This window comes from Streptomyces sp. CB02056, from assembly GCF_001905545.1.
Taxonomy (GTDB): Bacteria; Actinomycetota; Actinomycetes; order Streptomycetales; family Streptomycetaceae; genus Kitasatospora.
The window spans coordinates 71204-182771 of the sequence record NZ_LIPD01000023.1 but is presented as its reverse complement, the minus strand read 5'-3'; the positions used below and the strand labels follow the sequence as shown (position 1 = coordinate 182771).

General features: G+C 72.6%; 124 protein-coding genes and 2 pseudogenes (1 of these 126 only partly in view). 73 read left to right on the top strand and 53 right to left on the bottom strand.

Annotation, left to right across the window (positions count from 1 at the left end):
* On the top strand, positions 1 to 416 hold the 3' portion of the coding sequence (locus AMK13_RS38600; protein ID WP_074006225.1) for a GmrSD restriction endonuclease domain-containing protein. The gene continues 274 nt to the left of window position 1, outside the view; the window shows 416 of its 690 coding nt (coding positions 275-690); its start codon lies off the left edge, out of view; its stop codon occupies positions 414 to 416.
* 513 nt (positions 417 to 929) lie between these two features.
* Here the strand turns inward: AMK13_RS38600 and AMK13_RS38595 are convergent.
* Both AMK13_RS38595 and AMK13_RS43905 read right to left on the bottom strand, forming a co-directional pair.
* On the bottom strand, positions 930 to 1310 hold the full coding sequence (locus AMK13_RS38595; protein ID WP_074006224.1) for a hypothetical protein: 381 nt from the start codon (positions 1308 to 1310) through the stop codon (positions 930 to 932).
* A 118-nt stretch (positions 1311 to 1428) separates the two neighbouring features.
* Positions 1429 to 1590 carry a hypothetical protein gene (locus tag AMK13_RS43905; RefSeq protein WP_158077804.1) on the bottom strand — a complete coding sequence of 54 codons (162 nt, stop codon included), beginning with the start codon at positions 1588 to 1590 and terminating at the stop codon, positions 1429 to 1431.
* Between the two features lie 412 nt (positions 1591 to 2002).
* On the opposite strand from AMK13_RS43905, the gene AMK13_RS43235 reads away from it, so the two are divergent.
* Both AMK13_RS43235 and AMK13_RS38590 read left to right on the top strand, forming a co-directional pair.
* A complete protein-coding gene (locus AMK13_RS43235; RefSeq protein ID WP_143204757.1) occupies positions 2003 to 2521 on the top strand; it encodes a hypothetical protein in 519 nt (172 codons plus the stop codon).
* A 442-nt stretch (positions 2522 to 2963) separates the two neighbouring features.
* Positions 2964 to 3773 carry a hypothetical protein gene (locus AMK13_RS38590; protein WP_074006223.1) on the top strand — a complete coding sequence of 270 codons (810 nt, stop codon included), beginning with the start codon at positions 2964 to 2966 and terminating at the stop codon, positions 3771 to 3773.
* Between the two features lie 153 nt (positions 3774 to 3926).
* Here AMK13_RS38590 and AMK13_RS38585 read toward each other — a convergent pair whose 3' ends face one another.
* The 3 genes from AMK13_RS38585 to AMK13_RS38575 form a co-directional block, all read right to left on the bottom strand.
* A complete protein-coding gene (locus tag AMK13_RS38585; protein ID WP_074006222.1) occupies positions 3927 to 4661 on the bottom strand; it encodes a MucR family transcriptional regulator in 735 nt (244 codons plus the stop codon).
* Between the two features lie 4 nt (positions 4662 to 4665).
* Positions 4666 to 5094, bottom strand: a complete 429-nt coding sequence (locus AMK13_RS38580) for a hypothetical protein (RefSeq protein ID WP_074006221.1) — start codon at positions 5092 to 5094, stop codon at positions 4666 to 4668.
* Positions 5095 to 5403: 309 nt separating this feature from the next.
* Positions 5404 to 6060, bottom strand: coding sequence for a hypothetical protein (locus tag AMK13_RS38575; RefSeq protein WP_241853214.1), 657 nt, complete (start codon positions 6058 to 6060; stop codon positions 5404 to 5406).
* Between the two features lie 1761 nt (positions 6061 to 7821).
* Here AMK13_RS38575 and AMK13_RS38565 point away from each other — a divergent pair.
* Together AMK13_RS38565 and AMK13_RS45615 are read left to right on the top strand one after the other, a co-directional pair.
* Entirely contained in the window at positions 7822 to 8058 is a 237-nt protein-coding gene (locus AMK13_RS38565) for a hypothetical protein (protein ID WP_074006219.1), read from the top strand.
* Positions 8055 to 9413, top strand: coding sequence for a helix-turn-helix domain-containing protein (locus AMK13_RS45615; protein WP_143204756.1), 1359 nt, complete (start codon positions 8055 to 8057; stop codon positions 9411 to 9413). The genes AMK13_RS38565 and AMK13_RS45615 overlap by 4 nt, the downstream gene beginning before the upstream one ends.
* 147 nt (positions 9414 to 9560) lie before the next feature.
* Here the strand turns inward: AMK13_RS45615 and AMK13_RS46500 are convergent.
* From AMK13_RS46500 to AMK13_RS38545, 4 genes and pseudogenes are all read right to left on the bottom strand, one after another.
* A pseudogene (locus tag AMK13_RS46500) lies at positions 9561 to 10139 on the bottom strand (NUDIX domain-containing protein); the annotation flags it as partial.
* On the bottom strand, positions 10094 to 11752 hold the full coding sequence (locus AMK13_RS38555) for an RICIN domain-containing protein (RefSeq protein ID WP_074006217.1): 1659 nt from the start codon (positions 11750 to 11752) through the stop codon (positions 10094 to 10096). The pseudogene AMK13_RS46500 and the gene AMK13_RS38555, both read right to left, overlap by 46 nt.
* Positions 11753 to 12252: 500 nt before the next feature.
* Complete coding sequence (locus AMK13_RS44365) at positions 12253 to 13713, bottom strand: replication-relaxation family protein (protein ID WP_074006216.1); 1461 nt, start codon at positions 13711 to 13713, stop codon at positions 12253 to 12255.
* Between the two features lie 455 nt (positions 13714 to 14168).
* On the bottom strand, positions 14169 to 15533 hold the full coding sequence (locus tag AMK13_RS38545) for a hypothetical protein (protein WP_074006215.1): 1365 nt from the start codon (positions 15531 to 15533) through the stop codon (positions 14169 to 14171).
* A gap of 435 nt (positions 15534 to 15968) precedes the next feature.
* On the opposite strand from AMK13_RS38545, the gene AMK13_RS38540 reads away from it, so the two are divergent.
* The 3 genes from AMK13_RS38540 to AMK13_RS38530 are packed head-to-tail and all read left to right on the top strand — an operon-like array spanning position 15969 to position 17267.
* The gene (locus tag AMK13_RS38540) at positions 15969 to 16469 is read left to right on the top strand and encodes a hypothetical protein (protein WP_074006214.1); all 501 of its coding nucleotides are present in this window, start codon (positions 15969 to 15971) and stop codon (positions 16467 to 16469) included.
* Entirely contained in the window at positions 16466 to 16975 is a 510-nt protein-coding gene (locus tag AMK13_RS38535) for a hypothetical protein (protein WP_074006213.1), read from the top strand. Before AMK13_RS38540 ends, AMK13_RS38535 begins: the two co-directional genes overlap by 4 nt.
* 34 nt (positions 16976 to 17009) lie before the next feature.
* Positions 17010 to 17267 carry a hypothetical protein gene (locus tag AMK13_RS38530; protein WP_143204755.1) on the top strand — a complete coding sequence of 86 codons (258 nt, stop codon included), beginning with the start codon at positions 17010 to 17012 and terminating at the stop codon, positions 17265 to 17267.
* Positions 17268 to 17324: 57 nt separating this feature from the next.
* Here AMK13_RS38530 and AMK13_RS38525 read toward each other — a convergent pair whose 3' ends face one another.
* From AMK13_RS38525 to AMK13_RS43225, 3 genes are all read right to left on the bottom strand, one after another.
* Positions 17325 to 17810 (bottom strand): hypothetical protein, encoded by a 486-nt coding sequence (locus AMK13_RS38525; RefSeq protein WP_074006211.1) that lies wholly within the window; start codon positions 17808 to 17810, stop codon positions 17325 to 17327.
* Positions 17807 to 18151 carry a hypothetical protein gene (locus AMK13_RS38520; protein ID WP_074006210.1) on the bottom strand — a complete coding sequence of 115 codons (345 nt, stop codon included), beginning with the start codon at positions 18149 to 18151 and terminating at the stop codon, positions 17807 to 17809. The genes AMK13_RS38525 and AMK13_RS38520 overlap by 4 nt, the downstream gene beginning before the upstream one ends.
* A 249-nt stretch (positions 18152 to 18400) precedes the next feature.
* Positions 18401 to 18628, bottom strand: a complete 228-nt coding sequence (locus AMK13_RS43225) for a hypothetical protein (protein ID WP_143204754.1) — start codon at positions 18626 to 18628, stop codon at positions 18401 to 18403.
* Between AMK13_RS43225 and AMK13_RS42650 the strand changes: the two genes are divergently transcribed.
* Positions 18627 to 19310 carry a hypothetical protein gene (locus AMK13_RS42650; RefSeq protein ID WP_074006209.1) on the top strand — a complete coding sequence of 228 codons (684 nt, stop codon included), beginning with the start codon at positions 18627 to 18629 and terminating at the stop codon, positions 19308 to 19310. The two genes, AMK13_RS43225 and AMK13_RS42650, sit on opposite strands and share 2 nt — an antisense overlap.
* 630 nt (positions 19311 to 19940) lie before the next feature.
* On the opposite strand, the gene AMK13_RS38510 is transcribed toward AMK13_RS42650, so the two are convergent.
* On the bottom strand, positions 19941 to 21665 hold the full coding sequence (locus AMK13_RS38510; protein WP_074006208.1) for a tetratricopeptide repeat protein: 1725 nt from the start codon (positions 21663 to 21665) through the stop codon (positions 19941 to 19943).
* A gap of 194 nt (positions 21666 to 21859) precedes the next feature.
* Between AMK13_RS38510 and AMK13_RS38505 the strand changes: the two genes are divergently transcribed.
* Positions 21860 to 22072, top strand: coding sequence for a hypothetical protein (locus tag AMK13_RS38505; RefSeq protein WP_107418976.1), 213 nt, complete (start codon positions 21860 to 21862; stop codon positions 22070 to 22072).
* A gap of 146 nt (positions 22073 to 22218) precedes the next feature.
* Here AMK13_RS38505 and AMK13_RS38500 read toward each other — a convergent pair whose 3' ends face one another.
* From AMK13_RS38500 to AMK13_RS42640, 7 genes are all read right to left on the bottom strand, one after another.
* Complete coding sequence (locus AMK13_RS38500; RefSeq protein WP_074006207.1) at positions 22219 to 22872, bottom strand: hypothetical protein; 654 nt, start codon at positions 22870 to 22872, stop codon at positions 22219 to 22221.
* Positions 22873 to 22913: 41 nt separating this feature from the next.
* A complete protein-coding gene (locus tag AMK13_RS38495; protein WP_241853213.1) occupies positions 22914 to 23531 on the bottom strand; it encodes an RNA polymerase sigma factor in 618 nt (205 codons plus the stop codon).
* Entirely contained in the window at positions 23528 to 23716 is a 189-nt protein-coding gene (locus AMK13_RS38490; RefSeq protein ID WP_074006206.1) for a hypothetical protein, read from the bottom strand. Before AMK13_RS38490 ends, AMK13_RS38495 begins: the two co-directional genes overlap by 4 nt.
* A 735-nt stretch (positions 23717 to 24451) precedes the next feature.
* Positions 24452 to 24676: a hypothetical protein gene (locus AMK13_RS42645; RefSeq protein WP_074006205.1), complete on the bottom strand. Its 225-nt coding sequence runs from the start codon at positions 24674 to 24676 to the stop codon at positions 24452 to 24454.
* Positions 24673 to 25602: a hypothetical protein gene (locus AMK13_RS38480; protein ID WP_074006204.1), complete on the bottom strand. Its 930-nt coding sequence runs from the start codon at positions 25600 to 25602 to the stop codon at positions 24673 to 24675. The genes AMK13_RS42645 and AMK13_RS38480 overlap by 4 nt, the downstream gene beginning before the upstream one ends.
* Before the next feature lie 332 nt (positions 25603 to 25934).
* Positions 25935 to 26666: a hypothetical protein gene (locus AMK13_RS38475; protein ID WP_074006203.1), complete on the bottom strand. Its 732-nt coding sequence runs from the start codon at positions 26664 to 26666 to the stop codon at positions 25935 to 25937.
* Positions 26663 to 27304 carry a hypothetical protein gene (locus tag AMK13_RS42640; protein ID WP_074006202.1) on the bottom strand — a complete coding sequence of 214 codons (642 nt, stop codon included), beginning with the start codon at positions 27302 to 27304 and terminating at the stop codon, positions 26663 to 26665. The genes AMK13_RS38475 and AMK13_RS42640 overlap by 4 nt, the downstream gene beginning before the upstream one ends.
* Before the next feature lie 459 nt (positions 27305 to 27763).
* Here AMK13_RS42640 and AMK13_RS38465 point away from each other — a divergent pair, with 459 nt between their 5' ends.
* From AMK13_RS38465 to AMK13_RS38445, 6 genes are all read left to right on the top strand, one after another.
* Positions 27764 to 29179 carry a hypothetical protein gene (locus AMK13_RS38465; protein ID WP_198959515.1) on the top strand — a complete coding sequence of 472 codons (1416 nt, stop codon included), beginning with the start codon at positions 27764 to 27766 and terminating at the stop codon, positions 29177 to 29179.
* A gap of 125 nt (positions 29180 to 29304) precedes the next feature.
* Positions 29305 to 29946 (top strand): hypothetical protein, encoded by a 642-nt coding sequence (locus tag AMK13_RS38460; RefSeq protein WP_074006201.1) that lies wholly within the window; start codon positions 29305 to 29307, stop codon positions 29944 to 29946.
* Between the two features lie 638 nt (positions 29947 to 30584).
* Positions 30585 to 30911, top strand: coding sequence for a hypothetical protein (locus AMK13_RS38455; protein WP_074006200.1), 327 nt, complete (start codon positions 30585 to 30587; stop codon positions 30909 to 30911).
* A gap of 163 nt (positions 30912 to 31074) precedes the next feature.
* Positions 31075 to 31278 (top strand): hypothetical protein, encoded by a 204-nt coding sequence (locus AMK13_RS43220; protein WP_143204753.1) that lies wholly within the window; start codon positions 31075 to 31077, stop codon positions 31276 to 31278.
* Positions 31279 to 31575: 297 nt separating this feature from the next.
* Positions 31576 to 32259 carry a hypothetical protein gene (locus AMK13_RS38450; protein ID WP_074006199.1) on the top strand — a complete coding sequence of 228 codons (684 nt, stop codon included), beginning with the start codon at positions 31576 to 31578 and terminating at the stop codon, positions 32257 to 32259.
* A gap of 68 nt (positions 32260 to 32327) precedes the next feature.
* A complete protein-coding gene (locus AMK13_RS38445; protein WP_074006198.1) occupies positions 32328 to 33158 on the top strand; it encodes an endonuclease/exonuclease/phosphatase family protein in 831 nt (276 codons plus the stop codon).
* Between the two features lie 43 nt (positions 33159 to 33201).
* On the opposite strand, the gene AMK13_RS38440 is transcribed toward AMK13_RS38445, so the two are convergent.
* On the bottom strand, positions 33202 to 33591 hold the full coding sequence (locus AMK13_RS38440; protein WP_074006197.1) for a hypothetical protein: 390 nt from the start codon (positions 33589 to 33591) through the stop codon (positions 33202 to 33204).
* A complete protein-coding gene (locus tag AMK13_RS43215; protein WP_074006196.1) occupies positions 33591 to 35237 on the bottom strand; it encodes a restriction endonuclease fold toxin-2 domain-containing protein in 1647 nt (548 codons plus the stop codon). The genes AMK13_RS38440 and AMK13_RS43215 overlap by 1 nt, the downstream gene beginning before the upstream one ends.
* Positions 35238 to 35681: 444 nt before the next feature.
* Between AMK13_RS43215 and AMK13_RS38430 the strand changes: the two genes are divergently transcribed.
* Positions 35682 to 36035 (top strand): hypothetical protein, encoded by a 354-nt coding sequence (locus AMK13_RS38430; RefSeq protein WP_074006195.1) that lies wholly within the window; start codon positions 35682 to 35684, stop codon positions 36033 to 36035.
* 322 nt (positions 36036 to 36357) lie between these two features.
* Here AMK13_RS38430 and AMK13_RS38425 read toward each other — a convergent pair whose 3' ends face one another.
* From AMK13_RS38425 to AMK13_RS38410, 4 genes are all read right to left on the bottom strand, one after another.
* Positions 36358 to 37077 (bottom strand): zinc finger domain-containing protein, encoded by a 720-nt coding sequence (locus AMK13_RS38425; protein WP_143204752.1) that lies wholly within the window; start codon positions 37075 to 37077, stop codon positions 36358 to 36360.
* A gap of 65 nt (positions 37078 to 37142) precedes the next feature.
* Positions 37143 to 37547 carry a DUF6009 family protein gene (locus AMK13_RS38420; protein WP_074006193.1) on the bottom strand — a complete coding sequence of 135 codons (405 nt, stop codon included), beginning with the start codon at positions 37545 to 37547 and terminating at the stop codon, positions 37143 to 37145.
* Positions 37544 to 39160, bottom strand: coding sequence for a DNA primase family protein (locus AMK13_RS38415; protein WP_380719254.1), 1617 nt, complete (start codon positions 39158 to 39160; stop codon positions 37544 to 37546). The genes AMK13_RS38420 and AMK13_RS38415 overlap by 4 nt, the downstream gene beginning before the upstream one ends.
* A complete protein-coding gene (locus AMK13_RS38410; RefSeq protein WP_241853212.1) occupies positions 39157 to 40266 on the bottom strand; it encodes a bifunctional DNA primase/polymerase in 1110 nt (369 codons plus the stop codon). Before AMK13_RS38410 ends, AMK13_RS38415 begins: the two co-directional genes overlap by 4 nt.
* A gap of 966 nt (positions 40267 to 41232) precedes the next feature.
* Here AMK13_RS38410 and AMK13_RS44390 point away from each other — a divergent pair.
* On the top strand, positions 41233 to 42495 hold the full coding sequence (locus AMK13_RS44390) for a hypothetical protein (protein ID WP_074006192.1): 1263 nt from the start codon (positions 41233 to 41235) through the stop codon (positions 42493 to 42495).
* 991 nt (positions 42496 to 43486) lie between these two features.
* Here the strand turns inward: AMK13_RS44390 and AMK13_RS46495 are convergent.
* Both AMK13_RS46495 and AMK13_RS46490 read right to left on the bottom strand, forming a co-directional pair.
* A complete protein-coding gene (locus tag AMK13_RS46495) occupies positions 43487 to 43795 on the bottom strand; it encodes a BRCT domain-containing protein (RefSeq protein WP_443333960.1) in 309 nt (102 codons plus the stop codon).
* Between the two features lie 78 nt (positions 43796 to 43873).
* A complete protein-coding gene (locus AMK13_RS46490) occupies positions 43874 to 44077 on the bottom strand; it encodes a hypothetical protein (RefSeq protein ID WP_380719259.1) in 204 nt (67 codons plus the stop codon).
* Between the two features lie 519 nt (positions 44078 to 44596).
* Between AMK13_RS46490 and AMK13_RS38390 the strand changes: the two genes are divergently transcribed.
* Positions 44597 to 45304 (top strand): DUF6215 domain-containing protein, encoded by a 708-nt coding sequence (locus AMK13_RS38390; RefSeq protein ID WP_074006189.1) that lies wholly within the window; start codon positions 44597 to 44599, stop codon positions 45302 to 45304.
* A gap of 305 nt (positions 45305 to 45609) precedes the next feature.
* Here the strand turns inward: AMK13_RS38390 and AMK13_RS38385 are convergent, their stop codons facing one another.
* Positions 45610 to 46374, bottom strand: a complete 765-nt coding sequence (locus tag AMK13_RS38385; RefSeq protein ID WP_074006188.1) for a hypothetical protein — start codon at positions 46372 to 46374, stop codon at positions 45610 to 45612.
* Positions 46371 to 47012, bottom strand: a complete 642-nt coding sequence (locus AMK13_RS41495) for a sigma-70 family RNA polymerase sigma factor (protein WP_107418975.1) — start codon at positions 47010 to 47012, stop codon at positions 46371 to 46373. Before AMK13_RS41495 ends, AMK13_RS38385 begins: the two co-directional genes overlap by 4 nt.
* A gap of 649 nt (positions 47013 to 47661) precedes the next feature.
* On the opposite strand from AMK13_RS41495, the gene AMK13_RS38375 reads away from it, so the two are divergent.
* On the top strand, positions 47662 to 48606 hold the full coding sequence (locus AMK13_RS38375; RefSeq protein ID WP_074006187.1) for a hypothetical protein: 945 nt from the start codon (positions 47662 to 47664) through the stop codon (positions 48604 to 48606).
* A complete protein-coding gene (locus AMK13_RS38370; protein WP_143204751.1) occupies positions 48603 to 48827 on the top strand; it encodes a hypothetical protein in 225 nt (74 codons plus the stop codon). Before AMK13_RS38375 ends, AMK13_RS38370 begins: the two co-directional genes overlap by 4 nt.
* Before the next feature lie 76 nt (positions 48828 to 48903).
* On the opposite strand, the gene AMK13_RS43885 is transcribed toward AMK13_RS38370, so the two are convergent.
* Together AMK13_RS43885 and AMK13_RS38360 are read right to left on the bottom strand one after the other, a co-directional pair.
* Entirely contained in the window at positions 48904 to 49041 is a 138-nt protein-coding gene (locus tag AMK13_RS43885) for a hypothetical protein (RefSeq protein ID WP_158077799.1), read from the bottom strand.
* Between the two features lie 158 nt (positions 49042 to 49199).
* Positions 49200 to 51032 (bottom strand): hypothetical protein, encoded by a 1833-nt coding sequence (locus AMK13_RS38360; protein WP_074006184.1) that lies wholly within the window; start codon positions 51030 to 51032, stop codon positions 49200 to 49202.
* A gap of 317 nt (positions 51033 to 51349) precedes the next feature.
* On the opposite strand from AMK13_RS38360, the gene AMK13_RS38355 reads away from it, so the two are divergent.
* Positions 51350 to 53755: a UvrD-helicase domain-containing protein gene (locus tag AMK13_RS38355; protein WP_074006245.1), complete on the top strand. Its 2406-nt coding sequence runs from the start codon at positions 51350 to 51352 to the stop codon at positions 53753 to 53755.
* A gap of 116 nt (positions 53756 to 53871) precedes the next feature.
* Here AMK13_RS38355 and AMK13_RS38350 read toward each other — a convergent pair whose 3' ends face one another.
* From AMK13_RS38350 to AMK13_RS38340, 4 genes are all read right to left on the bottom strand, one after another.
* On the bottom strand, positions 53872 to 55038 hold the full coding sequence (locus AMK13_RS38350; protein ID WP_143204750.1) for a DUF6083 domain-containing protein: 1167 nt from the start codon (positions 55036 to 55038) through the stop codon (positions 53872 to 53874).
* Positions 55039 to 55360: 322 nt separating this feature from the next.
* Positions 55361 to 55498 (bottom strand): hypothetical protein, encoded by a 138-nt coding sequence (locus AMK13_RS44360; protein WP_198959514.1) that lies wholly within the window; start codon positions 55496 to 55498, stop codon positions 55361 to 55363.
* A gap of 239 nt (positions 55499 to 55737) precedes the next feature.
* Positions 55738 to 56037 carry a hypothetical protein gene (locus AMK13_RS38345; protein WP_074006182.1) on the bottom strand — a complete coding sequence of 100 codons (300 nt, stop codon included), beginning with the start codon at positions 56035 to 56037 and terminating at the stop codon, positions 55738 to 55740.
* Positions 56034 to 56396: a hypothetical protein gene (locus AMK13_RS38340; protein WP_074006181.1), complete on the bottom strand. Its 363-nt coding sequence runs from the start codon at positions 56394 to 56396 to the stop codon at positions 56034 to 56036. Before AMK13_RS38340 ends, AMK13_RS38345 begins: the two co-directional genes overlap by 4 nt.
* Positions 56397 to 56705: 309 nt before the next feature.
* Between AMK13_RS38340 and AMK13_RS43210 the strand changes: the two genes are divergently transcribed.
* Positions 56706 to 57524, top strand: coding sequence for a hypothetical protein (locus AMK13_RS43210; protein WP_143204749.1), 819 nt, complete (start codon positions 56706 to 56708; stop codon positions 57522 to 57524).
* 310 nt (positions 57525 to 57834) lie between these two features.
* On the opposite strand, the gene AMK13_RS38335 is transcribed toward AMK13_RS43210, so the two are convergent.
* Genes AMK13_RS38335 through AMK13_RS38325 form a run of 3 tightly spaced genes read right to left on the bottom strand, consistent with a single transcriptional unit; the run spans position 57835 to position 60512 of the window.
* Complete coding sequence (locus tag AMK13_RS38335) at positions 57835 to 58023, bottom strand: hypothetical protein (RefSeq protein WP_074006180.1); 189 nt, start codon at positions 58021 to 58023, stop codon at positions 57835 to 57837.
* A gap of 60 nt (positions 58024 to 58083) precedes the next feature.
* On the bottom strand, positions 58084 to 59022 hold the full coding sequence (locus AMK13_RS38330) for a hypothetical protein (protein WP_074006179.1): 939 nt from the start codon (positions 59020 to 59022) through the stop codon (positions 58084 to 58086).
* A 53-nt stretch (positions 59023 to 59075) separates the two neighbouring features.
* Complete coding sequence (locus AMK13_RS38325) at positions 59076 to 60512, bottom strand: hypothetical protein (protein ID WP_143204748.1); 1437 nt, start codon at positions 60510 to 60512, stop codon at positions 59076 to 59078.
* A 157-nt stretch (positions 60513 to 60669) separates the two neighbouring features.
* Between AMK13_RS38325 and AMK13_RS38315 the strand changes: the two genes are divergently transcribed.
* Positions 60670 to 61722 carry a LysR substrate-binding domain-containing protein gene (locus AMK13_RS38315; RefSeq protein ID WP_241853211.1) on the top strand — a complete coding sequence of 351 codons (1053 nt, stop codon included), beginning with the start codon at positions 60670 to 60672 and terminating at the stop codon, positions 61720 to 61722.
* Here the strand turns inward: AMK13_RS38315 and AMK13_RS45610 are convergent.
* From AMK13_RS45610 to AMK13_RS38275, 8 genes are all read right to left on the bottom strand, one after another.
* Positions 61631 to 62185 (bottom strand): hypothetical protein, encoded by a 555-nt coding sequence (locus AMK13_RS45610; RefSeq protein ID WP_241853210.1) that lies wholly within the window; start codon positions 62183 to 62185, stop codon positions 61631 to 61633. The genes AMK13_RS38315 and AMK13_RS45610 overlap by 92 nt on opposite strands.
* A gap of 88 nt (positions 62186 to 62273) precedes the next feature.
* Positions 62274 to 62549, bottom strand: a complete 276-nt coding sequence (locus AMK13_RS38305) for a hypothetical protein (protein WP_143204747.1) — start codon at positions 62547 to 62549, stop codon at positions 62274 to 62276.
* A gap of 233 nt (positions 62550 to 62782) precedes the next feature.
* Entirely contained in the window at positions 62783 to 63616 is an 834-nt protein-coding gene (locus tag AMK13_RS38300; RefSeq protein ID WP_074006174.1) for a DciA family protein, read from the bottom strand.
* Positions 63616 to 65196 (bottom strand): MarR family winged helix-turn-helix transcriptional regulator, encoded by a 1581-nt coding sequence (locus AMK13_RS38295; protein WP_143204746.1) that lies wholly within the window; start codon positions 65194 to 65196, stop codon positions 63616 to 63618. Before AMK13_RS38295 ends, AMK13_RS38300 begins: the two co-directional genes overlap by 1 nt.
* A 601-nt stretch (positions 65197 to 65797) precedes the next feature.
* Entirely contained in the window at positions 65798 to 66649 is an 852-nt protein-coding gene (locus tag AMK13_RS38290; RefSeq protein WP_074006172.1) for an NAD(P)-dependent oxidoreductase, read from the bottom strand.
* Positions 66646 to 67692 carry an HAD family hydrolase gene (locus AMK13_RS46365; protein WP_338016388.1) on the bottom strand — a complete coding sequence of 349 codons (1047 nt, stop codon included), beginning with the start codon at positions 67690 to 67692 and terminating at the stop codon, positions 66646 to 66648. Before AMK13_RS46365 ends, AMK13_RS38290 begins: the two co-directional genes overlap by 4 nt.
* A 158-nt stretch (positions 67693 to 67850) precedes the next feature.
* Positions 67851 to 68864: an AAA family ATPase gene (locus AMK13_RS38280; RefSeq protein ID WP_074006171.1), complete on the bottom strand. Its 1014-nt coding sequence runs from the start codon at positions 68862 to 68864 to the stop codon at positions 67851 to 67853.
* A gap of 196 nt (positions 68865 to 69060) precedes the next feature.
* The gene (locus AMK13_RS38275) at positions 69061 to 69849 is read right to left on the bottom strand and encodes a GntR family transcriptional regulator (protein WP_241853209.1); all 789 of its coding nucleotides are present in this window, start codon (positions 69847 to 69849) and stop codon (positions 69061 to 69063) included.
* Positions 69850 to 70252: 403 nt separating this feature from the next.
* On the opposite strand from AMK13_RS38275, the gene AMK13_RS38270 reads away from it, so the two are divergent.
* The 33 genes from AMK13_RS38270 to AMK13_RS38120 all read left to right on the top strand — a co-directional run bounded on the left by AMK13_RS38270 (position 70253) and on the right by AMK13_RS38120 (position 93640).
* On the top strand, positions 70253 to 70894 hold the full coding sequence (locus AMK13_RS38270; protein WP_074006170.1) for a hypothetical protein: 642 nt from the start codon (positions 70253 to 70255) through the stop codon (positions 70892 to 70894).
* Between the two features lie 118 nt (positions 70895 to 71012).
* A complete protein-coding gene (locus AMK13_RS38265) occupies positions 71013 to 71417 on the top strand; it encodes a hypothetical protein (RefSeq protein WP_074006169.1) in 405 nt (134 codons plus the stop codon).
* Positions 71417 to 71611, top strand: coding sequence for a hypothetical protein (locus AMK13_RS38260; protein WP_074006168.1), 195 nt, complete (start codon positions 71417 to 71419; stop codon positions 71609 to 71611). Before AMK13_RS38265 ends, AMK13_RS38260 begins: the two co-directional genes overlap by 1 nt.
* A 104-nt stretch (positions 71612 to 71715) precedes the next feature.
* The gene (locus AMK13_RS38255; protein ID WP_241853208.1) at positions 71716 to 71925 is read left to right on the top strand and encodes a hypothetical protein; all 210 of its coding nucleotides are present in this window, start codon (positions 71716 to 71718) and stop codon (positions 71923 to 71925) included.
* A 170-nt stretch (positions 71926 to 72095) separates the two neighbouring features.
* The gene (locus tag AMK13_RS38250) at positions 72096 to 72503 is read left to right on the top strand and encodes a hypothetical protein (protein WP_074006167.1); all 408 of its coding nucleotides are present in this window, start codon (positions 72096 to 72098) and stop codon (positions 72501 to 72503) included.
* On the top strand, positions 72503 to 72907 hold the full coding sequence (locus AMK13_RS38245; protein ID WP_074006166.1) for a WhiB family transcriptional regulator: 405 nt from the start codon (positions 72503 to 72505) through the stop codon (positions 72905 to 72907). Before AMK13_RS38250 ends, AMK13_RS38245 begins: the two co-directional genes overlap by 1 nt.
* Before the next feature lie 5 nt (positions 72908 to 72912).
* Positions 72913 to 73053, top strand: a complete 141-nt coding sequence (locus AMK13_RS43875) for a hypothetical protein (RefSeq protein WP_158077797.1) — start codon at positions 72913 to 72915, stop codon at positions 73051 to 73053.
* A gap of 245 nt (positions 73054 to 73298) precedes the next feature.
* The gene (locus AMK13_RS38240; RefSeq protein ID WP_074006165.1) at positions 73299 to 73550 is read left to right on the top strand and encodes a hypothetical protein; all 252 of its coding nucleotides are present in this window, start codon (positions 73299 to 73301) and stop codon (positions 73548 to 73550) included.
* Between the two features lie 118 nt (positions 73551 to 73668).
* Positions 73669 to 74256 (top strand): hypothetical protein, encoded by a 588-nt coding sequence (locus AMK13_RS38235; protein WP_074006164.1) that lies wholly within the window; start codon positions 73669 to 73671, stop codon positions 74254 to 74256.
* 63 nt (positions 74257 to 74319) lie between these two features.
* Positions 74320 to 74970 carry a hypothetical protein gene (locus AMK13_RS38230; RefSeq protein ID WP_074006163.1) on the top strand — a complete coding sequence of 217 codons (651 nt, stop codon included), beginning with the start codon at positions 74320 to 74322 and terminating at the stop codon, positions 74968 to 74970.
* Between the two features lie 259 nt (positions 74971 to 75229).
* Positions 75230 to 75487 carry a hypothetical protein gene (locus tag AMK13_RS38225; RefSeq protein ID WP_074006162.1) on the top strand — a complete coding sequence of 86 codons (258 nt, stop codon included), beginning with the start codon at positions 75230 to 75232 and terminating at the stop codon, positions 75485 to 75487.
* Between the two features lie 43 nt (positions 75488 to 75530).
* Positions 75531 to 77768, top strand: a complete 2238-nt coding sequence (locus AMK13_RS38220) for a hypothetical protein (protein ID WP_074006161.1) — start codon at positions 75531 to 75533, stop codon at positions 77766 to 77768.
* Between the two features lie 110 nt (positions 77769 to 77878).
* Positions 77879 to 78034 (top strand): hypothetical protein, encoded by a 156-nt coding sequence (locus AMK13_RS44355; RefSeq protein WP_198959513.1) that lies wholly within the window; start codon positions 77879 to 77881, stop codon positions 78032 to 78034.
* A 133-nt stretch (positions 78035 to 78167) separates the two neighbouring features.
* Positions 78168 to 78740, top strand: coding sequence for a hypothetical protein (locus tag AMK13_RS38215; protein WP_074006160.1), 573 nt, complete (start codon positions 78168 to 78170; stop codon positions 78738 to 78740).
* Between the two features lie 133 nt (positions 78741 to 78873).
* The gene (locus AMK13_RS38210) at positions 78874 to 81354 is read left to right on the top strand and encodes a hypothetical protein (protein ID WP_074006159.1); all 2481 of its coding nucleotides are present in this window, start codon (positions 78874 to 78876) and stop codon (positions 81352 to 81354) included.
* A gap of 3 nt (positions 81355 to 81357) precedes the next feature.
* Complete coding sequence (locus AMK13_RS38205; RefSeq protein ID WP_074006158.1) at positions 81358 to 81735, top strand: hypothetical protein; 378 nt, start codon at positions 81358 to 81360, stop codon at positions 81733 to 81735.
* A gap of 8 nt (positions 81736 to 81743) precedes the next feature.
* Entirely contained in the window at positions 81744 to 84050 is a 2307-nt protein-coding gene (locus AMK13_RS38200; protein ID WP_074006157.1) for a type IV secretory system conjugative DNA transfer family protein, read from the top strand.
* Positions 84051 to 84217: 167 nt separating this feature from the next.
* Positions 84218 to 84841, top strand: coding sequence for an ATP-binding protein (locus tag AMK13_RS43870; RefSeq protein WP_074006156.1), 624 nt, complete (start codon positions 84218 to 84220; stop codon positions 84839 to 84841).
* A 28-nt stretch (positions 84842 to 84869) separates the two neighbouring features.
* On the top strand, positions 84870 to 85214 hold the full coding sequence (locus tag AMK13_RS38190; protein WP_074006155.1) for a hypothetical protein: 345 nt from the start codon (positions 84870 to 84872) through the stop codon (positions 85212 to 85214).
* 218 nt (positions 85215 to 85432) lie between these two features.
* Positions 85433 to 86491 carry a hypothetical protein gene (locus tag AMK13_RS38185; RefSeq protein ID WP_074006154.1) on the top strand — a complete coding sequence of 353 codons (1059 nt, stop codon included), beginning with the start codon at positions 85433 to 85435 and terminating at the stop codon, positions 86489 to 86491.
* Positions 86492 to 86655: 164 nt separating this feature from the next.
* Positions 86656 to 87387, top strand: a complete 732-nt coding sequence (locus AMK13_RS38180; RefSeq protein ID WP_074006153.1) for a hypothetical protein — start codon at positions 86656 to 86658, stop codon at positions 87385 to 87387.
* A gap of 82 nt (positions 87388 to 87469) precedes the next feature.
* Positions 87470 to 87709 carry a hypothetical protein gene (locus tag AMK13_RS38175; protein ID WP_074006152.1) on the top strand — a complete coding sequence of 80 codons (240 nt, stop codon included), beginning with the start codon at positions 87470 to 87472 and terminating at the stop codon, positions 87707 to 87709.
* A 123-nt stretch (positions 87710 to 87832) separates the two neighbouring features.
* Complete coding sequence (locus AMK13_RS38170; protein ID WP_074006151.1) at positions 87833 to 88078, top strand: hypothetical protein; 246 nt, start codon at positions 87833 to 87835, stop codon at positions 88076 to 88078.
* 59 nt (positions 88079 to 88137) lie between these two features.
* Positions 88138 to 88560, top strand: coding sequence for a hypothetical protein (locus AMK13_RS38165; protein WP_074006150.1), 423 nt, complete (start codon positions 88138 to 88140; stop codon positions 88558 to 88560).
* Between the two features lie 128 nt (positions 88561 to 88688).
* Entirely contained in the window at positions 88689 to 89123 is a 435-nt protein-coding gene (locus AMK13_RS45595; RefSeq protein ID WP_241853207.1) for a RapZ C-terminal domain-containing protein, read from the top strand.
* A complete protein-coding gene (locus AMK13_RS38155; protein WP_074006149.1) occupies positions 89120 to 89545 on the top strand; it encodes an HIT family protein in 426 nt (141 codons plus the stop codon). The genes AMK13_RS45595 and AMK13_RS38155 overlap by 4 nt, the downstream gene beginning before the upstream one ends.
* A 123-nt stretch (positions 89546 to 89668) precedes the next feature.
* Positions 89669 to 90325 (top strand): hypothetical protein, encoded by a 657-nt coding sequence (locus AMK13_RS38150; protein WP_074006148.1) that lies wholly within the window; start codon positions 89669 to 89671, stop codon positions 90323 to 90325.
* Positions 90264 to 90731, top strand: coding sequence for a DUF3307 domain-containing protein (locus AMK13_RS38145; protein ID WP_074006147.1), 468 nt, complete (start codon positions 90264 to 90266; stop codon positions 90729 to 90731). Before AMK13_RS38150 ends, AMK13_RS38145 begins: the two co-directional genes overlap by 62 nt.
* Before the next feature lie 56 nt (positions 90732 to 90787).
* Positions 90788 to 91363, top strand: a complete 576-nt coding sequence (locus tag AMK13_RS38140; protein ID WP_143204745.1) for an AAA family ATPase — start codon at positions 90788 to 90790, stop codon at positions 91361 to 91363.
* 109 nt (positions 91364 to 91472) lie between these two features.
* Complete coding sequence (locus AMK13_RS38135; RefSeq protein ID WP_074006145.1) at positions 91473 to 92207, top strand: hypothetical protein; 735 nt, start codon at positions 91473 to 91475, stop codon at positions 92205 to 92207.
* A 94-nt stretch (positions 92208 to 92301) separates the two neighbouring features.
* Positions 92302 to 92559 carry a hypothetical protein gene (locus tag AMK13_RS38130; protein ID WP_074006144.1) on the top strand — a complete coding sequence of 86 codons (258 nt, stop codon included), beginning with the start codon at positions 92302 to 92304 and terminating at the stop codon, positions 92557 to 92559.
* A 67-nt stretch (positions 92560 to 92626) separates the two neighbouring features.
* Entirely contained in the window at positions 92627 to 93163 is a 537-nt protein-coding gene (locus AMK13_RS38125; RefSeq protein ID WP_074006143.1) for a hypothetical protein, read from the top strand.
* A 33-nt stretch (positions 93164 to 93196) separates the two neighbouring features.
* Positions 93197 to 93640 carry a hypothetical protein gene (locus AMK13_RS38120; RefSeq protein WP_074006142.1) on the top strand — a complete coding sequence of 148 codons (444 nt, stop codon included), beginning with the start codon at positions 93197 to 93199 and terminating at the stop codon, positions 93638 to 93640.
* Positions 93641 to 93845: 205 nt separating this feature from the next.
* Here AMK13_RS38120 and AMK13_RS38115 read toward each other — a convergent pair whose 3' ends face one another.
* Both AMK13_RS38115 and AMK13_RS38110 read right to left on the bottom strand, forming a co-directional pair.
* On the bottom strand, positions 93846 to 94235 hold the full coding sequence (locus AMK13_RS38115; protein ID WP_143204744.1) for a hypothetical protein: 390 nt from the start codon (positions 94233 to 94235) through the stop codon (positions 93846 to 93848).
* Between the two features lie 706 nt (positions 94236 to 94941).
* The gene (locus tag AMK13_RS38110) at positions 94942 to 95376 is read right to left on the bottom strand and encodes a hypothetical protein (RefSeq protein WP_074006140.1); all 435 of its coding nucleotides are present in this window, start codon (positions 95374 to 95376) and stop codon (positions 94942 to 94944) included.
* A gap of 408 nt (positions 95377 to 95784) precedes the next feature.
* Here AMK13_RS38110 and AMK13_RS38105 point away from each other — a divergent pair, with 408 nt between their 5' ends.
* From AMK13_RS38105 to AMK13_RS38055, 11 genes are all read left to right on the top strand, one after another.
* Positions 95785 to 96987 (top strand): ParA family protein, encoded by a 1203-nt coding sequence (locus AMK13_RS38105; RefSeq protein ID WP_074006139.1) that lies wholly within the window; start codon positions 95785 to 95787, stop codon positions 96985 to 96987.
* Positions 96984 to 98114 (top strand): ParB/RepB/Spo0J family partition protein, encoded by a 1131-nt coding sequence (locus AMK13_RS38100; protein WP_074006138.1) that lies wholly within the window; start codon positions 96984 to 96986, stop codon positions 98112 to 98114. The genes AMK13_RS38105 and AMK13_RS38100 overlap by 4 nt, the downstream gene beginning before the upstream one ends.
* A 163-nt stretch (positions 98115 to 98277) precedes the next feature.
* Positions 98278 to 98586, top strand: coding sequence for a hypothetical protein (locus AMK13_RS38095; protein WP_074006137.1), 309 nt, complete (start codon positions 98278 to 98280; stop codon positions 98584 to 98586).
* Between the two features lie 235 nt (positions 98587 to 98821).
* Positions 98822 to 99388 (top strand): hypothetical protein, encoded by a 567-nt coding sequence (locus tag AMK13_RS38090; RefSeq protein ID WP_143204743.1) that lies wholly within the window; start codon positions 98822 to 98824, stop codon positions 99386 to 99388.
* Between the two features lie 291 nt (positions 99389 to 99679).
* The gene (locus AMK13_RS38085) at positions 99680 to 99901 is read left to right on the top strand and encodes a hypothetical protein (protein ID WP_074006136.1); all 222 of its coding nucleotides are present in this window, start codon (positions 99680 to 99682) and stop codon (positions 99899 to 99901) included.
* A gap of 118 nt (positions 99902 to 100019) precedes the next feature.
* Entirely contained in the window at positions 100020 to 100316 is a 297-nt protein-coding gene (locus tag AMK13_RS38080) for a hypothetical protein (protein ID WP_241853206.1), read from the top strand.
* Complete coding sequence (locus tag AMK13_RS38075; protein ID WP_074006134.1) at positions 100288 to 100818, top strand: DUF6879 family protein; 531 nt, start codon at positions 100288 to 100290, stop codon at positions 100816 to 100818. The genes AMK13_RS38080 and AMK13_RS38075 overlap by 29 nt, the downstream gene beginning before the upstream one ends.
* A 24-nt stretch (positions 100819 to 100842) precedes the next feature.
* Positions 100843 to 101691, top strand: a complete 849-nt coding sequence (locus AMK13_RS38070; RefSeq protein ID WP_074006133.1) for a DUF5753 domain-containing protein — start codon at positions 100843 to 100845, stop codon at positions 101689 to 101691.
* A 262-nt stretch (positions 101692 to 101953) separates the two neighbouring features.
* Positions 101954 to 102379, top strand: a complete 426-nt coding sequence (locus AMK13_RS38065; RefSeq protein WP_074006132.1) for an ATP-binding protein — start codon at positions 101954 to 101956, stop codon at positions 102377 to 102379.
* 278 nt (positions 102380 to 102657) lie between these two features.
* Complete coding sequence (locus tag AMK13_RS38060; protein ID WP_143204742.1) at positions 102658 to 103752, top strand: protein-glutamine glutaminase family protein; 1095 nt, start codon at positions 102658 to 102660, stop codon at positions 103750 to 103752.
* Between the two features lie 926 nt (positions 103753 to 104678).
* On the top strand, positions 104679 to 105080 hold the full coding sequence (locus AMK13_RS38055; RefSeq protein WP_074006130.1) for a hypothetical protein: 402 nt from the start codon (positions 104679 to 104681) through the stop codon (positions 105078 to 105080).
* Between the two features lie 253 nt (positions 105081 to 105333).
* On the opposite strand, the gene AMK13_RS43865 is transcribed toward AMK13_RS38055, so the two are convergent.
* Entirely contained in the window at positions 105334 to 106143 is an 810-nt protein-coding gene (locus AMK13_RS43865; RefSeq protein ID WP_074006129.1) for a hypothetical protein, read from the bottom strand.
* 139 nt (positions 106144 to 106282) lie between these two features.
* Positions 106283 to 106876, bottom strand: a complete 594-nt coding sequence (locus tag AMK13_RS38045; protein WP_143204741.1) for a hypothetical protein — start codon at positions 106874 to 106876, stop codon at positions 106283 to 106285.
* Positions 106877 to 107124: 248 nt separating this feature from the next.
* Here AMK13_RS38045 and AMK13_RS38040 point away from each other — a divergent pair, with 248 nt between their 5' ends.
* Together AMK13_RS38040 and AMK13_RS38035 are read left to right on the top strand one after the other, a co-directional pair.
* On the top strand, positions 107125 to 107430 hold the full coding sequence (locus AMK13_RS38040) for a DUF6247 family protein (protein WP_074006238.1): 306 nt from the start codon (positions 107125 to 107127) through the stop codon (positions 107428 to 107430).
* Positions 107427 to 107693, top strand: coding sequence for a hypothetical protein (locus AMK13_RS38035; RefSeq protein ID WP_074006127.1), 267 nt, complete (start codon positions 107427 to 107429; stop codon positions 107691 to 107693). The genes AMK13_RS38040 and AMK13_RS38035 overlap by 4 nt, the downstream gene beginning before the upstream one ends.
* Positions 107694 to 107811: 118 nt before the next feature.
* Here AMK13_RS38035 and AMK13_RS38030 read toward each other — a convergent pair whose 3' ends face one another.
* Positions 107812 to 108042 (bottom strand): hypothetical protein, encoded by a 231-nt coding sequence (locus AMK13_RS38030; RefSeq protein ID WP_143204740.1) that lies wholly within the window; start codon positions 108040 to 108042, stop codon positions 107812 to 107814.
* 131 nt (positions 108043 to 108173) lie between these two features.
* Between AMK13_RS38030 and AMK13_RS38025 the strand changes: the two genes are divergently transcribed.
* Positions 108174 to 108728: an ATP-binding protein gene (locus AMK13_RS38025; RefSeq protein WP_074006125.1), complete on the top strand. Its 555-nt coding sequence runs from the start codon at positions 108174 to 108176 to the stop codon at positions 108726 to 108728.
* Positions 108729 to 108882: 154 nt separating this feature from the next.
* On the opposite strand, the gene AMK13_RS38020 is transcribed toward AMK13_RS38025, so the two are convergent.
* Positions 108883 to 110106 (bottom strand): hypothetical protein, encoded by a 1224-nt coding sequence (locus tag AMK13_RS38020; protein WP_074006124.1) that lies wholly within the window; start codon positions 110104 to 110106, stop codon positions 108883 to 108885.
* A gap of 333 nt (positions 110107 to 110439) precedes the next feature.
* Here AMK13_RS38020 and AMK13_RS38015 point away from each other — a divergent pair, with 333 nt between their 5' ends.
* Positions 110440 to 110769, top strand: a complete 330-nt coding sequence (locus tag AMK13_RS38015) for a helix-turn-helix domain-containing protein (RefSeq protein WP_079272889.1) — start codon at positions 110440 to 110442, stop codon at positions 110767 to 110769.
* A 7-nt stretch (positions 110770 to 110776) separates the two neighbouring features.
* Positions 110777 to 111568 (top strand): annotated as a pseudogene (locus AMK13_RS43860) (Mucin-19); the annotation flags it as partial.

Sequence of the window (111568 nt, the reverse complement as noted above, 5' to 3'; positions counted from 1 at the left end):
CCCGCGAGGTCGTCCTCGCCCGCGACGGCCAGGACGTCGCCCGCGACGACCAGTGCCGCGCCGTCTCCGGCACCTGGGTAAGCCCCTACGACGACAAGACCTTCACCGACGCCAAGGCCCTCGATATCGACCACCTGGTTCCGCTCGCCGCTTCGTGGCGGGCAGGCGCCGACACCTGGACCACCGACAAGCGCCGCGCCTTCGCCAACGACCTGACCCACAGCCAGCTGCTCGCGGTCTCCGCCGCCTCGAACCGCGCGAAGGCCGACAAGGGACCGGACGCCTGGCGGCCGCCGCTGCGGTCGTACTGGTGCACCTACTCCCGCGCCTGGACCGACATCAAGCACGTCTACGCCCTCAGCACCACCCAGGCCGAGAAGACCGCCCTGGTCGAGATGCTCGACACCTGCGCATAACCGGCGGCCAGGCCGGTCGGCCCACGCCCGCCCCCGGTCGTTCGGGCGGGCCTACCGGCCGGGAGGTCGTCCCGGGCGGCTCCACGACGTGCTCGCGTTCGCGGCCAGCCGCCGTCGGCTCTTTCCGCCGATCGCTGATGCGACGGCGCCCGCCGGTGATGGCCCGGAGTGTGCGTCTCGGGTCCGGCGGGCACCGGCAGCAGCGTAGCGGGCACGGCCCGGCCGGGCCGGCTTCCACGGCGCCGGGCGGGGCGCACCCGCGGTCGGGCACCGCGCGCGGCGGTGGCGGAGAACACCGTCACCTCGGCCCGGTCCGCGCCGACGACACCGATCTCCCAGGGCGCAGCACGGCCGGGCCCCGGGGGGCAGGGGGCGTCCCGCGCGGGACCCGGCCAGTGGGAGGCCAGCAGCGCCGGGGCGTGGCGCGGCTGCTCTGCTCGGCGGCCCGGTCGGGTCCGGGTGCCCGGGCACGACGGGACCTGGGTGAGGCGGCCTCGGCCAGCGGGTTGCCGCTCAGGCGGTCGCCGCTTCGGCCTCGCTGATGCGTTTGTGCAGTGTGGTCAGGAACTTCGGGTACCGGCCTTCGGCCCTGGCAGCGTCGAAGGCCGGATGCTCACCCGCCTTCGTCCAGGCGGTGGCGGCGTCCTCCCGCAGCTGCCGGAGCCGCTCGGTGAGGTCCGGTGGCCAGAACGAGGCGGCGGGCCCGTCCTGCAAGCCGCCCTCCGGCGGATCGGCCGGCCAGCACAGCCGCTCCAGCCACTGCTCCGGGGCGGGGAATCTCGTACGGGCCTCCGCAGCGATCTCGGCGGTGAACTCCTCGACCGCGCGCTGCGCGGCCCGGGCCGCCAGCTGCAGAGCGATCAGGTCGTCGGGAACAAGGATGTCATCAGGCACAGGAGAGGAGCCTACGGGGCAGGAAACCCCACCGGACAAGACCACGGGGCCAGCTCCGGGCCGTACTCCCGCTCGCACTGGGCGACGACGGGCAACCGGCACAAGGCGAGCATGCGGCTCAAGGCCCGCCGTCCGCCCGGGCGCCGAGGACGACCCGGCCCTCGACCAGGGCCACCCAGCCATCCAGGCCATCGACATCGCGCTCGGCCCAGCCACGGGCCAGGCCCGCGCCCTGGTGCAGGGTGCGGACGCCGTCGTGGCCACTCCAGCACAGCCACATCGCGCCGCGCACCAGCGGGGAATCCAGGACCGGGCAGCCGACGCGCGCCCGCTTCCCATTGCCTGCGGCGCGTGCCGTACGTAAAGCCAGGGTCAGGAGGGATGGGTGATTGCTCTGGGGCGAAGTTGAAGATTTTATCATCTTGGCCTGATTGCACCTTTGGATTCACGCCAGTTTCCAACAAAAATGTTGACCGACACAGCGATCCTTCCTGGCCGGTCGACTGTGAAGGATGTTCTCAGAGGGAAGGGAAAAGTCTCAGCAGGGGCGAGGGGCGACCAGAGCGAAGGCTGAAGTTGCCCGAACGTGCCATCCGGCTCGTTCGGTAATTCCTCTCCAAAATTGATTCCCTACCGCAAGGCCGCTGCGGCCGCACCCTGACGGCCGGGCTACTCCTGAAAGGGGAGACGCTGTGAAGAAGCTCAAGGCACTATTGGCGATACTCGCCTCCGGGGTGCTGATGACCCTCAGCTTTCCCGGCACGTCCGCCACTGCTGTACCACAGACCCCGACTCTGGCGGAAGCCTCAGGGAACTTTCAGAACTACGACAGCGAGAGGTGCATTCTCGCCGGGAATGGACGCGAGACAGCCCTTGTTCAAGCGACCTGCGCGGGGTACAACGACCAAAGGTGGGTGGTCCACCAAGATCAATACGGTCTCACCTATAGCAACATGAACAGTGGGCAATGCCTGCTCTCGCGAGACTGGCAGGAGGCACGCCAGATTCCCTGCGGGGAAGCCATGAATGATGCCCACTGGACGTTCTTCGCGTTTGATACGTACGACCCGCAGTGGGGAATTCTTATAAACCAGGCAACGGGGAACTGCCTGGTTCCCCAGGGCAGGCACCTGGGCGCCCTGTTCGTACAGAACACCTGTAATTACAACAACCCCCCTGCCAATCAACGGTGGCGGTTCACCAACCTCTAGGACCGGCTCCCGGGCTGCGAAACACAGCAGGTCCCCGCGCTCGCTTTCCTGGAACGCGGGGACCTGCCGTGTGCCGGGCGGCGGTCGGACGGCGCAACTGCACCGGAGCGGGTCAGGCCAGGCCGGCTGGCCGCCGCCGAAGGCGGGGCGCGGCGGGCAGGACGCAGCAGGCGGGACGGGCCTCGACCGGCGGCGGGCCGGGACGGGCGTGGCAGGCGGCGTCGACGCCGGCGGACGGCGAACGGACGCCGGACGACGGCCCGGGCAGGTGCCGCTCGGCAGCGGCCAATGCAGAACCGGACGGTGCGCCAGGGGCGGCGCGCGGGCAGGCGGGCGGCAGTGCAGCGGGCGCCGCTGGGCCGGGCGCCCGGCGGACGAAGAGGTCGACGGCCGACAAGACACCGGGCCAGCCAGAGCAGCCGGGACGGCGAGCGGGGTCCTGGTGTCGGGCGGCCGCCGAACCGGAGCGGGCCGGGACGGCCGGGCGAGCCCAGCGCAGCCGGGCGGGCGGGGCCCCGGTGCTGCACGGCGGCTGACCGGGGAGCTGCGCGCCGCGATCGAGGAGGTCCGCTCCGCTGTCCTGGTCCTGGCCGGGCGGGTGCGTGCCGCGCACCGGGCGCGGGTGTGGACGGTGCGCGGGTACGGGGGCTGGGCCGCGTACGCGGGCGCCGAGTTCGGGGTGAGCCGCTCGACCGCCTACCGGCTGCTGGACCTGGCGGCCGCGGCCGAGGCGATCGAGGCCACGGTCCGGCGGGAAGCCGGCCTGGAGCTGTCCCACGCGTGGGACACCGGCCTGGTACTGCCGGTGCGGGCGGTCGTCGACCTCAAGGACAGGATCGCGGAGCTCACCGACCTGATCGCCGAGCGCCTGGCCGACGCCGGCGCCTCGGGCGGGCGGCCGCCCGACGCCGCGGTCGTCGCCGAGATCGTCGCGCGTTCGGTCGCCGACGTCCGGTCCCGGCCCGACGTTCCGACCGCCGAGCCCGCCGTCGTCCACGGCCCCGACAGCCGGGACACCGAGCGGTGGCACTCCTGCGTCGCCCGCGGCCGCGACCTGGCCCGCCAGCGGCTGGACATCCGCCGCGAGCTCGGCCTGCTCGCCCTTCAGGTCGCCCCCGGCTACCTCTGCGACCGCGAAGCCGAGGAGACCCTGGGCATCCTCGGCGAGGAGATCGGCAGCACCGCCGAACAGCTCCTCGCCGCCCGCCGCTACGCACTGACCGGCGACCCGAGGGCCGTCGAAGCACCCTAGACACCGGGCGGGACGGCGCGCAGCCGCAGGGCACCGACCGCCGGCCCACCAGGCCCGGACCGCCTGGTCCAGGCGTCGTTGCGGCCGGGGTCAAAGGTAGGGCCCCGGGGGTCGGATCCTGGACCGGATCGGTCCGGGTGCCGGTCTCGTCCCTCACGGCGAGGGTCGCCGCCAGCGTTTGACGGTGCTCGCCCCGACACCGATCCGTTCCGCGGCGGCGCGGCTCGACAGGTCGCGGGTGGCGGCGATCGCGTCTGCCATCGACGCGAAGCCCGCCGTTCGGGCGGTGGCCTCCAGGGTGTTCCTGCGGGCCTGCCGGGCGGCCGGGAGGGTGCGCAGGGCCGCGGCCCTGCGGGCGGCCCGTACGGCGGGAAGGCCGTCGGTGCCGGCGCGGGCTGCGGCCGAGCGGCGGGCGAGGACGTCGGGCGCGGGCGCGGCCGCCCGCATCGGTGCGAGCAGGTCCGGGTCGGCGGCCATCGCCTCGATCCGGGTCGCCGACAGGGTGCGCCGGACGTCGGTGGCCATCAGCGCGGCGCCGGCGGGCAGCGCGTGCCCGGCGCGGTACCCGGCGGCCGACGTCCCATGGGCGCGGACGAGGTGCGGTGCGAGGGAGCGGAAGCGGCGGCCGCACTCCAGGCAGGTGACCAGCCCGTCCGTGTCGGCGCCGTCCGGGCGCCGCGAGCGCACCCCGGTGGTCGGCCGGGCGGCGGCGAGCAGGGCGTCCAGCTCCCACAGCAGCGCGCGGCCGCGCCGGCGGCAGGCCACCGGGGCAGGCCAGCGGCCCCGCTGCTGCTGCATCACGGCCTTCAGGCTGCCGGGGGCGTAGCCGAGGAGGGGCTCGGCCTCCCGCCGGGTGACCAGGCGGGAGGTGGCATCGGCGGTTTCCATGCGGTCAGCGGCGCCCGTCGCGGATCTGGTAGAGCCGGGCCCTGCTCAGGTCCGCGGCCTTCTCCAGGTCCTTGACCCTCACCTTCGTGTCCTTCCGGTTGAGCATCGCGGAGCGGATCAGCCGGTTGAACTCGTCGTCGGCGGCGGCCTTCACCCTGTCCCGGTTGCGGCGCGCGTCCTCGACGGCCTGGAGGACGTCGGCGGCCGGCCCGGTGGGCAGCTCCGACTCGGCGCCGGCGCTGAGCTGGTCGGCCAGGACCTCCCACTGGTCGGGCAGCGGACGGCCCTCGTCGTCGGTGTCGACCTGGTCGGCGAGCACGGCGAGGTCCTCCTTCGTCACCGGGGCGAGGTCCTCGCCCCGGTCGATGACCGCCGCCGGGTCGGCGGCCTCCCACAGCTCGCGGACCTGCTCCGCCGTGATCGTGTGCGACATGCCGGTCTCCTGCCTGCCGACGCCACTTGATGTGTAGCGCGCTTGACATTCAGTCTGGACCACCGCGACCGAGAATGTCAAGCGCGCTACACATCGGCCCGGGCGGGCCTGGCGCGGCGCGGCCCCGGCCCCGTGCAGGGCCTGCTGGATGCCCTCCAGGGTCATCCCGGCCGCCCTGCGGCGGACCCGCCCGCCGGAGGCGCTCCAGGCCGCCTGTGGCCGCTCTGCCCGCCGGGCCCGAGGGACGCGGCGGGCAGAGCGGTGTCCGACCGCCCCCGCGCGCTGCCCGGGGTTCGGTGGGGTGGTCGCTCAGTCAAGGTCGGCGGATGCCAGGGCCACCGCGAGCACCAAGTACGGAACGGCTTCCAGGCACTGCTCGGCCATCATGCTCGGATCAGACGCCGTGCCCGCGTCGTTCAGCGCCAGCAGCCCGGCACCGATGGCCGCGTCGACCGCCGCGTCCAGGACCTCGGCCGCCGTGAACTCCCCGCACGCCGCCAGCTCGCGCACCAGGCCAGCCGCCTTCGCCGGATCGTCGCGCCACAGCACGGCGACCTCGTCACCGGCGCCCGCCAGGTCGATGACCGCGCCCTGCTCCGCGGTCGGCAGCGGAACGGGCCAGGACGCCCCTGGCTCCTCCACCAACTCCTGCGCCCGCGCGACGGCCACCCGGGCGCTGTAGGTCTGCCGGGCCTGCTCCCGCTCCCGGACGACGGCGGCCGGCCAGCGGGCCTCGTCCTCGGCCCGGGCCGCCTCCAGCAGCGGAGCGGCCGTGTGGCCGAGGTAGACCACCGGGAGGGGGTCCACCACGACCGCTTCCTGTCCGGGCGGGGCGTCGGCGACCGGCTGGTACAGCGCCTGCGCCGCCGTAGCGCAGGCGCCGACCGTGGTGGTGAGGGCGGCGATCAGCCGGGCGTGGCGGCGTCGGCGGGCGGGCAGGTCCAGGCGGGCGGGAGTCGCGGTCACCCCCGCACTATGGCGCGCCGCACCCGCCGGCGCGGCCGGTTCCCCGAACATCACCCCGCCGGTCAGCACCACTGGCAAGACGCGCCGGTCATCGCCGGGAGCAGCACCGGGCCGCCCGCAGCGGTGTCGGACCGGCGTCGGACCTGTAGAGGACGACGCCGAACTCGTCCTCGTCCTGGTCCTGGTTCTCTCCGGCGAACGGGTCGTACGGGGCGCGCGGGCCGGTCCCAGCAGGATCCCCGGCACACCGCCCATAGCCCGCCCGGGACCACACAGAGGAAACCGACCCGGCACCCGCCCTCCAGACGCGAGCACCCGCTCGACGTCGGCCAGATCCACGCCGCCTTCGTCACCGACGGCGGACCCGCGGCCGACTGTCGAGGCCGCCGCGGCAGCACCACGCGGGCGACACCCCGGGGAGGCACCCCAGGCGCTCCGCCAGGAAACCCGCGCGGGCCGCGAGGTCCACCACCGCGACGGCCATGCCCTCAGCGTCCGTCCGAACCCCGGTCGGCCGCCAGCGCCGGCCAGCCCTTCACCCGGACCACCTCTTCAGCCCCGACCGCCGCCACCAACGCGGAGGCAGCGCCGACGGTCCTTCCCGAGGCTGCCGGTAGGCCTGGCCGCCGGGGCGGTCGGCGACGTCGGCCAGAACGACGGGCTCGTCTTCCTGGCGGCCGGGCGGGGTCGCCGGCTTTCACCGGGCGCTCACCACCGCCACGGCCTGCCCCGGCGGACAGCCTCGCCCCGCCCCCGCCCCCACCCCCGGCCCCGGCGCGGCCGGCACCGCCGGACGCCACCGACCAGACCAGCCCGCCGCAGGCACCGGGCCCGCGACGACCGCCCACCACCACGTCCACCACCAGGCAGAAGAGGGGCTCAGGAGAGGGTCGTCGGAATTCCCATCCCTTGGTGGACGGCCCCTGACCTGCGGAAACGCGAACGGCGCGCCGCCGGTGGGGGGCTCACGTCAGGACCGGCGGCAGGAGCCACGTCGGGACCCACGCAAGGACCCACGGGGAGCACCCCGGCCGTGGCCGTCCCGGGGCCGCCCGTCGAGTTCGGTCTCGATCCGCCGGAGGTGGTGCGGGGCGGCGCCGAGGTGCAGCCGGGCCCGGCCGGCGTAGACGACGAGGTGGGCGTCGGTGACGGGGGTGTCTGCGAGGCGGGGCTCCAAGAGGCCAGCGGAGGCGTGCGCGGCGGCCTGGGCCCCGTCGAGCCAGGGATCGTCGGACACGGTGCCGTTGCGGTCGTCGGTGGTGGGGAACAGCAGGTGTGTCGGGGCGGGCCTCCGTTGCAGCGGGGCCCGCCCCGGGGTGCCGTGGCTCGTCCGGACACGTGGAGTGAGCGGTTTCGGCGTTTTCCAGTGTTGCCGAGCCCGTGGCGACCGACCAGTGCGCGGGGCTTTCCAACCCCGACCGGAAACTTGGAAACCGGCCGTGAGCTGGCCCGATGGCCCGGCTTCCGGGCGGCCGGCGGCAGCGCGGGAGTGGCGTCCCGAGACGGCTTTCACCGTGTTGCCGTGCGGGCCGACCGCGCTTGCCGAAGGCGGCCGGGCATCGCGCGGCCACGGGCGCGCCGGGTTTCGGCACAGCACTAAGGTTGCTGAAACTCCGTCAGTCCTGGCGCTGGCGGGCCGGGGTGAGCATGGTTGAAGTCAGCCGCCAGGCGGCCGGGTTGCAGCCCGGGCGCCATGAACACGAGCGGCTGCCGGCCCCGCGGAGGCGGGGCAGCCCGGACACGTGGAGAAGAGGGACAGACATGATCGGGAACGGCTCCCGGGAGCAGCGCAGGTCGCAGCGCGGGTCCTCGTACGTCTTTCAGTTCGGTGTGCTGATGGTGATCCAGGTGATCATTGTCGTGCTGGTGCTGACGGGCACCGCGGCGGAGACCGCGCTGGCGGTCGCGGGTGGTGGCGGTCTGGCCGCGGCGAAGGTGGCCGGGCTGTTCGCCGGCCCGGCCGCCGGCCGTCCCGTTCGCCGCCGGGGCGGGCGGTGAGCGCCGGCCCGGGCGACGGGCCGGGCGACGGGCCGGGTGGGCCCGGGGAGGCCCCCCGGCAGGGGCAGGGGCAGCGGGGGCGGGGACGTGACCTGCGCGGGAACGCGCCGCTCACCGTCTTCGCCAGAGACCTGCGCGACCTGCGGGAAAAGGCCGATAAGACCCTCGCCGAGGTCGCCGAGGCCGCGAACTACGCGAGCCCGAGCATGTCCAAGGTCACCAGCGACAGCGAGCTGTGCAGCAGGCGGCCGCTACTCGCCTACCTGAAAGCGCTGGGCGAGGACCCCGGGCCGTGGCTCGCCCGCTGGGAGAGGCTCGACCGGATGACGCCCGCCCAGCGGACCACCGAACCGGGCCCCCCGCCGGACGCCGAGGAGGTGTCCGGCCCGGACCACGGCGGCGGCCCGGCGGAGCCCCCGGCAACGTCCCTCCCGCTGCCCGCACCCCCCAGGGGCCCGATGCAGGCCGCCGGCTCCCCTGCGCCCGCGACATCCGGCCCCGAACCTGAGGAGGAGGGACCCGTCGCGCGGGCCGCGGGCCCCGGCGACCCGGCGGGACCGCCGGAAAGGTACTTCCGGCCGCCGGCCGCGCCCGGTGGACCGGTACGGGCCGCCGGTTCACCGGTGCCACCGGTGTCCGGACCCGCGCCGGAAAGGTACTTCCGGCCGCCGGCCGCGCCCGGTGGACCGGTACGGGCCGCCGGTTCACCGGTGCCACCGGTGTCCGGACCCGCGCCGGAGAAGGACGCCGTCGTGGTGCTGGACGCGCCCTCCGTCCCTGCACGGTCCCGGTACCGACGGCGCCTGATCGCCGCCGGGATGGCGACCTTCCTGCTGGCGCCCGCCGCCGGCGTCGGACTGCTCGTGTGGCTTTACCCCGAAGAATCCACCAGCCAGTCATCAACCCCACCGGCCACCTCGCAGACGGCCTCGCCGACCTACTCCGCCACCCCATCCCCCGCACCGCGGCCCTCCACGACGCCGAGTCCGACCCCCTCTAACACGCCTCCCGCAATCCAGCCGATGCCCCCCACGACGCCGAGCAGGTCGCCTGACGTCACTCTCGGGCAGTGCTCCGACGGGAAGGACTTCTTCATCAAGGTCAGCACAGACAACGGTGACAGCTACTGCACCACCAAGCTCGGAGAGGTGAACGTCGCGATCTATGGCGTCAGGCAGATCGATGTCGGAGACCGCAGGGTGATGATCGAGTACCAGTACTACAAGGACATTCCGAACTCCAAGACCCTCGACCCGGGCAAATCGTGGAACGCCGCCACGGAACAGCCCTTCGTCTCCAAGTTCCTGCCGCCGCCGCCTCCCCTCTACAAGGTCACCCAGATCACGGTCTACTGATCCGCAGCAGCCTCCGACACCGATTTCCCCGATGACCCGCTGGACCTCCAGCACCGCGAGGCCGAGGCCGCCCGCGGCGGTGTCGGACCGGACCACCTGGTGGAGGACGGCGCCGACGTCCGGGTAGAAGTGGAGGTCGGCCGCGTCGGCCACGGGCAGCCACACCACCGGCGCCTGACCGAGGTCGTCCTGCTCGACCAGGGCAACGGCCGCCGCCAGGTGGTCGGGCAGGTGGGCGGTGAAGACCGGATGCCGGCGCCGGAACCGCGTCGTCTCGCCCGGACGGTCGGTCTCCTGGTTCTGGGCGAAGCGGAGAACCAGCGGGTCGGGCAGCGCCGCCAGGTCGAGGCCGAGTTCTTCGAGCAGCCCCCGGCGCAGCGCGTCGGTCGGTTCCTCGCCGTCCTGGTCCTCGACCAGGACGGCGGGCGGCGAGTGCTGGAGGCCGGCTTCCCGCCGACGGCGGATCAGAGCCAGGCGGCCGTTGTGGACCAGCACCGCACACACCCACCCCCGGACCGGTCCGGCCACCGTGCCGGCGGTCACCGCCGGGCCCAGGCCGGGCAGGCGGGCTCGTGCCAGGTGGTGCGGACTACCACCCCGCCCTGGGTCAGGTGCTCGAACGCAGCGTCCCCCTGCCCGATCAGCAGGCAGGGGGACCCAGTCGGTACAGGTGGTACGGGTCAGAAGCTGCACACAACCATCCCTGCGGTGGCTCCGCCGGCCCATCCGATGAGACCGCCCGGGAGTGCTCCAACGCCACCGGTGAAGGCACCTGCGAAGGCTCCGGTGATCGCGGTACCGACGGCCCACTGGGCTACGCACTTGTCCCAGTCCGCGTCCTTCTTGAGCTTGTTCTCGTACGCCTTCTTCTCCGCGTCCGAGCAGGTGTGGCCCTGGTACCTGGCACAGGCATCATCGATGTTGTCCGTGGGCGACATCCGCAGGGGCTGCACCTTCAGGCTCTTCGTCCTGTCGGCGGAAGCTTCCAGCGGCGTGCTTCCGGGGAAGGTTCCCGGGCCGAACGTGACCGAGGACGGATTCTCGGTTCCCTCGATCGTCGTGCCTGTGGCGCCTTCGAGGGTCTGGGTGAGGGTGTTGCCGTTGACCGCCAGCTTGAAGGCGTGCTTGACGCCCTTCGTGTCGGTCACGCTGCCCGGCTGCATCCGCATGATGGGCTTGTCCTGGGCGTCGGCGATTTCCGCGCCGGTCGCGGTGGGAGCGAGGTGGGTTCCGGCCGGGAGGTCAAGCTTCGCGCTGGTGGAGGTGGCGGCAAAGGTCTGCACGACGGGCTTCTGCGCCGGGCTGGTGCTGCTGGTGGGCATGTCCGAGCTGGTGTGCGCGACGTACATCGTGGAGCCCGCCGTGGAGTTGACCACCGGCACGGTCACCGTGGCGTCAGTGGTCCACGGATGGTGGTTGGTGTCGAACGTCCACGTGCCGGTGACGTGCTTGCCGACAGCCGCGAAGTCGACCCATGCGTAGTTCTTGGCGGGGACGGTGACGACGACACCGTTGATGGTGGTCGAGTCCGACTGGTAGGTGGTCGTCGCCGTCAGCTGGGCGGAGATCATCGCCTGCACGGGAACCGAGACGCCGACCGACGTGGACAGGCCCGACGACAACGACTGCGACCACCCGGAATGGTAGACGGTGGTGAAGACCTGGGTGATCTTGTCGGAAGTGTCGTTGTACCAGACCGAGGACGCTTGCACGCGCGGCAGGGCCTCCGGTGCCCCCTCGGACTTCGCTGTCCAGGAACACGTCGAAGTGTCCTTAGTGCACAGCTCAGAGTAGTAGTCGAGTGCGAGTTTCAGCGCCTCGGAAGCCTTCCCCTGGGGCACCGTCCATTCCTGGGTGGAGGAGCCGTCGCACGGATTGGGCTGGGCGAGGATGCCCCACCACTGCAAACCGCCCTGGTTATCGAGGCAGTAGCCCTCATCGGTGCGCACCAGCATGAAGGTGCCCGGTTTGCCGGCGACTGGGTGGAAGTGCCAGAGCTGACCGTCATCGCCATCGCCCGAGCCGCATGAGCGCTGCGTGAGGGGCTGGGTGGAGTAGAGGCACTTACCAGTATCGGTGTTGGCCATGCGGAAGATGCCAGTACCGGCAGTGATCAACCGCCAGTTCTGGTGGTTGCCGGGCGCCGTGTTCACCGAGATCTGAGCGCCGTCGTTGCTGTTGGGCGAGTCGATCCGTCCGTCCGGGTTAGCGAATGTCCAGGCGTTGGAGTCTGCCGCCTGCGCCGTGCCGGCGGTGACGACGACAGCGCCAACGAGCATGAGCAGAGCAAGGAACGGAACGGATAAGAGGCGACCGACACCCTTGAGGTGTGTACGCATGCAGGCTTCCCTTAGTTGTGTGATCATTCTGTCGCTCTATGCGACTATAGAAGAAACTTGACAGGCCCATGACTTCTTTACGCAGATTCGACGGCCGGCCCGAGGCCGAACAGCGAAGCACGATCACCGACATCACCAAACGGCTCCGGCTCACCCCTGTGAAGCACGGACAGTGGGCGGCATCGCGGCACACCCCGGTCTGAAAGGACTGTGGACGCAGTTTGCGGGCCAGCTGAAGCAGACCACTCTCGCCATCAACGACGCATTGGCCACCCCTCTGAACGAGGCCAGCGCACGGCGCTTGGGAGGCCTGCTCAGCGCCCACCCAGGTCGTACGCAGCAGCGACCGGGCTTCCACGTGCCCAGGCCAGGCCGTTCTCACTGGCCACTGACCTGCGACAACGCCGCAAACTCATCAGGCCAAGCGGACAACTCACCAGCGACCTCGGGGCGAGACTCCCCACCGCAGGTCAGCGGCCTGCACCAGGGACGGGGCCGGGTCAGGACCGCCGCCACCAGAAGCTGGTGCGCTTCGCCTCGGCGGCCGCGGCTTCGGCGGCAGCCCGCTCCCGCCCGGCGGCCTCCCGCGCCTTCCGATCGGCGTCGGCCTGGCGGCAGCCGGCGCACAGCCCGTCGTCGTTCCAACCCCGTTCCTTCTCCTCCCGCCGCCCGTCCGAGAACTTCGCCGAGCAGCTGCGGCAGGCCGGGCGGCGCCGCTCCCGCTCCGCTGCCTCCCGCGCCCGACGGGCCCGATCCGCCTCCGCCCGCTCGACGGCCAGCAGCTCGTCGCCGTCCGGGTTGTCGAGCGCTTCGGTGAGGGTGTGCCAGCCGCAGCGGCCGAACCGGTGCCAGACCGGGGCGTCGGCCCCGTGGCGGCGCAGCAGCCGCTCGTGGTCCCGCTTGGCCTTCTCCGCCTTCTGCTGCGGGGTGAGCTGCTCTGCTCCGGGGCGGTCGCGCTTGCGGCCGGCCTCCAGGACCAGGGCGACCGACGGCAGGCCCTCGCGGCCGGTCGGCGGGTAGACGGTTGGCCACAGCCGCAGGCCGTGCGTACGGGCGCCCCGGCAACGCAGCGAGGCCTCGAACTCAGGCTTCGCCGTGCCCTTCGCCGCGAGCTCGCACCAGGCCCGGTACAAGGTGAGCTTCTCCACGAGCGCGCCGACGCCCTCGTTCTCTCTGTCGACCTCGACCAGGAGCACCGGCACCTCGGCGCCGGGGTCGCGCAGCACGAGGTCGGTGAACAGGGAGCGGCGGTGCGGGATCGGGTGCTCGACCTCGGTGGAGAACGCCTCCAGGTACCCGAGTCCGGCGCGGGCGAGGTGGCCGGCGGTGGCGACGACGTCCAGGGCGTGCTCGGAGTACGCCGCGGCCCGGCCGTCGCGCTCGGTACGCAGCTTGGACAGCTTCGTCCCGGCCGGGAGCAGCCGGGCGGCCTCGCGGCGGCCGGCTGCGGTCAGGGTCCACAGCTTGCGGTTGTCCGGCAGGCGCAGCTCCTCCCGCACCCTCCCAGCGGCCTCCAAGTCGACCAGGGCGTCGCGGGTGGCCTTGTCGTTCCGCTGTCCCGGCAGGACCAGATGCCAGAGCTCACGAGCGGTAGCGCGCTGGAACAGGCCGAGCGACACCAAGACCCCATGCCGCACCGGTTCCGTCGAGTCCGCCTTCCACCGCACCTCAGCAGTGGCAGGAGGAGGGTTGTCGCCACGGCTTCGGCCCCTTGTCCGGGGCTGCTGGCCTGCGGAAACGAACTGATCCGGCGTCGGGGGCACGGAGGTGCCGGCGGAGGTGTCCGCGGAGGCGGTGCCGGCGGAGGTGTCCGCGGAGGCGGTGCCGGCGGAGGTGTCCGCGGAGGCGGTGCCGGGCCCCTTGCCACGGCCGGGCGAGGCCTTCGCCTGGTCGGCCTGGTGGTGGTCGGCGCCCTGGTCGCCGTCGTCCGGACCGGGCGCGGCAAGCGAGGTGGTGGACATCGAGTCGGCCTTCCGTCAGCAGGAAGCCGGGGCCTGCGCGGTGGCCGGACCGGCACCCGGACCAGCGCCCGGGTGCGGCCGACACTGCACACCACCCCCTTGTCCGCGGCCTGACCACACCCCTTGAGCAGCGTGTTGTCCCGCCCGATTCGCCCAGGTCAGGGGCCTTGTCCTCCCGGCATGTCCGTGACCGACATCACAGACCGTCAGACCGCGCGCCCAGGCGCCGACGCGCGCGGTGCGGGTGCGGACCGCATGGTGCGGTGCGGTAGCGGCGCGACTACCGCACCAGCCTTTGCGGGTGCGGTGCGGAAGCCGACGCGGTGCGGGGCGAGGTCCGCGAGGCGCGGTGCGGTGCGCGCGGAAGCCGCGCGGTCTGTCCATGGGCGCGCTGCGCGCTGCTGGAGCTGTCCATCGCGCGCGGGCCGGCGCGCGGCCGCGTCGGCCGGCCTGGCCTACCAGCGGGTGAGGTCCTCCCCCAGTGCCCGGCGCAGCAGGGCGAGGGCGCCTTCGGCGCCGGGGCAACGCAGGGGTTCGCCGCTGGCGGCGTCGGCGACGAGGCTGCTGGCGATCAGGGCGGTCCAGGTTCCGCGCCGGACGTCGTACTCCTCGATCCAGCCGACCGGTCGGCCGCCCTGCTGGAGCTCCTGGACGCCTGGGTGGTCGGGCCAGGTGAGGTGGACCAGGCCGTCACCGAGCGCCTCGCGGTCGGGGTCGCCGAGGCCGCGGGCGGAGGGCACGCTCCAGCCGGTCGGGCGCTTGAGAGCCAGGCGCTGCACGCCGGGCATCGCCCGCTCGGGGCACAGCAGCTCGATGTGCGTGCGGTGCAGGACGTCCAGGGCCTGGCCGACGGAGCGGTGGGTACTGGCCGCGCTGGCCGGGTCTGTCAGGACCACGGCGGCCTTGGAGCCCCGGTGCTTGGCGGCGATGTGCCCGGCCTGCCCCCACGGTCCGTCCGGCAGCGGCGCGGTCCAGCCGATCGGCCGGCCCCGGTAGAGCAGCTGGTGGACGTCCTCGGCCTGCGGGTCGTCCCAGGAGGCGAGCAGCCAGCCCTCACCGACCGTCAGGTCCAGGTCGTCGAGGCGGTCCGGCTCGCCGAACCGGAGCGTCGGGATCGTGCACGCCGCGCGGCGCAGCGCCTCGAAGGCCTCCGCCCGCTGCTCGGCCGAGTCGGCCGGAGCGGGCACGGCGGCGCCGGTGAGGATTTCGGCCCGGGCCGTTGTACCGGGTGCGCCGGGGCCGGGCGCAGTAGCGGGATTTGCGGCCCGGGCCGTTTCTCCGGGCCTCGGCGCGGCCTCGGTGGCGGACGCATTTACGGCCCGGGCCGCAGAAGCCAGGACGTACGGGGAGACGCGGGCCAGGACGTCTGGGCGCGTCAGGTCCTCCTCGGCCCGGCGCAGCTCCAGCTCGTCCCCGGTCAGCCCGGGCCAGCGGACCTCGTCGCGCGCGTCGGCCGCCGCCTCCCGCACCCGGGCGCCCAGGCGCTGGTACTCCTGGTAGAACGCGTCGTACGCCGCCACCGGGTCGGTGTCCACCGCGGCGAAGAACACCCGGGCGGTGCTCTCCATCGCGGCCAGGTGGCCCAGCATCACGGCCCGGGCGCCTTCCGGCCCGGGTGCCGGCTGCCCCGGGACCGCCTGGCCCGCCGCCTCGGCGGCGGCCTTGGCCTTGGCCTTGGCGCGGGCCATCTTCGACTTGCACGACCGGGAGCAGTGGAGAGTGGGCCGGCCCCGGCCGGACTCGGCGACCGGCACCGGCTTCCCGCAGCCCGGCCGCACGCACACCGGCGCGGCCGACTCCTCCGGCACGTCGAACAGCACATCAGCGCAGGTAGCCGAATTACGGCCCGGGTCGTTACTCACGGTCGGGATCGTAACCCCGACGCCCTCCCACACCGATCCCTTTACGGCCCGCGAGCCGTAAAGGGCGGTCACCCGGCGGGTATCAAGGTGCCCGGATTACGGACCGGGCCGGAACTCCTCCGCTGCTGCACCCGGCGGTGAGCACGCGCGGTGCAGTGGCAGCAGGGCGTGCTGCTGCTGCTGCACCGCGTGCTGCCTGTTGTCCTGGCAGAACCTCACGTTGTCCCGTCACCAGTCGTAGCCGCTCTCCCCCTTGTCCTGCTACCCGCCGACCCCTTGTCCGGGGTTGTCCCACGCAACGGCACGGTTGTCCCTGCGCATGCGCATGCGCAAGCAGCAAGGCCGCCCTTGCTGCACCCGTGACCGGGCGGGCGCTGCGGGGGTTGCACCGGCATGACGTCCTCTCCGCTGTCCTGGCTGCCGATCCCCTCCTCGCTCGACGCCGAGCCCGAGCCCGCACCGCCCGGGGAGGAGCTGACCGAGAAGGAGCGCGCCGGGCTGCAGGTGGCTGCGGCGGCCGGTGAGGGGGCGGCGGCCTGGGTGCGGGAGCTGGCCCGCCGGCAGCCGGTCGAGGTCCACGGGCGGGTGCTGGAGCTGACCGCCGAGGCGATCGAGCAGACCTGCACCCGCGAGATCATCCCCGGCAACGACAACGAGCTCGCTGCGGAGCTGCGCTACCGCCTGGACGGCGGCGTGCTGCTCGGCGCGACCAACCTGGAGACGCTCCCGGAGCTCACCGGCGGGGAGCGGATCGCCTTGGCCGCCGTCGCCGCCCTGGCCCTGGCGATGCCGGGCACCGCGCTGACCTGGTACGAGCGGGAGCTACCGGTCCTCGCCCAGGTGATGGACGACGCGGTCGCCGCCGGCCGCGCCGCCGCCCAGCCCGGCCGGTGAACCCCGGCAGCACCGGAGCGCGGCCCGGCCGGGCCCGCCGCGCGCTCGGGCCCGGCGCCGACCGGGCCCTGTCCGACACCATCCGATCTCCCCGCACCCCACCACCGTGGTCCCCCGCCGCCGTCGACACCGCCCTGCGCACCGCCTGGGAGGAGTTCGAGCAGCGGGCCGAACCCTGGCGGGACGCCTTCGACGGCCTGGACGAGGACGTCCTCGCCGAGGCCGCCGCCGAAGCGCGCTCCTTCGGCACCGACCCGGCCGGCGCCGTCGACGAGCTGGTGCGCGGCCTACTGCTGGAGCTCGACCACTGGCAACACGCGATCGGCGAGCTCGGCCTCCGACTCACCGCGGCCGCGCAGGACCGGCCGCTGCCCGCCTGGGCCGCCGACGCCGGCCGCACCGAGGACGTCCGCTGGCGCCAGGCCCGCCAGGCACTGATCGAGGCCGTCGCCCGCCACCACCACGGCCCCCTTCCCACCGCAGTACCGGACGACCGGCCGTGGTGATCACCACCGGCCCGCACACGGGAGAATGAGCCGGGTGACCAACACCCAACCCCTGCCCCGCGGCATCAGCGCCCTGATCCCCGACGCCCGCGCCAAGGCGACCCCCGGCGAGAAGGCCGCCGCCCAGCTCGCGCACCTGCGCTCCGCGACCGTCCCGGTGCCGGTCCTCGCCGCGGCCGCCGCGCTGATCGCCCCCCAGTTGAAGGACCCGGACCCTGCCACCCAGGAGGCCGCCGCCGCCGTCCACGCCCTCCTGGTCGCCGCCATCGAGGGCGCTACCCCGGGGCGGTAGCCGCCTGCCCGCCGTACGGGGATGCGTTCCGCGCGGGCCCGGCTGGTGGGAGGCCGCTCACGCACGGCCCGCCCGCCGGGCGTGTTCCAGGATGGCGGTGCGCTGGACCGGGGCGTGGCTCCACTCGACGGTGGCCGACCCGATCTCGTCGAACCGCCCGGCCAGCAGCAGCACCAGCAGCGCGGCCACGGCGTCCGGGTCGGCGAGGACCGGCACCGGCAGCGGCTCGGCGTCCTCCTCGTCCCACAGCGGGTCGCTGCCCTCGTCGAGCGGCAGGTAGCACCAGCCCCGCTCGGTCCAGGAGAGCTGGAGTCCGTGCTGCCAGTGCTCCGGGTCGGGGGTGAGCGGCACCGTGCCGTCCGGCCGGGGCTCGGGCCGGTAGGGCCGGTAGTAGTAGTCGGCCCGCAGGCCGAAGTCGGCCTCGTCCATGTACCACTCGACCGGCTCGGCGCCCGCGGCGACGAGCGCCTGGTGGACGGCCTGGCCGTACTGGACGTGCGGCAACGGCTCGGCGCCGGCCGTCGGCGGGGCGAAGTAGGTCACCGGGCGCCTCCGGTGACGGCGTCCCGAACGGCCCGGCCGAACCGGTCGCACAGGTCCTCGGCGAGGCCGCGGGCCGCGTCGCCCACGGCGGTGCGCGACCGGGCGAGAAGGTCGGCGGCCGTATCGGCCCCGATGGCGCGGACTTCGTCGGAGAGGCCGCGGAGGGCCGTGCCGGCAGCGGCACGGGTGCCGTCCGCGAGGCCGCGGACGGCGGGGCCTGCGACGGCCAGGACCCGGTGACCGTAGACGGCCCACGCGGCGCGGGCGATCTGCTCGCCGAGGGCGGCCACCGCGAGGGCGGCGAGGTCAGGGAGGGCGGCGTCGGGCCGCTTCGTCGTCATGCCCGGAACCTATCGGCGAATGAGAAGGAGAACGACGGTTCTCCCTCTCTCCTCTCCTCACCGACAAGGTCCGAACCACAACGCTGAACCGGGCGATCAAGCCCACCCGACAAACGGTCAGGACCGGCCGCTGGAGGACACCGCCCGCCCGGGCCGGGCGCCCCGGCACCCTGTCTCAGCCCGGTACGGAGCAACGCCCACCCCGGGAAAACGGCTGGGACTGTCCCAGCGAAACGGGGAAGTCGGCGGTCACCGACCGGCCTGACCTTCCGCGACCCGGCGCAGCGGGGCCACCCGACCGCCGTCGTCGAGCTCCCGCCACCAGCCACCCTCGGCGTCCAGCAGCCCGTACCCGTGCGCTGCAAGTTCCCGGGCAATTCGCGCGGGCTGCTGTCGCTCCCAGGCGCCGGCCCCGTGGGCGCCGTCGCCGAACAGCAGCGGCGCATCCTTGCCCGACCGTTCCCGTAGTCCGGGCATGGACGAGGACCAGGCCGGCCCGGTCGACGCGGCGCGGGCCCGGGAGCTGACCGAGCAGCTGCGCACGGCGATCGAGGACGTCCGGGCCGCCATCCTGGTGCTCGCCCGCCGGGTCCGCGCCGCCCACCAGGCCCGGGTCTGGACCGTGCTCGGGCACCCGTCGTGGCCGGCGTACGTGCTCGCCGAGTTCGGGATCGGCCGCTCGACGGCGTACCGGCTGCTCGACCTGGCGGCCGTCGCCGAGGCGATCGAGACCACCGTGCAGTCCGAGCTCGGGGTGTCCCACGCGCGGGACAGCACCGACCTGGTCCTGCCGGTGCGCACGGTCGTCGACCTCAAGGGCCGGGTCAGCGAGCTCACCGACCTGATCGCCGAACGCCTCGCCGACGCCCACCGGGACGCCGGCGACGCCTTGCTCCCGGCCGGGACGGTCGGCGGGATCGTCGCTGCCGCGGTCGCCGAGGTCCGCGCCCGCCCCGACGTCCCGGCCGCCGAGGTGGAGACCGGCCCCGTCCCGGACGGCATCACCGCCGAAGCCTGGCGCCGCCACGTGAGCGCCGGCCGCCGGCGTCGAGGTGCCCGGCGATCCCGGGGAGTTCGCGCCGGGACCGGTTCCTCTCGTGGACGTTGGTGCGCAGCCGGTCGACCCAGGTCCAGTGCTCGCTCTGCGGCCGGGGGGTGACGAGCCAGCGGTGGAAGAAGTCCTCCATGATCTGGGTGGCGGGGCGGTGGTCGAGCATGGTGCCGCAGGCGTAGTGCGGGCGGTCGGCGGCGTTCCGCGGCCGCAGGAGGTGGAGCCCCCGGAGTCGCGGGCGAGGATCTCTCCGTGGTGGCGGCAGGAGTAGATCACCCATCGGGGGCGCGGGGGCTTGTGCCGGGTCTGCCGGGCCGTGGCGTGGGTGGCGGGCGCCGGACAGTGGGTGAGACGGCGGACGGTCGGCGGCACAGGGGGCTCCTGGGTCGGCGGGGCGTTGCTGCGGGGGTACCCGGCGGGTAGTACGGCGCGACCACACAACCCGCCAGGCCGTCCTGACAGCGCGACCCGGGGCTGTTCCGGAGCGGCGGCGATCACCTTCGCCGCCGGGCGGGTGGCTGCAGGCGCCTGCGCGGCCGCCCGGGCCGCCTTCGACGCCGCGCGGGCCCGGCGCAGCCGGCCTTGTCCAACTTTCGGGTGGGCTTCGGCGGAGGCGGAGGCGCGCCGCTCGCGCGACCTTCACGGGCTGTTCGGGACACCCGGGGTGCTTCCGCCGGGGCTCGGTGCTGGTCGTGGTGCACCCGGCAGGAGGGCCGCTGGCGGGCAGCGATGCCCTTCTCACGCTTCGAGGTAGGTGAAGTGACGACGGACGGAGAGGGTTCCGGGGTGGTCGGGGCCCAGCACCTGTGAGCAGTCGCGGACCAGATCGGCGAACAGGCCGACCGCCTTCGCGCGCCCGCCGGCCCTCCCGACCTGCACGGCGTGATGGTGACGGTTCGTGAGGGTCCTGGCGTGGTCGGGACCCAGCACCCGTGCATAGTCCCGGACCAGATCGGCGAACAGGTCGGCCGCCCCCTGGTGGTCACCCGCGATACCGATCTGCACGGCGTGGTGGTGGCGGTTTGTGAGGGTGTTGAGGTGGCGAGGGCCCAGCACCTGTGAGCAGTCGCGGACCAGATCGGCGAACAGGCCGACCGCCTTCGCGCGCCCGCCGGCCCTCCCGACCTGCACGGCGTGATGGTGACGGTTCGTGAGGGTCCTGGCGTGGTCGGGACCCAGCACCCGTGAGCAGTCCCGGACCAGATCGGCAAGCAGGTCGGCCGCCTCCCGGTGCCCGCCGGCCATCCCGACCTGCACGGCGTGGTGGTGACGGCTGGCAAGGGTGCTGGGGTGGCGAGGGCCCCGCAGCCGTTCATAGTCCCGGGCCACGTCGGCGAAGAGGTCGGCCGCCTCCCGGTGGTCGCCTGCCATGCCGATCTGCCCGGCGAGGTTGTATCGGGCAGCGACAGCGTCGGCGCTCAAGACTTCCGGGCCGACGTCGAAGAGCAGCGGGGAGGTTACCGACCATCGGTCAGACCAGGGCTGACCGGAGGGTTTGTCCGAGGTGGTGGTGCTGGTCGGGGGGTTGTCCCGGTTGTCCGGGACAACCGCCGATCCGATGAGGTCGTCGGCCGGGCCTTCGTGGGGGGCAAGCCCCTGGGCGTCGTCCTGGAGCGCGTCGGTGATGCGCCGGATGGTCTCGTCGTCGGCGTCGTTGACGGCGGCCGCGCGGGCGAGGGCCCGGTCGATGTCGTCGGCGGCCGGGTCCGCCGCGCCGGACCCGCCGCCTGCGCCGTCGGCTGCCGACGGCCCGGAATCCGACTCCTGGGCGCGCAGGCGGTTGAGTTCGTTGGTCAGCGCGAGTACCTGCGCTTCGACGTGGCTGGCGAGCTCATCGGCCTGCCTTTGTTTGTCCCGCGCGCGATCGAGCTCCTCCCTCGCCCGGCGTTCCTGGTTCAGCGCGCGGGTGAGCCTCGCTTGCGTGTCCTCGACCTCGGCCCGATCGTCGGCGCGGGCGCGGAGTTCGTCACGCTCCGCGGACAGGGTCCGCACTTTCCCCTCCAGATTGTTGATCATGGTCAACAGGACCATGACCAGCTGCATGGAGTTCTGCGCCGCCTGCTGCAGATCGGCGCGCTGTTCCACGGCACGGGTCAGGCGCTCGCAGATGTCCACCTGCCGCGCGCGTACCCGCTCCAGCTCCCCGGCAAGGTCTCCGTCACCGTTCTGCCGGCCCCGGTTCTCCGGGTGCTCGGCCGCTTCCCTCAGACGGCAGGCCTCGGCCTCGTGGCGCTGCCGCAGCACCGGCTCGGGCACCGTCACCCGCACCAAGGCGACCACGAAGTCCCGTCCGGGTACCGGGTCACCCGACAGGAACGCCCCGACCCGCGACTTCGAGAAAGGGACCCGGCCCGCGACGTCGGTCATCGTCAGCGGCGACTCGTCGACCCGTTTGCGGAGGAAGAGCGCCAGTGCCTCGGCCTCCGGTGTCCTCGCTCGGACCGGCCCCCACGGCCTTCCCATGCCCGGCTCCCCATTTTCCCGTCCCGGACAGCCCGGGACATCCCTATGTTGTCCGGACCTTACCTGCGGTGATGCCTTCGCGGCTTGGGGACTACCAAGACCGATCCGACGCTGCTCCCAGGGCCGGTATCCGCCGGACCGATCCGAGGGGAACGAGCAGGGCTCCGGTCCCCGACCACCCACTGGAGGAACACATGGTGCTGTCCGACCCGACCCCGGGCAACCCGACCACCCCCGCCCCGTTGCTGACCGTCCGCGCGACCGTCGTCCTCCTCAGCGCCGTCGTCATCGGCCTGGTCAGCGGAGGGCTGACGTTCCTCGGCGGCGAGACCGTCGCCGGCGCGGTCCTGGCCGGGCTGACCGCCTCCGGGGCGAGCGTGCCCGCCCTGCACAAGCTGATCCGGTAGCCCCTGCCGGCGCGCGGGGTTGACGCCCCCTTCGGGGCCGGGCCCGGAGGGGTGCGCGGCTCTCCGCCTTGCCGTCGGCCGCCGGGTTCACAGGCCGGGCGCGACCACACCGCCGGGCCCGGCCGGGCGCGGCGGTGTGGCCCTTCCTAATGGGCGTCGGCGGAGGTGGAGGCGAGCTCGCGCAGGGCAGGGACAAGGGACTGCGACGGCAAGGGGATGACGCCGAGGGTGGGGTGCTGCCGACGCGTGATGTGAGGCGAGACCCGGCCGGGGACGTCGTCGGCGAGGTCGAGGTCCTCGGCACGGGCGTCCCACTGCTCGGGCACGAAGCCGTCGTCGGCCAGCTGGCGGCTCCACCAGGTGGCGTCGTGCAGCTCGCCGCGGCGGAGGTGGTCGAGCAGCAGGCAGTAGACGGACGTGTGGTCCCCGGCGCCGGCGGCGTACTGCCACCACCACCGGGCGCCGTCGCGGTCGTCGGCGAGGTGAAGCAGGCAGGCCAGTACGCGGGCGCCGATGCCGTCGGCGTAGTGGACGTCGATGAAGCCAGCCAAGTCATCCGGCGCGGAGTCGGCGGCGATCACCCGGGCACAGAGCGACCTGAGGTCCTTCCAGGCCTGCTCCACGGTGTTCAGGCTGTGGACGGGAGTCCACTGGTACCGGACGAGGGCCGGTGAAGGTACCAGCGCGCAGCCGGAGCCGGAGCAGCGGTAGCGGGCGGCCTGGCGCAGGGCCAGGCGCTCCTCGGCGTCGTCCAGGTCGTAGCGGTCGTAGCGGCGGCGGGTCCTCAGCCTTCGGATCATGGACTCCAACCGTGGCTGCGCGGCATCGCGGTCATCTGCGGTCATTGTTTCTCCCCATCGGCGGTTCCCTCCACGTCTTCGCGGAGACGTGCGGCCAGGCGCTGACGCGCCTGGGACATGTGTGAGCGGATGGTGGCGTCCTTCACCCCCATCAGGTCGGCGACCTCCTCGGTGGTGAACCCGAGGCAGCTGCGCAGTTCCATGACGTCGCGCTGTCGTTCGGGCAGGCGGCGGATCTCGTGGTAGGCCGCCAGTGCCTCGGCCAGGTCCTCGAAGGGGTCGTGGGACATGGTGGTCAGCGCCGCCTCGAAGGCGGCGATGTCCATGGGCGCCGCGCGCCGTCCCCGCATGCGGGCCTGGTCGACGACCCGGTGCTTGAGGACCTTCCAGGCATACCCGGGCAGATTGTCCATCCGGAGCATTTGACACCATTTGTCCGCGAGCTTGTCGAAAGTGGCATCGACGGCGTCCTCCGCGTCCGCGTCCGACCCGAGTTGGAGGTAGGCCCACTCCAGGTACCGGGCGCGCATTCGACGGTGGAACGCCCAGTAGGCAGCCCGCCAGGGCTCCGGCCACTCCTCGTACGGGAGTCCCCGCGCGCGGCCGGCCGCGGTGAAGTCCTCCGGGTCGGCGGCGTCGGCGGCGTCGGTCCAGGTCACCGCTCCCCCTCCGGCGCCGACCCGGTCTCGGCCGAACGCCCGAGCCCGGTGCGGGTCACCAGGTCGTCGATACCGATCCGCACCCCGACGGCCAGCAGCCGCCGGGCCAGCCGGACGCCGTCGCGGCCGAACACCCTTGCCGCCACGGCCGCTGTGACCAGGCGCGCCGTACTGTCGTGGTCCACGTTTCCTCCCCAAAGAGAGCAGGTGATGAGGAGGCGCCGACCTCCCCAGCGGCGCCGGAGGCCAGCGCCTCCACCTATAGAGCGTTCAGGGGAGGTAAAACGTGCAGAAAATCTTTCACGGAAAGTGTTTAGTCGTATTCGTTCAGTTGCGATCTGATGCGGTCGCGTGGTTTCGCCCGCCCTGCAGCCGCATCCGGCTTCCCCCAGGACTGACGGCCGCTTCGGGACCAGGGGCCACCCGAAGGTGTGATCCCCGGGACGGGCGAGTGCCGGCGCCGCCGTGATGGCCAACCTGCCGGTGATCATCGGGCGGACGACGAGAAGGGACGCGGCGTGGAACTGCTGGTGGTTGTTCAGAACCTCGGCCAGGGCGGGCTGAGGGACGGCTCGGGGGCGCCGAAGGACCGGTAGCCACTGCTCGCCGAGCGGATCCTTACCGCCGGCAGCCCTGCGCCCCCGCCGGGCCCTGGTCCTGCTCCAGGAAGCGGTGGACTGGACGCGGTACGGGCACTGGCAACTCGCCCGACGGCGACCGGCTACCCGACGCACCCGCCGGGACGTCGGACCACCACCGCCTGGCCGCACGCCTGGACCTGTCGCGGTCAGACCCGATCCCCCACACCCCGCGGCATGCCGCCCCCGGCCCGGCAACACCCCGGGGCCCGCCGTCATCCCCGTCAGCGGGCCGGGGACGACGGCCCGTGGCCGGGCCGGGTTCCCCTCCCGTCCCCTCCGTCAGCTACCGCGCCGCCGCAGGGCCCTGACGCCGAGGTCGTAGGCCATGGAGCCGAGAGCGAGGACGATCAGCGGCCACACCAGCGGGGAGTCCGGCGGCACCGTGCCCGACAGCAGCGCGCCGGTGACGGAGCCGGTGCCGGCCATCGCGGTGCAGGTCGGCGCGGCCGGCACGCGCAGCAGCAGGCCGCGCTCCGCCTCCGGGGCGGGCGGGCGGCGGCTCATCGGGTCACCTCCGCGGCGGCGAGGGCGCGCTCGGTGTGCCGGTCGCCAAGGTGGCCGAGCTTGCGGCGGACCCGGTCTCCGTAAGCGGCGGGCAGGCCGAGGTCGAGGGCGGCGTCGGCCCAGGTGGCCTTGCGGGAGGCCCAGAGGTTGGCGATGGCGGCCTCCGTCGCGTCGAGACCGCGGAGCACGGCGTCGACCCGGGGGTCCGTGAAGTCGTGGTCCAGGACGAGAGCGTCGGGGGCGGGCTTGTCCGGGCACACGTCCCAGACCGTCACGCCGTCGCGGTTCGGCGTCTCCAGCAGCCACACCCGCTTGCCCTTGCCCGCACGGACGGTGCCGTCGGGTGCTCGCCAGTGGAAGCCACCGAACCGGTGCTCCCACAGCTCCGTCCATCGTCGGCGCTCGGCGGCGGTGTAGGCGCGCAGGATCCTCAGCAGCTCCGGGTCGGTCAGGTAGCCGCCCAGGCGGTCGACCCAGTCGCCGAGCAGCCCGCTGATCACCGCGTCCCGCCACTCCTCGGCCTTCCGGTGACCGAGGACATTGCGGGTGAAGTCGTCGACGGCCGCGTAGTCGCCCACGATCGCGGCCCACCGGGCCGCGAGGGCCGCCAGGAGCATCTCCTTCGTCGGCGGCTCCACCTCGAACGCGATGAACCCGAAGCTGGCGTGCCTCAGCAGGTTCGGCCCGTTGAGGATGAACTCGACCTTCCGGTAGGTCCAGGCGATCTCGAAGGGGCCGGCCGGGATGAAGAACATGCCGGGGCCGCCCAGCAGCAGCGGGGTCGCGATCTCGCTGGCAACCTGGCCGCTGGCCTCGGTTCCCATCTCGGGCTCCATGCACTTCACGGCTCGGCCGGGCCAGCCGGTGGGCTCGGCGAGCGCGGCGAGTCCGGCCGGAAGGGCGCAGGACTGGCTCGTCGTGGTCATCTCTTCTCGTTCCTCCGTATTCCGGGGAGGTTCCCCCACCCTCTGGGGACGGCGATGGGCGGATCCGGCAAAGATCTTGAAGATTTTTTTGTGACTTGGATCACATATCAGAATCGGTGCTGCCACCCCCGCTCGCGGTGTCCGCTGAACGTCCGATGGAGTGCTGATGGTTCGTCTGATACCACCGTCCCCGCAGCGGCCGCCAGGACCTTCTCCGCGACCCACGCGGCCGCCATGCTGTTATCCCGCCCAGCAGCCGTACGCACGGGCCACCCGTTCCACCTGCGGATCCGGCTGTCGGACCGGCCGCCCAACGGCTGGCCCGTCCCGCCTCAGGAACCGGTGGCGCTGACCGTCGCGGGCAGCCATCCGACCGTCCTGGAGGGTGCCGTGCTCGCCCCTCCGTCCCCGTCCGGCAGCAGCAGGTGCACCTCGCGCGGCCGACCTGCTCGGCCTCTCCCCGTGCAACGGGCGGCGACTGTCCGGGACTCCAGGGCCCCGTGGCCGTCCCCGAGTCCGCTCCAGACCGATTCGCTCACCGTCAGGCGCAGCTGGGCGGTGCCGGGCCAGGGGAGGGGGGTGAGGAGGGTGGTGCCGGTGGTGCGCAGGCGTTGTTCGAGGCGGGCGAGCTGGCGCGGTGCGGGGGTGCTGGTGGGTTTGAGGATGATCGTGTCGCAGGCGTCGGCGAGGACGGAGGCGGTCTCGGCCCAGTGGTCGCCGGGTTCGTCGGCCAGCAGGGTGCGCTCCCAGGGGAGGCCGTAGGCGCGGGCGGCGGCGAGTCCGAGGTCGGGCCAGCCGATGATCGCGGTCCAGAGGGTGTCGGACGCGGCGGCCGGGCCGGCCGCGGTCGCGAGGAGCAGGGCGGTGTCGAGGACCTCGACAACGGCGCCCTTGGGCAGGCGGCCGTCCGGCAGGAGCGGTTCCAGAGCGGGCAGGACCGGCCGGGTGGCGGCTTCGACGCGGGCGCGGCGGGCCTGCGGGCTGGTCTCCTCCAGCATGGCCGCCAGCCGCTCTCCGCGCTCCGGTCCGGCCGGTGCGGGTACGGCGGCGATCCGGCCGCTCACCGGTCCGCCCCGGCGGAGGAGGGCTGTGCGGCCGGCTCGGGTACGACGGCCTCGCCCGGCGAGGCGTCCCGCGCTTCGTCGGGGATCGGGCGCACCGTGGCCGGGTCGGCGACCACCCAGGCGGCCTGGCGGTCCTCGCCCCAGCGCGCGTGGACGATCCACGGCAGGTCGGGCGCGGGACGGCGCCGCTCGGTGACCACTCCGGAGCGCCAGCGGCCATCCACGCGGATCCAGGCCAGGCGCCAGCAGCGGCCGGAGTCGTCCGCGGCGGGCGCGCCGATCATCTCCGACGGCACCGTGACGGCGTCCTTCGGCAGGACGGGGGCCGCGGGTTCGGACAGCGGGCGGATCGTGGCCTCGTCGAACAGCAGCCAGGCCCATTCCTCCTTGCCGGGGCCCGGCCCGTCCGGGCCCCAGCGGACGTGGGCGACCCAGCCGGTGCCGGCGGGCGGGCGCCGCCAGACGCTCAGCAGCGCGGGCCTCCATCCGCCGCCGAGCCGGACCTCGACCAGGTGCCAGCGCCGCACGTCGTGGTGCAGCCCGGGCAGCGTCATCAGTTCCCGGGGCGCCCGCACGGCGTCGCCCGGCTCCGTACCGGGCTGGTGCGGGCGGCTGGAGAACGGGACAGCGGCGGTCATACCCCCATTATTCGAGCATGTGTTCGAGTGATCAAGCGTCAGCCACCCCGATGCCGCCAGGCACCGGCGGGTCCCCGACGCCCGCAGGTCCGGGACCGCCGGGCACGCGGGCGGGGAGCGGACCGCTGGCGGTGCGGCAGGTGGCGTCGCAGCCGGCGCCGACCGGCTGAGGCCTGCGGGCCACCGCTCGACATCGGGCCGCGGGGCCTGTTCGAGGGCGGGGCCGATGGCCGGGCAGAGGTGAGGGGCGGCCCGTCGGCCACACCACCGGCCCGGGGTCGAGTCGTCCTGCTCGCCCGCCCGCGAAGGCCTCCATTGCCACCCGAAAGAGTGACTGCGGAACCCTCGACGACCGACGCCGTGGGACGCTGCCCCGAGTTCGCGACGGCCAGCGGCCCCGTGCGCCCCGGCACGGAAGCCAGCCGCGCGCTGTCGGCGACCAGGAGAAGGTGAGCGGCCTTGCAGCAGAAGGACGACTGGGTGGTCGCGACGACCGGTACGGCCGCCAGCGCGGGATTGAAGGCCTCCCACCATCCGTTCCAACGCGCGGGCGCGTGGGCCGTGGCGGTGCTTGCCGGCCGCGCCGCGCCGCACCTGGTGACCACCGCCGACCTGGACACGGTGGCCGACGTGATCGTCACGGACGCGGTGGCCGCGGCCACCGCCCGTGAGGACACCGACCTCGGACGCTACGACTGGTGGAAGGCCCTGTTCAGCCTCTACCCCAACTCGCCCGCCACCCACGGACGACGCCCACAGGACGCGGCCGTGCTGCGACCACGCATCGAGCAGCTCTTCGCCCCGGACCCGCCCCGGTCGAAGTCACGTCCCTGTACCTTCTGCGGCGCCGACACGGCGGTGGCCTGGGGGAAGAGCGGCCTGCCGCTGTTCGGCACCGAGCGGACGCTGAACGTCACGCCGCCCGGCGTGAGGGGCTGGCCGGTCTGCCGGGCCTGCCGGATCGCGATGTGGGCCCTGCCGTACGGCGCGTGGGCCAGTGCCGGCGACGCCACCGTCCTGGACTGCGAGCGCGAAACGGCCATGGCCGCGTTCGCCCGCCACAACGTCGACCGCGCCCGCCGCATCATGGACGGCGGCTTCCGAAGCCTGCGGCCGGGCGCCAGGCCCGAGCTGGTCGCGCTCTTCGCGATCCGTGACGCCACCCACGACTCCGGGGAGGGCTCCCCCCTGTGCGGCGCGACGCTGTGGCGCTTCCGCAACGACAACCAGGAGCCCTGGCTGAAGGTCACCCGCGCTCGCCGCGGCATGCCCGTCTTCCTCGCCACCGTCGAGGCCAACGCCCGCCTGCGCGAAGGCTGGCGGGCGTTGTGCCGCCACCTCGCCGGGGAACGGGGCGAGAAGCCGGCCGCGAACGAGGAGGAGGCGGACCGGCCGCTGTTCGACGCGGAGGGCGGGGACGACGCGGCCCGGCTGCTGTTCGAAGTCGAGTACGGTCTCAACCGTCCCCTGCTCCTGGCGCTGCACGACGCGCTGTCGGCCGACGGCTGGACCCTGGGGGAGCGCGAGGCCCTGGTCGACCTCGCCCACGCCTACACCCGCGAGGTGTTCGGCCTGGAGACGGACCTGGAGCCGGTGGCCGCGCTGCTGACGCAGTGGATCACCCAGGCACAACGCCCCCGGGAGCGCCTGAAACAGCTCCGGGAGGCGATCCCGAGCGGCTACCGACTCGGCCAGGTACTGGTGGCCTGCACCACCCACAGTCTGCTGGGCCGCACCGGGCTGCGGCTGGCCGGGCCGGACCAGTGGGCACCGCTGATCGGGAACCTCCCCCGCGCCGCGGAACACAGGCTGCTGCTCCACGCCCGCGTGTCGCTGCTGCTCCAGCGGCACGATTCCGCCCCGGGACGGTCCTGACACCCGGGACGAAGCCGGCGTGAAGGCCGACGGGCCGACACTTTCAACGTCCCCCCGTTGACAATTCCAACGGGGGGGCGTTGAATAAGTGGTGTCGCTACCGACAGCCACCAAAGGGGCACACCATGAAGCAACGACCGCTGGCCGAGACCACCACCGACACGTGGGACGCCGCCCTGGAGCACATCGCGCGGCACACCAGCGCCGACGCCTACGAGCTCACGGCCCTGACAGCCCTCCTTCAGGCCGAGTTCCACCACCTGGTCCTCGACCCGACGACCCGGACCGTCTGGTGGGCCTACGACGCCGACCCCGCCGACGTGATGAAAGCGACGGAGCTGAGGGTCCAGCAGCTCGCCCCCGACGCCGCCGCCGACGACCTCGGCGACATCGTCTCCGTCATCCAGGACCGACAGGACGACCTCGACAGCTACGCCAAAGGCTGGGAGGACCTCGACCGGGACCAGGCGGCCCTGGACGAGTACGCGGCGGTCCTGCTCCTGGCGCTGCCCGTCGAACCGGGCCTGGCCGCCGCCCAGATCAAGCGCCAGCGCCGCTCGCTCGCGCGCCAGGACGCGCTGCAGCAGCGCGCCTACGCGCGCCTGGTCACCGAACTCGCGGGCCCCGAGCGAGGCGGCAAGACGCGCGCCGGCAAGGCCCTGGGTGTCACCGATGTCCAGATCGGCCGGATCATCCGCGAGGACCAGGAGCGCCGCACCTTGCTGGCCAGCAAGGTCAGCGACGCGCGCGAAGGCTACGACCGCTGAACAGCACCCCGGCCCCAGAAACGCCACGGCGCTGAAGGGGGCGGACAGGTTTCCGGCCCGTCCGCCCCGCCAACGTCTCGCCGTCGCCTACGGGACCACGAGGCCGGGATGCACCCGGGGACACCCCGGACCGGTCTTACGCGCCGGGCTTGGGACGGTGCTCGGCGTTCCAGCCCGAGTCGACGCCACCCCACGACGAATCGACGTCGAACCCCCATGTGGAGTCGAAGCCCCAGATAGTGTCCGGCACCGCGCCCCACACCGAGTCCCTACGCGGACGAGCAGCAGCCATGACGACCTCCAGATGGTTCATGATCGGGGCGCACCACTCTAGGCACCCCGGCCTCCCACGTCACCACCCTCGGGGGAATCGGCCGACCGACCCGGAGCAGCCGGGCCGCGGCGGCCTCGACCCCGCGGCGACGCCTGGGAGGCTACTGCGGCGGGACCGGGTGGCACGGCCGACTACTGGCTATCTGTCACCGCCGGGACGCCCCCGTGTACGACCCTGACACCGAGCCGCGCAGTACGCCGCCGCACACGCCGGTCGGCCCCTGTACACCGACGCCTGGCCGTGGGCCGAGGCGATCGTCGCGTGGTACCGCGGACGGCCGCAGCGCCCGGGCTGGCGCGACGAGGTGGTGCTCAGCGAGGACGACTGGACCCTGGCGACCACCGGGGTGGCCGAGTCGCTGCGGCTGCAGATGCGCGCCGGCGCGCTGGTGCGCTCGACCACCGCCGTCCTCAAGGAGCTGGACACCCTGGCCGGGCACCGGCCTTACCTCAACGGCCCGGCCTACACCACCCTGGCCACGTACCGCCGCACCGACGGCAGGGCCGACACCGTCACCCTCGCGGAGGCCGCCCCCGCGCTCGGCGACCCCGGCCCCGTCCCGGTCCGCGACGCCGTCCTCTGCGCCGGGTTCACCAACCTCCAGGTCGCCCAGGCACCGTCAGCCCGCTGACGACGGCGGCCAGGCACGGCGCGGCCACGGCCGCCGGGCCCAGACCCTGCCCCGACCACCACCCGCGCCCCGGAGCCGGTCACCGGGCGAATCACCACGCACGGCCCCGGTGTTGCCACCGAACAGCCCTCGCCCCCGAGGGGGAACTGCCAGACTGTCGATCATGACTTCCGACCGGCGCCCGCTGTGGCGCCCATCCCCCGAAACCCCGGCCAGACCCGCCCAGGTGTCGCCGGAGGCCCGGCTGACCGCAGTGGAACGGGCCCAGGTCCCGCTGCCCCCCGCGGACGGCCCCGTACAGCCGCCCGTGCGCGGCGCCCGCCGGCCGCTCGGCCCCGGCGGCCTGGTCGCCAGCGCCGACGTCTGACGGCCCCGGAACCAGCACAGGGCCGGGACAACCTCTGCTGTCCCGGCCCTGACGGTGCGTGCCGGCCACCCGCCTGTCCGGGCCCGGCGGTCCTCGCCGCACACGGCGGCGCCCGACATCGGGCAAGCCGGCCCGTGAAACGGCCGGGTCCGGCCACGGCCCCGGGGGGCTAGACACGCTCTGTCCTGTGGCGCCGCCGACCGGCTCTCCCGCAGCGCCGCTGCCCGCTCCCCTCCAACCGCCCACTCCTGCCGGGTTCCTGTGGTAGGCAGAGGGGACACCAGCAAGGAGGCCCACGTGACGACCGCTCCGGCCGCGACGCCGCCCACCCGGGACCCCGACCAGCTCTGGCGGGTTGCCGTCGACTCGGTGTATGTCCCCTACACCAGCTGGACGTACGACGACACCAACGAGCCCTGGGCCCTGCGCGGCGAGAAGGTGCTGCGGTGCCGCTGCGGAACCCAGCGACTGCTCGCCCACGGCCGGTGGACCGACGAGCTGGAACTGCTCTGCGGCGCCTGCGGGATCCGGCACCCGTTCACCGGCGACGGCGGCGTCGCCGCCATGCAGCAGGTGATCACCACAGCCGCTGGCACGGAAACGACGCCCCGCTCCGGCCGGGCCGCGGACGTCGTCGCCCGGACGCAGGCCCACCTCGCCGACGGGACCTGGGCTCCCACCCTGGACGCGGACCACGCCGCCGCCCGACTCATCGTCCGCGACGCAGACGCCGCCGACGGGTCACTCACCGCCGACGTCCTGGCCAGGGCCATCGGGTACTCCCACCCGTGGCACCGCCACCACACCCGCACCTGGGTCGACACCGTGGCGTACACCTACGCGGCACTGCTGAGGCCCGGCGAGGACGAGCCCGCGGAGGCAGGACCGGCCCTGCTCGGCCTCGCCCGCACCGTAGCCGACCTCGACCGCCGCCGGCTGCGGGAGGGACCCCCCACCCACGAGCGGCTCCCCTTCGGGTGACCGGGCGATCTGCGCCCCGACAGCACGAGGCCGGGACGCACGGGACGGACCGCCTGTAGCGTGCACGCATGCTGACGGTGATGAGCCAGAACATCCAGTACGGGCCGGACGCCCGCCGGTGGGCCAGGATCATCGACGTGATCCGCCAGACCGGCCCCCAGCTGCTGCTCCTCCAGGAAGCCGACCACCTCCAGGACCCCGGCCAGGCCGCCGCCGCCCGCGCGGCGCTCGACATGGAGCTGTACGTCGCGCCCTCGCGCAGCGGCCGTCCGGTCGCCGTCGCCTGGGACCCCGCGCACCTGCGGGTCGAGGACGTCGAGACCCGGTACGCCGGCGACCTGCACCACGGGTACGCCGCCGCCCGGATCGCCCCCTGGGGCCTCGCCGCCCACCTGCCCGCCCCGCTCGTCGCCGTCAGCGCCCACCTCATCCCCTACTCCACCCAGCAGGCCGCCGTCGAGGCCCAGATCCTCGCCGCCCGCGTCTACCGCCACGGCGGCATCGGCCTCATCGCCGGAGACATCAACCACCCCACGTTCGATGACCCGGAGATCGACTGGACCAAGGTCAAGCCCTACAACCGGGCCTCCCGCTGCCTCCCGCGCGAGCACCCCGGCGACCCGTGGATCAGCAACCGCGCCGTCGGCCGGGTGCTGCGCGACGCCGACCTCACCGACATCGCCGCCCACCTCGCCGACGCCCGACGGGACCCCGCTCTGCGCCGGGCCACCGGCAAGCACGGCGGCCTGCGCGTCGACCAGATCCACGTGACCCCGGCGCTCACCCCGGCCGCCGTGGACTACAAGGTGATCGAGCACGACTACTCCGACCACCTCGCCGTCACGACCACGTTCGACCTCGACCGGGTGGACCGCGGCCGGCTCGTCGACTTCACCTGACGCCGGCCGGACCGTCCACCGCCCCGTCGCCGCGCCGGCGCGGCTACTCGACGTCGAAGAGCGAGCGCAGGATCTCGCGGACCTGCGCGGCGTCGGCGCCCGGAGCGATGGTGCGCACGCTGTCCGGGTTCGACTCGATCATGGCGATCGCCCGGGCGTCGGCCGGCAGGAGGCCGAGGAACCAAGTCACGGTGTCGGCCCACAGGTCGGCGTCGCCGTCGTCCAGGATCAGGTGGCCGCGCTCGAAGTAGCTGCCGCGCCGGCTCGCCCCTTCCAGGTCGACCTGGAAGGTGACGTAGTCCTTCCCGCTGGCGGGTGCCTGTTCCTGCCAGGCCCGCAGGTCGGGGAAGCGGGCACGGAGGTGGTCCTCGGCGTCCTGCGGCGCCAGCGCCCAGGTAGTCCCTGGAGCCGCCGCAAGGTGGATGGTGTCCATCAGCCCTCCTGGGGCTCCGGCGCGGGCATGGTGACGACGCGGACGTTGCTCTTCACATGGTGCTTGGCCAGCAGGTACTGCCAGTAGCCCACCGTCGCCGGATCGGGTGTGTCGACCTCAAGGTACTGGGCGTGGTTCGCCGGGTTGTCGATGGCGCCCTGGTAGCGGGCGAGCTCGTCCTCGTCCTTGTCCAGCACGAGCCCGGTCTTGAAGTCGTCCTCCTGCAGGCCCTTCAGCGACCGCGGGCTGCAGCCCGTCTTGCGGACGTTCTTCGCGTCGATGAGCGCGCCGTCGGCCGGCCGGTATCCGTCCGCCCAGACCTCCTTGCCGTCCGCGCCCTGCGCCCGCCGCTCGGGCCGGCCCGCCGTGTACACCTGGTAGGCCCGGTCCTCCGCCGTCCCGTAGTTCGGCGCCCGCTCCGGCAGCCCCTCGATCCACGTCCTGGCCGCCATCTGCTGCGCCCCGTCGTAGAGCGGGTAGGGCGGCGGCTTGGGCGGAGGGATCGGCCCGACGAGCGGATTGGCGAGCGGCCCCTGCCCGCCGGCCGCCCCGGTCCCGTCGCCCGCGGGCTGCTGTCCCGCCGGGTCGGACGGCGTGGCCGCTCCCGCCGAGTCGACGCCCGTCACGGCCGGCACCGCGCCCGCCGCGGCGGTCGTCCCGGCGAGCACCACCAGGCGCGACGCCAGGGAGGAGACGACCGCCTCGGCCTCCGCGACCGCCGCGGCCGCGGCCAGCTCCGCCTCCGCTGCGGCGAGCGCCTCGACGGCCAACGCTGCGTCCGCCGCCAGGGCCGCGTCGGCGGCCGCCGCGGCCGCGTCCGAGGCCCCGAACGTGAAGAACGTCAGGACCACCCCGGCCGTGGTGACGACCCCGGCGGCGACCCCGAGCCCGATCAGCGTGTCCTGGCACGACTCGATCGCCTGCGCGTACTGCTCGCAGATCGCCTGCAGCTCCCGGCAGGCCGCCGAGATGTTCACCATCAACGGCTGCGACGCCGTCACCGCGGTGCCGCCCGGCGGGCACGGGTCGAACACCGTCGCCGCGTACGACGCGAAGCCCTCGAACGCCGCACCGGTGCACTTCTCCATCACCCCGGCGGCGTGCCGGCCCGCGTTGCGCTGCGCCGTGTCGACGACCGAGGCGCACTGCGCCCACACCTGGGCCGCGCCGCGCAGGCGCTTCGGGTCGCCCTGGGGCCAGAACTTGCCGATCACCGGGATCTCGTGGACCTCCTTCGAGCCGGTGACCATCGGCAGGCTGCTGTGCGCCTCGCTCTCCTCGCACTGCTGGGCGCCCTTGGCCAGCGGCGCCGACGTGTTGATCTTCCCGGTGAACGCGGCGGCCACCGAGTCCTGGACGGCCAGGTAGCCGGCGGCCATCGTCAACAGGCGGCTGGAGATCGTCGCCATGCCCTGCCCGGCCGTCCCGATCGCCTTCACCACGATCCTGGCCGTCGGCTCGTACTTCTTCGCGAAGTTGTGGGCGATCGTGTCGTCACCGGCCATCCCCGCCGAGGACACCAGGTCGCCCGCCACCCCCGAAGCGATGCCGAAGACGAAGTCCTTCGACCCGAGGAACTGCACCGACGCCCGGAACACCACGTCCGGATCAACCTCGAACCCGCCCCCCGGCGCCGCGTCACCCAACCGCTCGCTCCTCCCCCACGACGGCTCCCAACCCATTCCCGCCTACCCCGCCAGGCCGAGGCAGCAACCCCTGGCCCCGGGACGACCGCCCCACGTACCACGGACCGCCCCGCCGAAGGCGAACTACACACCCCGATGCCGGACGCGCTGTGCACGGCCGCCGCCCACCGGCTCGGCATCCCCCTGCTCGCCGCCGACCCGCCGCCCACCGAAGAAGGCACCGCGGCAGTCGGAGAAGCGGAGCGGGGCCGGAAGCGGGCACCAGGGGCCGAGCAGCCGTAAGCGCTGGCGGCCCGGCCCGGGCCCCACGCTGAAGGCCGGTCCCCTCGTGATGGAGCCCGAGGGGACCGGCCTTCGTCACCAGTCGTTCAGTGGTCCCGCGTAGTCCTCGCTCTCCGGGGCCGACCACCACACCGACGGACCCACGACGACGACGACGGCTCCTTGCTCCCGGCCGGGACGGTCGGCGGGATCGTCGCCGCCGCGGTCGCCGAGGTCCGCGCCCGCCCCGACGTCCCGGCCGCCGAGCTGGAGACCGGCCCCGCCCCGGACGGCATCACCGCCGAAGCCTGGCGCCACCACGTGAGTACCCGCCGCGACCTGGTCGCCCAGCGCCGCGCCGCCCAGCACCGCATCGGTGTCCTCGCGCTGGAGACCGTCCCGGCCTACGTCGGTGACCGCCAGGGCGAGGACATCCTCGCCCTGGTCCCCAACGACATCGGCATCACCACGGAGGAGATCCTCGCCTGCCGCCGCTACGCCCTCTCCGGGGACGTCCGGGCGATGGACGGCTGGTAGACCCGCAGGCCAGCGGCGGGGACTCTTTACTCCTGGTCAGGGACGGCCTTGATGGTGCGGCGGCGTCGAGCGTCGACGTTGCCAACCTTCCGGGGGCCTTCGGCGCGGCCGCCGAGCTCACCGTCGTCAGCGGCCCCGACGGCTGGGACACCGAGCGGTGGCGCTCCCACGTCGCCCGGGGCCGCGACATGGCCCGGCAACGCCTGGACGTCCGCCGCTACTTCGGCTGGTAGCCGACCCCTGTTTCGTCGGTGTTGGGTGTGGGTCGGTCCTGGACGGATGCGGGGACGGCTGTGGCGGATCAGGAGGGGCCGGAAAGCGATCACCTGTGTGTGCGGCTGCGGGCGGCGTGCGGGTCGAGGGTGGCCTTGCCGCTTGAGGTGCGGCACAAGGTCCCGGTTTCCGCCTCGCACGAGGGGCAGGGGGTGGCCGCTGCCACCGTCATGTGCTCGGCGAAGCGACGGCGCCGTGCGTGGACGGCGTCCTTTGCGGCGCCGTCGCGGCTCCGGCACGACACCTCAGGTTCGGCTTCGCAGTGGGGGCAGGCCACGGCTCGGGCGGTGGTCTGGGCTTGCCGTTGGTGTTCTGCGGCAGCGTGTGCTGCCTCCTCCTGGGCCTGTCGCGCGGCTTGCTCCTGGTCTCGGCGGGTCTGTTCGAGCCGTTCCCAGGTCTCCGGGTGGTTGCGGCACGGGCCCTTGACCGCGAGGTTCCAGCGGCAGGTGCCGCCCTTACGTGTCGGGGATCCGCAGCGGTTGGTCTCGTTGTCGGCGCCGTGGTGGGGGCAGGGTTCTCGGAGGGTGTCGAACTTGCAGGGGCGTCGAGTGGTCGCGCCAACCACCCGGCACAGGTGCGGATCGATGTTCTCCTCGCCGGCCTGGGCGATCTGCTTGGCCAGGTCGGGCCAGTTGGGGGACGTGGCTGCCTGGCGCCACCACTCGGGTGAGGCGTAGATCCCGCTCCAGCCTGTCCCGTCGGTGAGCAACACGAGGTGCGGCTCGGCATCCTGTTGCGGGGCTGGATTCGCCTGCGAGACGTCGGTCACGAGCGGGAGCGTAGCGGTGCGGTGTGCTTCGGGACCTCGTCGACGTCAACCGGGTGCCGGGGGCGTCAGGCTTTCGGGAGCGTTATTCCGAGTTCGAGCATGGCGGGTGAGGCGGGGCCGCCTTCGGAGCGCTCGGTCTTGTAGCCCTTGATGCCGGGGGCGACGGTGCGCGGGTCGACGGCTTCGGAGGGGGCGCCGGTGGAGTAGAGGCCGTGGGGTTCCTGGTCGCGGTCGTGGGGCAGGAGCCAGAAGACGCGGCGGCGGAAGGTGCCGGAGGCCCGGGAGGACTTGGCGTCGGGGCCGAGGAGCGCGTAGCCGACCATGCGGCCGTCGCGGTGGTAGGCGGGGCGGCTGCGGCGGCTGGTGAGGCGGTCGAGGGACTGGCGGACGTAGTCGAGGTCGGTGGTGTCCTCGAGCCAGACGAGGTCGGTTTCGTGGGCGAGCTCGGACGGGTCGATCAGCGCGCTCACGTCGGCTGCTCCTCTGTGTCGTCGGTGATCAGGCCGATGCCCGGGTAGAACTTACGCGAGTTGGACAGGACCATCTCCTTCGGGGAGGTCATACCCAGTGTCTCGCGCACTCGTGCGGCGAACGCGCGGGCGGAGACCGGGTTGGACCCCTCCGAGCCGCACCAGCGGGTGTAGGCGCCGTAGAGCTGGGCCTGCTCGGCGCGCATCCCGTCGCCGACCCGGCAGGCCTCCTTGAGGAAGCGGCCGACGTGGTCCTCGGTCTCCGCGTACGCCGTGGTGGCGGTCTGGACGGCTTCCGGGCCGGCCAGGTTCTTGTCGCCGGCGAAGTAGCGGCGGGCGCCCTCGATGAGCCAGGCGAGGATGCCGGGGCCTTCCTCGGCGACGAGGACGTACGCCAGGTTGTCGATCTTGCGTTCTTCGGGGACGACCCGTTCGAAGGGGATCAGGCGCATCCTGCGCCAGAACGCGAAGCCGCCGGTGCCCACCTCCGGGCGGTGGTTGCCGAGCAGCCACAGCTTGTGGGTGGGTGCGAAGGAGAAGAAGTCCTGTCGCATCCTTCTGGCCTTGATCTTGTCGCCGCCGGTGAGCAGTTTGACGCGGGCTTCGTCGAAGCGGTCGCCGGGCTTGAGTTCGGAGCAGACGATGATGCGTCGGCCGTGGAGTTCGGCGAGGTCGGTGGGGTGGCCGTCGAAGGTCTTGGCCATGAGGAAGCCGGGCGGCGCGGCGTCCGCGTAGTCGCCGAGGAGCTGGATCATGACGTCCAGGAGGACGGACTTGCCGTTCTTGCCCTGGCCGTAGAGGAAGGGCATGACCTGGGCGCCGACGTCGCCGCTGATCGAGTAGCCGAGGAGCAGGTGGAGGAAGTCGCGGGTCTGGCGGCCGTTCTTGTCGTCGCCGAAGGTGTCGGTGAGGAAGCGGTCCCAGCGCGGGGTGGGCATGCGGGCGGGCGCGAGGGTGGTGGAGCGGGAGTGGTGGTGGCGGGTGGGGTCCGGGGCGGCGATCGTCCCGGTTCGCAGGTCGACGACGCCTCCGGGGGTGCACAGGGCGTAGGGGTCGGCGTCCAGCAGGGCGGCGTTGAGGACCATGCCGGGGGCGGACTTCGCCTGGGCGAGCATCGCGTTCATGCCGGAGGTCGACAGCGCGCGGCGGCGGTGGCGGCGCAGGTCCGAGTTCGTGTGGATGCCGCGCGGGTCGTGGGTGGAGATGGCCTCGGCCATCTCTCCGGCGGCCCACAGGACGGTGTCGTCCTCGTCGATCTGCCAGCGGTGCGTGGCCCACCGGTACCAGCCCAGGCCGGGGACGTGGCGGTAGTCGCCCCCGTAGAGGTGGACGAACAGTTTGGCGTTGCCGCGGTCGGACAGGGAGTCCGGCAGGAGGCCGTGTGCGGTCGCCTCGGCGCCGGCGGGCTCGGGCTGCCGGGCGGTCATCACGGGTGCCGTCGTCATGGGGGCGGGCACCGCCGGCGCGGGCGGTGGCTGGAAGTCAAGCAGGCTGTCCTGCACCGCGGCGGCGGACTGCGGGGGAAGGACCCCGGGGATGCCTTGGTGGGCCAGGATGTGCTGGGCGGCCCTGACGGGGTCGAAGCCCTGGCCGGGAGGGATCATGTCGTTCATCCCCGCGCCTCCAGGTGCAGCGGCCGGCGGGCGCCGGCGGCGAGCCCGGCACGGATCACGGTGCGGTTGTGTCGGTCCCGCGCGGGGCGGGCGGCGAGCGCGGCGGCGAGAAGCGTCTGCTCGGCTTCGGTGTGGGTGAGGTGGCCGGCGGCGGCGAGGCCTCCGGCGGTGAAGGCGGCACGGTTGAGTTTGCCCGTGAAGCCGGTGCCCTCCGGCGCGGCGGCGCAGTTCGCCACGTCCTGCAGGAGGGGTTCGAGCAGTCGGTTCGCCCCGGTTCGCCCGCCGCCCGCCGCGAGGACGGCTTGGCGCGCCCGCGGGGGCGCTGCGGGCTGGACGGTGGGCAGCGGGACGGGCTTGTCCTTGAGGTGGCCGGTGCGCACCAGGTTGTCGCTGAGCCATTGCGGGAGCGGGGCGGGGGTCTTCGCGCCTGGGAGGGGGTCGTAGGTTCCGGTGTGGGTGGTGGTGCCGGGGGCGACGATGAAGCCGCCGTGGGCGCGGACGTCGACCTGCCAGGCCAGGGCGCGGGTGCTGGAGGATCCGGTGGAGCAGGTGAACTCGAGGCCGGCGTGGTCGAGGTACCAGATGTGCAGGCCTCCGGACGGGGTGCGTACGCGCAGGGTGCCGGTGTCGGTGGTCGGGTCGTCGGCCTGGTGGAGGGCGGCCAGGAGCGCGAGGCTGTGGTAGCCGGAGGCGAGCCCTTCGAGGGGGACGTCCTGGTGGATCGGGATGCCGGGCAGGATCCGGTCCCGGGCGGGGACCGCGTCGGTGTGGGTGTCCACGTCGAGGACGACGAGGCGGGCGGGACCGCAGGCGACGCCCGCGCCGAAGCCCGGGTTGGTCTTCCACCAGGCGTCGAGGAGATCGGGGTCGAGGGTGGCCGCGTGGAAGCCGTGGCACCAGCGGCCGGCTGCGTGGCACTGGCAGGCGTCGGCGGCGTGGGCGTTTGCCTGGCAGGCGGGGCAGTTGGCGGGTGGGGTCTTGCGGCCGGGGGCGAGCGGGTGCACGGGCCAGCCCTGAGCCGCGCACCACTGGGCGACGGCCAGCGACCGGGGCTTTCTGCCCGGTCGGTCGCTTCGGTCGCTCCCCACGGCCTTCGGCGCCGTCACGCTGGTCCCTCTCCTGTTCTCGATCGCTGCTCGGTGTTCGGTCGCTGGTTGGTTCGCTGGAACAAAAGACCAGGTCAGAGGCTCACCATCGATGAGACAGCGACTGAAGCGACTCAAGCCCAGAACATAGCCCAGACAGACTAGCCGAGTGCGGAGCCGGAGTCGGGCAACCCGTGGGGGGCTCTACGGCCAGCGACCGAGCCGAGATCCAGCGACTCAGCACCGTTGGTCGCTCCTTCCGCAGGAACCTGTATTTCCGCAGGTCAGGCGACTGATCAGGAAAGATCAGCGACTGAAGCGACTCAAGCCCGGGTCTATGACGCACACGCGCACACGCGAATGTCCTCATATACCGGACCTTCGGTCGCTTCGGTCGCTGATCCGTATCCGAAAGGCCCTCTGACCTGCATGTTTTCACAGCGACTGAACGGCAGCGACCGAAGCGCCCCTGGCCCCTCGCAGGGTCGCTTCCGGCGTGTCGCGCACACAGGTCACGGGTGAACACGGTTCTTCGGTCGCTTCGGTCGCTGCCGTTCAGTCGCTCGGGGGTCCGGGTGCCCCGACCCTTCCCTCCGGGCACCCGGGTCACCGCCACGTACAGGTCCCCCGCAAACTCGAACGAGGTTCAGGCTTTACCGCCTCCGGAGGTCACCGCGCCGAAAAGAGAGGAGCGCGTCGGCGTCCCTGACGGCGCACTGCTGGCCGCTGACCACAGGTCCGGGCCTACGGAGTGTCGTCCCCCAGGAAGGCCTCGGCCTGCGTGGCGAGGTCCTCGGCCCACGCTACGGCCCGGCGCTCCTGGACCCAGGGGGCGAGTTCGCGAGCAGTAGGGCGGCGAGATCCCCGTGCTGCCGGAGCCGGGCACGGTCCTGGTCACCGCGGCCACCGGCAAGACCTTCAGGGCCTGATGCCGCTCACCCCGGCCGCCGAAGCCGTGCCCGGCAGGGAAGTTGCTAGCGTGGCCCGGTGACCCTTCACGGTGCGCCCGGCACGGGCATCGACGCCTCCCGGCTGGCCGAGGGCTCCCTCACCGCCGACGCCCTCACCGCCATGGGCCCCAACGGGCTGCGGGCGCTCGGACACCTCCGGGACGCCCGGCAGAAGCTCGCTGAGCCCGGCCGCTGGTCGCAGCCGATGGAGAGCGTGCTTGCCTCCTGCCGGTCCGCACTCGACAGCCTCCTCAAGGAAGCCGGCGAAGACTTTGAGGGGCCGCGCGACGCGCAGGAGCAGGTCAACCGGGAGGTCGAGGCGCTCCTGAAGAAGCCGGCCGGCATGACGGGCCCACTGGAGAAGCTGCACGCCGTGCTCGACGGCGCGGCCGACGTGCCCGACGCCCTGGAACCGCGGGCTGGCATCGGGGCCGGAGTCCAGCGACTGATCCGGATGCCCGCCGAACGGCTTCCCGTGCCAATCGATCCGAGGCCCGAGTACGACGCCGAGCGTGACTTCCTCGCCGCCGTCGCCCGGCTGGAGACCCTCCCTTCCAGCTCGGAGGAGCAGCGGGAGCTCGTGGCGGTACTGCGCCGGCTGCAGCAGGCCCGGCGGGACTCCGGCGCGGCCGCGCGCGCCGCCCTGCCGGATGCTCTGGCCGGGCTGCGCGAGGCCTTCGCGTACCGGGTCCGGGAGCAGCAGGACGGCGGGGCGTTTCGGCGGCGTCAGCTGACGCAGATCGTCCGGCAGCGGACGGGGACGGCCCCCGGCGACGGCGAGCAGGAGGCCTTCGCCGCGTGGGCGCGCTTCTATCGGGCGACGTCCGGCGTGCTGCACGGCAGCTCCGGCGACGGGGAAGAGAGCACCCGCCGGCTGTTCGCCGACTTGGTGGCGCACGTCGAGCAGCTCGTGCTCGACCTGCCCGACCTGGCACCGCTGCTGGTTGCACTCGTGCACGCCGAGGCTCCGACCGTGGAGGACGCCGAGGCGGTGGCCGCGCTCCAGCAGCCGCGCGGTCCGGTACTTCTTCACCCACGCCGTCAGCCCCGGGTGGATGGACCTGATCAGCGCCCGGCGCCTCCTGCCGGAGGCCGCTCGCTGGCCCGCCCAGCCCTACCTGGATCGGGTCGCCACGGTGGACCCGCAGCGTGCCCTGGCGTGGCTCACCGCGAACAAGGACGCCTTCGAGCAGGCCGAGGAGCAGGTGCTGCTCGGCCTGCTGCAGGTGGCCCGCCGGATCGGCGGCCCCTCGACGGGCCTGGTGCGCGCCCTCCTGGCGACGGACGACGCTCTGCGTGATGTCCGGTGGAGGTCGACTCTGGCCGTCTGGCTCGCCGACATCCCCACTGGTCAGCGCGACCTGCCCTGGGTCAAGGTGGCCGAGTGCGTTCTGCTGCACGTCGTGGAGCACTCGGCGGAGCAGCGCTGGGAGCTCCAGCAGCAGCTCGCCGACCTGCAGGAGGCGGCTTACGACCAGGACGGGCCCCGGGATGCGGCGATCGTCCGGGCGGTGCGGCGCGCCTCGGTCGCGGTGGCGGACGCCGCGCTGGCCTCGGAGCCGGAGCTCGGCGACCTCGATGAAGCGGATGACCTGCGGCAGACCGTCACCGCCCACGACTTCGGCCCGTCCGTCTCCCGGATCGCGGTGCGCGCCCTGCTCGACCTCCGTGACCGGCGGCAAGGTCCACCACACCCTGCGCACCGCCGCCGGGAACTGGGGCACCTGGGGATCGGTCGCCGACGCCGGCGCCACCGCGCCCGTGACCTCCGTCGCCATCACCCGCCGCCTCCCTCCGCGGCGTCATCGGCGACATCACCGGCACCAGCATCAGCGCCGCCACCGTCGACGCCAACGCCCAGTTCGCCATCGCCACCACCGACAACAAGGTCCTGCTCACCGCCTGCCACGCCGACGGCACCTGGGCCACCCCCGAAACCCTCAACCTCACCACCATCCCCGGCAACCACACCGGGACCATGATCACTAGCAGCCTCTGACAACAGCCGGGGGCTGCACCCCGAGCACCCGGGCAGCACCTGACGGTCGTCGCGGGCATCGACCCGACCGGCCAGGCCGTACTCGGGGTGCGCTCCATGCAACCTCCTCACCCAGCGCCTCCACCCCGTCCGGGGGCACCTCGCGCCTCGTGCATGGCGATCCCTCCCGGGGAACCGGCTCGGGCAGGAACGCTGTGGGCTTGAATAGGGCATAGGCGTCCGGACACCATCGACGGGGCCGGGCTCAACCGCCAGCAGCGGTCGGGCCCGGCCCCGTTCATGCTCCCTGGCACTACAGCTCGGGCATGCCTGGCAACCGCGGGACCGGCTCGGTCCACGAGTTCATGGCGGACGTCGCCGGCCTCGACGGAGCCGGCGTACACGACGGCCGTGCCGGTCTACGGCAGGCAGGCGGTGGGGCGGTCGGCAACTCGCCCGGGGGGCGGACAGGGACGCCGAGATCCTCGGCCATGGCGCGCTTGGAGCCGGCCGTCTCCCCGACGACCAGGAGGGTGGCGCACTTGGAGACCGAGGAGGAGGTCTTGCCGCCCGCGCGTTCGATCAGCTCGTTCAACTCGTTGCGGGACAGCTCGGCCAGCACACCGGTCACGCTGCCCGTGACGACCACCGCCTCCCCCGCGAGCCCACCGCCGCCGGCCACCGCGTTCTCGACGTCGCTTCAGGCCGCGGCCGCGGGGCCGCTGACGGAGGTGCCAGCACCAAGGACGACAAGGAGGTCCAGCAGCATGGCGAGGCAGGCGAGTTCGACGGCGACGACGCGGCTCTTCTCGGCACCGACGCCGTCGACACCAGGTAGGGCCTCGGCGCCGGCGGCACGGATCTCCGCCATCGACCCGAAGAACGCGGCGATCCGACGGGACATCGTCCACCCGGCGCGCGCACCGAGGGCGCAGGAAACCGGACTGAGCGGCTGGGACCGGGCGGCTCCGATCGCGGCGAGCAGGCCGTCGGGTACCCGTCCCGCCCATCCGCTCCAGGCCGAGAAACCGCTCACGGGTCAGGGCGACCAGGGCGGCGAGGTCCGCGACCAGGCCGGCTTCAACGAGCCGGACGGCCCGGGTGCCGCCGAGGCCCTCGATGTCGAGCCTTCCGGCGGCGGCATCGGCGGCATCGGCGGCTTCAAGCACTCCCCCATGGGGTCCCTTTTGTCCAGGGCGGGTACGACCGGGTCCCCCTGCCCGCGGCTCCCCGCAGGGTGGTACGGCGCGCGGGAACGGCAAGGGAGCACGGTGTCAGACGCACCGATTCGGCACTGCTGCTGGGGCGTCGAGGGAGTGCTCCGGCGGCTGAGTCGCCGCCGCAGCCGGGAATACCCGCAGGCCAGAGGCCTGATAGGGACACTATGATCACGATCGAATTGTTCGTACAGAGGGGTTCAGACGTGGAAACCGACAACGTCGCCGTCGAGAAGGTCGAGAAGGAGGTCAAGCGGGATACCGACCGGGCAGGCCTCAAGGTAGCCGCCGCAGCCGGCGTGCTCGGCGCGGTGCTGGCCGGACTATGGGGCACCGGACAGCTCTCCGGACCGACGAACCCGACCGAGCAGGCCAAGCCGACCGAACCGGCTCGACCGGTCGCCTGCACGCCCCCTGAACCGAACGACCCGCAGCGGACCGCGACCCTGTGCGCCGCGCTGAACCGCCCCGACCTGCCCACCCTGCTGGGCACACCGACCGACCCCGTCGTGACCGCGCGCCCGATACCGAACAGCTTCCAGTGGAAGCCGACTGCGGAGGTGCGCCTGCGGCACTCGGCCGTAGCCCTCGCGGAGGGCTACGCCTCGATCGACGAGAAGTTCGGGATGCACCCGGAATCCACCACGAAGACGACCGTCCTCGGCCACCCCGCTGCGATCTACACGACCGGCACGTTCAACTTCGCCCCCGAGCACGACGAGAACGGGAAGCCGGTCACCGTGCCCGGGCCCGACGCCCAGACCCTCATGGTCGCCCAGGACCCCACCGACTACCTCGGCCCGATCTTCGAACTCGCCGTCATCCGGCAGGACGGAACCGGCATCGACCACGAGACGCTGACCCGGCTCGCCGAGACCGTACTGCCGACCATCCCCGGCTGGGTCGCCACCTGACGCAGCGCCCGGTGCAACAGCACCGCCCGACCGCGGCCAGCCGCCGCGGGGCCGCTTCGCCCAGTGTCCTGTGGTGGGCGGGAACACCGCGTCCCAGACCGGGTTGTCATCGGCGTGCTCGGTCTGCCCGATGCTCTCGCACCCCCAGCGCCGGTGGGCGCCGGCCTCGGCGCGGCCGCGCCCTGGTGGTCAGGCTGGATGGTCGCTCGGTCCTCCCCGATGTGGCGCGCTGCGTGGTCGACGCCAGCGGTCGGCGGCTGCCGATCGGGACGGCCTCACCACGGCCGCCTCGTGCTCCGGGCCGTCTACGGCGTCGCGGGGCGGCAGCAGGTGCCGGTGCGGTGCCGGCGGAGTGCTTCGGCGAGCGGCCCCGGGTCGACCGCGGGGGTTCGTCCGAAGTCCGGGTCGCGGCTGGTCGGCAGGCTTGCCAGGGCCTCGCGGATGGCCGGGCACAGGCCGTGGGTGGGCTGGAAGCCGTCGTAGGCGGCCAGGACCGCCGTTCGGACGTCCCGGTGGCCGGCGAGCTGGCAGGCCTGGTCGTGCCAGTGCCGCGCCTCCCGCTGGTCTCCGCGGCCCGCGGACAGCAGGGTGAGCGCGTAGGCGGCCTGGAAGCATCCGGCTCCGGCGGCCAGCTGCCACCACGTGCGCGGCCCGTCCGCCAGCGAGTGGCGAATCATCGCGCCGTCCTTGGCGTCTCCCTCGTGGACGGCGAGGTGGCACAGCGCGCCGAGCACGAGCGCACCATGCGGCTCGATCGCCGGCGTGTCAGCCAGCGCGCTGATCCAACCTGGGGCCTGGACGTCCTCCACCACGAGGTGGCACAGCGCCAGCAGCTCGAACCTGGCGCGGTCCAGACGCGCCACCACCGAGAGTGAGGGCTGCGCCGGGGTCCGCAGCGCGAGGCGCGCGGCGATCCGGGCCGGTGCGTCGTCCAGGCAGGCGGCGGCCCGGCTCCTGCCTTCAGGTTCCGGCAGGCGGACTTCCGCGAGCGGCGCCCAGGTCCGGCTGGGGTCCGTGGCCTCGCGGACGGCGTCGGCCCGCGTGTTGACGGCGCTGCGGATGTCGATCACTGTTCTTCCGCCTCCTCGGCAGTCTGTTCATCCAGACCCAGCGCCGCGGCGAGCCGGCGGCGGGCGTCGCGGCGCAGGCTGTACACCCCGCCTTGGGTGATACCCATGATTCGCGCGGCGGTGACGATGGGGTAGCCGAGGACATAGGTCAGCACGACCACGTCGTGCTGCCTGCCCGGCAGGTCGCCGATTGCCGCGAACAGCCCGATCCCGCTCTCCAACGCCTGGAACGCCTCCCGGGCGTCGTCCATGGCGACGGCGAACGCGGCCTCGGTGAAGGCCGACGGCCTGGCGCGGCGTTCCAGGGCGTCGTCGACCGTCGCCCGCAGCACGCCCCAGCAGAACTCCTCGACGCTCTCCTGGCGCAGCACCGTGTCCCAGGTGGCGGCGAGGTCGGCGAAGACGTCGTCGACCAGGCCGTCGGCGGCGTCGGAGTCGCCGAGGTGCAGGCGGGCGTACTCCCAGTACGCCTCGCCGTGCATCACCATCAGGGCGACCAGCTCGTCGGGCAGCGTGGTGTCCGCCGCGAGGTCCCCGGTCCCGGAGTCGGGCGTCGGCTCGGGAGGGTCCTGGTGTACCTGCGGGCTCGGGGCGTCATCGTGCGCATCAGCGCGGCCGCCGCCGTCGATGCCGACCATGGTCTTCCGTCCTCCCGCCCCGGACCCCGGACCGACCCTCGGCCCGGGCCGCGGGGCCTGTTCGAGACCAGGAAACCGACCGGACACCCCGTTCCTGCAGGCTGGGCAGAAGTTGAACAAATCTGACGGAAGATCAAGCATCTTGACCGACCGACCCCCGCCCGCCACGCACCTCCGGTCGCCCGAGCACACCGTTTGGTCACGGCCGGACCAAACCGAACCACAACGATCCAGGGCGCACCCGGTGCCGCGGACCCGCAAGGTGGTCATCGGCGCAGCCCGGCCCGCCGGCGCGAAGGCGGTCGCCCGCCCACCTCACTCAGGGTGGCAGCCGCCGAACGCCCTCGGCGAGCAACTGCCGACCCCGCGTGATCACAGCCGCGGCCCTCACCTCGGCGGCCGCCGAGGACTTCATCTCCGCCGCCGGCCACGGCGTGACCGTTGTTGGGCGTGCGAGGCACCGCCGAGCGGCCCGACCCGGCACCGCGGCGCGATCCACTTCCCAGCCCCGCACAGGGCGCGCCTCGCCCGACCGCCCCCTGGTGTGATGCAGGACACGTCCGCAGGGTCAAGATTCTTTGTCGTTTCGGCCCGCTGCCGGGGCGAAGAGTAGGGGAAGCTCCCCAGGAGACGGAGGACCGAGAACAAGATGACCACCGAAGCCCGGGGTTGCACCCTCCCGGCGGGGCTGGCCGCTCTTCAGGACCCGCTGCACTGGACCGGCCGTGCGGTCCAGTGCTGGAAGACGGGCCCGCTCCCCGACTCCGACTCCGACTACCGCTACAGGAGCGGAGAGGCCCTCCGTCTCCTGATGCTGGGAAGGACCGGCGGGAAGGTCGGCATCCCCACTGGACCGGTGACCATCAGGCGGGTGCCGCAAGGGGTGTTCTTCTACCTGGTGAAGAAGGTCCCGGCAGGCTGGATCGGCGTCGGAATGTGGTGGAGATTCATCTCCGACTGGCCGCCGACCCGCGAGACCCTGCTGGCCGCACTGTCCGCCCGGTGGGCCGCGATCGAGGGCGACCACGCCACCGTCGACAACTTCACGCGTAACGTCCTCGGCCACGTACGGCCCGAACAGTGGAGGGACGCGGTCACCTCCATGCTGTTCGGAGACTGGGTCGACCACCTCGGCAGCTACCTCGCCGACCCGGAACTGCTGGCGATCCTGCGGGCGAACACCGCCGCCGAACGCCGACGATGGACCCCTCTGTGGGAGCGTAAGACCGGCGGCTTCCGCCGACGAGGCCCCGATGGCGAGGTCCGCGAACGGAGCGCCGAACGGGTGTGGCTGCTGGAGACCCCGAACCGTGACGGCGTGACACTCCGGGACGTCCTTCCGGACCGGGCCGCAGCCGACGCCCTCGCACTGGACCGCTGCCTCGCCAACCCCCGCATCGATGCCGTCTTCCGCAGCCTGAACGCGACAGAGGCCGCCGTCGCCAGCCTCTGGGCCACCCGCAGGGGCAGCTGGGCCGACGCCGCCCTCGACCTCGACCTGGCGGCCGAGGCCGGCGACCGAGTCCGCCGCAAACTCTCCCGAATCGGCGACAGGCACACCGAGCTCGCCCTCGCCGCCGCGGTGACCCGATGAACCGGCGGCCAGCTGCTCCCAGGACGGGGCTCGGCCCGCTGGTGCGCGTGCCCGCCGTACCGACCTGCACCGCCATGGCCAGCACCGGCTCCGTCACCGGCGCCCTGCTGTCCGGCACCGTGCCGCCCGACTCCCCGCTGGTGTGGCCGCTCGTCGTCCTCGCACTCGGCTCCATGGCCTACGACCTCGGCGTACGAGCCCTCCGACGTCGGAACGGCTGACGTCGCGATCCGAAGTCGCACTGACCGGAGCGGGCCGCCGACGATGGCCTGCAACGCAGCTCGCAGGGACGGCACATCACTCGCGGGTGATGCCGTCCAGGAGGTCGAGGCGGATCGTCCGCCCGTCCGGGGCACGCCATCCGCCGGTCCCCGGGTCGTGGGGGATCAGGCCGACGAGGCGAAGGCGGGCGGCGACCTCGTCGGGTGTGGGCATCAGGGCGGAGAGGGCATACCCGGCTGCGCGCACCGAGCCCGACGAGCACACCACAAGCAGGCGCTGCGGCCGCCGGTGTCCGACCGGCGGCCGCAGCAAGCTGGCACTCGGCAACGTCGCACCGCGGGCGTACGGCGCGCTGTACGCGCGGAGGCTGCCTACTGCGGCTCGGACCTGGCATCCGGGAGGACGAGTTCCGGGATGTACGGGGCGGTCCTGCTGACCACGGTCCGACGGGCACCCGGGACCTCCCCGACCAGCTCCTGAGAGGCCGTCACGACCTGGGACAACGGTCCCTCGCCGCGCGCGGCCTCCGCGAAGGCTTCCAGGAGGTAGGTCCGCACGGCGAGGTCCGAAGGCGTGTCGCTGAGTCCGACCAGCGCGGAATCCACGACGAGCAGGCCGGGTACGCTGCTGCCCGGGACCTCCTGGCCAAGGTCCCTCAGGCTCAGCAGGGCGTTGAGTTCGACCAGCGCCAAGGTCGCCCCGGCGACCGATACCGAGTCGAAGGCCTCGCCGTTGACGACCGGGGTGAAACCCCTCTCGGCGATGTACGCGTGGCGCCACTGGCCGCCCGCGCGTGCCATGCGTCGGGCGAACAGGACCGACCACCGCTTCAGGAGGTCGGCCACCCGCTGGCGGGCTTCGGACTCCGCCTCGTTCACCGCCTCCGACGCCGTGCGCGCCTCCTCCTCCAGCCGTGCGAGCGCCGCCCGCTGGACGTCGACGGTGCCGAGTTCCTCGACCCGTTCGGCCAGCTGCTCGGCCAGCGTGGCCAGCTCCTGGACACGCTTCTCCGCATCTAGGGCGGCACGCCGCAGCGGTTCCACGACCCCGTCGGCGAAGGCGTCCGCCGCCCGGTGAGCCTCCCGCACCGCCCGGTGCGCGGCCGCCGAAAGCCCTCGGGCCTCGGCCGCGGCCTGCCTTCGGGCATCGCACGTGCGGCGTGCGGCCGCCAGAGCCTGCTCGGCCTCGCGCAGCAGCTCGGCGAGGTCCGGGCCCTGCGGGCGCCGTCCGGGGTGGGGCTCCTTGCACATCCGGCAGACGTCGTCCGGCACGGGACGCAGTCGGCGGCGGCACACCGGGCAAGCGGAGGGAGCGGGCTCGCGCAGGGCCGCGAGACGACCCTCGGCCTGGCCCACGCGCCGCAGCGCCTCGCGAAGGTGCTCCTCGGCGCGGTCGGCGGCCTCGTCCGCGGCGCCTGTGTCGCCATGGGTCTTCCTCGCGGTGTCGCGCAGTTCCTGCAAGCGGCCGTGGGCGGCGCTGAGCTCACCAGCGGTGCCACGGGCAGCCTCGCGGGCCTGGGCGAGGTCGTGCTCTGCCTGGTGCCGGCGCTGGATGAGCTCCTCGGGCGTGGTGAAGCCGAGCTTGTCGCGCAGCGCCTCGTAGCCGACTAGCTCCCGGCGGGTGGCGGCGAGCTCCCGGCGGACCGCCCGTAGACGGGTGCGGGCGGCCTCGATGGCGTCCTCGCGCAGGCCGAGCAGCGCCTTGACGGCCAGCTCCCGCAGCTCCGGCTTCAGCCCGCCGAGGTAGGTGACCCCGGCGGTGGCCTGACGCACGTACACAAACGGCAGGATGTGCTCGAAGGAGAGTTCCCTGCCGTTCCCCCGCAGGACGGGGATCTTGAGCTGGTCGAGCAGGAACCGGCCCGCGGTGGGCTTGTCCGGATCCCTGGACACCAAGGGCAACCGGACCGGCGGAGTACCAGCATCGCCCGAGTTCTCGAACTCGACGCTGGAGGCGCCCGGCTTGTAGGTGATGCTCCACCGGGAGTCGCCGATCGACATCGTGACGGCCAGGCGGCTGCAGGCCCTCGCGGCCGGCATCGCCTTCAGGCAGGGCGTCGGACCGAAGGTCAGGAAGAGCGCCTCGAGCCCGGTGGACTTGCCGGCACCGCTCTCACCCACCACCGCGGCCCAGCCCGCGGCGAGCCGTCGCTCAACCCACCGGCCCTCGAACTCGAACCGCTGCGCCTCCATGATGACCCGCATGCCGGGTTCCCCCTTTCAGGTGAGGCTGTACCTATGTCGCGGAGGGCAACGAGGACCGGTTCGGGAGGGCACGAGTCGTGGCGGTGGTACGCCGGATCGGCTGATTCCTTCGTCGCAGCCGTTGACGACGCGCCCCTGGTGTTCCCGCTTCGAAGCCGTCGGGAGCAGGCCCGGCAGAGCGGCTCTGGCGGCACCGCCCGGCCGACGGCGGGACCGAGGGAGACGGCCACGCCCCAGAAGATCGCCTTGACGGTGCGTCTCCATCTGGTGATCCTCTGTGATCGCGGTACATGAAGCCGCACACCGAGGAGGACCGCATGGCCATGAAACCGACCGAGGAGCAGCAGGCCGCGAGGGAGGTGTTCGTCGCCGGCCGGGATCTGGCTCTGGTGGCGGGTGCCGGTACGGGCAAGACCTCGACCCTGATGCTGATGGGTTCCGCCACGAAGAAGCGTGGCTTGTACATTTCGTTCAACCGGGCCATCGCGGACGATGCCCGAGGGCGCTTCGACTGGAACGTGGAGTGCCGGACGGCGCACTCGCTGGCCTTCAAGGCGGTGGGGAAGAACTACGGGCCGCGGCTGGAGTCGTCCGCGCGGATCCCGGCGAAGCAGACCGCGCGGCTGCTCGGTATCACGAGCGACCTGATGGTGGAAGGCACCAAGATCACGATCGCCCACCAGGCCCGGCTGGTGATGGGCATGGTGCGGCGCTTCTGCTACACGACCGACCGCCAGGTGATGGCCCGGCACATGGACCGGTTGAACGGTCTCAGCGCGCAGGGCCAGGACTTCGCCGCCCGGACGCTGCTGCCCTATGCGGTGAAGGCGTGGGACGACATCCAGTCCCTGGACGGCAGGCTCCGCTTCGAACACGACTTCTACATGAAGATGTGGGCGATGGGCGAGCCGGTGCTGTCGGCGGACTTCATCCTGCTGGACGAGGCCCAGGACACCAACCCGGTACTGGAGGAGATCTTCCTCAACCAGACGGCGCAGCGCATCTGCGTCGGCGACCCTGCCCAGCAGATCTACGGCTGGCGTTCGGCGAAGGACGTGATGACGGGCTTCCCCGCCGAGCACCTCCACTTGACGCAGTCGTTCCGCTTCGGCCCCCGGGTCGCGGAGGAGGCCAACCGGTGGCTCAAGCACGCGGAGTCCGACCTGCGCCTGACCGGTTCCGGAGCGGTCGACTCGCGGCTCGGACCGCTGAACGAACCCGACGCGGTGCTGTGCCGGGGCAACGCGGACGCGATGCAGGAGGTCCTGGGCTTCCTGGAGGACGGGGTGCCGGTCGCGCTGGCCGGCGGCGGCAGCGCCCTGGAGCGGATCGCGAACGCCGCCCTCGAACTCCAGGCGGGACGCCGCACCAGCCACCCCGAGCTGTTCCTGTTCAACTCCTGGGGCGAGGTGCAGGAGTACGTCGAGCAGGACAAGGCCGGCCAGGACCTGAAGGCGATCGTCAAGCTGGTCGACGACTACGGGGCGCCCCTGATCCTCAAGGCCGTGGCGCACCTGAGCCCGGAGGAGGCCGCCAGGGTCACGGTCTCCACCGTGCACAAAGCCAAGGGCCGCGAGTGGGACACCGTGCGGGTCGGCGAGGGCTTCGCACCGCCGCCGGCGACCGATGAGGGCCGGCAGCTGCCCATGCGGCTGGACGAGGCGCGGCTCGTCTACGTGGCGGTCACCCGGGCCCGCCACCAGCTCGACACGCGAGGGCTTTCCTGGGTGGGCGGCTACGAGAAGGCGATGGCCGTTGAGGAGAAGGACGGCACCATCGGCGGTATCCCGATGGTGCACCTGAGTCTGACCGGTCAGCTGCAGTACACGACGTCGCCGTTGTCCCGGTTCATGGCCGAACACCTGCCGGGAAGCGGCGCCGTGGTGTCCGACTACCAGCGGCGCATCGCCGGCCTGCCGCACCCGGTTCAGCCCGTCGACGTCCAGTACCCGGACTGGCCGGCGCTCGGGCACGCCGTCGACTACCGGCTTCGGCTGTCCCTGGGCCGCCCGCCGGGCGAAGCCGTCGTACAGGGTGTCCACGGCGCCGGCCTCGGACAACGGCACGTGGGAGCGCCCGCGGACGACGCCCGCATGGCCCTGCACGTCGCCGGGCTGGAGCTGCTGGCCACGGTGGACGAGTACCTCGCCCGGCCCGCCGCGCTCGACGACGAACAGCTGAGCCGGCTGTGCTTCGTCGCCGCGCACTTCGAGGACGTCTTCCGCAGCGGGCAGTTCCGCCGGCACAACCCGCTGGCAGGCGCCACCGGGGCGACGACCCTCGACCAGCTGTGCGCCGACGTCCCGCCGTACGTCGTCGAAGACCTCCGACGGCAGATGGAACTCGCCGAAGAACCGTTCAAGGCGTTCCGCTCGCTGCCCTCCGAGGACCGGGTCTGCGGCCCGGGCTTCGCGGGCAGCGCGGACATCGGCGGCGCCGACGCCGACTTCATCCTCGACGGCCTGCTCCTGGACTGCAAGGCCAGCACCCGTCCCCAGCGGCTCGGCCGGGACGAGATCTACCAGCTCGCCGGCTACCTCCTGCTCGACTACGACGACGACTACGGCATCGACCAGGTCGGCCTCTACCTCGCCCGCCAGGGCCACCTGGTGGTCTGGGGCGCGGACGAGTTCCTCTCCCGCCTCGGCACCAAGACCAGCCTGGGCCGTCTGCGCGGCCAGCTGCGCACGCACCTGCGGGCAGCGGCCAGGGCCGCGGGCTGACACCCCGTCGGCAGGGCATCAGCCCACAGACCGTCGGGTGGGGGCGGTTCCCAGGGGATGCCCCACCCGACGGGTTTGCCCCGGCCAGGCGCCAGGCCGTCTCGGCAGGCGGAGGATCAGAACGGCGGACCGTCCGGGTTCTCGTCGTGGACGCCGTCCCAGACCAGCCGCTCCGTTTCGCTGCGCTCGTGCGGGAGGAAAGCCGCGGGCAGGTCCGGAGTCCACTCGGCCAGGTCCTCGACCGCCGCGACCGGGTGCGGAAGGACCCTCTCCTTCCGCACCCGGCCCCAGGTGGCCAGGCGCCGTCGCACCTTCGGCGCGCACCGCCAGCACAGCCAGCCCTCGTCGACCGGCGTGATGGTGCCGTTGCGGCACCCGTCCCCCGCGCACAGGGTGCGCTCGGACGACGTGCCCGCAGCAGCGGGCTTCTCCCGCCGTTCGACGGCGTGCTCGTAGCCGGCGGGCCGGCGCCTCAGGATGAAGTCGTGGTGGCGGATCGTGGAGAAGTCCACGAGCTCGCGCTCGTGCAGCTCGGCGGCGGACGCATGGGAGGGGCACTTCTGCCAGAGCCATCGTGTGGCCTCCCGGAAGTCCAGCGGGTCGATCTCCCAGGCCCACATCCTGCCGCGGTAGGTCAGCATGATCGACTTCCCCGCACGCCCCTTCGCCTCGGGAATGTCGACTTCCGTCCAGCGCCCCTCGGCAGAACTGAACACCGCGCGTTCGCACCGCTGCCCGGGTGCTCCCTCCGCGACGCACTGCAGGTCCTCGATCCTCCCCGGGCAGATCCGCAGCAGCGGCCCGTGACACATCACGTGCCGCTCACCCGCCCCGGCCGCGGCCGCGGGTTCCGGCTCGGCGACCTCGGTCTCGTCCAGCGGCGGGTCGGCGGGAACGAACTCCCCGGAGTCGAGCAACTTCCGCATCCGTACGCCCAGCACGCGCACGACATCCTCGATGTCCCGCGGAAGGCCCTCGTGCTCGATCGCCGGACAGATCGCGGGGTGTGCGAGGAAGCAGTCACCGAACAGTGCCCCGGGGGCGGCCATGCCCATGTCCACGCTCCACCGGAATCGGGGAGGGACCCGGTGCGCGGGGAACCTGGCCGGGGCCAGCGGAATCCGCCCGCCGTCGTGCCGGTCGTACCAGACCACCCCGTTCCCGCACCACTTGCAGCGCCCCACGGCACGGGCGCGCAGGACCTTCGACGGGCTGCCGCGGTGGATCCACCCGTTGCGCAGGCCACCGGGCTCAGGCCCGGGGCCTTCGCCAAGAACCGACATCAGCTCACCTCGAAGCTCCGCCACCTACCGGCACTGGTCGCCCATGGACAGGCCCGTAGATGCCCTGGCGCGCCCGGGCCCCACGTCGGGCCGATGCTTCAACGAGGCCGCGTACGCCTCCGACACGGTCTCGCGCGGCCGTTGCCAAGGCGCGGCAGCGGAACATGCCGCAGCGAGGACCCTGGCCTGGCGGCAGGAGCACGTGGTCCACGTACGCGGCGGGGAGGGTGAGGAAGTCCCGACCGCCTGGGCCGGGCACTGGCATGCCTTCTGGCGGAAGCTGGCCGCAGGCCGTTTCGCAGACCTGCGGCCAGCGGCCGCGCTACTCCTTGGTGATCTCGTTCAGCAGCAGCACCACGGCCACCGCCGTCGCCAGCGCCGCTCCCAGCGCGGGGTTGTGCACGCAGAGGTAGACGATGCCTGCGCCGACGATGAGAAGGAGGAGCGTTCGGGTATCCACGTGTTGGGCACCTTTCCGGGTGGTCAGGGCCCGCCGCACTCTCCCTGGCAGTTGCGTGCGGCGGGCCGTACATGCCCTGCCGCAGACGCAACAGGGCCCAGCTCTCCATTTGGAGAACCGGGCCCTCGTCAAAGACTCCTAACAGATGCTTGCCTGCGTTCGGGTACCTGAAACAGTGGACCCGGTACAACTTCGATAGTGCGAGGTCAGAGCCGTGTACGGGTTGACGCCGCCTCGAATCAGGGCCCGGCGATGATCCACGTCACGAAGATCGCCTTCATGCCCTCGTGCAGGCGGTAGACGACGCTGATGCGGTCGCCGGAGTCGGAGGCCGGGTCGGTGCGGGCGGTGTAGTCGTCGACCTCGGGGTCGGTGCCGCCGGGCACCGGGATCCCGAGCCTCGGGAACACCGCCAGGCGCTCGACGAGCTTCTCGACCACGTCCAGCTCGCCGGGACGCAGCGCGGCGAGCGTGTGCTCGGCGGCGTCGGAGAGGAAGACGTGCAGCGGAGCCGGCTGCTGTTCGGGTTGGTCGGTCACCGGTCGCCGCCGGCGGCGCGCGCGCGGGCGAAGGCGTCGGCGACCGGGGTCCACTGCTGGCCGCCGATCGGTGCGGCAAGGGAGGCCATCGCGTGCTCGTCGGTGCGCAGGACGAGGCGGTGGCGGTAGGTGGCGATGACCTCGGCGACGGCGGCGAGGTCGCCGATCGGGGAGGCGTCAAGGGCGGCGGCCAGGTCCCGCTCAAACCGGTCCCGGTCTCCGGGCAGGCCGTAGCGGGACATCGCGGTGCGCAGCTCGTGCAGGGTGGCCGGCCTCGGCGTGGCCGTGTCCTGGGGGTCGGGCTGGGTGGTCACCTGGTCCTCCTCGATGGTGGCGGTCGCCGCGGTGGCGGGCGGCATGGTTGACGGTAGCGGTCGGCGGGCGGGTAGTGGAGCGGTCCTGGTCACGCGGCACCGCTGAGGGTCATCGGCAGGTGGGCCGGGCCGAGCGGGGACCGTTCCTGTACGGGGCCAGGTGGTTGCGGGCGTGATGCTTGGTGGACTGGTTCTCGGGCCCGCACTTGCGGCGGATCGTTTCTAGGCCTTGACCGGCTTCGATCATCTCGTCTTTAACGTGGATCGTTCCGACGACCTGCACATGTATTGGGGATGCGTTGATCAAGGATGGTCGACGCATCAAATCCCTCGACGCGGGTCTACGTTACGGCTATGGTTGAACTTTCAAATCCGCAGGTGGAGGGTGAAATGGATTTCGACGACCAGTTGAGAAGAGTGCAGCGCGCCAGACATTTGGGCGAGGCCTTGGCGGCCAATATTCAGGCCTGGTCAAGCGCTTACCCTTTTGATGCATCAGCGATTATTGCGGAGGATCGCCTTAGCTGGGAGCTAAGGCTTCGGGTCCATGCGCAGCCACCGTTGGACGACTGGGGGCTTCATTGGGGTGATGCCGTTCACCAGCTTCGTGCGGCATTGGACAATCTCTCTATCGCTATCGCGCGACAGGCTGGAGTCTCCGAGAGTCGGGCATTGAAGAGGATTCAATTCCCCATCTGCGCCACTAGTAGTGAATGGGTGGACGGTAAGAAGCGGATCGAAGTGCTGCCCGAGTCGTATCGGATCGCCATTGAAGAGGTGCAGCCATTCCAGAGGGGCGGAAAAGAAGAATCTGACCTATTGCTGCTGCTTCGAGACCTCGACAACAGCGACAAGCATCACTTGCAGATGAAGCCGACTCTGGATCCGTCGTCTGCCAGTCATCAGCAAACAGTCGAATTCGAAACGGAAGAAGATGCCACAGCCTCCGTTCCGCCTAAAGTAGAAGCATTTGCCCCGGAATGGATAGATGGTGCACTACTTCTTCGTAATATTACCAATGGGAGGATCGCCCGAGTGTCTGGCAATTTCTCGATGGAAGCCGTGGTGCAAGCTGATCTAGGAAAAGGCCGCCAGGCACCTGCTCTTCAGATCCTCGAAATGCTCTGCATCAATACGCGAATGGTCGTGGATCATGTTGCGCGAGCCGGATAGAAATGCGGCACCTCGCGCAGATAGACCCGGTCGGGTCCTGAACTTGTTTTCTCGCTCCGTACATCGACGGCCGGGCTCTTCCTCTGAAGAGCCCGGCCGTCTCGACCACGTAGGTGCCCGACAGGATTACCCGGACCAGGCCGCGGGTGCCGCGCTCGCCATCGAGCCCGATGGCTTCATGTTGCGACCGCGGAGGTGACCCACTCTTGCCCGTTCCACCCGGGCCGACCAGGGCGTTACGGCCGGTCTTTCTCTCGATCGGGCGGCCGGGCGATAGGACGGGGACGGGGACATGCCTGCTACACCGTGATCACTGTCTGGGCGTCCAGTCGGCCGGCGACGACGTGGTCCAGGACCCCTCCGGGACGGCCGGCACCTCGATCAGGACGCCCCACCCCGGCAGGTGCCCGCGCTCGGGACGCCAGTTCTCGCGGGGGTCCCCGCAGCGCAGCCGGATGTTGCTGATCGGCCGGCCGCCGATGTCCAGGTCTGCGTGCACTGCGGCTCCTTGCCGGAGGGCGTCGTGGGGCGGGACGGCTACGCTGCCGGGGCGGCCGGGTCAGCGGCCGGTGGTGACCGCTGCGGCGGCTGCGGCCTGCTTGGTGAGGGTGTAGGCGCGGCGGTCGCCGTTGCGGGCGGCCGGGACGGCGGCGAGGTGGATCAGCAGCACTCCGGCCGGGACGGTCCGGGGTGCGGGTCCGGCCCAGCGCAGCCAGATCGCGATGTGGCCGCTGGCGGCGGCGCGGGCGAGTTTGTCGGCGGTGGCGCGGCGGTTGCCGCGCTCGATCTCGATGACCAGATCGGGCAGGGTCGAGTGGCGGCACAGGAGGTCGTGCTCGCCGTCTTCGGGGCGCTCGGCCGGTGCTTCCCGCTCGGGTTCCCAGCCGTTGCGGGTGGCCCACTGGCCGACGACGCGGGATAGGTACTCCCGGACCTGGTCGGCTGGCAGGCTGCGGAAGTGGACGTGCTTACGCAGGTCGGCCGCCAGCGCCTCGGCAATCCCTGCCCCGGTTGCCGGGCCCCTGACCGGCCGACGGTGGGCTTCCGCACCGGCCCCGGGACAGGGTGCGGGCAGCCAGCTCTCGGCGCGGAGCCTGGCGACCTCCTGGCGGTGGACGTCCAGGAGACGTCGGTGCTGTTCGTCGATGCTCGTGGCTTCCGTGGCCCGCAGGACGAACGCCGCCGGGCCGCGGACCCTGATCTTCCTCAGGTCCGGATCGACGGCGGTTTCGCCGTCCGTATCCGCAGAGGCGGACAGCGCCCAGAACATTCCGCCCGCGACGGTGTTGACGCTGCGCCGGTCCTGGCCGTAGGGCGTGAAGTAGTAGATCGCGATCGGGTAGCCCACACCGGGAAGGTGCTCGAAGCCCGCTTCCCCAATCCCGGAGTCTGCTTCGATGCGTCGGCGGATGTCCCGCAGAGGAGCGAGGCCGGAGGTCAGCTCCCCGGCCGGGGTGACGAGGACGTAGTGCTCGGCGGGGTGGGCGGGCTCGTCCACGGTGCGTCCGATCGGTGGGAGGAGGCGTGGCAGGGCCGAACGACTCGGTGCCCTTAGTTGAGATCAGCGGGGACGTGGTCGTCGTCGGGACGGCGGGCTGCGGGAAGGTGGAGGCAGCGGCTTGCGACCTCGCGGCCGTCGACCTCGTCCGAGACGAAACCGTTGATGTCGCATTGGTTGCACGCACTGATCCGATCCCGTCGACGGGGACCTTCCACGGCCTCAAGAACCTGGCGGGCCGCGCCCAGGGCGGCCGGCACGGACATCCAGCGCGGTGGCTCGTACTCGGGGACGGGCTGGCGGCGTTCACGGGCGTCGTCCAGCTTCTTGCGGACCATGGTCACCGTCGCCGACGAGGCCTCCGGCGGTCCCATCCGTGCGTTGCGTTCCTTCCACGCAGCCGCCGAGTCTGCGGCACGCCACACGATCGCGATCATCTGGCCTGCGGTGTAGCCGCCGGTGATCCCATCGATGATCGTGTCGAAGAGCTCTACCTCGCGGGCCTCCGGCACCGGCGGATAGCCGTACTTCTTGGTCAGCAGCGAGTTCAGGTAGTCGATGACGTGGTTGGCCTCGAGCGTGGTGACGAGCCGGCTGAGAGAGGCGATCTCAGCCGCCGGCTGCTGGCCGATCGAGGTGGCCCGCCGAAGACAGGTTTCTGCGACCAGGTCGACCGTGGCGTCCGGGTCAAGCTTGAGACTCCACAGCACTTCGGCGGGCACGTACATCAGGCCGCCTTCGTTCCCCAACTGAAACGCGGACAGCGGGGACTGCGCGTCGACTACCAGCAGCCCCTGCTCGCGAAGACTCGACAGGGCCTTCGCATCACGTTCCACGTCACCGGTCCACCCGCTTTCCATAGAGGACAGCGCGGGCAGTGGCTTCGACCGACCGGCCCGGGCCCGCTCGGCCAAGGCCAGCAACAGGACCAGCTCCGCGTTGCCGTCCACGGTCCGGGCAACGCAGGGTGCCTCCCGCTCCCGCGTCGTCCATCCGGCTACCCTCTCTCGGAGCTCCTGCTCGGCCTCCTTCGCTTTTCTCTTTTCCTGTTCCGTCTGCTGCGCCGCCAGGCGCTGCTGCTGCTCCTTCACCGCGGTGTGGTGCTCCTGGCAGGCGGAGCACAGGCCGGTGGCACGGGGTTCGGTCAGGGTGGGGCCGGCGAGAACGGTGCCAGCCGACCGGTTGGCGATCTCGATCGGCTCACCGCACAGCGAGCACCCGACGCTGAGCAGGAAGGCACGGGAATGGGCAGCGACCGTGCTCAGCACGGTCAGGGTCGACCCCAGCTCACGGACCTTGTAGCGCCAGCCGTATGCGGTGAGGTCCCAGTAGCGGTGGACCAAGGCCAGATCGTCGGCTGTGGCATCGGGAGCAACCTCGACCTGCAGAACCGGCTCCTCGCCGTGGGGGAACTGCAGGACCGTCGGTTCCGCAACCACGGCGGCCTTGGCCGCGGCTTCCCGACGACGTCGACGTGCTCGCTTGCCCATGCTTCGCCCAGCCCCCTGATCAGGTGGCTACCGCTCTGCTTGGCCGGTAGCCGAACGCATCTGTATGGCGCCGTAGTGTAGCCACGCCTCAAGGAGGTCCGCACGCGACCTGTTCGGATCCTCCGTCACCTCCAGAACGGCCGGCTGGTCCTCCGGGATGGTCGGAGGACGGGACGGGCAGGGTGGCCCTCGCACACCCAATCTGCCCGACCCGAGAGAGCGGGGCCGGGTCGCCGAGCAGAGCGGCGTGTACCGCGGCCGCCAGCTGCCGGGCGCGCTCCTCATCGGCGACGCCCCGCAGGGTGATGTGGATCGGGCCGGGCGACGATCCGGAGGCCAGCTCGCCGCTGGCGACAAGCCGCGCAGCCACCTCGGTGAGCGAGGCCTGCACCGCGTCGTCGACTTGGTGACCGATGGCGGTCAGGGTGTCCGCTCGCACCGTCCACGCCTGACCGGCTCGCTGGATCGCGATGAACACCGTGTTGTCGGCCTTCGCGGTCGCGTACGCCGCGTTGAAAGACGCGATGTCGGTGATCACCGGCACCAGGTGGCTGGGGCAAGGAGAGGGGCGTTCCGGCATGGAGGGGGAGTTACCCAGCCGCCAGCCCACCAACCGGACAATCCTCGCGTCGCCGTAGGCCCCGGAGCTGCCCCCGGAAGGCAGTCGGCCGGGGTCCGCACCCGCCCGCTCCTTCGCGCGCACCTGGTCGGGGTGGCCAGGAAGGACCATCCACTGTTCGGGAAGCGGATCACCTTCCGGCGGTTCGCCGACGCCGAGCACATCGGCGTCTCCCGGCGCGGGAAGCGGCTCGGGCCGATCGACGCCGCGCTGGCCGACTGCGGGTTGAGCCGCCGGGTCACCGTCGTGATCCCGAGCCACACCGGCGCGATGCTGCTGGCCCGGGACAGCGACCTCATCACCCTCGCCCCGGCCAGCTGGCAGCCTACCGAGGTAGAGGCGCAGGGCGGGCCCTGTCGCACCATCGCGCGGTTGTCCCGGCCTTCCCCCGAACGGGCGAGGACGGCCGCACGTCACGCCGCTCCGGGCCGCAGCGGTGCAAGCGGGCAGGATGCGGCGGAATTGCCCCTTCCCAGCCCGCGGACCGGAGGCCGCTTGGCTACGGCCGGATACCGGCTGCTGCCGCGAGCTGGTGGACGTTCATCACCGGCTGGAGAGGGCCGGGCTTCCACCCGATCGCCTCCTGGATGAAGCCGTACCCGGAGTCCTGGCCACCGGTGTTCCAGCGCCGGTCGACGACGGGAAGGCGCAGCCAGTTGACCCGCTCTCCCGTCTCCGCGTGGACCGGGTGGGTGTAGTGGGTCAGGAAGTCCTCGGGGTCGGGCAGCGTCTTCTGGAAGGGGCTGAGCTCGTAGTACGGGGCGTACTCGGCGATGCCGATGCCGGACGGGGTGCTGATGGTCCAGGTGATGTGGACGTCGCCCGGCCGGTAGCGCAGGGGGTCCTCCGCGTGCAGGTAGTCGGCGACGTTGTCCGCCCACTGGCGCCACAGCGCCGGCGCGTCGACGTCCGACGGTGCGTGGTCGCGGAACAGCCGTTCGTCGTGGGCCTCCCACCGTAGGACCAGTTCGAAGGTGTTCGGGTAGTTGTTCCTCACCGCGTTGAACAGCCAGGTGGTACCGGCCGGGTAGGGGTGGGGTTGTGCCTGGTGCACGGGCGCTCCGTTCGGGTTTTCCGGGTCGTTCGTGGGGCTGCACTTCCAGCAGGGTCGGGCAGGAGAGGCCGATCCGTCCGGCGAACCGCTAGATCGCCCTCACCGAGGCGAGCGAGGAGCCAGCGGGCGCGGACGGTGTCCAGCCGGCCGGCGACGACGTGGTCCAGGACCTCCATGACGGGAGGCGGCCCTTGGCCTGGGCGACGTGGTGCTCGATGGAGACTAGGGCTGCGGCGACGGCTCCCGCCTGCTCGGGGGTGTGGAGGGCCCAGGGGGAGGACAGGGCCTTGGTCAGTTCCTCGACGCTGGTCACGGCTTCGGCCGCGAACCAGGCCGTGGCCTCCGGGACTGTCGAGGCTGCCACGTGTTCGATCGTGCAGCCGTTAAACCTCTCTCCCAGGTCTTCCAGCAGCGGCAACCAGGCCGCTCCCATGGTGTCGCTCACTTGAAGCTCCCCTTGCTCGTTCGTGCCGGTGCTCCGGCCGACGCCTGCGCGGCCCGCAGGCCGTAGGGCACCTCCTGCAGAACGGTCAACGAGCCAGCTCTCCTCCGGACGCGGTCGCACTGTTTCCCCGAAAGAGCGAGAACGGTGACGGCTCACGCTGCTCCGGCCCGCGGCGAGGCTGGGCGGAAGATGGGCAAGGGGATCGCCCCGGCCCTGGTGGCACGGGCGACGGCAAGCGCGGCACGGTGACGCTCGCGCTGCTGGCGGTCGTGCTCGTCGATGGTCGGGGCGGGAGCCTCCTCGATGACGTGCCGGTGGGCGGCCTCGGGTTCGCGCAGCCGGTTGTAGTGCCGGGCCAGGCTGGCTTCGCGCCCGGCGGCGGCTTCGTCAGAGGCGGTCTGGCGGGCAGCGGCGTTCTCCCGCATCTGGCGGCGCAGGTCCTGGTAGGCGTGGTGGTCAGCGAGCGGCGACCGGGCCGGCCACATCGTGGGTCGGTCGTCGCGACGGGCAGGTCGGTCATCGGGGTCCTGGCCGTGCTGCACCACGGGGGCGGGGCCGACGCGGACGTCGATGGCCGTCACGGTGCCTGGGCGCAGCTGGTCGAGGGCGATGACGATGCGGCGGGTCTGGTAGCGGAGCTGGGCGGCCCAGGCCGGGGAGTCGGCGACCACGCGCAGGCGGCGGGTGGTGGGGTCGTAGCCGGCGAGGTGCCAGTGGGCGGCGGCGTCGGGGCCGACGATCGTGGGCCAGTGGTCGCGCAGGCCTCCGCCGGCGGTGCCCAGGGTCCAGCCGTGCGCGGCGACCAGGGCGAGGAACACGTCCGCGATCGGCTTCGGTTCCCGGGCCTCGCGGGCATGCCGGTCGGCGCGGTGCAGGCCGGCGGCGGGGCGCTTCGCCGGGGTGTTACCGCGGCTGCCAGCGGCTTTGCGGGCGGCTCGCAGGGCGGTGCGGGCCAGGTCGGCTCCGCTGGTGACGGGCTGGATCATCAGGCGCTCACGACCCGGTCGGCGCCTTCGAAGTCGGCGCTCCAGGAGTTCAGGAACGCCCAGTCCTGGTCGGTGAGCTCGGTGGCCGGCCAGGCCGGACGGGCGTGCTCGCGTACCCTGCGGTACACGTCGTCTGCCGCGATCCGGTCGAAGGCGTACAGGCACCACTGCCGGTAGCCCGCTCCGAAAACGTCCAGGTCAGAGGCCACCTCGTCCCAGCGGTCCACGGACCGCCAGGACGGCAGACGGCTGCCCCGTGGGCGCTTGGCCGGGGCCTCCAGGAGGCCGTCGGCCAGGTAGTACAGCTCGCCGAGCTTCACGACCAGGCGGTGCTCCATCAACCGGGCCAGGCGGGCGTGGACGGTGGCACGGTGGCGCCCGGTGCTGGCCGCGAGCTCCACGGCGGTCTGCCCGTCCCGGTGCGCGAGGGCCGCGACCACCTCTGCTGCGGTCTTGCCCAGCCCACGGGCCCTGAAAGCGTCTCGGGCCATCAGATCGGAGAGCAGACGGAAGTCCAGCTCAGCCGGGGTATCGGCCGGGCCAGCAGACGTCGTGGAGGGGGCGTGTCGCCGGTTGACCCCATCCAGGTACCCGGGGGCCTCGTGCCCTACCTGGCAGTTGGGGTCAACCGGCGACACAACGTCAGCCGACCCCCTACGAGGCCTTCCCAGCACCCACTTCGAGGAAGCCCCGGCACTGCCCTTCTCCACACGCCACAGCCACCCGGAGGCCTCCAGCCGCTTGTCCGAGCGCTTCGCCGTCGACTCGCTCACCCCGATGCCCAGGGCCAGCTGACGCTGCGACACCTCGTGGTCCGCTCCGCCGGCCAGCTCGCACAGCCCCAGCCGGTACAGCAGGTTCGCCCGGTCCGTCTGCCCGGCCTGCCGCTCCCACGGGAACACCTCGACGGCGATACGCAGCTCCGCCAGAGCAGCCATCGCATCCCGGCGCTCCCGGATCGGCGCGGACTCACCCGTCACACGAACAGCACGCCGCCACACCCGGTCCAGGTACTTCGAGGCGTGGTCGTGGCCTTTGGCGTGAGCCAGGTCCCGGAGCAGAGCACCACCGGGGGCCGGAGACGCCAGCAGGACGTCCCGCAACGCGAGCCGGTCCGCCCCGGCCCGCGCGAAGGCGAACGCGATCGCCGAGGTGACCCGGTGCGTGTCCCGGCCGGCACCCGAGCCGCCGTCCGACCCACCCTCCCGGTACCGCTCCACCCCCACACCCTCGACCACCAAAGCCCGCATCCGAGCCGACAAACCGCTCGGGACCTTGAACTGCCAACCCGCGGACCGCTGGCCGGGAACCAGCGGCACGGCCGGAACTACACCCGCAGGGGCGTCAACGAGGAGCTTGCCACGCTCACCCAGGTGAGTGATATGCGTCACGCCGCCTGGTCGGTTCGGCTGCAGCGCGGCGGCCGGTGCCGGTGTCGAGTCGGCCTCACAGGCCAGGCAGGAAGCGGGAAACGCGGTCTCTGGACGGCCGGAGCCGGTGCCGGCGTCGCCGTAACCCGTGGCGTCGTCGAAGACGCCACGAGTACGACGGCACTGGCAGCCCGCACGGAGCTGCTGCAAAATGGCAATGCCTCCTAGCGATAGGTGGGCACGCAAAAGGCGCCCTTGGTGCCGGTTGTGGTTCCTGGTGAAGAACCTGAAATGCCTGATCACCCGGTTGGTAGCCGGAGATCGGGCCTCTGCTCTCGAGTTGGTAGCTCGGAGCGGCGAAGTGAGGGCCGCAGGCTGGTGGTGGTACACCGGCTGCGGCTGGGCGGCGGAGACCCGGTGGTATGGGTCGGCAGCCGCCCTCGACGACTACGTCATCTCGAAACCCCCTTCGGGGGCGAGGTGTATCCGCATATAGACACAACGGCACCCCGCCGGAGCGACCGAGTGATCGCGTCCACGGCGGGGTGCCGCGTGTGTGCCAGAGAGCGCGTACGGGTACGCTGCATCACGTCGACCTTCCTACAGTTCAGGTCTGACCACGGAGAGGGCCCCTGCCAGGGGGCGCTAATCCATTCGCGCCGTCCGGACTTGTCCAAGGTCCGGGCGGCGAATTCTTTTGTACCGATCAAGTGCGCAGCCAGACTACCCCGTCCGGACGCTCCGCGCGCAGCCGCCGACCGTACGTGTCGATCTGACGGTCCAGCGGTCAGATGCTCCGACAGGTTCCCGTTCACTTGGGCTCCCGAAGGATCGTGAGGGCGCCCTCGACCGAGATCTCGTCGTTGTCCTTCGCAGCGGTCCACCGGCCAAGCGTCTCGGCCACGGCGCGCAGCACCTCGTCCGGCAGGCCCGCCGCGTTGAGGGTGTCGGCGGCTTCCTCCATCTCCGGAGCCCACCTCCACGCCCGTGCAGCCGTCTTGGCGATGTAGCCAGTCTCGGTCAGGTAGCTGCCGGCCCGCTTGCCGGCCACGTCCAGCAGTGCCTGGTCGACACCGTGGTACTGAGCCAGTCCGTAGGAGAGCGCGGCGAGCACGCGGCTGGCCTTCTGGTAGGCCGTGTAGGAGACCTTCAGCGCGGAGGCCTGCCCGATTGTCCCGCCCAAGACCGGCGTCGACACCGCGGTATCCGAGAACAGCGCCGCCACCAGCGCGGCGGCGTCGGACGGGCCGGAGAGGAACAGCTTCGTGTGCTTGCCACCAACCGGCGGGGAGCCGATCACCGAGCCGTCGACCACCGCCCGAGCGCTCCGGCCCACCAGGTCGGCGATCCGCTGCGCCCTGTCCGGGCTGATCGCGTTGCCCTCGACGTAGACTCCGGCAAACCGGCGCTCGGCGACGTCGCGGGCGACATCCTCGGCAACGGCCGGCGGGCACAGACTCAGCACGACCTCGGCCCGCTCGAGTAGCTCGTCCAGCTCGGCCACCGGCTCCAGCCCTGCCTGTGCGGCGCGCCGTACGGTCGCGGCGCTGCGCCCGGCCGGGCACCACAAGACCTGGACTCCGGTCGACGCCGCGCAGGCTGCGACGGTCGCGCCCATGTTGCCCGGATGCAGCACCGCGAGGACGGGCCGAGCCGCCGTCATTGCGTACCTCGCACGACGTGGGCGAAGGCCTCAATGGCGGTCCAGGCGACGAAGTCCGGCTCGGCGCCGTCCGGCCAGTTCCTGCCGTGCGAGATCCAGATGGTGCGCAGCCCCGCGGTTCGGCCGCCGGTGACGTCGAGGTCGGCGTTGTCGCCGATCATCCACCCGCCCTGCGCAAGGTCCCGGCCGACGCTGGCGGCCGCGGCCTCGAAGATCCCGCGCTCCGGCTTCCGGACGCCGATCGCTCCGGAGATGCACACGGCGTCGACCACCTCGGCGATGCCGGAGGCCTTCAGCTTGGCGCGTTGGATCTGGGTGCCGCCGTTGGTGACGACGACGACCTGGTGGCCAGCCTCTCGTACGGCGGCCAGGGCCTCGATTACACCGGGAAACGGCGTCACCGCTGCTGCGAGCTCCGGTTCGTACCGCGACCAGAGTTCGCCGGCCGACTCCGGGAGACCGAGTTCGGCACACAGACCCTCGATCACGTCCAGGTCCGCCCGGATCCGCATGGCGTCGAGCATCCGCTGCTCGATTTCCGGGCCCAGGCCGTGCCCCGCGCAGTACCTGGTCACCCAGGCCGTCACCGCGGCGAGCCGGTCGATCAGCGTGTCGTCGAAGTCCACGAGCACCAGCTCGCTGGACAGTGTTTGACGGATCTGTGCGGCCGCTGCCTCGGGCGCGACCTCGTCCGTTTGGATAGTCAGGTCGAACCGGAAGTCCGGGTTGGCGTCGAGGTCGGCCCGGGTCGCGTCCCACGCGGTCAGCCGCGCCGGGGTGTCGACGTCGCCCCGCCCGGCAGACCGGGCCTCGGCTACTTCCCGCGGGCACCACAGCAGGACAGTCAGCCAGCGTCCCGGGTAGCCGTCGAGCACGGCTCGCACCCCGTCGACCTGGCCCAGGTGCATCACCGGCACCCCGGCGGCGACCGCGGCGTCAAGACCGGGCCGGTCCGTCACGTAGGTGCTGCCGTACCGGCTGTTCTCGTACACGACTGCGCCGTCCGACGAGCGCAGCTCCTCGAGGCGCTCCGGCGTGCCCATGCGGTAGCCGGCGGACCGTCCGGGCCCGACCTTCACCCGCGAGAACAAGGAGAAGGCGGTGTCGAGATCGGCAAGGGCCCTGGTGACGGTGTCCTTGCCGGAGGCGGGCGGCCCGTAGAGGATTACGCCGCGTACGGCGGGTGCCGCGGGTGCCGCGTTCATGCGTAGACCTCCCGGATCGCCTGGCGGGCCTGATCGGCGAGGCTGATCGCGGCGCCGAGCCGGTTGTCGACGACCAAGTGAGGGACGGCCGGCCTCAGGTCGATGTCGATCGTCTCGAGGTACTCGTCCCACCGCTGCAGCTTCCAAGCGTCGCGAGCAGCTGAGCGGAAGGAGACGTATTCGCGCATCGACTCCGGGTCGCACTGGACCCAGATGGGCGCGATGTCGACGTCGAGCGAGGAGCACTTGTTCGTGAACCGCTGCATCCAGTCCGCGTTGGTCATCTCCGCGATGAAGGGGGCGGTGAGCACGGTGGAGATCCGGCAGTTGATGTTGGCCCAGGCGGCCTGCATCAGGCAGTCGTACTCGAGGTTGCGTACCTGCTCGCGGTAGAGATCGGTGTGCCTGTCGTTCGGATCGCCGCCCAGCGAGACCAGCAGCCTCTCCACCAGCGGCCGGGTCAGCGGGTCCTTGTCCAGTAGCGGCCAGCCGGTCAGCTGGGTGAGGAACCGAGCGAACTCCGTCTTCCCGGATCCGGCGTAGCCGCCGACCAGGACCACGACCGGCCGGTGCGGGTCGCCCCCGGTGTGACGGCGCCTCCAGGCGTCCAGGATCCGCTGCTGCACACCCATGTGGTCAGCCCCGTCGCCGCCAGCCGCGATCCGATGGATCGCCCGCTCAACGGCGAGAACGTGCGTCCCATTGTGATCGTCGCTCGCCGGCGTGAGTCGGAAGACGGTCTCCTCGCCCGGCAGAGCGGCGCGGAAGCCCAGCTGCGGATCGGTCGCCCGGTAGAGCAGACAGTAGGCCCGCCGGTAGTGCGGACCGGGGTAGACCTCGCCCTGCTCGTGCTGCCAGAGCGTCTGACGGTTCGCCGCCGGCACTCCCTTGAGCTTTGCCTCCTCGGCGACCTGACGAAGCCGTTCCCCTGCCCTCTCCAGCGTCAGTCCATGAGCCTCCCGCTGCGCACGCAGCAGGTCAGGCCGCCACCCCGGACGGCTCTTGGTCATGTCCCCACCCTCCAATGTCACCATGCTCGGCAGCCTAGGGCTGACCAGCGAAAACCCGTGTGTACGTAGATGTGAATACGTGTGCATGAACGTGTGGATCGAGCTGATGACGCACTTGTGATTCTCCGTCGGGGTCTCCAGCCGCTGTGATGGATCTCCAAGCAGTCAGGTGAGCTGAAGGAATCGGAGGAGAGCATCAGTGGTCGTCGACAATGGGAGGCAACTGGGCACTCGGGTGTCGGCTAATCGTGTAGCCGATCTCGAAGAGCTCGCTGCTCATGCGCGTGTCGTTGACCTCAACAACCTGTCCAGTCGGCGAGGTGGTGATTCGCAGCACGCGCAGCAGCGGGACGCCAACATCGGTCGGCAGGCGCAGAGCTTCAGCTTCTTCCGGGGCCGGCATCCGGGCGGAGACGCTCTCGGTCCAGTTCAGGGGACGGTGGCCCATCTCCTCGAGCCTGTCGTAGATGCCACCTGGGCCGGTGTCGGAATCAGCGAGGCGAGTGCCACGCGCCAGATCCGCTGGCAGGTAGCTGGTCGCGAGCTGTGTGGGTGTACCAGTCTCTGCGTTCCCCATCACCCGGTCGCGCACCAGAACCTCGGCTCCGGGCTCCAGCCCCATGAGCGAGGCCAGGTCGATCGGGACCACGCCCCAGCGGATTGTAGGGGTCTGCAGGGCCTTCCATGGTTGGGCGGTGGGGTCGAAGTAGTAGCCGATCTCGTCGCGGAAGACCTCGCGGGACCGAGTGACGCGCAACCGTTCGGGACGCTCGCGAACGATTGTGCCTCGCCGACGCACCGCGATGACCAGGCCCTCCTGCTCCAACAGCGCGATGGCGCTGCGGACCGTCTGGTAGCTCGCACCGTACTGCTCTTGTAGCTCCGTCAGCGTCGGGAGCTTGTCACCGGGCCGGTACTGCCCCTCGACGATCTTCCGGCGCAGGTCGGCGGCGATCTCGCGATACGAGGCAGCCACGGCGGTCACCCCTTTCTGAGGCTGGATGGATCAAGTGTAGGATAGCTCTATCAGGCGGCGTCCTTCCAGTACAAGGCTGTCGGCGCGTTATAGCTATCGGTATTGACATCATGCCGCCCGTCCGCTCTACTTGGCAATAGCGATAGCTATAACGCTCCGAGCAAGGGTGTGCAGCTACTCGTGGCTGAAGAAGCAGTCCCATCCGCTCCGGCGGGGTCTGAGTCGAGCCCACCTGCTCCTCGGGACCCGCAGTCGCGGGGGCTGCCACATATCGGGCACTACCCCACAGCGCTGCTGCGCTGTCTGTGCGCCAGGACGCCGGCCGATCAGGCCGCGGGCCTGGCGGGCGGAGAGAGCAGCAAGTCCCGCTTCCCGCTCCCCGCGCTTCTCGTCTTCCCGCCAGGAGGCCCCGATGCCCGCTCGCACCCGCACCAAGCGCCGCTCCGCGCTCCCCGCCCTGCTGATCTCCTCGCTGCGCCCCAGCACCTACAACCTGCGTCCGGCCGAGCTCCACACCGTGGTCTGCCCGGACTGCCAGCGATGGCAGCAGATCGTGGGCGCCACCACCCTGACGATCCGTGACCACCACGGAACCGACCTCGGTGGCGCCGAGCTCGCCGTCGGCCAGCGCGACCGCCGCTGCCCCTCCGCCCGCCGTGTCGTGATCATCGACATCGACGTGGCGGCCTGGCAGCGGGCCCAGGACCGGCGGGTGTCCCCGGACGCGATGCCCGCCGAGATCCGCCGCCCGACCACCGTGCTCAAGAAAGTGAAGGCGCCCGTCGCCCCGACGGTCCTCCAGATCGCGCAGCCCCGTCCGGCCGCCCCCGCGCCGACGGCCGCCGAGCGCGCCGAGCAGTGGGCCGGCGTCCGGCTGCGGGTCCTCGCCGCCGACATCCGGCGCGAACTCCCGCTCGAGGACGCGGTTGGCCCGATCCGCGGTGCCGAGGTGCCGACCGACCACGAGGACACCCGCGAGGTTTCCCGGGCCAGCGCCGAAGCGCGTACCGAGCAGGCGATCCGCGCGGCCAGCCCGGTGCGCCGGGCCGCCTGACCCACCACCAGCACGAGCCACCACGGCCGCCGCCCACCCGAGCACGACGGGGTGGGCGGCGGCCGTCGCTCTGCCCGGACAACCGCTCGCTCAGCGAGACCACCCCCCGAGGAGACCGATGCCCGACACCTCGACCGCCACGCTGCTCGCCGAGGCTTTCACCTGGTACTCGACCGGCCTGCGCGACCTCGTGCAGGAGCTGCTGGACGACGCCGGCCTGGACACCACCGTGGACACGGCCGACGACCTGTGCGGCGACCTGTGGCTGCACGCCGCCGAGCTCACGGCGGTCCGCACCCTGTCGTTCACCGAGATCCTGGACCTCCTGGACCGCAACGCCGACCTCCTCGTCGGCCGCCTCCAGCACCGACCGCAGCTGATCCTCGCGGGCCGGCTCGACACCGCCGCCGACGCGGTCGACGTCGCCGAGCTCGCCGCCGCCGCCACGGACCACGGTCCCCTCCCCCGTCCCCGGAGCCGGTGGGCCCTCACGTACATGAGCGCGCTGCACACCGCGGCCTGATGCGCACCCACCTGGTCGCCTACCTGGCCCGCACCCGCGACGGCGCGGAGCACGGCGTGGCCCGCGTCCCGTCGGCACGCGACCAGCCGTCGTGGCACGAGTGCGCGGCCGTCGTCCCCGGATACCTCATCGGGCAGTACCTCGGCGCCGCCCCCGAGCCGGAGGAGAACCGGCCCGGGCGCCGCTCGGCCTGACCCGCCGCCAGCAGCACGGACCGCGACGGCCGCCGCCGACCCCGACCTGCCGGGGCGGGCGGCGGCCGCTTGTACACCAGCCAGCACACCAACCGGAGGTCCTGATGGCCAAGAAGATCAGCAAGAAGCTCGCCGCGGCGCTCGCCCGGGACAACGACAAGGAGGACGCCGGGATGCACGCCGACGACCGCGAGACCTGCTTCACCCACCAGGCCTGGGCCGGCGACTGCGAGTCCCGGCACGTGCGGCCCACCGCCGAAAGCATCCTCTTCGAGGCCCTCTACCTGGACAGCATCCGCAACGACCGCGCCTGACCCGCCAGCAGCACGAACCGTCACGGCCGCCGCCGACCCGATCACCGGGCCGGCGGCGGCCGTGGCTGCTCGTACCCACGGCACAGAGCAGCAAGAAGGCCCCGGGGTGGCACCCCCGGGGCCGAGTCGGTCGCACCACCCACCCCGCTCAGGACGAGAGGAACACGACCGTGGACACCATCATGCACGACGACGAGGACACCCTCGACGACCTCTACCACCGCTACTCCGCCCGCCTCCTCGCCGCCGCGACCGAGCGCCTCGCCGCCATCGGCCCCGACGCCACCCAGCTCGACGAGGACGTCGCCCAGGAGGTGTGGGCCGCCGTCGCCGCCGGCCACTACCCCACCGGCCACTACGGCCTGGACGGCCTCCTCGTCCTCCTCGACCGCGCCGTCAGCCGGGTCCGCGCCGTCCGCGCCCGCGAGTGGCCGGCCGGACTCCCCCAGGCCCGCCCGCGCATCCAGGCGCCCGACGTCCTCGAGGACCTCGCCACGAACCTCGCCGCCGCCCCGACCCCGCTGCGGCCGCGCCGCCCGGCCACCACGAACACCCTGCTCGCGCTGGAGGTGGCGTGATGGCCGTCCTCCACCTCTCCGCCCGCCCGAACAGCGCGACCCACACCTCCACCGCCACCAGCAGCAGCACCAGCGGCGGCACGCAGGCCCCGTGGCCGTGCCAGACCGTCGACCCCGAGCTGTTCTACCCGCTCGCCCAGTCCGCCTCCGCCACCTCGGTCACCACCGGCGAGCAGACCGCCCTCGACCACTGCGCGACCTGCCCCCTCGCCCGCCGCAGCGCCTGCCTCACCGAGCAGCTCGCCCACGGCCCGAGCGGCCAGTGGGGCGTCTCCGGCGGCCTCACCGCCGCCCAACGCCGCCACCTCCTCCACAACAACGGAAAGGCCGGCCCCGCCGTCGCGGCGCAGATCCGCGCCCAGCTCCAGCAGACCCCCACCACCAACCTCCCCCTGGCCGGCTGACCCCGATGACCGACCAGGCCCTCGCCGAGCTCCAGCGCCAGATCCAGGAACAGGCCGACCTCCTCGCCGCGCAGCACGCCGCCGAACGCGCGCTCGCCGACCAGCTCCGCCAGCAGCAGGAAGCCGCCCAGGGAGGCGCCCAGTGACCACCACCCACACCAGCCGCTCCTACGCCGGCGGCGGTACCCCCAAGCCGTCCACCCCGCCGGCCCCGCCCTCCCCCACCCCCAGCGGTGGCCGGTGAGCAGCCCCGAGGACCAGGCCTGGCCCCAGCGGCAGATGGACGAGTTGCTGCGCCGGGCCCGTGAGATGCACCAGCGCGCCCAGGCCGAGAAGGCGGGTCAGCAGCAGTAGCCAGCACCAGCCACGACACGAAGGGATCACGCCTGTGATGACGACCGAGGAGTACGACGCCTGGCAGGCCGGGCTGGAGCAGATGCACCGCGACTACGAGGAGGACGACCAGGCCGAGCTGGCCGCGTACATGGACGAGCTCGACGCGCGAGACCTCGCGGCCTGGGCGGACCCGGTCCTGGAGCAGCCGGCCGTCGGCGGGGCGCTCCTGGAGCAGCGGCACGTCCTGTGTGAGGCCGCTCACCCGGAGACCGTCGCCGCGCTCCAGCGCCTCGCCACCCTGGCCTGACCGCCGGTTGCTGTCGTTCGCCGCCGCGTCCCGCCCCCGCCAGTACGGGGCGCGACGCGGCGGTGTTCGTCGGTGCCTGACGCACCGCCCCCTCTCCCCTTCTACAGGAGGACACCCAATGAGCGAGCTCGACGAGATGGCCGCGTACTTCGGCCTGACCCTCTCCCCCGACACCCCCGACCCGCTGGAGCCGCTGGCGGAGCTCGGCCGCCAGCTGGACGACCCGGCCCAGCGCGCGGCCCGGCGCACCGCCCGCAAGGCCCGCGAGGCGGCCGCGATCACGGCCGAGCGCGAGTACGCCCGGGCCTGGCACGGGATCCGGCGGGCCCCGGCCGCCCGGGTCGTCGACCTGCGCGAGCAGATCGACCTGGCCCACGGCCGCGCCGGCCTGCTCGCCCAGGTCGAGGAGCTGGCCGAGCAGACCCGGCTGCGCGTCACCACCACCCTCCTGAGGCGCGCCTCCGACCCGCAGCTCGGGTCCCTGGCGCGGCGGATCAGCACCGGCATCCGGGAGCTGCTCGCCGTCCTGGAGGGCGACTTCGTCCACCCCGACGAGGCGCACCGCATCGCCGAGGCCGCCCTCGCCGACCTGACCAGCCGCCACCTGGCGGCGCGGGCCACCGGCGGGCCCGCCGACCTGGGCGACTGGGCCGAGGCGGTCGAGCTCGCCCTCGCCGTCGTCCGCACCGCCACCACCCGCGCCTGACCGCCGGCCGCACCTCCGCCCGACGGGCCTGACACCCCACCCCTGGAAGAGAGGACAGCCCCGGTGCTGACCATCACCAAGAGCAGCGAACTCCAACGGCTGCGCACCCGCTCCGCCGAGGCCGACGACCTGGCCGCACAGCTCGCCGAGACCGCCGTCCTGCTGACGGCCGCCGCCAGGATCCAGCAGAAGCTCGCCGAGGAGAACAGCCTCCTGCGCCAGGACCTGGGCCTGAAGCCCGCACAGGACCTGCACGACAGCGTGGAGGACCGGGTGGCCGAGCTGACCGCACGGAACACGGCCCTCCACCAGCGCAACCTCCAGACCTCGGGCACCGCGCTGCGCCAGTTCGACCAGGACGCGGAGACCATCAGGCAGCTGCGCCTGGAGCTGGCCCAGGTCCGCGGCCGGGCGGCCGCCGCCGCTCCCGCCGCCGAGCCGCAGTGCACGGTGCTCCGGTTCCGGACCGCCGGCGGCGGCCTGGCCGTGGTGACCGCAGAGCCCGGGATGTACGACGCCGACCCCTACGACTACACACCGGCCGAGGGACGCCGCCACGCCTGGCAGTGCCTGGCCTGCGGCGCCGACAGCGACGGCCACACCACCCGGGACCGCGACGACATGCGCCGACGCGCCAACGAGCACGCCGCCGACTGCCGGGCGATCCCGGCCGCCACCGGCGATACCACGACGACGAAGGAGGCGAGCAGGTGACGGACAGCGTGTACGTGGCCCGCGAACAGCACGAAGCGCCGGCACCGGTGGAGCAGCAGATCGTGCGGCGCCTGGCCACCCGGGCCTGACCGCCGGCCGCCGCCGCGTCCTGTCGGGCGGCGGCCAGCAGTGTCGCCCCGGATGCTGCCTTCCCTCCCCCGTCCGTCGCCGCGCCCCGCGCCCCACCGGGGTTGGGCGCGGCGGCGTTCGAAGACCGCTGGCGCGCCAACGGCGGCCACCCCGAAGAGAAGAGGTCCCGATGCTGAAGCGCCTGCGCAGCTTCTTCACCGACACCATCACCGAGTTCCAGGGCCACCGGGAGTTCACCCGCGGCATCAAGGCCCGGATCACCGGAGGCGACCAGGAGGCCGCCGAAGCCTTCCGCACCGGCACGCTCGCCGCGGTCTTCACCCGGCGCGGCTGCCTCGCGCGCGGCGAGGAGGTCGCCCGCTACGTCCGGCTGGTGCTGGCCGCCGACGGCACCGCCGACCGCGTCGCCTGGCTCCGCTACCGCTGACCGCCGCGTTCCCCGCACGCACCTATATAGAGGAGGAGCCCTCGTGGCGACCCGACGCACCCCGGCGCGCCGCCCGACCGCGGCGAAGACCCCCGCGAAGAAGACCACCGCCCCGGTCGCGGCCGAGCAGCCCACCGCCGGCCCGGTGCCCGTCGCCGTCGACCAGACCGCGGCCGAAGCGGTGCTCGACCAGGCCCGCGCGGCGCTGGCCGACGCCCGCGACCGCGCCGCCGACCTCAGGGACCTGGCCGAGCAAGCCGCGGCCGACGCCGCCGCCCTCACCCAGGCCGCCGACCACGAGGCCGCGCGGATCCTGGACGGCGCCCGCCGGCAGGCCACCGACCTGCTGGCCGGTGCCGAGCAGGACGCCCAGGCGCTGCGCCAGGAGGGCGCGGCCACCGCCAGCACTGAGGCCGAGCGGCTGCTCACGGCCGCGAAGGCGCGCGCCGCCGAGCTGCTCGCCGACGCCGAGACCGCCGCCGACCAGGTCCGGGCCACCGCCAGCACCGGGGCCGACCAGCTGCTCGCCGACACGAAGGCGAAGGCGGAGAAGGCGGCCGCAGCGCTCACCGCCGAGACCGAGGCCAAGGCCAGGCAGGGCGCGGAGCAGATCCTCGCGGACGCGACCGAGACGGCCGGCCAGCTGGTGGAGACCGCCGAGACCCAGGCCCGGCAGATCCGCCGCACGTCGGACTCCGACCTCACCACCGCCCGCGAGCAGCTCGCCGACGCCACCGAGGCCCTGGAGCGCACCCGCCAGCGGGTCGACGCCTACCAGACCGAGGCCGAGCGCGACCTGGCCGGCCGCCGGGCGCTGGCCGACCAGGCCTGCCGCGACGCGCTGGCCGCCGCCGACCAGGCCCGCGCGGACGCCGCCGCCGATGCCCAGCGCATCCGCGACACCGCCGCCGCCAAAGCCCGAGAGCTCGCCGACGCCACCGAGGCACAGGCCGACGACCTGCGCCGCCAGGCCGAGGACCTGCGAGTGCGGCTGGAGGAGACGGCCCGGACGGACGCGGACGAGATCCGCGAGACGGCCCAGGCCGAGGCCGAGCGGCTGCGCGAGCAGGCCGAGAGCGACGCCGAGGCGATCCGGGAGGAGGCCGCCCGCCAGGCCGCCGGCCTTCGCGAGCGCGGCCAGCAGCACGCCGACGCGCTGCGCACCACGGCGGAGAGTCGGGCCGCCGAGGTGGAGCGCCAGGCCAAGGCCGCGCGCGGCAAGGCCGAGGCTGAGGCGCAGCGGATTCTCAACCAGGCCCGGATCGAGGCCGAGCAGGCCATCAAGGGGGCGGCCGGGCAGGTGGTCGGGGCCGAGGCCAGGGTCGAGGTGCTGGTCGCGGAGGAGCGGCGGATCGCGGCCAGGCAGGCGGCGCGCAAGCGGGGCCTGCCCGCGCGGGCTCGGCGTCGCGCCGTCCAGCTGACCGCGTGGGCGTGGACGAAGGCTCCGTGGGCGGCGCTGGCGGCCGGTGTCGGTCTGACCGCCAGCGGCGAGTACGCGCTGGCGGTACTGGTCGGCATCCCGGCCTCGATCGGCTGGCTGCTGCCGGTGTGCGTCGACGTGTGGGCGATGTCCGCGATCCGCGCCCGCAAGCCGAAGGAGGTCGTGGCGGCGCTGGTGACGATGATCCTCGCGAACGCGATCTACCACGTCGCCGACGCCCACCTCCTTGGAGTGGTGCGGGGTGCCGACGGAACGTGGCACGCGCAATGGCAGCTGATCGTCGCCGTTGCATGCATCGCACCGATCGTCGTCTGGCGCGTCCACGAGCTCGTCCCGCACGCCCCTGCAACGCACGACGACGACACCGCTCCGGCGGACGAGCCATCTGCAACGCAGCCCGACGGGACTGAAACGGGAGCTGCAACGGCCCCGGTCCACCCCGCCCCGGCACCGGCCCCGGCGATTGCACCCGTGCCCGTTGCACGACCCGCCGCCCCGGGTGAAACCGCAGGTGGAGCGAGTCGTGCAACGGTCGGCGCTGCAACGCGCCTCGCGCTGGCGGCCGGTGAAACGGGCCGCAACGCGAGCGCTGCAACGGCTGCAACGCCCCGGTCGGACACAACGCCTGCCGCTGCAACGGCAACGGCTGGCGCAACGACGGTGAGCGTTGCACGGGTCCTGACCAAGACCGACATCGAGGTCATCACCCGGCACGTGCAACGCCACCAGGGCCCGCCCGAGAAGCTGCCGTTGCAGCCCATCGCCGAAGAACTCGGCGTCTCCAAGTCCACCGCGTCGCGGCGCGTCGCCGCCTACCGCGACCTCGCCAAGGCGAACTGACCGACGAGTACTCGGCCTTTCCGGTGGCCACCAGGGCGCACCAATCGCCCTGGTGACCGCCGAAGGCGCCGAAGCGCCGAGCACCACCGTACCGAGCACAAGGAGTCCTGATGAGCACCCTCGCCTACCTGACCGGCCTCGCCCTGGTCCTGGTGGCCGTCATCGCGGCCGTGGCCACCCCGTTCCTGATCGTCCACGCCCGCACCGACGACGACCACGGCCCCGACTGCTGGTGGTGCCACCCCCGGCTGCGCCGCCGCCGCTGACCGGCCGTCCCGTCCACCGAGATCCGGGCCTCTCGGCTGGCCCCCTGCATCCCCTGACCAGGGGGTCTGCCGGGGGTTGGCGAAGGCGTCCGGCCCCGGCGCCGAGCACCACGCAAAAGAGAAGGAGTACCCCATGGCCGAGCGTGATTCGGTCTACAACGACCCCGCTTACGACGTCAGCAGCATCCCGTCCTGGAAGCAGACGCCGCCGCTGCACGGCGCCTACGCCCCGAACGCCCGCCTTTCCCCCCGCGCGAAGGCGGGCGTGGCCGTCGCGGGCGTCGCCCTGGCCGCGACCGGGATGTTCGCCTGGTCGCAGTACGCCTCCGCCTCCGCGGACGCCGAGGTCAAGAGGGCGCAGATCGCCCTCGACCAGTCGCGGATCGACCTGGAGCGGCAGAAGCAGGAGGCCTCGCTGGTGGCCGAGTCGGCCAGGACCACCGGGGTGGAGAGCGACGCGCAGAAGGCCCGCCGGGAGGCGGTCCAGGCGTGCGTCGCGAAGGCCGCCGGCGCCTACGGCGCGATCGCCGACTGCGGCAAGGCCTACCCGGTGGTCGACGCCCCGGGCATGGTCAACACCGCCCAGAAGGTCGCCTCGAGCGAGGGCGACGGCGGCTCCAACTCCGGTGTCGGCCTGGCCGTCCTCGGGGGCGCCGGCGTCCTCGTGGCGTTCGGCTGGGCCAAGAAGCGTTTCGCCAAGTCGTAACGGATCGTGACCTCCTCCCTCCCTCCTCCTTCCTCCGAGAATCCGTCCTCCCGGCATGTAAGAAGCCATGGGAGGACATTTTCCGGTCGGGAGGGAGGAGGGAGGGAGGTCACTGATAGTGAGGAAAAGTGTGGTGACCGCGACCCCCGCGACCGACATTCCGCCCCCGCCGTCGACCCCGCCGGCGGTGCCCCCGCTGCCCCCCGCACCCGCTTCCCAGCCGGTCGTGGAACCCTCCGCGCAGCCCACTGCGGACGCCGTCCCGAACGTTGCCGCGCACACCGACGGGTCGTCCGAGCGCACCGAGAACGGCCGCCACGGCGGCCTCGCGCAGCTTCTGACGCCCGTCCAGCCCGCCCGCCCCGTCCTCGGTACCACCGCCGACCGGGCCCAGGGCGACGGCGGCGCCAAGGGCTCCGAAGACGCCAGCGGCAAGGCTGACGGCAAGGCCGACGGCGACGGGAAGAAGGACCCCTCCGGTGAAGGCCCCGTGGCGGCCCTGATCCGGGCGGTGGCCGCCAGGCTGGGACGCACCGGCACGGCGACCAACATCCGCAAGCAGCACACCATCAGCGAGAACCGCGTCTCCGGGAACTCCAGCAACACGACCAACAGCAACAAGGCCGACCGGATCGCCAAGGACGACAAGTCCAGCCACAGCAAGGCCCAGCGCGACGCCAAGACCGCCGACCTGAGCAACAAGACCCACCAGCACCAGGGGCAGGACCACAACGACTCCAAGCGGAACCACACCAACGACACGAAGAACCACGCCAACCGCGACCGCCGGCACAACGACTCCGCCGACCGCAAGTCCGCGGACACGAAGTCGGCGAAGAACGACGGCGGATCGAAGACGACCCGCGACGACCGCACCAGCAGCTCCGACACCACCACCGCCGACCGCAAGTCCGCAGGCACGAAGTCGGCGAAGAACGACGGCGGATCGAAGACGACCCGCGACGACCGCACCAGCAGCTCCGACACCACCACCGCCGACCGCAAGTCCGCAGGCACGAAGTCGGCGAAGAACGACGGCGGATCGACCACCGCCGGGCCCGGGCCCGAAAGTCCCGCCGCCGGACGCGGAAAGGCCCGCGCCGCCTCCGAAACGCCCGAGAAGAAGCGCGGGCCCGCCTCCGAAGCGTCGGAGCGCGACCCCGAAACGGCGCCGTCCGCCCCCGAAACGCCGGGCACCGCCAGCCCGGATCCCGCGGCGCCGGAACGAGCCTCTGCCGACCGCCGTACCCAGGCCAAGGAGTTCATGGCCCAGGTCCTCGGCCAGGCGGACGGGCCCGGCGAGCAGGCCGGCTCCGCGCCCGGGCCTGCGCAGGCGAAAGCCGACCCGGCCACCGACGACAAAGGCCACAACACCAAGTGGCCGGCCCCCGCGCCGAACCGGCGCGACCCCGACAAGCCCCCGAGCGGCCGGCCGGGGACGGCCGGCCGCGAGACGCCGGGCAAGGACCCCCGGACGCCGCCGTCCACCACGGCGGCGCCCGGCACCGATACGCCCCGCGCCGGGCACGTGCGACCCACACCCGGAGGTGAGGACCCCCCGGTCGACCGCGCCAAGGTCGAGGCGGTCGCGCAGCTGCTGTTCATGGCTCTCGGCCTGGCGGACGAACCCGGCGGGCAGGCCAACACCCTGCCCGAACCAGCACAGGCGCAGGCACAGGCGGGCCCGGGCATCGGCGACAAAGGACACGGCACCAAGTGGCCCGGCGCCAAGCCGGGCAGCCAGGACACCGGCAAGGACCCGAACGGCGAACAGCGGCCCGCCACGAACGGGCCGGCCCGCACGCCCGCCGAGACGAAGGGAGGCCCCCGGCAGCAGGCTGTGCCGCCCAAGCCCGCCTACCCGCCCTCGCCCCCGCAGGGCGCGGGCGCGAAGGCGAGCTCCCTGCTGAAACCCGCCGCCCCGACGACCCCCGGGCCGGCCGCGCCGCCCAAACCCGCGACCCCGCCCTCACCCCCGGCCGCCCTGCGCGTCACACCGGCCAGAGCGACCAACGACGGCAACACCGCCCAGACCCGCGAAGGAGCAGCAATGCCGGGCGCCCCGACGGCAGCAACGAGCGAGGGGCCGTCCCTCGGAACGACCCTGGGCCGTATGCACCTGGAGCCGGAGCAGCAGCGCCGCCCGGTCGAGCCCGCCGCGGTTCGCGATGTCAGCGCGACGGGCGTCGAGTACCAGGTCGACGGCGACGGGGTGAGGGTCAAGTCCCGGCTGGAGATCCGGAACCTCAAGAGCTTCATGCGGGCCATGGCCGGCAAGCGAGCGCTGCTCGCCGGCTACGACGACAACAGCAAGAAGATCAAGGCCGAGGCGGAGAGGCTCGCCAACGACGTGCTGTGCCTGCGCGAGGCGGCGAAGGAGATCCGCGCCGGCGCCCGACTGGTGGCGGTGCTCGACAAGCTGCACGAGAGCGCGAAGACCACCAGCGCCAAAGCCGTCGACATGCACCAGTCGCTCACGAGGGGGACCGAGGCGATCCAGGCACTGATCACCAACTCCGACGTCCGCCACGGGATCATCTTCCGCGCGGTCGTGGACAGCGACCTCACCGAGCCCGCCGAGAGGGAGTTCTACCGCGACGAGAACGGGAGCTGACCGATGGCCAAGGTATCGCTGACCTACATCAGCCTGAGGCTGTCCGTCAGGAGCGCCGCGAAGAAGGCGCGGGCGCTGGCCGACCGCCAGGCGAAGCTGACCGCCCGGCTTCAGGAGGAGAGCGACGACGTCAAGCGGATCGCCGAGCAGATCGCCAGCCTCAAGGTCGACCCCTTCACCGTGGCCGAGACCGAGGACGTCGGCGGGCTCATGCGCCAGCTGTGGAAGTACGCGGCCTGGTACGCCGCGGCCGCGCTGGAGACCAGCAAGAACGCCTTCGCCGCGGACCGGCAGGCGCAGGAATCGCACGGCGGCATCAAGGAAGCGGCCGACAGGTCCCCGGTCGAGATGGCCGACCGCGGCTGGTACAAGCAGGAATAGGAGCAGCCATGACCACCGACAACACCGCACAAGCCCAGCCGGCGGCCCGCAACCCGGCCGTCGAGAAGCGCTTCGCCGCCGCCCAGGTCGCGGCTCCGCTCCTCGTCGCGGCGGGGATGCCGTTCCTCGACCCGCAGGCGGCCACCACGGTGAGCACGTTCCTGGCCGCGCCCGTCCTGGTGGCGGGCGCCACCGCGGCGGGCCTGCTGTCCGACGGCGTCCTGGACGCCCTGCCGGGCGGGGACATCCTGCGCGCCCACCGGATCCCGTTCGCCGCCTCCGCGGTGGCCACCGCCACCGCGGCGGCCACCGCCACCCTCAACGGCACCGTCGGCATCGACGCACTCGTGGCCGGCTGGATGACCATGCCCTCCCTGCCCGGCTTCGTCTCCGTCGCCTGGTGGAGCACCGTCGGATTCGTCGGCTGGGCCCTGCGCCCGGTCCTCGGCAGCAGCCGGCGCCGCAAGGCGCGGCCCGCCCCGCCCGCTGCGGACCCCGGGCCCGCCCGTGACGCCCGGGTGGAGAAGATCCTCGGCCTGTGGGACGCCCACATCTCGGGTGAGTACGGAGCCCACACCGGCCAACACCTGACCCTCCACGGGGTGAGCGACGCGGACTGGGACGGCCTGATCCAGGCCGCGCCCGGCCGTCCGGTCACGGTCACTCCCGAGACCGTCTCCGGCACGTTCCGCATCCCCGCCGAGTGGATCACCGTCGCCGACGGCCCGCACGCCAGTTCCAAGCGCATCGTCGTGCGCCTCACCGCCCCCACCCCGGAGGAGTTCCAGCACGGAGACCTGGAGCGGACGTGGCTCAAGAGGGTCGCCCGCAGCGGAGGCTGCATGCCCGGCACCCACCTCGAAGGCCTCATCACGGACCCCGCCACCGGCGGTGTCGCCGCGTGGATCTGTGCGGATGAGGACACCGACGCCCTCAGCATGCCCGACCCCACCCGCCTCGCCGGGGCGCTGCACAAGACCACCCTGCTGGTCAGCGTGGAGGCGACCGACGACCCGCGCCGCGCGATCCTGCGCGTCATGGAGCGCTCGCCGCTGGAGGACGGCAGGCCCCTGCCCGGTGCCAAGGCCCTGGTGGCCAACGACAACGGGTTCGTCACGCTGGGAACGGGCGTGTCCGGCAAGCCGGCCCGTATCCAGCTCTTCGACGAGAAGGGCGGCGCGCGTCACGTCCTGGTCGCCGGCGTCACGGGCTCCGGCAAGGGCGGCGTCCTGCAGCTGATCGCCCTGAGCTACCACGTCAACGGCGTGGCGATCATCTACGCCGACCCCAAGGGCAGCTCCAACCCGGACATCGAGGACATGGCCGCCTACGCCGGCTGCGGCCGGGAGGGAGCGATGGGCTCCCTGCGCCTGGCCTACGCGCTCCTGCAGCACCGGATCGCCGAGAGCCAGAGCCTGCGCGCGAAGAACTTCACGGCCAGTGCCGAGCGGCCGTTCGTCGCCCTGATCCTCGACGAGTTCGCGCAGCTCCTCGGGGAGAAGTCCCCCTACCGGGCCGAGGCCGCGATGATCATCGCGGCGATCGCCGAGCAGGGCCGCTCGCTCGGCATCTGCCTGGTGCTGTGCGGCCAGATCCTCAACCTCGACAAGATGGGCGGCGACACCGCCGTACGTGACAACGTCTTCTACGGCGGCGCGCTGATCCTCCTGCGCTCCGACAGTTCCCAGACCCACCGCGTCGACCTCCCGGACTCCTTCGACGGGATCGACCCGTCCAAGATCCCCGCGTTCTGGAAGAAGGCCAACGAGAGCCTCATCTACGACCCGGACCTCCCCGAGGACGACCCCCGTAGGACCTTCGGTCTCGGGTACGTCGTCGGCCCGGACGAGCGCGCGGAGATGATGCGCGCCTGGATCCAGGAGTCCGCCGCCGGCCTGTGGGACCCGGAGGCCGTCGCCGTCCCGCTCGACTTCCCCGACTGGGCCGACCGGGACCTGATCGCCGCCACCCCCGTCGGCGCGGGCACGGACGGTGCCCTCGGCCCCGACCTCGACGACTGGACGCCCGCCGAGACCACCCGCACCGCACCCGCCCGCGAGCCCACCGCCGAGGAGAAGATCCTCCGCGTCCTCGGCGACCGCGCCGACCCGATCGGGCTGGACATCGGGTACGTCCACATCGACGACATCACCTCGATGACCGGGGTGTCCGCCAAGACCGTCGCCAACAAGCTCACCGACCTCGTCAAGGCCAGAAAGGTCGTCCGCAACCCGGACCGGGCCGGCGAGTACGGCCTGCCGCTGCTCAAGAACACCGACCAGGACAGCCTGCCGGAGCCCTCCGACAGCCTCTGACCGCTGGCGACACCGCCGAGGTGCAGCCCGACGTCCAGCCCTCCGCTCGCCCGCCCGCCCGCCCGGCCCCGACCCGGGCGGGCGGATCCACACCCGCACCACGCATCCAAGCCCAGGCCGTCCGGCCGAGGGCCCCTCACCCATGCCCACACGAACGGAACCCCGCCATGGCGCACACCCACCTGCTCGTCGGCACCGCCGGCTCCGGCAAGACCCACACCCTCCAGCGGCTCGCCGACCGGGCCGCCGCCGACCCCACCGCGACCGCCTGGGCCATCGAGCCCCGGCGCGACAGCCTGACCGCCGTCGACCGGCACGCCGACTTCGACGGCGCCGAGCAGATGCTCGACCAGGTCCTCGACCTCGCCCGCCGGCGCACCGCCGCCTGCGTCGCCGCAGGCAGCACGGCCCACACCCCGACCGAGGACCAGCCGCGCGTCCTGCTCCTCATCGACGCGGCCGACCAGCTCCTGCGCCGGCGCCGGGTGGCCGAGCAGCTCCAGGAGCTGGTCGTCACCGGCCGCGACCTCGCCATCGAGACCGCCGTCGCCACCAGGAACCTGCGCCTGGACGTGTGGCCGCTCGGCCTGCGTGACCGGCTCCTCGCCGGTGACCTCACCGTCCATGGCACCCCCGACCGGTACACCGCCGACCTGCTGCGCGAGCGCATCGCCGACGGCACCGCCACCGTCCTGCCCCACGCCGTCCGCTCCCGCACCGCCGCCGGCGCCAACGCGACCGGCACCGTCCTGGCCCGGGGCCGCGGCGGCATCACCAACAACAACGGCTGAACCAACCACCAACCCGAAGGAGCAACCAGTGACCACCAGCACGCCCGACACGGCAACGGACCCCTGCCCGGACTGCCAGGCCGCCCCCGGCGACGTCCACCAGGACGACTGCGACATCGCACTGTGCGCCCAGACCGGCCGCCAGCGCCTGATGTGCGGCCACGACGAGGACGACGAACGCTGCCGGAGCACCTGGACCGGCCAGTGGCCCGGCACGGCCGAGTGCCGCGAGTGGGACTGGTACGTGCGCGACGTCCCCGGCCTGGGCCTGGTGCCCTGCCCCGCCGACGCCCCCGACGCTGTCGAGGACCTCAACCGTCTCAACACCAACGCCCGCTGGAACCCCGACACCCAGCGCTTCCAGCGCACCTGACCGGCCCACCAGCCTCGCCACCGGCCGTACACCGTCCGCCCGCCCCGCCGAACCCCGGTCGGGCGGGCGGCGGCGCGTCCGGGGCCGGGACCAGGCAGCCGGCCCACCCCCGCGAGCTCCGGAAGCGGCGCGCCCAATCCGCGAGCTCCGTGCGCTCGGCCGCGCCACCCGAGTTCAACGACCGCCCACCACCTGAAACCCAACCGGAAGGACCCTTGATGACCACCACCGTCGCCGCCCACCGACTCGCCGAGGCCCTCACCCAGGTCATGCCGCACATGGCCGACCCGACCAGCAGCACCCCGATCCTGGCCAGCGTCCGCCTCGCGAACGACGGCACCCACCTCCACGCCGTCGCCACCGACCGCTACACCCTCGCCGTCGCCCGCCAGCGCCCGCACGCGTGCGAGGACGAATGGACCGCCACCGTCGGCGCCGTGCACGCCGCCTACCTGCAGGCCTGGGCCGCTTCCCACCCCGGCCACCACGACACCGTCGACCTGGCCGTCGAGCCCGGTCTGCTGACCGCGAGCAGCACCGCCGGCCGCATCACCGTGCCGACCCTGGACGGCGCCCACGTCCCCTGGCGGGGTCTGCTCGCCACCCACCTCGGCCGCCCGGCCGAGCCGGTCGACCTCACCACCCTGGACACGCAGTACCTGGCCCGGTGGGCGCAGGCCGGCCGCCACCTGCAGATCACCCAGGCGGCGCCCGAAGCGCCGCTCGTCCTGACGGGGGCCGGCTTCATCGGCCTGCAGATGCCAGTGCGCCGGGTCCTCCAGAACACGCCGAGCCGGGCCGAGCTCGCCGCCGACTGGGCCGCGCCGACCGGACACAGCACCGCCGACGACGTGGACTTGCCGATGCCGGCCGACGGCGACGCGGCACCGGCCATGACCGAGGACCTCCTCAAGCACGTCCTCATGTCGACCCAAGAGCTGTACGACGTCGTCGGCGGAGAGGACCACGCGGCGACCGCCGCCCACGCCCGCGCCGGATCGCACGCCTGGACCGCGTACCGGCTGCTCCAGGTCCTGCGGGTGATCGACCCCCGCACCACCGAGCTCGCCCTCGCCGACATCGCGAGCGAGCTCGAGGACGGGGACTTCGCCGAGCGCGCCTTCGACGACGCGGAGACCCTCGGCCACCAGCCGCAGGCATGGATCGACTCCTACATCACCGCCCGCGCCGCACGCGCGGAGCAGGCCCACGACGCCCGGCGCGACACCCCCGCCCCCGACCACACCGCCACCCACCCCACCGCCCAGGAGGCCTGACCACCAGAAGACCCGACAGCAGCCGGACACACCCGCCCCGCCTCTCCGGCTCACCCGACCCCGCCCCGGGCAGCGCGATCAGCCCGCCTTCATCTGACCCCGCACCACGCCGCCCGTCCCCGCGCCGAGCCCAGCACACCACCCCGAACAGGAGCAGCACCCCCGTGAACCAGCCCACCGAGCCCACCGCCGCCCAGGAGCAGCCGAGCGTCAGCGTCCGCGAGTCGGCCCGGCGCCGGACCCGCGCCCTGACCGCCCCCGGCGGCTGGTACGACCAGCGCCGCCGCGAACTGGCCGGCGCCCTGGACGACTTCCCCGGCGCCGAACCGTGGGTGCGCACCCTCGCGTACCTGGTCGCGATCACCCTCGCGGTCCTGGTCCTGGGCACCGTCGGCGGCATCCTGTTCAACGCGGCCGGCGCCGTGATCGACGCCGTGCACCTGCCGCAGAACCTGCCCGCCGGCGGCGACGGCCTGCGCGCCGCGATCACCGGCCCCATCCACGCCTACCTCGGCACCCACACCGCCGACCCGATCACCCCGGCCACCGCCTACGACGTCTGGAAGACCGTCGGCCTGATCGCCGCGCTGCTCGCCTTCATCACCCGCGGTGCCATCGCGCGCGCCAGCTGGACGGCCTGGTCCACCGCCACCCTCGCCATGGTCTGGTCCGCCGCCCCCGAGACCGGGCGCCCGGTCGCCGTCGGCCTGACCGCCGCCGCCATCACCGGCATCTCGCTGTTCGCCCTGCGCGGCCTGACCTTCTCGCTGCGCCCGATGGTGATCAACCGCACCGACGTCCAGCCGCAGATCACCATCCAGGCCCCCGAGCCCAAGACGGCCCGGCCCGCCCGGCCGACCGTCCCGGCACCGGGCTCGCCCTTCGACCAGCACTGAACCTCCCGGGTGGGCCGGTGCACCGAGCACCGGCCCACCCCTCCCTTCCCCATCCCGCACCGCCGACCGAGAGGCACCCGCCGTGGCCCTGGCCATCTCCCGCGACGCACAGATCGCGGCCCTGTACGAGAAGCTCCACCACCGCTCCGCGATCCTGTCCGGCCTCACCCCCGGCAGCAAAGCCCACAGCGGGATCCAGGCCGAGTGCGACGCCATCCACGCCGAGATACGACGTCTGCAGTCCACCACCAGCATCTCGCCCAAGGCCGTCCTCGTCGGGCTCGCCGTGATCCTGCTGCTCATCTGGAGCGCCGCCCACTGACGCCCGGGCACTGACGCTGCCCACCACCGCGCCCGCCGCCCCCGAGCCATCCAGGCCGGGACGGCGGGCGCCGTGGTGCGCGGCGCGGCCGCCCGGCCGGCACCGACCAGATCGGAGAACCCGTTGAGCCCGCACGACAGCACCCCGGCCGTCCCGCAGCACCGGGCAGACCTGCGCGACCTCGAACCCCTCGCCGCCAGGGTCGCCGCCGCCCGAGACGGCCGTCCCGCTCCCGCCCTCGACCCCGCCGCCCGCCAGGCCCTCATCCGCCTCCTCACCGAGGCCGCCGCCCGGGGCGCCGCCATCAACCCCCAGGCCGCTCTGGCCGCCCAGACCCGCGCCGACGAGCTGCGCGCCGGGCTGGACTGACCCGTCCGCCCGGACACCCGGCACCGCCCACCCGACACCACCGGAGAGGACCCACCGCCATGCCCCGCCGCAACCTGCTCCAGCTCCTGCCCGCCCGCCTGCTCCGCCGCTTCGGCTACCACCTCGCGCTCCATGACCCGGCCGCCTTGGCGGCCGTGCTGGAGAGCAACCTCGACGCCGCCCGGGCGGCCCGGCCCGCGGACCTGCGCAGGGCCTTGGCGAGGTCGACCTCGCCGATGGAGTTCCAGCCCGGCCTGGTCGGCCTGCACCGCGAGGCGGCCGGCATCGTCGTCTACCTCTGCAACGCCGCGGCCGCCTCCGAGACCAACCTCGACCTCCACGACCCCGACCAGCGCCAGCTCTACCGGGACCTGCTGGCCGCCGTCGGTGCCGCCGAGGAGCTCCGGCTCCGTGTGGCCACCGCCGCCGCCCACGCGCTGCCCGCCCTCGCCGAGAGCGCCTCCGAGCTCCAGCACAGCTGACCGCCCGTCCGGACAGCGACGCTGCCCACCACCGCGCCCGCCGCTCCCGAGCCATCCAGGCCGGGGCGGCGGGCGTCGCGGTGCGCGGCGCGGCCGCCCGGCCGACACCGACGAGATCGGAGAACCCGTTGAGCACGACGACCGCAGCCGGCCACCTCGCCGCCGCGTCCTTCGAGATCACCACCTTCGGCACGCTCCACCAGGACCCGCCGCTCGGCGACGCCCTCACCGTAGATCTGACGACCGCTCTGAGGAATCCGCCGGAGGACCCCGCCGTGCGCGAGCAGATGATCCGCTCCACCGGCCTCGACCAGCACGTCCTCGACTACGTCCTCGCCACCCCCGGCGCCCGCGAGATCGTGGAGCGCACCGTGCGCCGGGCCCTGGCCCAGCACACCGCGCTGCCCGGAGAGACGGTCCGCATCCATGTCTATTGCCGCGGTGGCAGGCACCGCAGCGTCTCCGTGGGCCGCGAGGCCGGCCGACTGCTCCAGGAGCTCGGCGCGGCCGTGACCGTGACGCACCGCCACGTCCACCTGCCGGTCAAGGAGACCGCCCGGTGACCGCCACGGCCGCACACGACAACGGGGCCGGTGGCGGGTGCGTGTTCTGCGCGATCGCCGCCGGCCTCGCACCCGCCCAGATCGTGGCCCGCTGGCCCGACGCGCTGGCCATCGTCCCGCTGAACCCGGTCACCGACGGGCACCTGCTGGTCCTGCCGACCAGCCACACCCCCGACGCCGCGTACGACCCGGACGTCACCGCCGCGACGATGCGCCGCGCCGCCGAGCTCGCCCAGGGCGCCGGCCCGGCGAACCTCATCACCAGCATCGGCCCCGAGGCGACGCAGACCGTGGCGCACCTGCACATCCACCTCGTCCCCCGCCGGACCCACGACGGCCTCCACCTCCCCTGGACCGTCCCCACACCCGTCGCCGCCGAAGCGCAGACCACCAGCGACGACCCCACCGGGGCCTGGCTCTGACCCGCTCCGGGCACTGACGCTGCCCACTACCGCGCCCGCCGCCCCGGCCAGCCAGGCCCGGACGGCGGGCGCCGTGGTGCGCGGCGCGGCCGCCCGGCCGAGCAACCGACGCCGGAGGACTCCATGACCACCGACACCACCACGCCCGCCCAGACCGCCGCTGTCTACGAGCCGTTCAACCAGCCCGGCAGGCCCTTCCGCCAGGACAGCATCTTGGGCGAGGCCACCGACTGGGATCTGACCCGCCTCGCGCTCTCCGAGCGCAGCTTCGCCACCTACAAGGACGACCCGCGCGCCGACGAGGCCCGGCGGATCGGCGAGCAGTTCACCGCCGAGGAAGCGCAGCGCGTCGACGACTACCTCGTGGCGAGCATCCAGGACACCGGCCACCTCGACGCCATCGCCACCGCCCCGGAGCTCACCCACGACGACCGGGCCTGGCTCATCGCCGAGCTGCGCCTGGCCTGGGAGCGCCTGGACCGCCTGCGCGACAGCGTCGACCATTCCGGAAGCCTCATGAACACCAGCTACGCCTCCAGCTCCATCGACTACGTCCGCTGGTCGGCGCAAGCCGCAGGCGTACTCCCCCTGCCCGGAGCGCGGCCCGGTCGCCTGACCACCCAACAGCCAGCGCCGCCCACCGGCCCAGCGCCCCGTCCCCGGCACTTCGGCCCGGGGCGGGGCGCCACCTTTCCTGCCCACGAAGAGAGGGAACACCGTGCTCGCCGCCACGTTCGCAGTCGTCTTCATCGCCCTGTTCGTCGGCCACCAGGTCGGTGACCACTGGATCCAGAGCTCGTGCCAGTCAGCCCGCAAGGGGATGCCCGGTCGGGCCGGCCGCTGGGCCTGCACCAAGCACGTCAGCACCCTCACCCTGACCAAAGCCCTGCTGCTGCTCCCGGCCGCCCTGGTCCTCGACCTCCACCTCACCGCGGCGGGCCTGCTGCTCGGTCTGGCCGTCGACGCCGGAACCCACTGGTGGGCCGACAGGCGGACCACCCTGGCCTGGCTGGCGAAGGTGACGGGGAAGAGCGAGTTCTACGGCCTGGGCGCGGACGTCGTCGACACCTCCACCGCCGAGGACGGGATCACCGGCCGGCACCTGGGCCGAGGCAGCTACGTGCTGGACCAGAGTTTCCACGCTCTGTGGCTCTTCGCCGCGGCCCTCATCATCGCGGCCGTCTGACCGGGCACCGACGCTGCCCACCACCACGCCCCGCCACCCGGCCACCCAGGCCGGGAGTGCTGGGCGTTGTGGTGCGCGGCGCGGCCGCCCGGCTGAACACCACCCCCTCGGAGGCAACCGCCGTGACCACCACCCTCGCCACCGCCCAAGCCCGCACCCTCGACCCCGTCGAACCCGGCGACGTCGTCGTCATGATCGGCGCCAGCGGCTCGGGCAAGTCCACGGCACTGCTCGCCGTGCCGCCGCACCAGATCGTCAGCCTCGACCAGCTGCGCGCCGTCGTCTCCGAGCCCGGTGACCAGGCCGCGACCGCGGACGCCCTGCTCCTCCAGCACCAGATCCTGAGCATGCGGCTGCGCCGAGGGCTGACCACTTTCGTGGACAACGTGAGCTGCGAGAGCCACCACCGGCTCCAGCTGGTCGACCTCGCCCACGCCCACGGCCGCCGCACAGTCGCGGTCCTGACGGACGCCCCGCTCGACCTCTGCCTCGCCCGGAACTCGAGCAGGCCCGACCACCAGCGAGTGCCGGAGGACATCCTGCGCTACCAGCACCGCATGGCCCGCTCGGCCCGCGCCCTCCTCCACCACGAGGGCTTCGACGAGATCCGCCACCACCGCACCGGGCACTGACGCTGCCCACCACCGCGCCCCGCCCACCGGCCAGCCAGGCCCGGGTGGCAGGGCGCCGTGGTGCGCGGCGCGGCCGCCCGGCCCAACCCCGCTCCCCTGGAGGCACCTGATGACCGAGCAGACGACCCGCGCCCTGCTGAGCACCGCCCTCGACACCGCCGACAACATCGCCATCGCCGCCGCGGCGGCCGCCGCCGGCCTCACCACCTACCGCACCCTCGCCACCCGCCCGGCCGAGACCCGCTTCACCCTCGCCGTAGCCGCCGCCGGCCTCGCCGCCTGCCTTACCGACCAGGCCACCACCCAGCTCCGCCGACCGCTGCGCCACCGCCTCGGCGTCCCCGCCTACCGCTACGCCCCCGCCCCCGCCGCCGCGCCCGCCCCGGCGCCCTCGCGGGAGCAGCTCGCCGAGGAGGTCGCCGCCGACGCCGCACACCGCGCGGCCACCGGAGCCCACGGCCTCGACCGCAGCGGCGGCAGCCTGACCGAGGCCGCCAACTGGGTCGGCGCGGAGGACGGCACCGCGACGTGCGAGCTGCCCGGCGGCGCGCACCTGCTGTGTGTCCCCTCCCCTGCCGACCAGCACGGCTACAGCACCCGCACCTACCTGCTCGTGCGCGACGGCGAGCAGCAGATCCAGGTGAGCAGCATCAGCGAGCTGGTCGCGCTCCTGGACGAGCCCGCCGCCGACACGGCGCAGCCCGCCGACAACGAGGACCAGGCCGAGGACCCGTGGTCCGCCCTCGGCGAGGAACTCGCCATCGCCGAGCTCTGCCCCGCCGCGGCCGTCGACGAGGACCAGGCCGACGAGGCCGACGAGGGCGAGGGCGCTGGCCTCCCGTAGTTCGACAGCACCTCGGCAGCGGGCCGGCCTCCACCGAAGATCGGCCCGCCGCCCCCTCCCCCGCCCCGCCGCTCAGATCAGGGAGACCACAGCCATGGCCCGCACCGCCACCTGCCGCCCCACCCCAGCCGCCAACCACAAGCCGGTCCTGATCGCCCTCCCCACCGTCTCCGCCGACCCGTACGCCGGACCCGCCGGCCGCCGCCACTACACCTGCGCGCCCTGCGAGACCTCCTGGGCCGGAGGAGAAGCCAACTGCTGGAACTGCGGCAGGCCGGCGACCGGCGAGCACCCCAACATCACCGCCGCCCTCCAGCTCCTCCTGCACCACCCCACCGCCCGCCACGCCTGACCACCCGCCAGCACCCCGGCCCGGCCCACACCCAGCAGGCCGGGCGACGCGTCGAAGGAGAACCGAGATGACGACCACCCCCGCCGATCGCCGCGGCCTGTTCAACACGAACCCCGACCAGCGGCTGCGCCCCGGCACCCCGGACCGGCCCTGGGAGCTGTGGCTCACCGGCCCCAACACCCTCCTGCCGATGCCCGACCTCGCCACGGCCCTGATGGCCGCCGCCGAGCACAACGCCCTGTCCACCGACCTGGACGACGGCTCCCCGCTCCAGCCCGTCAGCTACGCCGTCGTCCTCGAGCACGGCTACGCCTGGCGCCGCGAGGGCGCGGCCCGCTCGGACGTCGGCATCGCCACCCCGTCGCTGTGCTGGACCGCCCGCTGCTCGGTGTGCGGCGACATCCTCGAGCACGAGTTCATCCCCCACCACCCCAGCCCCGAGGACGCCGCAGACGACGCGGTCGGCAGCTGCGAGTGGAGCCGGCTCCCAGACGGGAGCCTGGTGTGCGAGCACCGCGACGCCGCCCACGACGACGCCCGCGCTCAGATCCACACCGAGGACACCCCGGAGCAGCCGGACGGGAACCAACTCCCCCTCCTCTAGGCCCCAGCCGTAGCCCATCCGATGGAGGATCACATGCACCGACCCGTCATCGAACCCCGTACGGACAGCCCCGCCAGCCAGGCCGTGGGCCTGGACCTGGACGGCACGCTCGCCGTCGACCAGGGGTGGCAGGGCGGCCGTATCGGCCTTCCCCAGCCCGGCGCGATGGACGCGCTACGGCTCCTTGCGGCACGGAGGGCGGTGTTCATCTGCACCGCCCGCCCGGAGCGGTGGCTGCCGGAGGTCGCCGACTGGGTCAGCTGGTACAGCGGCCTGGACGCCTTCTTCGACCCGAACCCCGAGCGGGCGTACTGGCAGGTCGTCGGCGGCCCGATCCTGATCACCAGGACCAAGCTCGGCGCGGCCTGCTACATCGACGACCGCGCCGTCCACCACGCCGGCGACTGGACCGCCACCCTCGCCACCGTCAGCCACGTGATCGGCCTCGACCGCGAAGGCATTCCAGCTCTGGCCTGATCCCCGGAAACACAGAAGGGCCCGTCCCTCCGGCGTCGAAGTCGGGGAGACGGGCCCTTCTGCGTTTCCGGGCCCCGGATCCATAACCCGGTTATGACGCAGTTCCCGCCGCCTGGACGCGGCCCGCCGTGGCACGCTCACCGGCCCGCCCGCCGGCCCGGGGCCTCCAAAGCCGCCGCTGAGTGGTTGCTCACCACCGCAGTCTTCAGATGGTGGCCGTCGGAGCAGGCGAGCCCGCAGCGGTTGGCGGAGCCTGGCAGGGCAGAGTGACGACAACGGCCACGCCTTGGCCGGGCTTCGCTTTGCCCGCCCGAACGGTGTAGCGGTCGGGCTCATGGACGGCCTCGAAATCCCAAGCGGGCTGATCCGCCGAACCCGGCTCGTTCGAGGTGATCTTGAATCCTTCACCCGCAAGCTTCTCCCGCAGGGCTCGAACCACCTCGGGACGCTGGTCATCCGTGGCCTTCAAGCGGATCGCCGAGCTGAGCTCGTACGCCTCACCGTCGTCGGCGATACCCATGCCCCGCCCCGAGCACCTGTAGTAGGCGATGAGCTTGGTCCACGGATCCCGTTCAAGGCCTGCCAGCTCGCCCACGTGGCCCTGCACCTGGTTAGCCCGGGTCAGAGCGTCCGCCCGTGACTCGACACGTACAGGCTGGCTCGGTGTTCCCGATCCTCCAACCATTGGTTCCACGAGCGAGCACGAGCCGAGCACCAGGGCGCCCGAAACCATCAGTACGGCCGCGCGGGCAGTCCGTGCCGCCTTTCCGGACAGCATGGGTATCGAGCTCGTGAACAACGTGCGGTACTCCCCCGTGACCAGGTGTGCGTTCTGCCGTCCGGATGCTACGGCACCACAGGGGACACACCGCACCCGAAATTACCCGTCGCCCCATCGGACGGAGACCGACAATCCTCCTGCCCGACCTCCTACCGCACGCCTCGGAGACCACACAACCGCGAGCGGGCCAGGCACTGGGATGAACCGCGGCTTCGGGGCCAGGCCGACCCACAACCCGGTTATAACGGAGCAGTCAGGAGCCACGGCAGGACCAGCCCGGTCTGGGCCAGCGTGCTCGACCCGCTCCCGGACGAACATGGTGCTCACGATCCAGGTGATCCGGCTGCAACCTTCACCGTCGTCCGAGCCAGTGGTCGGCGGTGCCTCAGGCGTTCTGCATAGTGAAGGGCCCGCTCCCCCGGCTTTGACGCCGGAGGGAGCGGGCCCTTTCGCGTTTCGGGGTCGGTGGCGCCTGCTCTTTCAGCGTGATCGGACATGTCGGACGGTGGTGCGGCGGGTTCTACTGACTGGTCCAGCCGTTGAGGTTCTGGAAACCGGTGTCGCTGGTGCCGACGAACGCCAGCGCCTCACGGCCGATGCCGAGAACGCGGAGCAAGACATCGAGGGCCGCCTCGATGTCGATCGTCGAGCGATCCAGCCAGACCGCCGTGTAGAGGGGACTCCCGCCCTCGAACTGGCTCAGCGCGAAATGGAGCCGGTCGATGCGAAACATGGCCACATGGACGTAGCCGAGGTCCTCCCAGGTCCGTTCCACGGTCAGCCGCAAACGTGCCGCGAGTGGCTCCAGGCGAGGCTGCAGGCCGGCGACGACGCGGTACGCGCCAGTTGCGACCTCCCACGTGCTCTCCTGAAACGCGGGATTGCGCTTTCCGCCGTGGTACTCCGGAGCGGTCTCCCAATCCGCCTCAGGTCCTGGCACCTCAATGTTCGCCACGTCGCTCCCCGTCAGGCCTCAGCTCGGTTAACCCTGATCGAAGCATCTCCATTGCGAACTGAGGCGGTCAACAGAACGGGGAACGAGAAGCTACGACTGGACTGCCCGCCACGCACAGCAGAGGGATCCCCAGCGTGAAGACCGTTGAGTTCCCGCGGCCCAGGCGATCGAAGGAAGGTGGAGGAGCAGTCCTCCTCCATGACGAGGCCAAGCGCACTGGGCGGCCCCTCTCGCGTTCGGGGCTCCCTCAGAGATGCGGCTGGGCGGCGCTGATGACCTCGGGTCGGCTTACCCGGCGTGGCTGGAGCCGTCGGTGTAAACGGCGTTTACTCCGCAGCGGGCCACGAGCCTGACGGCACCGGCGTGCCGGATGTGCCCGAATCAGGCACACGCCACTAAGGTGACGTCATGACCTCTCAAAAACCCGGAGGCGAGCGGGAAAAGGTTGCGTCCAAGCTCCCTGCCGCCCTCCGCCAGGAACTCAAGACCCGCGCGGCGCAGCTCGGCATCGACATGCAGGTCGCCGTCACCCAGGCCGTCGAGCAGTGGCGCGCCCGACCCGCCGACAGCAACCCGACCATCGACACCTCCGGGGCCGAGAGCTGGAACACGCACCTCCCCGCCGGCCTGTACGAGGCATTCAAGAACGACTGCGACAACCGAGACGGCACGTCCTATGTCCAGGGCTTCGCCCAGGCGGTCCGGGCATGGATCGACTCCCACAACGTCTCCCTGGCCGAGCTGACGATCCCCCGCTACACGCGACGCCTCGTCGTCTGCAACCAGAAGGGCGGCGTCGGCAAGACCACCATCGCCGCCGGGACCGGCCAGGCCATAGCGCTGGGCCTCCCCGCCACCACCGGGGCCTCGAAGCTGCCCGCCCTGCCCGGGCTGCGCACCCTGCTCGTCGACTACGACCCGCAGGGCCACCTCACCTCCCAGCTCGGCGTCAAGCAGATCCCGCCGGGCGAGGAGAGCCTGGTGACCCACATGGTTGACCGGGACCGCGTCGCCGGTGCGCTCCTCGACCAGGTCGTGGAGATCGAGTCGGACCACTTCGAAGGACGACTCAGCCTCCTCCCCTCGAGCTTCGATGCGTTCCTGCTCGACTCCCGGCTCGGGTCCGTCCGCGGACCCCGCGAGACCAGCCTCCAGCGAGCCCTCGCCCCGCTCGAGGAGCACTTCGACGTCATCGTGATCGATGCTCCGCCGAACCTCGGCCTGGCGATGGACGCCGGCCTCTACTACGGGCACCGCCGTAAGAACGAAGCGGCCGGAGCCTCCGGCGTGCTCGTCCCGGTGGAAGCGGAGGACTCCTCCGCGGACGCCTACGCCATGCTCGACAGCCAGATCCGCACCGTCAGCCTCGACTACGAGGTCGACATCGACCGCCTCGGACTCGTCGTCAACAAGTTCGACAAGCGCAAGGGCTACGTCGCCACCCACTCCCTCTCCGAGTGGGAATCGCTGGGCACCCCGCCCGTCGTCGCCATCGTCCCCGACCTCAAGGAGCAGCGCGAGGCCGTCCACGTCAAGCAGCCGCTGCTCATGTACGCACCCACATCCATCCAGGCGCAGCGCATGCGAGAGATCCGACGGAGGCTCGCATGAGCATCGCCAAGAAGCTGCAGGCCGGCGGAGGGTCGTTCGGGTCGCTGGCGCAGGGCGGCGCGGTCCGCGGGGACGAGGTGCGGGCACGCAGCGAGGCACTGGACGCGACGGGTCGGGTGCGACGTGCTTCGTCGGCGCCGGTGTCCTCGATCGTGTTTAACCCGCTCAACCCGCGTAAGACCATCGACAGCGAGTCGATCGACGAGCTCGCCGAGAGCCTGACCCGGCGGCAGATCGTTCCGGTCACCGTGGTGAGCCGCGGTGCCTTCCTTGACGCACATCCGGATCAGGCGGAGGCGATCGGTGAGGCGGACTTCGTCGCGCTCGACGGGAACCGACGCCTGAAGGCCGCGCAGCAAGCGGGACTCAAGACCCTGCGTGTCGACCTCAATGACGACCTGGTCTCCCGCGCTTCGGACATGGTCGAGGCGGCTCTGATCGCCAACGCCCACCGCGAGGACGTGTCGCCGTTCGAAGAGGCCCAGGCGATCGAGCAACTGCTGGACTCGGTCTACGACGGTAACCAGGCCGCAGTGGCGCGGGCGCTGGGCAAGTCCCGTGCGTGGGTGGGACAGCGGCTGGCGCTGCTGCACCTGTCCCCCGAGCTTCAGGAACAGGCGGGGGCCGGGGAACTGGCCATCGAGGATGCGCGCAGGATCGGAGCTGAGGCACGGTCAGGGAAGATCACCCCGGCGGAGCAGCTCGAGCGGGCCGAGTCCGCGAAGAAGACGGCAGCCGACAAGTTGGCAGCGAAGACAGCCCGAGCCGGCAAGCGAGCGGACCGTCCGGCAGAAGAGAAGGCGGACCGCGCCTCGACACCTACCAGCGGGGACAACGGCGCCGAGGTCGGTGTAAACGGCGTTTACACGCCAGCGACGGCCCAGCCCTCTACGGATCGTTCGCCGGAAGGGACCTCGGGTGTAAACGGCGTTTACGTCTCGGGCCTGCCGGACCAGCGTGACGCTCACACCCACGATGCCTCGGCGGTCACGGTCCGCCTGGTCCCGTCCGACCCCCGGGCGTCCGCGCAGTTGCTTTTTGACGCGCTGGACCATCGCCAGGCCGTTCTGGTGGCGGCTGAGCTGCTTGAGCTCCTGAAAAGCGAGGCCGAGCCCCAGGCTCGATGATCACTTGATCAGTGCGTGCGGCGTCCGGCTCCAGCCGGGCGCCGCACGCACTTCCGACATCCCGCCCCACCGCGGACAGATCGCCAGCGGTCCGGCAGCGCCCCCCGTCGGGGCGCAGCCCGATCCGGACCCACAGGGAAAGGGAGACCAGCATGCCGTCGTCGTGACGCTGGCGGTGGACGGGGCGCTCGTCACGGGGACCGTGATCCCGGCCGCGGCCTGGGAGGACCTCTACTTCCGCCAGGTCGCGGACGCCGACTACTACGGGATGCGGAAGGTCGTGCGGGAGGTGATCGGGCGCCTGGACCAAGCTGCCGAGGACGGGCGTCGCCGTCGGGCGCCCGACCTGCGGTTCCTGCACCTGAAGGACGTCACCGTCCGCTCCGGCCGCGCTGCCCGGAGGCTGCCGGCCTGGCGCGGGCCGCTCGCGGTGGTCAGCGGCTGGAGCCTGGTCGAGCCGGACGAGCGCTGACGGTACGTCGCCTGCACAGCAGACAGGGAAGGACACCAGGCCGGGACCACCGGACGTGAGCCGTCCGAAACTGGCCCGTGGCTTTGTAGGCGCGCACCGAGAGTGCCCCGCTACGTGCGAAGACGGTGTCGCCGAGTTTCAGCAGCACCTGGATGCTTGACTCTGGACGGTTGTCGGATACTGCCCGCGCGGGGGTGGACGCCGCGTCCGGGTGCGTGCCGCGTACGGTCAGCTCATGCACGAACAGCGAGACCAGGGGCAGGTCGACGGCGAGGAGAACCGCGGGCACACCGCGCCTGCCGATGTCACCGACGCGAGCGCCAAGGCCGAAGCGGTGGTATTCGTCTGCGCGACGTGTGGTGTCCCACTGACGGGGCCGCTCACACGGCTGCCGGCGGTTCCCGAGGCACCGATTTACGCGTGGTGGGACGCCGACGAACCCGGTCCATCGCCGGCGACCGTGCCGTCAGGCCACTATGCGGTCGAGACCGAGCCGTACGGCGCGCCCCTGGTCGTCGCCGACGTGCCCGGCCCGGTAATGCCGCGCCACGGCGTCCACTACAACGCGGACGGCAAGCCGCTGGTGTCGAAGGGCCCCCGAGGCAACTTCGTCATCAACCCGGACGACGCCCGCGGCCTCGAATTGCGGCACGCGTCCGCCGCCTGCTGCGGAGCGACCCCGAACGGCGGCATGAACCAGCGGTGCGCCTGTGGAAGCCTTGTGGCGACCCTTTGCTCCGACTGCTGCCTGCCGTACGAACTTCACCTGTCAGCCGACCACGTCCGCGCCGTTCACACCTGAGGCCGACGCGCGCTGCTGCTACTTCGCGCTGACATTTCACCGGCTCCGGGCTCCGACTGGCGCTGAAACCCGCCGACATACGCTGCCAGGTCTCGCCTATACAGCCAGGCCCGCCTGATCGAGCAGCAGATCGTACGGCTGGCGCTCCACTCCATGCTCCGGCTAACGCCGGAAGGCCGCCTCGTCCCTCTGCTGCCCGGCCGGCCCGCCCACCGCCTCCACGCCAAACGACACCGAGCGCCTGAGGTTCTGGGATCCTGCCGGGAACAGCTAGTCGATGATGGGGTCGACGTGGGTGAGCAGGAAGCTCGGGCCCTCAGCCAGTACCACCACGCGATCCTGGCCGACGCGACTCGTGAGGGGATGAAGCTGTACTTCGGCGACGGCACGGTCGAGCAGGTCACCCCCGAGGTCCGGGAGAAGGCCCGCGCGTTCATGCAGCAGACCCTGGAGCGGGACTGGCCCGGCTACATCGGCGGCCTGATCGCCGACGGGAAGATCCGCACAGCCTGACCGGGCACCGGGCCCGAGGAGGCAGCTCCTCTCGGGCCCGCCCCGGCCGGCGCGTGCCGCCCGTCCGCGCCCGCGCGCTCTTGACGGCCTGTCGGCCCTGCGGAACGGTGGCTCGCAAGTGACCGCAACCGGCTTGGTACCGGAGGGTGTCGTGGGGCTAGATTTCATCGGGATCGACCCCGAGACGGGGGACAAGGGCTCGCCCACGGTGTGGCTGGACCGCGCCAAACGCAGGCTCGTGTTCCAGGCAGTGAAGGCTGAGGAGGACCTGGAGACCGAGGTCGGCGAGCGGAGCTGGGCACCGGGCCACGAGGCCGGCATCCCTGAACACGAAACCGTGGTGTGGATTCCCACCCGGATGATCCCGATCCTGCGAAAGGCATGCGATGACGCAGAGCGCGACGGGCTTCTCTGACCTGCTGGCCGGCGCCCGGCACTCGGCGGTCCACCTGGAGATGCGCGACACCTACGCGGTCGCCGACGAGACCGAGCGAATCGAACAGTGGAGGGCCGGGCACCGCCTCGACCCCACGGACCGGGCCTCGTGGTGGCGGCCGTGGCTGGACACGATCGCCACCACCGTTGCCCGCGGCGTGGTGGTGCGCCGGGCCCGGATCGTCTCCGAGCCGGTCAGCGAGTACACCCGCTACCTGCACTCGATGACCTTCACCAACGTCGCGGCCGGCGAACAGGTCCGCTGGCTGCCCAGGATGCACGCTTCCACCATCGCGCTGCCCGGTGCCGACTTCTGGCTGTTCGACGGCAAGGTCGTGATGTTCAACCACTTCACCGGCTCGGGCGACTGGGCGGACCCGGAGGACACCGTCAGCGACGACCCGGCCGTGGCCAAGCTGTGCGCCGAAGCCTTCGAGACGGTCTGGGAGCGGGCCGTCCCGCACGAGCAGTACACCGTCTGAGCCCGTACGCCGAGCAGACAGCCCATGCCCGCCTCGCCCTCGTCCAGCGCCCAGGCCGCCCGAGCAGCGCTCGCCGCCCGGCTGCGCGAGCTGATGCTGGACGCCGGGATCGACGGCAAGGAACTGTCCGCCCGGTGCGGCTGGCACCCCTCCAAGACCTCCCGGATCCTCGGCGGGAAGTCGGCACCGTCCGAGACCGACCTGCGTACCTGGTGCACCGCGTGCGACGCCGGCGACCAGGCCGGCGACCTGATCGCCTCACTGCGCGCGGTGGAGCTGATGTACCTGGAGTGGCGCCGCGTGCACCGCATCGGCATGCGCCAGGTGCAGCAGGAGTCGCTGACCCTCCACCACCGGACCGCGGTCTGCCGGGCCTACGTCTCCAACGTCGTCCCCGGCTTCCTCCAGACCGCCGCCTACGCCACCGCCCTGATGCGCTCGATCACCGAGTTCCAGGGCACCCCCGACGACGTCGCCGACGCGGTCGCCGCCCGCACCGAACGCGGCCGGCTACTCCACGACGGCCGCCACCGCTTCGTCATCCTCATCGAGGAGACGGTGCTGCGCTACCGGATCGGCGACGCCGAGACGATGGCCGGCCAGCTCGGCCACCTCCTGGCCGTGATACCGCTGCCGTCGGTCTCCCTAGGCATCATCCCCTTCACCGCGCAGCGCCGGATCTGGCCGCTGGAGGCGTTCTACCTCTTCGACAACGACCAGGCCTGCGTGGAGACGCTGACCGCCGAGGTCACCGTGACCCAGCCCCGCGAACTCGCCGACTACCACCGCGCCTTCGCCGACCTCGCGAAGCTGGCCGTCCACGGCGCACCAGCCCGGACCCTCATCACCACGGCGATCGACACCCTCGGGTGAATCCCCGCAATCACCCGCAATCGCATTGAACCCGCCCGCAGCTGCTTCCTACCGTCGTGTCGTCGCCCGCCGTGACAAACCGGGCACCCGGACCCGACGAGCGAGCCGGGGCCGCCGCGCCCGCCTGTCCCCCCGTCAGATAGGCGCAGCCGTCACCGCCGACGAGAGAGCGGAGTACCGCCGTGGCCGCGCGCCCCATCACCCGCCCACCCGACACGGCCGCAGCCGCACCTGGGCGGTGCCGGCAGGCGCGAGGTGCCCGGTGACCGCACCCGTCGAGACCTCGGCGCAGCCCCCGGCCGTCGGCGCCACGAAGGTGCTGCTGCCCTACGAGCCGCAGTCCGCCGCCGTGGCCCGCCGCCTGGTGCGCACCACGCTGCGCTTCTGGGAGCTGGAGTACCTGGTAGAGGCCGCCGAACTCATCGTCAGCGAGCTGGTCGGCAACGCCGCGAAGACCGGCTGCCGGCGCCGGATGGCGGTCGCCGTCGAGCGTGTCACCGACAGGTGCGTGCGGATCAGTGTCCGAGACGGCTCCCGCACCCTGCCCTGCCTGATCGAGGCGGGCCCTGAGGCCGAGTCAGGCCGCGGCCTGGCCCTGGTCCACCACCTGACCGGCGGGCGCTGGGGCGCGGCGTTGGAGACGTTCGGCAAGACCGTCCACGCGGACCTATGCACCCACCCGACGTAGCCCACCGCTGCCCTGGTGTGCCGGGTGGCCCTCAAGGGGGGTCGGTATGGACGGCGGCGGAGGTTCGGGCGGTAGTAGCGGAGAGGGGGACGGGTCCGGGTGCCAGGTGACCGCCGTCGTCCGAGCCACGGCTCTTTCGTGCCCGCGGGGTGGTGTCGTAGAACTTGTACGGGCGGGCGGTGACTTCGGCGCGCCGTGGACGGAACGGAACCGACAAGGGGACGGATGTGCACGCACACGAGCAACAGCCGCAGGGCAGGCCTGGGGACCCGGCGCGGGTGAACAGGCGCAAGGCCGTGGACGAGGCCTCCGCGAGGGGGGCACGCGTTTCCCCGGCCGGAGGCCTGCTGGCCGCAAACACGGTGCCGGCCCTGCAGCGCACCATCGGCAACGCCGCCGTGACGAGGCTGCTGGCGCGGCAGCGGTACGCTGCTGATCCCGAGACGGGTGCGAAGGTACTCGCTCCGACGGTCGCGGGTCCGGGGGCCGCTATCCAGCGCATGATGCCGGCGGGAGGCCGCGGCACGAAGCGAGAGGCCGAGGACGAGATCGGCGGGCGGTCCAACAGGCAGCGAGTCGAAGGGGAACCGTCGGCCGACGTGGACTCCTCGTCCGAGAGCAGCCAGTCGTCGCGATCGAGCACTCCCGCACTCGGGCTGGGTCCGGAGGCGAAGAACCAACTGGACGACGAATTGACCGACATCATGCAGAAGCTCGAGGACTACGACAACGGAAGCCGCGATGAAGAGGATCTAGGAGAGACCGTGGAGGAGCTGGGTGACCGTCAGTCCGCCTACTCCATGCTACGGAACCTGGTGCCCATCACCTCGGTCAACACGGTCGATGCCGTAACCGCCTTCATGACCGCGAGGGTCCCGGCGGACGACCAGTGGCTCGCCGCCCTGACGAACCTCCGGGCCGAGCTTCAGGGAAGCCAGAACCAGGAGGCGCCCACAGCCGACTTCGTAAAAGACCTGTGGCCGATCATCCAGGAGCTCCCCAGCGTGACCAAGCTGAGCCCTGAGGCGGACGAATGCGAGAAGCGCGCCCACGACATCTGCCAGGCCCTTGCCGGTTCTCATCCGGAGGTGGCCAACCGCCACCTGTTCAAGCACTGGGCAATGCGTACCACCCAAACACCGATCCACCCGAGCTATGGGTGGCGGCACCACGTAGCCGCCACGGTAGTCGTCGAAGGCGGCCAGCAACTGGTGCTCGACCCCTTCCTCTTCCGGGACGGGCCGGTGCCGTTGTCCTCCTGGGAAGCGGAGATGACGGGGCCGAAGTCCGTGTACAGGGTCGCCTGGGAGTTCCGGGGCGCTCCGGGAGCGGACGGCCAGCCTGACCAGAACAGTGCCATGGAGTTCTCCTAACGCGGCGAGCAGGTCCGCTGGCTACCCAGGTAGAGAGCGAGATGCTGGCTCACAGGCGGCCGGGGCGGGGTTGTTGTGGGGCTTCGTTGTAGCCGGGCAGGTGGACTGTCGGCGGGTGCTGTGGGCGTGGCGGGACGGGGGCCGGCCGGGGGGCGACGGCTGCCGGTGGGGCGAGAAGGTAGTCGCCGGGCTCCGGGACGGGGTGCCGGGCCGGTGCGGGGCCGGGGTTCTTCACGGTCTGCGATTCGGCGGGCGCACCCGGCGGGGTCACGGCCAGCGGCTCGTGGTCCTGCCCGGGGAACGGCCGGGTACCGGCAGGCGGGTGCGTGGCCAGGATGCGAGTGCCGGGGGCCGTGGCGGTGGGCAGGGCGAGGGGTGCCGCGGGTGCTGCAGTGGACGCGGCCGGTGGCAGGAGGGGTGTGCCGGACCGGCGCCCGGTGCTGTCGTTCGGTGCCGGGGCGGGCCGGGTCCGCGCGGCGGGGTGCGGGCGTACCGGCGTCGTGCGGGCCGCTGCGGGGTGGTGGCCGGGCGCCACGGCGCGGGGCGGGCGGGTGGAGACGGTCCGGGCGCCGGCCGGGAGCGGGCGGGGGCAGGAGATGCCGCGGGGCGCGCCGGTGGCGGGGTCGGTGTCCCAGCAGGCGAGTTGCCAGTGGGCTTCCAGCCAGAGGCGGGCCTCGTGCGCCTGCGGCCAGAGCTTCCAGGTGCCGATCGCGAGGATGTGCCGGCCGGGGCGCCGCCCGCGCCGCGAAGGCCTCCAACAGCCAGGCCCTCGCCGAGCGCCGTGCCCGCGCCGACAAGGCCTCCCGCACAGCGATCCCGCTGCGCCCGGCCCGCCCACCGGTGACGCTCAGCGGTGCCGCGTGACCGGAACCACCCAGATCCGTCGTTGCTTCACCTGATCTCCCCTGCCGAGAGGAAGACCTGCTGTGACCAGCACCAACGACCACCACGACGAGCGGTTCCCGCTGGTTCTCTACCAGCACGGCAACGGCGAGCTGATGATGCCCGCCACTCACGTCACCGCCCTGCTGCGCCACGTCGCCGAGACCGTGCGGATGTGGCGGGTACGGGGCGAGGTGCCACTGGACCTGATGACCACCGCCCGCATCTACGACTCCGTGGTGAACTACGCCGCAGACCTCGACACCGCGATCGCCGCCGCCGACACGAGCGGCCTACTCGGCCAGGGCGCGGACCGGGCCGCGGCGGACGAGCTCGCGCGGGACCTGGCCGAGCTCACCGCCGGCTACCTCGCCGACGGGGAGCCCGTCGCGCCGGGCCTGCCCGGTCCTCCCGCAGCGCACCGGGACCCGGGGTCGGTCGTGTGACGGCGCCCTACCTGGAGGTCGCGTCCCGCGCCCCGGGCGTGGACCCGGACGCCGCTGCTGCCGGCCGTCCCGGCCAACCGGATCCGTGACACCCTCACCGCGCTGGTGCGGACCTGGCCGGTGGCCGCACGCCGTTCCGGGCGCCCCGCCCGCCGCCGACGGATCACCCCGCCCACCCGTGCCCCCAGCGCGATCAGACCGGCGGCCGCCAGGCCGCCGAGGCAGTCGGCACCGGCCGACAGCAGGAACTCGCTCACCGGGCATCACCACCACGGGCCGGAGTCCACAGCCGGGGGCCGTCGGTGCGTTGCCCGTCGCGCCGGCGCAGCTCACGGACCGCACGGCGAACCTTGCGCCGCACCGCCTCCCCGTCCTTGTCCGGCCGGGTGCTGCCCGTCAGGGCGGCGGCCTCCGCCCAGGTGGCCACGCCAGGGCGGCCAAGGGCGAGGACGACGGCCCTCTCGCCCGGGGAGAGGAGGACCAGGACCGCGGCCAGGCGCCGGTCGCCGGGGACCTGGTCGAGCACGGGGTCGTCGGCGGCGGTGCCGGCCAGCAGGTCCCGAAGGGTCGCACCCTCGTAGACCGGGCTCTCCAGCAGGGCAACCCGCCTGTTGCCGTACGTCCGCCGCTCCCACAACGGCACCAGCTGCCGGTGGATCACCCGCGTCTCCTCGCGGAGCCGGTCGACGGCGGCCATCCCGAGGCCGGTGCCGTCGTGCAGCGGGGCGACCCAGTCGCCGAGCAGAGCGGTGGAGACCGCCTCCGCCCACCGCTTGCTGCGGCCGGCGCCCAGGACCACGCGGCCGAACCGTTCCAGACAGGTGGTGTCGGCCACGCTCGCCGCGATCTCGCGGGCGACACGCGCCGCGTGGATCCAAGCCAGCGAGGGCCCGGAATCGATGATCATCTGCAGTCCAGCCAGCTCGGAGGGCTTGGGGGGAACCAGAGGCTCAAAAACCCGCAGGCCCTCGGATGTGCTCAAGGTGAGCAGCTCCCGGCCGTCCACCAAGTGGTAGGACCAGGTGTGCCAGATGCGGCCGTCCGGGCCGCGTGTGGTGGTCATGGGGTGTCCTCCGTGAAACAGGTTCACCCTCTGGGCGGGGCAAGACGGAGGAGCGACAAAGAAACTCGGCCACCGACATGTGAGATGGGCCACCCTCCCGGCCCCGTACCGGGAGCGGGCGGCCCCATCGCCGTCGGCGCTAGCGCTTCCGTGAGGCGGGGACGACCGAACCGTCCTCGCCGCGCACCGTGAGGGGCGCGATCAGCTCGGGCTTCACCTTGCTCTTACCGCGGTGCAGCTGGCCGGTCTCGTCGCGTTCCCAGTACCGGCCCCGGGCATCCTCGAAGGCCACGGTGACGGGCCGCTGCCTGATCTCCGGCTTCGAGACCTCCGGCAGCTTGAAGACCCGGTCCTCCCCGGGCGGAACCAGGCCGACGAAGATGTTCTGCAGATCGGTCTCCCCCGTAAGCTCGCCCGGCTCGGGGGCCCGCCACACCAGCACCGTGTTGTAGATCGGCTGGTCCGACCCGTTGTGCACCACCAGCGAGTCGAAGCGGTACAGGTTTCCCGGGCCGAGCCCGATGTCCTCACCGGTCCAGGCTGCCACCTTCACCGCGTACACCTCCTCGTCCGCCCGCTGGTTCCGGTAGCGGTTGTAGAAGAAGGTGCACAGTCCCACCAGCGCCACGACCAGGCTGATGACGAAACCGGCGTAGGGGATCCACGGGGGAGGGGAACTGCTGGTGCTGCCCGCACCGGTGGCGAGCGCGGTCGACGCGTTTGAGATCATCACGACGCCACCGTAGAGGCCCCGCCCGGCCCCGGAGAAGAGCTCGGGGCCGGTCTCCCAAGACAGGACCACGGCCTCCGAGCAGCCCTTCGCCGACCACCCGAGCACCAGCCCGTGCCCGGCCAGGCCGGGCGACCCGAGTCCCGCTCGACGAGGCCCGCCGCCCCGCAGTCGAAGACGATCAGCCCGAGCCCGCCCACCGCGCCGCCGTCGGCCGCTACCGTGACGACGACACCTTCGTGGAGGCCCTGATGAGCGCTCAGCCCGAGTTCGCCCCCGTCCCACCGGCGGCCCCGGCCCCGGCAGCCGCCGCGCGGCTGCTCACCCGCATCCGCGCCGACCACCGCGCCGAGCGGTGGCAGCCCGCCTTCGAACGCGACTGGGCCAAGGCCCTGGAAGACTCCCGCCAGACCTACGACCTCACCCCGCTGCACCACGTGGTCCGCACTTGGCAGAACCGCCTGGACACCGCCCCCGCCGTGGACGCCTTCACCTCCGGCGCCCTGGACGACGAGGACGGCATCGACCTGGACCAGGTCCTCGGGGCCCGCCGGTGACCGGCAGCCCGATCACCTGGCCCGCGCGCCTGTCCCCGAAGGCCGCCAAAGTGCTGGCCGACTTGCCCGACCACGCCCAGCAGACCGCGCGCGACGTCCTGGACATCGCCTCCCGCACCCCCTGGGGCTGGCCGCAGTGGGACACCACCGACCCCGACGGCGAAGACCTGCGTACCGCCGCCATCGGCCCACTGACCTGCGTCTACTGGATCAACCGCGCCGCCGGCCGCCTGCACGTCATCGACATCGCCTGGCTCGGCTGACCACAGCACCACCAGACCGTCCAGCAGAGCAGCCACGCCGAGCCCCCGGCACGGCCGGACCCAACGGCGGGGCCTACGGGACGCGCCCTCCTCGCCCCTCGAGACCTCGGCCCGCCGGTCAGGCCGCAGAGGCAGCCGCGTCCGGCCGCCCGGCCTTCTTCAACGCCATGAACGCCTCGTACTGGTTCCCGACACCGCCCCAGTGCGGATGCGCGTACAACTCGGCACCGACCGCCGCGAACACGCCGCGCGTCTCCTCCGTCGGATCGGCCACCCAAGCGGCCTCGGCGGCGTACCAACGGCGCTGAAGATCCAGCAGGTCAGCAGGGAAAACATGGGTATCGGACACGACGCCCATCGTAAGTCGCACACCTGCACGACCAGCCGAGCGCCGCTCCCGGCCCACCGGCCGCCGCTGGTTACCCCGAACCGGCGGGGGCCCACCCGCCCGAGCTGCCGTCACCACCCCGGGGAGCCCCGATGCCGCAGCACGGGCCGCTGTACCGCCTGACCCTCACCGCGACCGCCTCTGACCCGCACCAGCGCGTCGCCTGCGTCGGCCCCGCCCGCAAGGTGGTCCACTCCGTCGCCACCGGCTGGGGCCTGGACGGGACCGTGCTGGACGACCTGGTCGCCGTCGCCTCCGAACTGCTCGTCAACGCCGCCCCTCACGCAGGCCCGGCCAAGATCACCGCGCTGCTGCGCCTGGGCGCGGCCGGCGATCGGGTGCGGTTCGAGGCCGAGGACCAGGGCGCCGCCCTGCCCCGGATCGTGGCCGGCCTCGGGGACGACCAGGCCGTCGCCGGCCGCGGCCTGTTGATGGTCGAGGCCCTCGCCGAACGGTGGGGGAGCGACCCGACCGGCACCGGCAAGGTGGTCTGGGCCGAGCTCGCCCTGCCCGTTCCGCTGGACCCGCCCGCCATCGCCGCGCGGGCCCGCGAGGCCACCGCCCGCAGCGACTACATGCGGGCCGCGTCCATGGGCACCGCCCCCCGACGGATCCCCATCGTGCCTGGGGCCCGCCGCGCTCGTTGAACCCGCGAGCGCCTCCACCAGGGCGCGCGGCTGCGCCTGCTCCACACCGCCCGGCACGTACACCCCCCGCGGCCGGGCACCCGCATGGCGAGGCCGTCCGGGCGGCCGGTCGTACACGCCGGCCGCCCGGCCGAGGCCCCGGCGGGTCGGCGCGCTACTTCCCGGCTGCGGCCGCGTCCCGGGCCTGCCGGAGGTGCTTGAGAAGACCTTCGAGCAGGGCGTTCAGGGCTGCAGGGGCGGGGACGTCGTGCATGTCGATGCGGCTTCGCTGGGGGCCGATCGTGCGGTGCAGCACGTCGTCGCCCTGGGTGCGGAATTCCTGGAGCTTCTTGAGGTAGTCCTTGTCGGTCTTGGTCCACCCCGGCGTGCTGCTGGCGACCTGGGCGAACCCCTTCTCGCCGAAGGCCGGCGGGACGTGGTCGATGATGGCGCGCAGCAGCGCGTGGCAGGAGAAAGGCTGCTCGTGCCGGTAGTTGAAGTTCAGCTCCTTGCACTGCTGGACCAGCTTGTCGGTGGAGAAGCGGCCGGCGCGGTCGAGCTCAACCAGCTCCTCGATCAGCGCCTGCTTGACGTAGACGGTCCCGGACGGCTGCGGCGCGGCGGGCGGCTCTGCCGTTTCCTCCCCGGCCTGGTCGAGCCAGGGCGCCGTGGCGTACTCGCGGGGCAGCGGCACACCCTGCTCGGCGCGGACGTGGTGGTAGTTCTGCTCCCAGGCCTGTGCGGTGACGATCCGGCAGACGGTGGCGACGTAGGCCTCCACGTCGGTCGCCTCCGCGTACTCCTGGATCTCCCGCGTGATCTCCTTGGCCCAGGCCGGGCCATCAGGCAGGAGTTGGCCCCGCCCGCTTCCCCGCCAGGTGCTGGGCTCGCCGTCGAGGATCTGCGGGAGCGCCGCCATGAACTCGAACGTGAGGCTGGGGATGGCCTCGGCAAGCTCCTGCGAGTTCAGCCAGGTCTGCGTGACCGCAGTCGGCGACGGCACTGCGGCGCGTTGGAGGGCGATCATGTGGTGAAGCACCCGCAGGAACGGGTCTGCGAGGAGAGGGCGCAGCTCGTCGAGCACCAGGGCGGCCGCGACCGTGAGCCGGACCGGCTCGCCGTCACCGAGCATGCGCCGGTCGTGCCCGGCGGTGAAGCCGTAGGAGGGGCCGAGCGTCCCGGTGCTTCCGACGCGGGGCAGCGACGCGATGACAATGCGGGCGTCCAGCCGGCGCTGGTCCATCCGCTTGACCACGTAGTCCCAGATCGGCCAGACGCCGGTCTGTGTGTAGGGCGTGGCGATCTCCAGCAGCAGCGCGGTCTGCTCGTCGGTGAGCTCGCTCGGCAGGGTGCTGGGCGGTTGGTTGGGCGGGTTGACGCGGACGAGCTCGCTGGACAACGGTGCCTCACTCGCTGGGATCAGGAGAGCGGAGAAGAGCAGGACGCGGAACGGCCGATCCCTGAATGCGCCAAGGGCCCTTCGACGTTGGCCGGCACTTCGACGGGACGACCACGTCGGCGGCGATCGACTCCACCGCCGAGGTGGCGACCAGACTACGCCGCCCTGTGGCCCGTTTCGTACCGGGTCCCCGACCCTTGGCCGGGGACTCGCTGCTCGTGCCCGGCGTGGGGCGCCCTGTCGAACATGCGGTCAAAGTGAGGCGTATGTGCGGTGAAAAATGTTGCGCATAAAGCTAGGTTCTATGCTACCTTTCTGGATAGGAGGTATGTGATGTCTGAGATTTTCGCGGCGGTGGACGCGCTGCTGGCCAAGGCCCGGGATGGCGGCGACCTGCCGGAACCGGCGGAGCGGGAGCGGCTGCGCAAGGCCGCCGGTCTGACCCAGGTGGAGGTGGCCGATGCCTTGAAGACCCGGCGGGAGACGTTCGCCAAGTGGGAGAACGGCAGCGCACAGCCGCGGGCCCCCAAGCGCGGCGCGTACGCTTTCCTGCTCGCTGGCCTGGCCGACATCCACGGCACCCAGGGCCCGGACGGCTGGCTCACCCTCGCCCGCCAGGCCCGCCCCCTCGACACCAGCACCGATGCCACGGAAGGGGAGTGACACCCTGATGGACCGCAAGACGTACACCGCCGAGCTCGCCGGTCTGCGCGAGCTGCGCGCCGAGATCACGACCGCCGAGAAGACCGTCGCCACCGCGCAGAAGGAGCTGGACAAGCTCACCGCCCAGCGCTCGCGCCGGGTGGCCGGGCTCGCGGGGTACGAGGGCGCCCAGGCGCCGGCCATCGCGAAGGCCTCCGGGCTGACGCTGGCCGACGTCGTGCGGATCGCCCCGCTGCTGGACCCGACCCCGGCCGCCGTCCGCGCCGCCAAGGCCGACGACCAGGCCGCCGCCGTCGCTGCGCCTGCCCTGGCCCCGGTGGCCGAGCCGGTCGCCGAGCCTGCCGTCGCGGTCGTCCCGGCGCTGACTCGCCCGGCTCCCGTACTCGAGCAGCCGGCCCCGGTCGCCCCGGCGGCCGAGGCGACCGGGGCCGGGGTCGAGGACCAGGCCGTCGCCGAGCAGCCCGCCCCCGCCGTTGCTGCACTGGTCGTCCCGGCGGTCTCGGTCGCTCCGGTCGCTGCCGCGCCGCGTCCGGCGGTCGAGGCCGGTCCGCGTGGGCTGTCCACCCTCCCCGAGGGCCCGGCGGGCGCCCGGTTCGAGGCCGTCACCACGGGTCTGGTCTCCAAGCGCCCGAACTTCACGCAGCAGGCCCGCTCCACGGTGTTCCTGGACGCGGCGGCCGGGATGCTCGCGGTCCGCGACCAGACCGTGCGCCTCGACCTCGGTGCCCGCACCCCCGGGGAGATCCTGGACGCCGTCCTGGCGACCGCGCCCGGCACGGAGCGCGTCTACATCACCGCC

Coding starts and splice junctions, on each gene's coding strand:
- AMK13_RS38290 (WP_074006172.1), bottom strand. CDS start 66,649: ATGACGGCGGCTCGGCCCGTCCTCGCGGTGCTGCATCCGGGCAACATG.
- AMK13_RS38205 (WP_074006158.1), top strand. CDS start 81,358: ATGGCCAAGGTATCGCTGACCTACATCAGCCTGAGGCTGTCCGTCAGG.
- AMK13_RS46490 (WP_380719259.1), bottom strand. CDS start 44,077: ATGTCCCGTCGGATCGCCGCGTTCTTCGGGTCGATGGCGGAGATCCGT.
- AMK13_RS38315 (WP_241853211.1), top strand. CDS start 60,670: ATGGTCGGAGGACGGGACGGGCAGGGTGGCCCTCGCACACCCAATCTG.
- AMK13_RS38355 (WP_074006245.1), top strand. CDS start 51,350: ATGGCCATGAAACCGACCGAGGAGCAGCAGGCCGCGAGGGAGGTGTTC.
- AMK13_RS38105 (WP_074006139.1), top strand. CDS start 95,785: ATGACCTCTCAAAAACCCGGAGGCGAGCGGGAAAAGGTTGCGTCCAAG.
- AMK13_RS43870 (WP_074006156.1), top strand. CDS start 84,218: ATGGCGCACACCCACCTGCTCGTCGGCACCGCCGGCTCCGGCAAGACC.
- AMK13_RS38460 (WP_074006201.1), top strand. CDS start 29,305: ATGAAGCAACGACCGCTGGCCGAGACCACCACCGACACGTGGGACGCC.
- AMK13_RS38415 (WP_380719254.1), bottom strand. CDS start 39,160: ATGAACGACATGATCCCTCCCGGCCAGGGCTTCGACCCCGTCAGGGCC.
- AMK13_RS43220 (WP_143204753.1), top strand. CDS start 31,075: ATGACTTCCGACCGGCGCCCGCTGTGGCGCCCATCCCCCGAAACCCCG.
- AMK13_RS38215 (WP_074006160.1), top strand. CDS start 78,168: ATGGCCGAGCGTGATTCGGTCTACAACGACCCCGCTTACGACGTCAGC.
- AMK13_RS38325 (WP_143204748.1), bottom strand. CDS start 60,512: ATGGGCAAGCGAGCACGTCGACGTCGTCGGGAAGCCGCGGCCAAGGCC.
- AMK13_RS43210 (WP_143204749.1), top strand. CDS start 56,706: ATGGTTGAACTTTCAAATCCGCAGGTGGAGGGTGAAATGGATTTCGAC.
- AMK13_RS38280 (WP_074006171.1), bottom strand. CDS start 68,864: ATGACCAAGAGCCGTCCGGGGTGGCGGCCTGACCTGCTGCGTGCGCAG.
- AMK13_RS38245 (WP_074006166.1), top strand. CDS start 72,503: ATGGCCGTCCTCCACCTCTCCGCCCGCCCGAACAGCGCGACCCACACC.
- AMK13_RS44365 (WP_074006216.1), bottom strand. CDS start 13,713: ATGTCCACCACCTCGCTTGCCGCGCCCGGTCCGGACGACGGCGACCAG.
- AMK13_RS43885 (WP_158077799.1), bottom strand. CDS start 49,041: ATGCCCACACCCGACGAGGTCGCCGCCCGCCTTCGCCTCGTCGGCCTG.
- AMK13_RS38440 (WP_074006197.1), bottom strand. CDS start 33,591: ATGGACACCATCCACCTTGCGGCGGCTCCAGGGACTACCTGGGCGCTG.
- AMK13_RS38565 (WP_074006219.1), top strand. CDS start 7,822: ATGATCGGGAACGGCTCCCGGGAGCAGCGCAGGTCGCAGCGCGGGTCC.
- AMK13_RS38270 (WP_074006170.1), top strand. CDS start 70,253: ATGCCCGCTCGCACCCGCACCAAGCGCCGCTCCGCGCTCCCCGCCCTG.
- AMK13_RS43905 (WP_158077804.1), bottom strand. CDS start 1,590: ATGTGGCTGTGCTGGAGTGGCCACGACGGCGTCCGCACCCTGCACCAG.
- AMK13_RS38135 (WP_074006145.1), top strand. CDS start 91,473: ATGACCGAGCAGACGACCCGCGCCCTGCTGAGCACCGCCCTCGACACC.
- AMK13_RS43865 (WP_074006129.1), bottom strand. CDS start 106,143: ATGACCACCACACGCGGCCCGGACGGCCGCATCTGGCACACCTGGTCC.
- AMK13_RS38235 (WP_074006164.1), top strand. CDS start 73,669: ATGAGCGAGCTCGACGAGATGGCCGCGTACTTCGGCCTGACCCTCTCC.
- AMK13_RS38225 (WP_074006162.1), top strand. CDS start 75,230: ATGCTGAAGCGCCTGCGCAGCTTCTTCACCGACACCATCACCGAGTTC.
- AMK13_RS38585 (WP_074006222.1), bottom strand. CDS start 4,661: ATGGAAACCGCCGATGCCACCTCCCGCCTGGTCACCCGGCGGGAGGCC.
- AMK13_RS38015 (WP_079272889.1), top strand. CDS start 110,440: ATGTCTGAGATTTTCGCGGCGGTGGACGCGCTGCTGGCCAAGGCCCGG.
- AMK13_RS46365 (WP_338016388.1), bottom strand. CDS start 67,692: ATGGGCACGCCGGAGCGCCTCGAGGAGCTGCGCTCGTCGGACGGCGCA.
- AMK13_RS38070 (WP_074006133.1), top strand. CDS start 100,843: ATGCCCGCCTCGCCCTCGTCCAGCGCCCAGGCCGCCCGAGCAGCGCTC.
- AMK13_RS38040 (WP_074006238.1), top strand. CDS start 107,125: ATGAGCGCTCAGCCCGAGTTCGCCCCCGTCCCACCGGCGGCCCCGGCC.
- AMK13_RS42650 (WP_074006209.1), top strand. CDS start 18,627: ATGGACGAGGACCAGGCCGGCCCGGTCGACGCGGCGCGGGCCCGGGAG.
- AMK13_RS38255 (WP_241853208.1), top strand. CDS start 71,716: ATGGCCAAGAAGATCAGCAAGAAGCTCGCCGCGGCGCTCGCCCGGGAC.
- AMK13_RS38520 (WP_074006210.1), bottom strand. CDS start 18,151: ATGACGACGAAGCGGCCCGACGCCGCCCTCCCTGACCTCGCCGCCCTC.
- AMK13_RS42645 (WP_074006205.1), bottom strand. CDS start 24,676: ATGAGCCGCCGCCCGCCCGCCCCGGAGGCGGAGCGCGGCCTGCTGCTG.
- AMK13_RS38240 (WP_074006165.1), top strand. CDS start 73,299: ATGACGACCGAGGAGTACGACGCCTGGCAGGCCGGGCTGGAGCAGATG.
- AMK13_RS43875 (WP_158077797.1), top strand. CDS start 72,913: ATGACCGACCAGGCCCTCGCCGAGCTCCAGCGCCAGATCCAGGAACAG.
- AMK13_RS38130 (WP_074006144.1), top strand. CDS start 92,302: ATGGCCCGCACCGCCACCTGCCGCCCCACCCCAGCCGCCAACCACAAG.
- AMK13_RS38540 (WP_074006214.1), top strand. CDS start 15,969: ATGACGTCCTCTCCGCTGTCCTGGCTGCCGATCCCCTCCTCGCTCGAC.
- AMK13_RS38185 (WP_074006154.1), top strand. CDS start 85,433: ATGACCACCACCGTCGCCGCCCACCGACTCGCCGAGGCCCTCACCCAG.
- AMK13_RS38375 (WP_074006187.1), top strand. CDS start 47,662: ATGACCACCGAAGCCCGGGGTTGCACCCTCCCGGCGGGGCTGGCCGCT.
- AMK13_RS38300 (WP_074006174.1), bottom strand. CDS start 63,616: ATGATCCAGCCCGTCACCAGCGGAGCCGACCTGGCCCGCACCGCCCTG.
- AMK13_RS38100 (WP_074006138.1), top strand. CDS start 96,984: ATGAGCATCGCCAAGAAGCTGCAGGCCGGCGGAGGGTCGTTCGGGTCG.
- AMK13_RS38120 (WP_074006142.1), top strand. CDS start 93,197: ATGCACCGACCCGTCATCGAACCCCGTACGGACAGCCCCGCCAGCCAG.
- AMK13_RS38350 (WP_143204750.1), bottom strand. CDS start 55,038: ATGTCGGTTCTTGGCGAAGGCCCCGGGCCTGAGCCCGGTGGCCTGCGC.
- AMK13_RS42640 (WP_074006202.1), bottom strand. CDS start 27,304: ATGACCGCCGCTGTCCCGTTCTCCAGCCGCCCGCACCAGCCCGGTACG.
- AMK13_RS38125 (WP_074006143.1), top strand. CDS start 92,627: ATGACGACCACCCCCGCCGATCGCCGCGGCCTGTTCAACACGAACCCC.
- AMK13_RS38370 (WP_143204751.1), top strand. CDS start 48,603: ATGAACCGGCGGCCAGCTGCTCCCAGGACGGGGCTCGGCCCGCTGGTG.
- AMK13_RS43225 (WP_143204754.1), bottom strand. CDS start 18,628: ATGCCCGGACTACGGGAACGGTCGGGCAAGGATGCGCCGCTGCTGTTC.
- AMK13_RS38260 (WP_074006168.1), top strand. CDS start 71,417: ATGCGCACCCACCTGGTCGCCTACCTGGCCCGCACCCGCGACGGCGCG.
- AMK13_RS38150 (WP_074006148.1), top strand. CDS start 89,669: ATGACCACCGACACCACCACGCCCGCCCAGACCGCCGCTGTCTACGAG.
- AMK13_RS38265 (WP_074006169.1), top strand. CDS start 71,013: ATGCCCGACACCTCGACCGCCACGCTGCTCGCCGAGGCTTTCACCTGG.
- AMK13_RS38025 (WP_074006125.1), top strand. CDS start 108,174: ATGCCGCAGCACGGGCCGCTGTACCGCCTGACCCTCACCGCGACCGCC.
- AMK13_RS38500 (WP_074006207.1), bottom strand. CDS start 22,872: ATGATCCGAAGGCTGAGGACCCGCCGCCGCTACGACCGCTACGACCTG.
- AMK13_RS38505 (WP_107418976.1), top strand. CDS start 21,860: ATGGTGCTGTCCGACCCGACCCCGGGCAACCCGACCACCCCCGCCCCG.
- AMK13_RS38480 (WP_074006204.1), bottom strand. CDS start 25,602: ATGACCACGACGAGCCAGTCCTGCGCCCTTCCGGCCGGACTCGCCGCG.
- AMK13_RS44355 (WP_198959513.1), top strand. CDS start 77,879: ATGAGCACCCTCGCCTACCTGACCGGCCTCGCCCTGGTCCTGGTGGCC.
- AMK13_RS38555 (WP_074006217.1), bottom strand. CDS start 11,752: ATGCGTACACACCTCAAGGGTGTCGGTCGCCTCTTATCCGTTCCGTTC.
- AMK13_RS38580 (WP_074006221.1), bottom strand. CDS start 5,094: ATGTCGCACACGATCACGGCGGAGCAGGTCCGCGAGCTGTGGGAGGCC.
- AMK13_RS38445 (WP_074006198.1), top strand. CDS start 32,328: ATGCTGACGGTGATGAGCCAGAACATCCAGTACGGGCCGGACGCCCGC.
- AMK13_RS41495 (WP_107418975.1), bottom strand. CDS start 47,012: ATGGTCGGCATCGACGGCGGCGGCCGCGCTGATGCGCACGATGACGCC.
- AMK13_RS38510 (WP_074006208.1), bottom strand. CDS start 21,665: ATGGGAAGGCCGTGGGGGCCGGTCCGAGCGAGGACACCGGAGGCCGAG.
- AMK13_RS38200 (WP_074006157.1), top strand. CDS start 81,744: ATGACCACCGACAACACCGCACAAGCCCAGCCGGCGGCCCGCAACCCG.
- AMK13_RS38075 (WP_074006134.1), top strand. CDS start 100,288: ATGACGCAGAGCGCGACGGGCTTCTCTGACCTGCTGGCCGGCGCCCGG.
- AMK13_RS38090 (WP_143204743.1), top strand. CDS start 98,822: ATGCACGAACAGCGAGACCAGGGGCAGGTCGACGGCGAGGAGAACCGC.
- AMK13_RS38340 (WP_074006181.1), bottom strand. CDS start 56,396: ATGCCGCCCGCCACCGCGGCGACCGCCACCATCGAGGAGGACCAGGTG.
- AMK13_RS38165 (WP_074006150.1), top strand. CDS start 88,138: ATGCCCCGCCGCAACCTGCTCCAGCTCCTGCCCGCCCGCCTGCTCCGC.
- AMK13_RS38360 (WP_074006184.1), bottom strand. CDS start 51,032: ATGCGGGTCATCATGGAGGCGCAGCGGTTCGAGTTCGAGGGCCGGTGG.